The 113,362-nt window shown below is 71.3% G+C and carries 107 protein-coding genes, 2 tRNA genes, 1 other RNA gene and 1 pseudogene (1 of these 111 only partly in view); 60 read left to right on the forward strand and 51 right to left on the reverse strand.

All coding sequences use genetic code 11. From position 1 onward, the window contains the following. Positions 1–147: 147 nt before the first annotated feature. The 5 genes and pseudogenes from FXF65_RS43715 (at position 148) to FXF65_RS13655 (ending at position 4,801) form a co-directional block, all read left to right on the forward strand. The gene (locus tag FXF65_RS43715; protein ID WP_187412311.1) at positions 148–306 is read left to right on the forward strand and encodes a hypothetical protein; all 159 of its coding nucleotides are present in this window, start codon (positions 148–150) and stop codon (positions 304–306) included. Between the two features lie 7 nt (positions 307–313). Next, positions 314–811: pseudogene (locus FXF65_RS13640) on the forward strand (PH domain-containing protein); the annotation flags it as partial. A 393-nt stretch (positions 812–1,204) separates the two neighbouring features. Beyond that, a complete protein-coding gene (locus FXF65_RS13645) occupies positions 1,205–2,653 on the forward strand; it encodes a helix-turn-helix transcriptional regulator (RefSeq protein ID WP_148350291.1) in 1,449 nt (482 codons plus the stop codon). 103 nt (positions 2,654–2,756) lie between these two features. Then, positions 2,757–3,449, forward strand: coding sequence for a FadR/GntR family transcriptional regulator (locus FXF65_RS13650; RefSeq protein ID WP_148350292.1), 693 nt, complete (start codon positions 2,757–2,759; stop codon positions 3,447–3,449). A gap of 122 nt (positions 3,450–3,571) precedes the next feature. Next, positions 3,572–4,801 carry a CynX/NimT family MFS transporter gene (locus FXF65_RS13655; protein WP_246198591.1) on the forward strand — a complete coding sequence of 410 codons (1,230 nt, stop codon included), beginning with the start codon at positions 3,572–3,574 and terminating at the stop codon, positions 4,799–4,801. Positions 4,802–4,808: 7 nt separating this feature from the next. Here FXF65_RS13655 and FXF65_RS13660 read toward each other — a convergent pair whose 3' ends face one another. The 4 genes from FXF65_RS13660 to FXF65_RS13675 form a co-directional block, all read right to left on the reverse strand. Continuing rightward, positions 4,809–5,117: a type II toxin-antitoxin system VapB family antitoxin gene (locus tag FXF65_RS13660; RefSeq protein ID WP_148350294.1), complete on the reverse strand. Its 309-nt coding sequence runs from the start codon at positions 5,115–5,117 to the stop codon at positions 4,809–4,811. A gap of 238 nt (positions 5,118–5,355) precedes the next feature. Next, positions 5,356–6,531, reverse strand: coding sequence for a cytochrome P450 (locus FXF65_RS13665; protein ID WP_148350295.1), 1,176 nt, complete (start codon positions 6,529–6,531; stop codon positions 5,356–5,358). An 81-nt stretch (positions 6,532–6,612) separates the two neighbouring features. Then, positions 6,613–6,697: transfer RNA gene (locus FXF65_RS13670), tRNA-Ser, on the reverse strand. A 10-nt stretch (positions 6,698–6,707) separates the two neighbouring features. Then, positions 6,708–7,043, reverse strand: a complete 336-nt coding sequence (locus tag FXF65_RS13675; protein WP_148350296.1) for a DUF952 domain-containing protein — start codon at positions 7,041–7,043, stop codon at positions 6,708–6,710. Positions 7,044–7,102: 59 nt separating this feature from the next. Here FXF65_RS13675 and ffs point away from each other — a divergent pair. From ffs to FXF65_RS13705, 6 genes are all read left to right on the forward strand, one after another. Beyond that, an RNA gene (ffs, locus tag FXF65_RS13680) (signal recognition particle sRNA small type) lies at positions 7,103–7,198 on the forward strand. Between the two features lie 38 nt (positions 7,199–7,236). Next, a complete protein-coding gene (locus FXF65_RS13685; protein ID WP_148350297.1) occupies positions 7,237–9,618 on the forward strand; it encodes a DNA polymerase III subunit gamma and tau in 2,382 nt (793 codons plus the stop codon). Positions 9,619–9,825: 207 nt separating this feature from the next. Then, positions 9,826–10,392 carry a GNAT family N-acetyltransferase gene (locus tag FXF65_RS13690; RefSeq protein ID WP_148350298.1) on the forward strand — a complete coding sequence of 189 codons (567 nt, stop codon included), beginning with the start codon at positions 9,826–9,828 and terminating at the stop codon, positions 10,390–10,392. A 268-nt stretch (positions 10,393–10,660) separates the two neighbouring features. Next, on the forward strand, positions 10,661–11,059 hold the full coding sequence (locus FXF65_RS13695) for a YbaB/EbfC family nucleoid-associated protein (protein ID WP_222868567.1): 399 nt from the start codon (positions 10,661–10,663) through the stop codon (positions 11,057–11,059). 56 nt (positions 11,060–11,115) lie between these two features. Beyond that, on the forward strand, positions 11,116–11,715 hold the full coding sequence (gene recR / locus FXF65_RS13700) for a recombination mediator RecR (protein WP_148350300.1): 600 nt from the start codon (positions 11,116–11,118) through the stop codon (positions 11,713–11,715). Further along, positions 11,708–12,268 (forward strand): DUF5063 domain-containing protein, encoded by a 561-nt coding sequence (locus FXF65_RS13705; protein ID WP_148350301.1) that lies wholly within the window; start codon positions 11,708–11,710, stop codon positions 12,266–12,268. The genes recR and FXF65_RS13705 overlap by 8 nt, the downstream gene beginning before the upstream one ends. Positions 12,269–12,377: 109 nt before the next feature. Here the strand turns inward: FXF65_RS13705 and FXF65_RS13710 are convergent, their stop codons facing one another. After that, on the reverse strand, positions 12,378–12,671 hold the full coding sequence (locus FXF65_RS13710) for a hypothetical protein (RefSeq protein WP_148350302.1): 294 nt from the start codon (positions 12,669–12,671) through the stop codon (positions 12,378–12,380). A gap of 356 nt (positions 12,672–13,027) precedes the next feature. Between FXF65_RS13710 and FXF65_RS13715 the strand changes: the two genes are divergently transcribed. The 4 genes from FXF65_RS13715 to FXF65_RS13730 all read left to right on the forward strand — a co-directional run bounded on the left by FXF65_RS13715 (position 13,028) and on the right by FXF65_RS13730 (position 17,316). After that, a complete protein-coding gene (locus tag FXF65_RS13715) occupies positions 13,028–13,876 on the forward strand; it encodes an LLM class flavin-dependent oxidoreductase (protein WP_148350303.1) in 849 nt (282 codons plus the stop codon). A 157-nt stretch (positions 13,877–14,033) separates the two neighbouring features. Continuing rightward, a complete protein-coding gene (locus tag FXF65_RS13720; protein WP_148350304.1) occupies positions 14,034–15,308 on the forward strand; it encodes an aspartate kinase in 1,275 nt (424 codons plus the stop codon). A 192-nt stretch (positions 15,309–15,500) separates the two neighbouring features. Continuing rightward, the gene (locus FXF65_RS13725) at positions 15,501–16,565 is read left to right on the forward strand and encodes an aspartate-semialdehyde dehydrogenase (protein ID WP_148350305.1); all 1,065 of its coding nucleotides are present in this window, start codon (positions 15,501–15,503) and stop codon (positions 16,563–16,565) included. 82 nt (positions 16,566–16,647) lie between these two features. After that, entirely contained in the window at positions 16,648–17,316 is a 669-nt protein-coding gene (locus FXF65_RS13730; RefSeq protein WP_148350306.1) for a TetR/AcrR family transcriptional regulator, read from the forward strand. Between the two features lie 17 nt (positions 17,317–17,333). Here FXF65_RS13730 and FXF65_RS44660 read toward each other — a convergent pair whose 3' ends face one another. From FXF65_RS44660 to FXF65_RS45850, 4 genes are all read right to left on the reverse strand, one after another. Beyond that, a complete protein-coding gene (locus FXF65_RS44660; RefSeq protein WP_222868549.1) occupies positions 17,334–18,140 on the reverse strand; it encodes an RAD23 family protein in 807 nt (268 codons plus the stop codon). 144 nt (positions 18,141–18,284) lie between these two features. Then, entirely contained in the window at positions 18,285–20,066 is a 1,782-nt protein-coding gene (locus FXF65_RS13740) for a S9 family peptidase (protein WP_148350307.1), read from the reverse strand. An 83-nt stretch (positions 20,067–20,149) separates the two neighbouring features. Further along, complete coding sequence (locus tag FXF65_RS13745) at positions 20,150–20,917, reverse strand: MerR family transcriptional regulator (protein ID WP_246198593.1); 768 nt, start codon at positions 20,915–20,917, stop codon at positions 20,150–20,152. After that, complete coding sequence (locus FXF65_RS45850; protein ID WP_281288907.1) at positions 20,914–21,036, reverse strand: hypothetical protein; 123 nt, start codon at positions 21,034–21,036, stop codon at positions 20,914–20,916. The genes FXF65_RS13745 and FXF65_RS45850 overlap by 4 nt, the downstream gene beginning before the upstream one ends. Before the next feature lie 18 nt (positions 21,037–21,054). Between FXF65_RS45850 and FXF65_RS13750 the strand changes: the two genes are divergently transcribed. Next, positions 21,055–21,276, forward strand: a complete 222-nt coding sequence (locus FXF65_RS13750) for a hypothetical protein (RefSeq protein ID WP_148350309.1) — start codon at positions 21,055–21,057, stop codon at positions 21,274–21,276. A gap of 27 nt (positions 21,277–21,303) precedes the next feature. Here FXF65_RS13750 and FXF65_RS43720 read toward each other — a convergent pair whose 3' ends face one another. After that, positions 21,304–21,447, reverse strand: a complete 144-nt coding sequence (locus FXF65_RS43720; protein WP_187412272.1) for a hypothetical protein — start codon at positions 21,445–21,447, stop codon at positions 21,304–21,306. A gap of 44 nt (positions 21,448–21,491) precedes the next feature. Next, positions 21,492–21,752, reverse strand: a complete 261-nt coding sequence (locus tag FXF65_RS13755) for a hypothetical protein (RefSeq protein WP_148350310.1) — start codon at positions 21,750–21,752, stop codon at positions 21,492–21,494. Positions 21,753–22,099: 347 nt separating this feature from the next. Between FXF65_RS13755 and FXF65_RS13760 the strand changes: the two genes are divergently transcribed. Further along, positions 22,100–23,080, forward strand: coding sequence for a GlxA family transcriptional regulator (locus FXF65_RS13760; RefSeq protein ID WP_148350311.1), 981 nt, complete (start codon positions 22,100–22,102; stop codon positions 23,078–23,080). 19 nt (positions 23,081–23,099) lie between these two features. On the opposite strand, the gene FXF65_RS13765 is transcribed toward FXF65_RS13760, so the two are convergent. Both FXF65_RS13765 and FXF65_RS13770 read right to left on the reverse strand, forming a co-directional pair. Continuing rightward, positions 23,100–24,758, reverse strand: coding sequence for a catalase (locus FXF65_RS13765; RefSeq protein WP_148350312.1), 1,659 nt, complete (start codon positions 24,756–24,758; stop codon positions 23,100–23,102). Between the two features lie 95 nt (positions 24,759–24,853). After that, on the reverse strand, positions 24,854–26,818 hold the full coding sequence (locus FXF65_RS13770) for an AfsR/SARP family transcriptional regulator (RefSeq protein WP_222868550.1): 1,965 nt from the start codon (positions 26,816–26,818) through the stop codon (positions 24,854–24,856). A 34-nt stretch (positions 26,819–26,852) separates the two neighbouring features. On the opposite strand from FXF65_RS13770, the gene FXF65_RS13775 reads away from it, so the two are divergent. Further along, a complete protein-coding gene (locus FXF65_RS13775; protein ID WP_148350313.1) occupies positions 26,853–27,716 on the forward strand; it encodes an alpha/beta fold hydrolase in 864 nt (287 codons plus the stop codon). On the opposite strand, the gene FXF65_RS13780 is transcribed toward FXF65_RS13775, so the two are convergent. The 6 genes from FXF65_RS13780 to FXF65_RS13805 all read right to left on the reverse strand — a co-directional run bounded on the left by FXF65_RS13780 (position 27,713) and on the right by FXF65_RS13805 (position 33,147). Then, a complete protein-coding gene (locus FXF65_RS13780; protein ID WP_148350314.1) occupies positions 27,713–28,612 on the reverse strand; it encodes an N-acetylmuramoyl-L-alanine amidase in 900 nt (299 codons plus the stop codon). The two genes, FXF65_RS13775 and FXF65_RS13780, sit on opposite strands and share 4 nt — an antisense overlap. 360 nt (positions 28,613–28,972) lie before the next feature. Further along, on the reverse strand, positions 28,973–30,457 hold the full coding sequence (locus tag FXF65_RS46400) for a phosphorothioated DNA-binding restriction endonuclease family protein (RefSeq protein ID WP_483902921.1): 1,485 nt from the start codon (positions 30,455–30,457) through the stop codon (positions 28,973–28,975). Continuing rightward, positions 30,370–30,966, reverse strand: a complete 597-nt coding sequence (locus tag FXF65_RS13790) for an abortive infection system antitoxin AbiGi family protein (protein WP_187412273.1) — start codon at positions 30,964–30,966, stop codon at positions 30,370–30,372. The genes FXF65_RS46400 and FXF65_RS13790 overlap by 88 nt, the downstream gene beginning before the upstream one ends. A gap of 527 nt (positions 30,967–31,493) precedes the next feature. Continuing rightward, positions 31,494–31,567, reverse strand: a tRNA-Pro gene (locus tag FXF65_RS13795). Positions 31,568–31,642: 75 nt separating this feature from the next. Further along, entirely contained in the window at positions 31,643–32,251 is a 609-nt protein-coding gene (locus FXF65_RS13800) for a class I SAM-dependent methyltransferase (protein WP_187412274.1), read from the reverse strand. Beyond that, positions 32,251–33,147 carry a metallophosphoesterase gene (locus FXF65_RS13805; protein ID WP_187412275.1) on the reverse strand — a complete coding sequence of 299 codons (897 nt, stop codon included), beginning with the start codon at positions 33,145–33,147 and terminating at the stop codon, positions 32,251–32,253. Before FXF65_RS13805 ends, FXF65_RS13800 begins: the two co-directional genes overlap by 1 nt. Before the next feature lie 103 nt (positions 33,148–33,250). On the opposite strand from FXF65_RS13805, the gene FXF65_RS13810 reads away from it, so the two are divergent. Next, entirely contained in the window at positions 33,251–33,703 is a 453-nt protein-coding gene (locus FXF65_RS13810) for a GatB/YqeY domain-containing protein (RefSeq protein WP_148350316.1), read from the forward strand. A 39-nt stretch (positions 33,704–33,742) separates the two neighbouring features. On the opposite strand, the gene FXF65_RS13815 is transcribed toward FXF65_RS13810, so the two are convergent. From FXF65_RS13815 to FXF65_RS13840, 6 genes are all read right to left on the reverse strand, one after another. Further along, the gene (locus tag FXF65_RS13815; protein WP_148350317.1) at positions 33,743–34,501 is read right to left on the reverse strand and encodes a M15 family metallopeptidase; all 759 of its coding nucleotides are present in this window, start codon (positions 34,499–34,501) and stop codon (positions 33,743–33,745) included. 39 nt (positions 34,502–34,540) lie between these two features. Then, the gene (locus FXF65_RS13820; protein WP_148350318.1) at positions 34,541–34,846 is read right to left on the reverse strand and encodes a hypothetical protein; all 306 of its coding nucleotides are present in this window, start codon (positions 34,844–34,846) and stop codon (positions 34,541–34,543) included. A gap of 77 nt (positions 34,847–34,923) precedes the next feature. Continuing rightward, the gene (locus FXF65_RS13825; protein ID WP_148350319.1) at positions 34,924–37,116 is read right to left on the reverse strand and encodes a glycoside hydrolase domain-containing protein; all 2,193 of its coding nucleotides are present in this window, start codon (positions 37,114–37,116) and stop codon (positions 34,924–34,926) included. Positions 37,117–37,321: 205 nt separating this feature from the next. Continuing rightward, positions 37,322–37,861, reverse strand: coding sequence for a hypothetical protein (locus tag FXF65_RS13830; protein ID WP_148350320.1), 540 nt, complete (start codon positions 37,859–37,861; stop codon positions 37,322–37,324). Positions 37,862–38,334: 473 nt separating this feature from the next. Further along, entirely contained in the window at positions 38,335–38,802 is a 468-nt protein-coding gene (locus FXF65_RS13835; RefSeq protein ID WP_148350321.1) for a hypothetical protein, read from the reverse strand. A gap of 278 nt (positions 38,803–39,080) precedes the next feature. Further along, entirely contained in the window at positions 39,081–41,258 is a 2,178-nt protein-coding gene (locus FXF65_RS13840) for a penicillin-binding protein (protein WP_148350322.1), read from the reverse strand. A 426-nt stretch (positions 41,259–41,684) separates the two neighbouring features. Between FXF65_RS13840 and FXF65_RS13845 the strand changes: the two genes are divergently transcribed. After that, a complete protein-coding gene (locus tag FXF65_RS13845; RefSeq protein ID WP_067893986.1) occupies positions 41,685–41,996 on the forward strand; it encodes a WhiB family transcriptional regulator in 312 nt (103 codons plus the stop codon). Between the two features lie 330 nt (positions 41,997–42,326). Here FXF65_RS13845 and bagB read toward each other — a convergent pair whose 3' ends face one another. Then, complete coding sequence (gene bagB / locus FXF65_RS13850; protein WP_148350323.1) at positions 42,327–43,490, reverse strand: ATPase BagB; 1,164 nt, start codon at positions 43,488–43,490, stop codon at positions 42,327–42,329. A gap of 35 nt (positions 43,491–43,525) precedes the next feature. After that, positions 43,526–44,521, reverse strand: a complete 996-nt coding sequence (gene bagA / locus FXF65_RS13855) for an ATPase BagA (RefSeq protein ID WP_148350324.1) — start codon at positions 44,519–44,521, stop codon at positions 43,526–43,528. Between the two features lie 241 nt (positions 44,522–44,762). On the opposite strand from bagA, the gene FXF65_RS13860 reads away from it, so the two are divergent. Beyond that, positions 44,763–45,776, forward strand: a complete 1,014-nt coding sequence (locus FXF65_RS13860) for a slipin family protein (protein WP_148350325.1) — start codon at positions 44,763–44,765, stop codon at positions 45,774–45,776. A 20-nt stretch (positions 45,777–45,796) separates the two neighbouring features. Here FXF65_RS13860 and FXF65_RS13865 read toward each other — a convergent pair whose 3' ends face one another. Then, a complete protein-coding gene (locus tag FXF65_RS13865) occupies positions 45,797–46,744 on the reverse strand; it encodes an NADP-dependent oxidoreductase (RefSeq protein ID WP_148350326.1) in 948 nt (315 codons plus the stop codon). Positions 46,745–46,877: 133 nt separating this feature from the next. Between FXF65_RS13865 and FXF65_RS13870 the strand changes: the two genes are divergently transcribed. The 5 genes from FXF65_RS13870 (at position 46,878) to FXF65_RS13890 (ending at position 49,902) form a co-directional block, all read left to right on the forward strand. Beyond that, complete coding sequence (locus tag FXF65_RS13870; protein WP_246198653.1) at positions 46,878–47,276, forward strand: winged helix-turn-helix transcriptional regulator; 399 nt, start codon at positions 46,878–46,880, stop codon at positions 47,274–47,276. Positions 47,277–47,331: 55 nt separating this feature from the next. After that, positions 47,332–47,490 carry a Sp36 family protein gene (sp36, locus tag FXF65_RS13875; RefSeq protein WP_131897152.1) on the forward strand — a complete coding sequence of 53 codons (159 nt, stop codon included), beginning with the start codon at positions 47,332–47,334 and terminating at the stop codon, positions 47,488–47,490. Between the two features lie 61 nt (positions 47,491–47,551). Next, on the forward strand, positions 47,552–48,013 hold the full coding sequence (locus FXF65_RS13880; RefSeq protein WP_148350328.1) for a RidA family protein: 462 nt from the start codon (positions 47,552–47,554) through the stop codon (positions 48,011–48,013). 52 nt (positions 48,014–48,065) lie between these two features. After that, entirely contained in the window at positions 48,066–48,980 is a 915-nt protein-coding gene (locus tag FXF65_RS13885; protein ID WP_246198595.1) for an NUDIX hydrolase, read from the forward strand. A 4-nt stretch (positions 48,981–48,984) separates the two neighbouring features. Continuing rightward, complete coding sequence (locus FXF65_RS13890; RefSeq protein WP_222868551.1) at positions 48,985–49,902, forward strand: MBL fold metallo-hydrolase; 918 nt, start codon at positions 48,985–48,987, stop codon at positions 49,900–49,902. 66 nt (positions 49,903–49,968) lie between these two features. Here FXF65_RS13890 and FXF65_RS13895 read toward each other — a convergent pair whose 3' ends face one another. Then, complete coding sequence (locus FXF65_RS13895) at positions 49,969–50,655, reverse strand: Crp/Fnr family transcriptional regulator (protein WP_067483689.1); 687 nt, start codon at positions 50,653–50,655, stop codon at positions 49,969–49,971. Between the two features lie 231 nt (positions 50,656–50,886). On the opposite strand from FXF65_RS13895, the gene FXF65_RS13900 reads away from it, so the two are divergent. Further along, positions 50,887–51,513: a TetR/AcrR family transcriptional regulator gene (locus FXF65_RS13900; RefSeq protein WP_246198602.1), complete on the forward strand. Its 627-nt coding sequence runs from the start codon at positions 50,887–50,889 to the stop codon at positions 51,511–51,513. Between the two features lie 33 nt (positions 51,514–51,546). On the opposite strand, the gene FXF65_RS13905 is transcribed toward FXF65_RS13900, so the two are convergent. Together FXF65_RS13905 and FXF65_RS13910 are read right to left on the reverse strand one after the other, a co-directional pair. Continuing rightward, positions 51,547–52,104, reverse strand: a complete 558-nt coding sequence (locus FXF65_RS13905) for a carboxymuconolactone decarboxylase family protein (protein ID WP_148350329.1) — start codon at positions 52,102–52,104, stop codon at positions 51,547–51,549. Next, positions 52,101–52,985 (reverse strand): SDR family NAD(P)-dependent oxidoreductase, encoded by an 885-nt coding sequence (locus FXF65_RS13910; protein ID WP_148350330.1) that lies wholly within the window; start codon positions 52,983–52,985, stop codon positions 52,101–52,103. The genes FXF65_RS13905 and FXF65_RS13910 overlap by 4 nt, the downstream gene beginning before the upstream one ends. Before the next feature lie 102 nt (positions 52,986–53,087). Here FXF65_RS13910 and nth point away from each other — a divergent pair, with 102 nt between their 5' ends. From nth to FXF65_RS13925, 3 genes are all read left to right on the forward strand, one after another. Continuing rightward, positions 53,088–53,828, forward strand: a complete 741-nt coding sequence (gene nth, locus FXF65_RS13915; protein WP_148350331.1) for an endonuclease III — start codon at positions 53,088–53,090, stop codon at positions 53,826–53,828. Positions 53,829–53,958: 130 nt separating this feature from the next. Beyond that, positions 53,959–54,519 carry an NUDIX hydrolase gene (locus FXF65_RS13920; protein ID WP_148350332.1) on the forward strand — a complete coding sequence of 187 codons (561 nt, stop codon included), beginning with the start codon at positions 53,959–53,961 and terminating at the stop codon, positions 54,517–54,519. Between the two features lie 178 nt (positions 54,520–54,697). Then, a complete protein-coding gene (locus FXF65_RS13925) occupies positions 54,698–55,894 on the forward strand; it encodes a MarP family serine protease (protein WP_187412278.1) in 1,197 nt (398 codons plus the stop codon). Between the two features lies 1 nt (position 55,895). Here FXF65_RS13925 and FXF65_RS13930 read toward each other — a convergent pair whose 3' ends face one another. The 5 genes from FXF65_RS13930 to acs form a co-directional block, all read right to left on the reverse strand. Further along, on the reverse strand, positions 55,896–56,348 hold the full coding sequence (locus tag FXF65_RS13930) for a DUF309 domain-containing protein (RefSeq protein ID WP_148350333.1): 453 nt from the start codon (positions 56,346–56,348) through the stop codon (positions 55,896–55,898). Positions 56,349–56,382: 34 nt separating this feature from the next. After that, positions 56,383–57,306, reverse strand: a complete 924-nt coding sequence (locus tag FXF65_RS13935) for an alpha/beta fold hydrolase (RefSeq protein ID WP_148350334.1) — start codon at positions 57,304–57,306, stop codon at positions 56,383–56,385. 8 nt (positions 57,307–57,314) lie between these two features. Continuing rightward, positions 57,315–57,749: a phage holin family protein gene (locus tag FXF65_RS13940; RefSeq protein WP_148350335.1), complete on the reverse strand. Its 435-nt coding sequence runs from the start codon at positions 57,747–57,749 to the stop codon at positions 57,315–57,317. A 4-nt stretch (positions 57,750–57,753) separates the two neighbouring features. Continuing rightward, the gene (nhaA, locus tag FXF65_RS13945; protein ID WP_246198604.1) at positions 57,754–59,001 is read right to left on the reverse strand and encodes a Na+/H+ antiporter NhaA; all 1,248 of its coding nucleotides are present in this window, start codon (positions 58,999–59,001) and stop codon (positions 57,754–57,756) included. A gap of 202 nt (positions 59,002–59,203) precedes the next feature. Beyond that, positions 59,204–61,171, reverse strand: coding sequence for an acetate--CoA ligase (gene acs / locus FXF65_RS13950; protein WP_148350336.1), 1,968 nt, complete (start codon positions 61,169–61,171; stop codon positions 59,204–59,206). A 352-nt stretch (positions 61,172–61,523) separates the two neighbouring features. Between acs and FXF65_RS13955 the strand changes: the two genes are divergently transcribed. From FXF65_RS13955 to FXF65_RS14005, 11 genes are all read left to right on the forward strand, one after another. Further along, positions 61,524–62,315, forward strand: a complete 792-nt coding sequence (locus FXF65_RS13955; RefSeq protein ID WP_148350337.1) for a Fic family protein — start codon at positions 61,524–61,526, stop codon at positions 62,313–62,315. Between the two features lie 42 nt (positions 62,316–62,357). Further along, positions 62,358–63,017: a pentapeptide repeat-containing protein gene (locus FXF65_RS13960; RefSeq protein ID WP_246198606.1), complete on the forward strand. Its 660-nt coding sequence runs from the start codon at positions 62,358–62,360 to the stop codon at positions 63,015–63,017. Positions 63,018–64,197: 1,180 nt separating this feature from the next. Then, entirely contained in the window at positions 64,198–65,280 is a 1,083-nt protein-coding gene (gene ssd, locus FXF65_RS13965; protein ID WP_148350338.1) for a septum site-determining protein Ssd, read from the forward strand. Positions 65,281–65,395: 115 nt separating this feature from the next. After that, on the forward strand, positions 65,396–66,541 hold the full coding sequence (locus FXF65_RS13970; protein WP_148350339.1) for a TadA family conjugal transfer-associated ATPase: 1,146 nt from the start codon (positions 65,396–65,398) through the stop codon (positions 66,539–66,541). After that, positions 66,538–67,233 carry a type II secretion system F family protein gene (locus tag FXF65_RS13975; RefSeq protein ID WP_148350340.1) on the forward strand — a complete coding sequence of 232 codons (696 nt, stop codon included), beginning with the start codon at positions 66,538–66,540 and terminating at the stop codon, positions 67,231–67,233. Before FXF65_RS13970 ends, FXF65_RS13975 begins: the two co-directional genes overlap by 4 nt. Positions 67,234–68,035: 802 nt before the next feature. Continuing rightward, complete coding sequence (locus FXF65_RS13980) at positions 68,036–68,557, forward strand: type II secretion system F family protein (RefSeq protein WP_246198608.1); 522 nt, start codon at positions 68,036–68,038, stop codon at positions 68,555–68,557. Between the two features lie 93 nt (positions 68,558–68,650). After that, complete coding sequence (locus tag FXF65_RS13985) at positions 68,651–68,845, forward strand: DUF4244 domain-containing protein (protein ID WP_246198610.1); 195 nt, start codon at positions 68,651–68,653, stop codon at positions 68,843–68,845. A gap of 11 nt (positions 68,846–68,856) precedes the next feature. After that, the gene (locus FXF65_RS13990; protein WP_246198612.1) at positions 68,857–69,270 is read left to right on the forward strand and encodes a TadE family type IV pilus minor pilin; all 414 of its coding nucleotides are present in this window, start codon (positions 68,857–68,859) and stop codon (positions 69,268–69,270) included. 212 nt (positions 69,271–69,482) lie between these two features. Continuing rightward, positions 69,483–69,896 (forward strand): Rv3654c family TadE-like protein, encoded by a 414-nt coding sequence (locus FXF65_RS13995; protein WP_281288909.1) that lies wholly within the window; start codon positions 69,483–69,485, stop codon positions 69,894–69,896. A 185-nt stretch (positions 69,897–70,081) separates the two neighbouring features. Then, the gene (locus FXF65_RS14000) at positions 70,082–71,431 is read left to right on the forward strand and encodes a hypothetical protein (protein WP_148350341.1); all 1,350 of its coding nucleotides are present in this window, start codon (positions 70,082–70,084) and stop codon (positions 71,429–71,431) included. A 412-nt stretch (positions 71,432–71,843) separates the two neighbouring features. Continuing rightward, positions 71,844–72,218 (forward strand): hypothetical protein, encoded by a 375-nt coding sequence (locus FXF65_RS14005; RefSeq protein ID WP_187412279.1) that lies wholly within the window; start codon positions 71,844–71,846, stop codon positions 72,216–72,218. A gap of 92 nt (positions 72,219–72,310) precedes the next feature. Here the strand turns inward: FXF65_RS14005 and FXF65_RS14010 are convergent, their stop codons facing one another. Continuing rightward, the gene (locus FXF65_RS14010) at positions 72,311–74,626 is read right to left on the reverse strand and encodes a DEAD/DEAH box helicase (RefSeq protein ID WP_148350343.1); all 2,316 of its coding nucleotides are present in this window, start codon (positions 74,624–74,626) and stop codon (positions 72,311–72,313) included. Positions 74,627–74,876: 250 nt separating this feature from the next. On the opposite strand from FXF65_RS14010, the gene FXF65_RS14015 reads away from it, so the two are divergent. The 4 genes from FXF65_RS14015 to FXF65_RS14030 all read left to right on the forward strand — a co-directional run bounded on the left by FXF65_RS14015 (position 74,877) and on the right by FXF65_RS14030 (position 80,327). Next, complete coding sequence (locus FXF65_RS14015) at positions 74,877–75,230, forward strand: STAS domain-containing protein (RefSeq protein ID WP_021597910.1); 354 nt, start codon at positions 74,877–74,879, stop codon at positions 75,228–75,230. A gap of 18 nt (positions 75,231–75,248) precedes the next feature. Then, on the forward strand, positions 75,249–75,692 hold the full coding sequence (locus FXF65_RS14020) for an ATP-binding protein (protein ID WP_148350344.1): 444 nt from the start codon (positions 75,249–75,251) through the stop codon (positions 75,690–75,692). Between the two features lie 763 nt (positions 75,693–76,455). Continuing rightward, the gene (locus FXF65_RS14025) at positions 76,456–78,897 is read left to right on the forward strand and encodes a sodium-translocating pyrophosphatase (RefSeq protein ID WP_148350345.1); all 2,442 of its coding nucleotides are present in this window, start codon (positions 76,456–76,458) and stop codon (positions 78,895–78,897) included. 962 nt (positions 78,898–79,859) lie between these two features. After that, on the forward strand, positions 79,860–80,327 hold the full coding sequence (locus FXF65_RS14030) for a SixA phosphatase family protein (RefSeq protein WP_148350346.1): 468 nt from the start codon (positions 79,860–79,862) through the stop codon (positions 80,325–80,327). 236 nt (positions 80,328–80,563) lie between these two features. Here the strand turns inward: FXF65_RS14030 and FXF65_RS14035 are convergent, their stop codons facing one another. The 5 genes from FXF65_RS14035 to FXF65_RS14055 are packed head-to-tail and all read right to left on the reverse strand — an operon-like array spanning position 80,564 to position 87,269. Then, positions 80,564–82,852 (reverse strand): FUSC family protein, encoded by a 2,289-nt coding sequence (locus FXF65_RS14035; RefSeq protein WP_148350347.1) that lies wholly within the window; start codon positions 82,850–82,852, stop codon positions 80,564–80,566. Between the two features lie 9 nt (positions 82,853–82,861). Further along, on the reverse strand, positions 82,862–84,082 hold the full coding sequence (serB, locus tag FXF65_RS14040) for a phosphoserine phosphatase SerB (protein WP_148350348.1): 1,221 nt from the start codon (positions 84,080–84,082) through the stop codon (positions 82,862–82,864). A gap of 57 nt (positions 84,083–84,139) precedes the next feature. Beyond that, positions 84,140–85,165: an S-adenosylmethionine:tRNA ribosyltransferase-isomerase gene (locus FXF65_RS14045; protein ID WP_148350349.1), complete on the reverse strand. Its 1,026-nt coding sequence runs from the start codon at positions 85,163–85,165 to the stop codon at positions 84,140–84,142. After that, positions 85,162–86,523 (reverse strand): MFS transporter, encoded by a 1,362-nt coding sequence (locus tag FXF65_RS14050; RefSeq protein ID WP_148350350.1) that lies wholly within the window; start codon positions 86,521–86,523, stop codon positions 85,162–85,164. The genes FXF65_RS14045 and FXF65_RS14050 overlap by 4 nt, the downstream gene beginning before the upstream one ends. After that, on the reverse strand, positions 86,520–87,269 hold the full coding sequence (locus FXF65_RS14055; RefSeq protein WP_148350351.1) for an SDR family NAD(P)-dependent oxidoreductase: 750 nt from the start codon (positions 87,267–87,269) through the stop codon (positions 86,520–86,522). The genes FXF65_RS14050 and FXF65_RS14055 overlap by 4 nt, the downstream gene beginning before the upstream one ends. Positions 87,270–87,483: 214 nt before the next feature. Here FXF65_RS14055 and FXF65_RS14060 point away from each other — a divergent pair, with 214 nt between their 5' ends. The 5 genes from FXF65_RS14060 (at position 87,484) to FXF65_RS14080 (ending at position 91,809) form a co-directional block, all read left to right on the forward strand. After that, on the forward strand, positions 87,484–88,629 hold the full coding sequence (locus FXF65_RS14060; protein ID WP_148350352.1) for a GAF domain-containing sensor histidine kinase: 1,146 nt from the start codon (positions 87,484–87,486) through the stop codon (positions 88,627–88,629). 62 nt (positions 88,630–88,691) lie between these two features. Further along, entirely contained in the window at positions 88,692–89,393 is a 702-nt protein-coding gene (locus tag FXF65_RS14065; protein ID WP_148350628.1) for a response regulator, read from the forward strand. A gap of 38 nt (positions 89,394–89,431) precedes the next feature. Then, positions 89,432–90,220 (forward strand): PP2C family protein-serine/threonine phosphatase, encoded by a 789-nt coding sequence (locus FXF65_RS14070; RefSeq protein WP_148350353.1) that lies wholly within the window; start codon positions 89,432–89,434, stop codon positions 90,218–90,220. 327 nt (positions 90,221–90,547) lie between these two features. After that, positions 90,548–90,997: a DUF2752 domain-containing protein gene (locus FXF65_RS14075; RefSeq protein ID WP_246198614.1), complete on the forward strand. Its 450-nt coding sequence runs from the start codon at positions 90,548–90,550 to the stop codon at positions 90,995–90,997. Between the two features lie 89 nt (positions 90,998–91,086). Beyond that, on the forward strand, positions 91,087–91,809 hold the full coding sequence (locus FXF65_RS14080; RefSeq protein WP_148350354.1) for an RDD family protein: 723 nt from the start codon (positions 91,087–91,089) through the stop codon (positions 91,807–91,809). Positions 91,810–91,892: 83 nt separating this feature from the next. On the opposite strand, the gene FXF65_RS14085 is transcribed toward FXF65_RS14080, so the two are convergent. Beyond that, the gene (locus FXF65_RS14085) at positions 91,893–92,666 is read right to left on the reverse strand and encodes a hypothetical protein (protein ID WP_148350355.1); all 774 of its coding nucleotides are present in this window, start codon (positions 92,664–92,666) and stop codon (positions 91,893–91,895) included. A 216-nt stretch (positions 92,667–92,882) separates the two neighbouring features. Between FXF65_RS14085 and FXF65_RS14090 the strand changes: the two genes are divergently transcribed. The 4 genes from FXF65_RS14090 to FXF65_RS14105 all read left to right on the forward strand — a co-directional run bounded on the left by FXF65_RS14090 (position 92,883) and on the right by FXF65_RS14105 (position 95,459). Beyond that, positions 92,883–93,671 (forward strand): ABC transporter ATP-binding protein, encoded by a 789-nt coding sequence (locus tag FXF65_RS14090; RefSeq protein ID WP_148350356.1) that lies wholly within the window; start codon positions 92,883–92,885, stop codon positions 93,669–93,671. 5 nt (positions 93,672–93,676) lie between these two features. Next, entirely contained in the window at positions 93,677–94,447 is a 771-nt protein-coding gene (locus FXF65_RS14095; RefSeq protein ID WP_148350630.1) for a sulfite exporter TauE/SafE family protein, read from the forward strand. 89 nt (positions 94,448–94,536) lie between these two features. Next, on the forward strand, positions 94,537–94,776 hold the full coding sequence (locus FXF65_RS14100; protein ID WP_148350357.1) for a hypothetical protein: 240 nt from the start codon (positions 94,537–94,539) through the stop codon (positions 94,774–94,776). A 248-nt stretch (positions 94,777–95,024) separates the two neighbouring features. Then, positions 95,025–95,459, forward strand: coding sequence for a hypothetical protein (locus FXF65_RS14105; protein ID WP_148350358.1), 435 nt, complete (start codon positions 95,025–95,027; stop codon positions 95,457–95,459). Here the strand turns inward: FXF65_RS14105 and FXF65_RS14110 are convergent. The 3 genes from FXF65_RS14110 to FXF65_RS14120 form a co-directional block, all read right to left on the reverse strand. Continuing rightward, complete coding sequence (locus FXF65_RS14110) at positions 95,384–97,639, reverse strand: terpene synthase family protein (RefSeq protein WP_148350359.1); 2,256 nt, start codon at positions 97,637–97,639, stop codon at positions 95,384–95,386. The two genes, FXF65_RS14105 and FXF65_RS14110, sit on opposite strands and share 76 nt — an antisense overlap. Before the next feature lie 112 nt (positions 97,640–97,751). After that, the gene (locus tag FXF65_RS14115; RefSeq protein ID WP_148350360.1) at positions 97,752–98,666 is read right to left on the reverse strand and encodes a Rieske (2Fe-2S) protein; all 915 of its coding nucleotides are present in this window, start codon (positions 98,664–98,666) and stop codon (positions 97,752–97,754) included. A gap of 164 nt (positions 98,667–98,830) precedes the next feature. Continuing rightward, positions 98,831–101,074, reverse strand: a complete 2,244-nt coding sequence (locus FXF65_RS14120; protein WP_148350361.1) for a molybdopterin dinucleotide binding domain-containing protein — start codon at positions 101,072–101,074, stop codon at positions 98,831–98,833. Positions 101,075–101,279: 205 nt separating this feature from the next. Between FXF65_RS14120 and FXF65_RS14125 the strand changes: the two genes are divergently transcribed. Genes FXF65_RS14125 through FXF65_RS14135 form a run of 3 tightly spaced genes read left to right on the forward strand, consistent with a single transcriptional unit; the run spans position 101,280 to position 103,712 of the window. Continuing rightward, positions 101,280–102,380, forward strand: coding sequence for a CapA family protein (locus FXF65_RS14125; protein WP_342787306.1), 1,101 nt, complete (start codon positions 101,280–101,282; stop codon positions 102,378–102,380). A 43-nt stretch (positions 102,381–102,423) separates the two neighbouring features. After that, positions 102,424–103,182: a MerR family transcriptional regulator gene (locus FXF65_RS14130; RefSeq protein ID WP_148350362.1), complete on the forward strand. Its 759-nt coding sequence runs from the start codon at positions 102,424–102,426 to the stop codon at positions 103,180–103,182. Then, complete coding sequence (locus FXF65_RS14135) at positions 103,179–103,712, forward strand: GyrI-like domain-containing protein (RefSeq protein WP_148350363.1); 534 nt, start codon at positions 103,179–103,181, stop codon at positions 103,710–103,712. The genes FXF65_RS14130 and FXF65_RS14135 overlap by 4 nt, the downstream gene beginning before the upstream one ends. A 74-nt stretch (positions 103,713–103,786) precedes the next feature. Here FXF65_RS14135 and FXF65_RS14140 read toward each other — a convergent pair whose 3' ends face one another. Together FXF65_RS14140 and FXF65_RS14145 are read right to left on the reverse strand one after the other, a co-directional pair. Continuing rightward, positions 103,787–104,794, reverse strand: coding sequence for an AraC family transcriptional regulator (locus FXF65_RS14140; RefSeq protein WP_148350364.1), 1,008 nt, complete (start codon positions 104,792–104,794; stop codon positions 103,787–103,789). A 45-nt stretch (positions 104,795–104,839) separates the two neighbouring features. After that, positions 104,840–105,070: a hypothetical protein gene (locus FXF65_RS14145; protein ID WP_148350365.1), complete on the reverse strand. Its 231-nt coding sequence runs from the start codon at positions 105,068–105,070 to the stop codon at positions 104,840–104,842. A gap of 664 nt (positions 105,071–105,734) precedes the next feature. On the opposite strand from FXF65_RS14145, the gene FXF65_RS14150 reads away from it, so the two are divergent. Continuing rightward, positions 105,735–106,496 carry an endonuclease/exonuclease/phosphatase family protein gene (locus FXF65_RS14150; RefSeq protein WP_187412280.1) on the forward strand — a complete coding sequence of 254 codons (762 nt, stop codon included), beginning with the start codon at positions 105,735–105,737 and terminating at the stop codon, positions 106,494–106,496. Here the strand turns inward: FXF65_RS14150 and FXF65_RS14155 are convergent. Beyond that, positions 106,493–107,257, reverse strand: a complete 765-nt coding sequence (locus FXF65_RS14155) for a methyltransferase domain-containing protein (protein ID WP_148350367.1) — start codon at positions 107,255–107,257, stop codon at positions 106,493–106,495. The genes FXF65_RS14150 and FXF65_RS14155 overlap by 4 nt on opposite strands. 47 nt (positions 107,258–107,304) lie before the next feature. Then, the gene (locus tag FXF65_RS14160) at positions 107,305–108,993 is read right to left on the reverse strand and encodes a protein kinase domain-containing protein (RefSeq protein ID WP_148350368.1); all 1,689 of its coding nucleotides are present in this window, start codon (positions 108,991–108,993) and stop codon (positions 107,305–107,307) included. A 159-nt stretch (positions 108,994–109,152) separates the two neighbouring features. On the opposite strand from FXF65_RS14160, the gene FXF65_RS14165 reads away from it, so the two are divergent. Beyond that, positions 109,153–111,315, forward strand: coding sequence for an NACHT domain-containing protein (locus FXF65_RS14165; protein ID WP_187412281.1), 2,163 nt, complete (start codon positions 109,153–109,155; stop codon positions 111,313–111,315). Here FXF65_RS14165 and FXF65_RS14170 read toward each other — a convergent pair. After that, on the reverse strand, positions 111,312–112,607 hold the full coding sequence (locus tag FXF65_RS14170; protein WP_148350370.1) for a GH1 family beta-glucosidase: 1,296 nt from the start codon (positions 112,605–112,607) through the stop codon (positions 111,312–111,314). The two genes, FXF65_RS14165 and FXF65_RS14170, sit on opposite strands and share 4 nt — an antisense overlap. Before the next feature lie 151 nt (positions 112,608–112,758). Between FXF65_RS14170 and FXF65_RS14175 the strand changes: the two genes are divergently transcribed. Further along, positions 112,759–113,362, forward strand: the 5' portion of a protein-coding gene (locus FXF65_RS14175; protein ID WP_148350371.1) for a TetR/AcrR family transcriptional regulator. 20 nt of this gene lie beyond the right edge of the window; 604 of the gene's 624 nt are visible here — the first part of the coding sequence; the start codon lies at positions 112,759–112,761; its stop codon lies off the right edge, out of view.

Raw genomic sequence — 113,362 nt, forward strand, 5'->3', positions numbered from 1 at the left:
CCTCGCCGCCGCCTCCGCGAGGGGCGACCGATCGCGGAGGCGACAGGTGTGTGGCCGCGGGAACGCGGGACTGCGCGTGCTTTGCCGGTCGTGGGCGCTGTGCGAGACTGATTCGGGGTCCGTGGGACGATGCTCCGGGAGGCAGCAGTGCCCGCCAAGAAGTACATCACGTGGGTCGCTGTGGCCTTCGTGGCGTTCTATGTGATCAGCCAGCCGGACGGCGCGGCTCGGTCCATGGAGAACGCCGCGAACGGTCTCGCGTTCGCCGCGGACTCCCTGGCCACCTTCGTCAACGGCATCGCCTGAGGTTCGGATGAGGCTCGTAACCCCCGGCGACTCCGCGCCGGCGTCGGTGAACAAGTACCTGCTCCCGCACGAGAACCAGGTCATCACGGTCCGCCGGCATCCGGCGACCCTGATGGTGCCGGTCGGCCTCGTGCTCGGCGGCCTGATCGTCGCGGGCGTGCTGAGCAACACGGTCAAGGAGGCCATGTCCTGGGTGTGGTGGGGCTGGCTGATCCTGCTCGGCTGGTTCGTCTGGCGGGTCGCGGAGTGGTCCGTCGACTACTTCGTGATCACCAACCAGCGGATGCTGTTGACCACCGGCCTGATCACCCGCAAGGTCGCGATGATGCCGCTGGCCAAGGTCACCGACATGAGCTTCAAGCGGACGATCGCGGGCCGCATGCTCGGCTACGGCGAGTTCGTCCTGGAGTCCGCCGGACAGGACCAGGCGCTCACCAACGTCGACTACCTCCCCTACCCGGAGCAGCTCTATCTCGAGGTCTGCGAGATGATCTTCCCGAACAAGAATCCCGCGCCCGAGGAGCCGCTGCCCCCGCCCCCGCCGCCGCGCCGCCCCCGGGAGCCCGTGGAACCGGTCGAGGGGGACGTCCCGAGCGCGTCCGGACCGGACGAGCAGGGCTAGCCCGACGGCGCGGCTTTCTGGTCAATTTCGGCGGATTGACGATCTTGCGGGTAGGGTCCGATAACGTCCAGGGGTGTGACATGCGTCGCGAGCGCGGGCGGTTCGTCCCGTCCGGCCCGGCGCGCCAGGGCGGAGCGGCGGGCGCGCGGGGGCTCGCAGAGCCCGCCCGGAAGCGCCGTTGTCCCGCCGCTTCATTACTCTCGATGTGCGATAACCCGCAATGTGCAATCATGTCGGCACCCCAGCCGCCTGTTTACTTCCGCTAAGTGAGTCCACATGCCGGGTCCAGGCAACGTCGGCGAACGTGTCCGCAACCTGCGGCTGACCAGACGCTTGTCGCAGGCACAGCTCGCCGGTCACGACCTTTCCGACAGCTACATCTCTTTGATCGAGTCGGGCAAGCGCACTCCGACGCCGACCGTGCTGCGCATGCTGGCCGAGCGCCTCGGCTGCACCCCGGAGTACCTCGCCGAGGGCGTCGAGCCGGAGCAGCGCGCCCACCTGGAGGTACGGGAGCGGCACGCGCACCTGGCACTGCTGCGCGGCGACCCGGTCACCGCCGAGTCCGGCTTCGACGAGGTGATCGCGCGCAGCGACGACCCCGATCTGACGTCCCGCGCCCGCTGGGGCCGCGCCCGCGCCCTGGAGGCGCTCGGCCGCACCGACCAGGCGATCGCGCTCTTCGAGGAGCTGCGCGAGCAGGCCGAACGCGATCCGGGACGGGCGAGCTGGCTGCCGCCGGTGATCGCGCTGGCGCGCTGCTACCACGCCGTCGGCGACCTCGGCCAGGCCATCGCGCTCGGTGAGCGCGCCATCGAGCGGCTGGGCCTGCTCAAGCTGAGCGTCGGCGAGGAGTACACCGAGGCGGGACGAATTCTGCTGCTCGCCTATGTGGACCGGTCCGAGCCCGCGCGCGCACACGAACTCGGCCGCCGCCTCCTGCACCCGCGGGACGTGCCGGACGTGCCGACCAGCGTCCACTACCAGCAGGCCAGCAAGCGCGCCCTCGACGAGGGGACGATCGGCGACGCCCTGTACCTCGCCGACCAGGCCCTCGCCGTGCGCAACGACGCGGCCCCGGCGCACGCCCGCGCCCGGCTGTCCCTGGCCGCGGCGAAGGCGCTGCTGAGGGGCGTCACGCCGTTCTCGGCCCCGGCTCCGTCCGGGACGGTGCCGGATGGTCCGAACGGGTTCGAGCGTCCCCGTCCCGAGGGTTCGCGCGAGGCCGCCCGGGAAGCCCTCGCCCTCTTGGACGACGCGACCGGTCTGGACGAGGCCGAGACCACCGAGAGCACCATCGCCAGAGCGCGCGCGCTGGTCCTCGTCGGCGAACTGGACGAGGCCATCCGTACGCTGGTGCAGTTCCTCGACACCGGCCTGGTGCTGGCCGCGCCGAAGGGCACGACGCCGGTGGCGCCCGAGCCCAGCGGTGACGTCGCCGCGCGGACGCAGAAGACCGTGCTGGCACGGCTCGTCCTCGCACGGGCGCGCGTCGCCCAGGGCGACCCGGCGGCGGCGCTGCTCGTGCTGCACGCCGCGTCCGAGCAACTGGGCACGCTGCACCCGGGGCGTCCCGCGGCGCACCTGTTCAGGGAGCTGGGGGAGCTGTTCGAGCTGGTCCAGGACGCGGAGAGCGCCGCGTTCTCCTACCGGCGGGCGCTGGAGGCGGCCGGGCTGCGGGCCGCGCGCCCGCAGGCCGCAAGCCGCGATCTCGGACGAGTCTGACCTTTTCCTCCTTCTAAGTCCGTTGCGGTGGGGGCGGAATAAACCCGGACCGATCAGCGTCTTATCATCCAGACGTAGGATGATTCGCTGACCGGAGGTAATCGTGACCTTGCGCACGGCCCGCCGCTCCTCGCTCGTCGACCAGGTGATCGAGCAGCTCAGGAGCGAGATCACGGGCGGCGGCTGGCCGGTCGGCGCGAAGATCCCGCCCGAGCCGGCGCTCGCGGAGGCCCTCGGCGTCGGGCGCAACACCGTCCGGGAGGCCGTCCGCGCGCTGACCCACGCCGGGCTCCTGGAGAGCCGGCAGGGCGACGGTACGTACGTGCGGGCGACGAGCGAGCTGTCCGGGGCCGTCCGGCGTCGGCTTGAGACGGCCGAGTTGGTCGAGATCCTCGAGGTTCGGCGCGGGTTCGAGGTGGAGGCCGCGCGGCTCGCCGCCGCGCGCCGCACCGAGGCCGACGTCGCCGCGATCGCGCTCGCCCTCGCCCGCCGCGACGCGGCCTGGGCGGCGGGCGACCACGACGCGTTCGTCGAGGCCGACCTCGCCTTCCACACCTCCGTCGTCGAGGCCACGCACAACCGCGTCCTGACCGACCTGTACCGCGACTTCAGCGCCGCGCTCCGCGCCAGCATCGGCGCGGCCGGGTCGCTGCTGGAGCACGCGGACGTCCCGCACGGCCCCATCGCCGCGGCCGTCGAGGCAGGCGACGCGGACGCCGCCACCCGGGCCGCGCACGCGTGTCTGGACCAGATCCTCGCCTCCGCCAAGTCCGGCCGGCCGGCGACGACCTCCTGACCCTCCAAGCCGCTGCCCGGCAGCTGCCGTCCGGCGCCCGCGCCCAATCGTTTGGGCCCAGGTCCGGCGGCCCGCGTCCCGGGCGTTCGAAGCTCACGACGAAGGACGAGATGAACTCCCCTGTGACGAGCAGAGTCTCCCGTGCGACGGCCGTCTGGTCGCTCGTCGGGCTGGTCCTGCTGACGATCAACCTGCGCGCCGCCATCACCGGGATCGCGCCGGTGCTCGGCGAGCTGCGCGAGGCGTTCGGGCTGTCCGGCGCGGCGGTCGGCGTCCTCACCACGCTGCCGGTGGTGTGCCTCGGCGTGTTCGCGTCCGTCGCGCCGCTGGTCGCGCGGCGGCTCGGCACGGACGTCGCGATCGCCGGGTCGCTCGTGCTGATCACGGCCGGGATCGTGGTGCGGGTGGTGGAGTCGCCGCTGTCGCTGTTCGTTGGAACGGTCCTGGCGGGTGCCGGGATCGCGATGGGCAACGTCCTCATGCCCGCCGTGATCAAGCGCGTGTTCCCCGCCCGGGTCGGCTCGCTGACCGGGCTCGCGATGATGCTGATGGCCGCGAGCGGGGCCGTCGCCGCCGCGCTCGCCGTCCCGCTGGACGAGGCGGGCGGCTGGCGGCTGGCACTCGCGATCTGGGCCGTGCCGTCGGCGTTCGCGCTGCTCGTGTGGGGGCCGCTCGCGCTGCGCGGGCGGTCGTCCCGCCCCGCCGAGACCCCGGCGCGCGACGCGGACCACTCGCTGCTCCGCTCGCCCGTCGCCTGGTTCGTCGCGGCGTTCATGGGCCTCGCGTCGCTGATGTTCTACGTGCTGATGTCGTGGCTGCCGGAGATCATGCGGGACGCCGGATACGCTCCCGCGACGGCCGGGATGATGATGTCCACGATGATGATCGTCGGCATCCCGCTGGGCTTCGCCGTGCCGGTGTTCGCGGCGCGGCTGCGCGACCAGCGCCCGGTCGTCTTCGCGGTCGCGGCCGTCATGGTCGCGGGGCTCGTCGGGATGATGGCCGTGCCGTCCGCCGGATGGGTGTGGGTCGTCGTGCTCGGCCTCGGCACCGGCAGCGCGTTCCCGCTGGCCTACACGCTGCTCAGCCTGCGCTCGCCGAACCCGTCGATCGCGGCCGGGCTGTCCGGGATGGCGCAGACCGGCGGGTACCTGCTCGCCGGGACGGGACCGTTCGCGGTCGGCGTCCTGCACGGGGCGACGGGCGGGTGGAACGTCCCGCTCGTGCTGCTGCTGGTGCTCGTCGTGCCGGAGGCGGTGTTCGGGCTGCTCGCCGCACGTCCCGGCCTCATCCGGCTGCGGGAGGCGAAGCCCGCGCCGCGCGCCTTGCCCGCCCCGGAACCCGTCCGCTGACGGGGTCTTAGGAGAAGTCGACGGCGTCGAGGTCGAGCACCCGGGCGTGCAGGACGAGCCGCTGGTGCAGCGCGGCGCGCAGCGCCCGGTGCAGGCCGTCCTCCAGGTAGAGCTCGCCCTTCCACTGGACGACGTGGGGGAACAGGTCGCCGTAGAAGGTGGAGTCCTTGGCGAGGAGGGACTGGAGGTCCATCTCCCGCTTGGTGCTCACGAGTTGGTCGAGGCGGACCTGGCGAGGCGGGATCTTGGCCCAGTCCCTGGACGAGAGCCCATGGTCCGGATAGGGCCTTCCGTCACCCACCGCCTTGAAGATCACCCTCCGAGTCTACGGTGTCGGCATGACCCCGAGAAGGCGACTCAACAACATGAGTCACTCCGCTTGCCAGGTTCGGTAAGGCATTTTCTCCCAGCTCACGGGCTTCGTTAGTAAGTACCGAACCCGCGGAGCGCAATTTACCTACGGGCCGTGGGGCGGCGCTGTTGGGACGCTTGTCAATTGCGGCGGCCGCGGGGAGGCGGGCCATGGCGCTCGTCCGGTCGGCCCCCACCTGCCGTCAGGTGGACCATTCCAACGGCAACGACTCCAGCCCCAGCACCTGCCCCGCGTGCTCCGTCACCCGCGCGCCGTCCGGGACGCGGTAGTCCGGGATGCGGGCATGCCACTCGCGGAGGGCGATCTGGAGCTCCATCCGGGCGAGGTGGGCGCCGAGGCAGTGATGCGGGCCCGCGCCGAACGCGATGTGGCGGTTCGGGTGCCGGTCGAGGTCCACGACGTGCGCGTCCGGGAGCGCGCGCGGGTCGCGGGTCGCGGCGGCGAGCGGGAGCAGCACCATGTCGCCCGCCTTCATCGGGCAGCCTTGGACGTCGGCGTCGCGGGTGACCTTCCGTCCGACGGCGACGATCGCGTAGGCGCGCAACAGCTCCTCGACGGCGGACGAGACGACGCCGGGGTCGCTCGCGACGCGCGTCCGGTCGGCGTCGTGGCGGGCCAGGTGCCAGAAGGCGTACGACAACGCGGCCGACACGGTGTCCAGACCGGCCAGGAACAGCAGGACGAACAGCGACAGCAGCTCCCCGTCCGCGACCGGACGGTCGCCGACGCGGAACGACAGCGCGGCCGTGACGATGTCGTCGCGCGGGTCGCGTCGCCTGGCGGCGATCAGCTCGGTGAAGCAGGCCGCGACGTCCGCCATGGCCGCGCGGCGCGCCCGACGGCCCTCGGACGACGGCGTGTGCAGGATCGCGTTCGCCCAGGCCAGGAACTCCGGGAGCCGCTCGGTCGGCAGCCCCATCAGCTCCAGGAAGATCGACGTCGGGAAGACGCGGGCGAAGTCGGCGACGAAGTCGCACGTCCCTTGAGCGGCCAGCCCGTCGACGAGGTCGGCGCAGCGGCGGACGGCGTCGTCCCGCATGGCCCGCGCCCGCGCCGGGCCGAACAGCGGGCGCAGCAGCCGCCGCCACACCGTGTGCTCGGGCGGGTCGAGCATCTCGGGGATCCACCGGTAGGCGGGGTCGGCGTCCAGCGCGCTGATCGCGCGGTTCGAGAACAGGCCGGGGGAGCGGCAGGCGTCCATGATCGCGTCATGGCGGGTGAGCAACCAGAACCCCCGGTCGGAGCGGGCCGCCGGATGCAACTCGCGCAACTCGTCGAACAGCGCGTGCGCCGACCCGGCGGGACGGTTCGCCACACCGGGATCGAAGTCGACGACCGGGTACTCGGAACCGCTCACGGCACCCCCAGGGCAAGCGAGGCCGATGCCCTCCGGACAAGCGAAGGCCGGTGCCCATCGTAGGCACCGGCCCGGTAGCGGCGGAGGATGCGAGATTCGAACTCGCGAGGCGTTGCCACCAACACGCTTTCCAAGCGTGCGCCCTAGGCCACTAGGCGAATCCTCCACGGGAGAGCCTACCGGTTCTCGGGCAGTGACTTGGTCTCAATTACGGCGGACGGCGGGATCGGGCCGTAGACGTGCGGGAACACCTCGTCACCAGCCGGTTCGTAGCGGACGGGGGCGTCCAGCCGGGACACGTCGATCACCAGCAGGACCAGGTCGGAGCGGGCGACGGCGGTGTAGAAGCGGCCGAGGACGCCGTCCACCTGGGCCAGGTCGGAGGAGCAGTGGATGAAGCCTTCGTCGTCGAGCGTCCGGCCCAAGGTGGACATGGTGTAGGGCGTGTCCGAGTCGACGGCGTTCTGCCAGTGGGTTCGCTCGGCGATGTGCAGGAGAGTCTGGACGGACATGCGCCGGAGACTACGCGGGAAGCGTGGCGTTCCAGGGTGGGGGATGCCATAGACTCTGGGAAGACCCCTCGCACGGCGTCACCCTGTGAACCTCCCCAGGGCCGGAAGGCAGCAAGGATAAGCAGGCTCTGGCGGGTGTGCGGGGGGTCCTTTCGCTTGTGACGCTCTGCTTCCCGAGGAGGGCGGGCCCCCGATGAGTCTGGCTCTGTACCGCAAGTACCGGCCAGCGACGTTCGCGGAGCTGAAGGGGCAGGAACATGTCGCCGAGCCCCTCCAGCAGGCGCTGCGCAACGGCCGGATCAACCACGCCTACCTGTTCAGCGGTCCGCGCGGGTGCGGCAAGACGTCCAGCGCGCGGATCCTCGCACGGTCGCTGAACTGCGAGAAGGGGCCGACGCCCGATCCGTGCGGGGTGTGCGACTCGTGCGTCGCGCTCGGGCCGTCCGGGACCGGGCACATCGACGTGATCGAGATCGACGCCGCCTCGCACGGAGGTGTCGACGATGCCCGCGACCTGCGTGAACGTGCGTTCTTCGCACCCGTTTCGGCGCGCTTCAAGGTGTACATCATCGACGAGGCGCACATGGTCACCCGGGAGGGCTTCAACGCGCTGCTGAAGCTCGTCGAGGAACCGCCGCCGCACCTCAAGTTCGTGTTCGCGACCACCGAGCCGGAAAAGGTCATCGGGACGATCCGGTCGCGTACGCATCACTACCCGTTCAGGCTGATCCCGCCGGGTGTGCTTCAGGAGCTGGTCGAGGAGATCCTGCGGTCGGAGGACGTGCCATACGAGACGTCCGCGCTGCCGTTGGCGGTGCGGGCCGGGGCCGGGTCGGCTCGGGACACCTTGTCGATCCTCGATCAGCTGCTGGCCGGGTCGGACGAGAAGGGCATCACGTACGCGCGGGCCGTCTCGCTGCTCGGCTACACCGACTCGGCGTTGCTGGACGAGGTCATCGCCGCTTTCGCGGGACGGGACGGCGCGGCTGTGTTCGCCGCCGTCGACCGGGTCGTGGAGAGCGGGCAGGATCCGCGGCGGTTCACGGCTGATCTGCTGGAGCGCGTTCGGGATCTGGTGATCCTGTCGAACGTTCCGGAGGCCGGGGGGACGGGGTTGCTGAACGTCCCGCCGGACGAGTTGGAGCAGATGCGGCGGCAGGCTTCGTCCATGGGGGCGGGGGAGCTGACGCGGGCGGCCGATCTGCTGCACACCGGACTGACGGAGATGCGCGGGGCGACTTCGCCGCGGTTGCTGTTGGAGCTGATCTGCGCTCGCATTCTGCTTCCGGCCGCTTATGACGATGAGGCTTCTCTGCTTGCTCGCCTGGATCGGCTGGAGCGTCAGGTCACTCAAGGCGGACAGGGCGGACAGGGCGGTTTCGGGGGCGGGGCGGTAGGTGGTGGGCCGGCTCCGGCCTTCTCGTCCGTCCCGCAGGGGGGTGGCGCGCAGAGCGGCTCCTCTCAGGCCGGTTTCCCGCAAGGCGGGCCGCAGCAGGCCAGCTCCCCGCAGGGCGGGCCACCGCAGGGCGGATCCTCACAAGGCGGCTCTCCGCAGGGTGGCTTCCCGCAGGGCGGGGCGCAGCAGGGTGGCTCCCCGCAGGGTGGCTCCCAGGGCGGCGGCTTCCCACGGGGCGGGTCGCGGGAGGGAGACGCTGGAGGAGCCGACGTTTCCCAGGCTCGCGAGTCCCAAGCGCACGAGCCCCAGACGCGCGAGTCTCGGACACGTGAGCCTGCGGCCGCCTGGGAAAACGCGAGTCCCCGGGAAGAACAGTCCCCGCCCTCCCAGGGGGCCGAGCCCACTTCTAGTGTCAACCCCGCGCAGGGGCCTCCGGAAGTGGAACGGGGTTCTGTGGATAACCGCCGTCCCAGCGCGGGCGGCGGCTCTCCCGAAGCCCGGTCCAACGCCTACACCAGCCCGGCCGCACCCGCACCCGCGGCTGCACCCGCAGCAGGCGGGGCGTCTTCGGCTGGCTCCGCAGGGGCGGACTTCTCCACTGTTCAGCAGCTTTGGCCGGACGTCGTCGAGGCCGTCAAGCAGAAGAGCCGCGCCACGTGGATGGTCATCATGTCCGGGGTCCAGCCGGTCTCGCTGGACGGCAAGGTCCTTACCCTCGGCTTCGACGCCGAAGGGCGCCGTCTCGGCTTCGTCAACGGAGGCCGGGACGCCGTCCTCCGCGAGGTCCTCAAGGAGCGGATGGGCGTCGACTGGCGGATCGACACCGTCGTCGGCGGCGGACCACCCGCGGCTCCCCCGCCGGGCAGGCCGGGCCCTAACACCGGGTTCGGTGGGGCGGCCACACCGAACCCGGCACCGCAGCCCCGGCCGCAGCCGAACGCCCAGGCCCACTCGCAGGCCCGGCCACCGGTCCCGCGCACCGAGAGCATGCCGGAACCGCCGCCCCCGCCGGACGAGCCTCCACCGCCCCCGGAACCCATGGACGAGAGCGACGAGGTCGACCCGGAAGGCGACGCCGACGTCGACGGCAACGAGGCTGAAATGACCGGAATGGCCCTCATCCAGCGCGAACTGGGCGGCCAGATCATCCGCGAGATCGACAACTCGTCCCAGTCCTAGCGGGACACCCGCACGCCGACGACCGCCACGCAGGGAACCAGCCGCGACGCCCCCCGACGCCACCCGCGACGCGGCCCCCGCCGCGGTCCGATCACCCCCGCCGCGGCCCCACGCGAACCAGGCGGCGGACGGTGACCACGGCTGATGGCGTCGACGACGCCACCGGCGTACACTCCACCCCCTCCCCGACCGTGAACAGGCGGGATCATGTCCGAAGACGTCACATTGACCGCCTTGGACCAGACCGCGGCCCTCGACGCCCTGGACGAGCTGGCCACCCTCTACGAGGAGATCTACGCCGAGCCCCCCTACAACTCGGCCCCCAAGTTCTCCGGGGACCGCTTCCTCGCCCGCACCCGCGAGCAGATCCTCACCTCCGGCTTCGCCTCGGTCGTCGCCCGCCGCGGCGAACGCCTGCGCGGGTTCACGTTCGGCTTCACGATGGCGCCGGGCGCCTGGTGGGCGAACGCGTCCGCACCGTCCGACGACGTGCTCGCGGCCGACAAGTTCGCCGTGGTCGAGCTGGTCGTCGCCGTCGCCGAACGCGGACAGGGCCTCGGCCGCGGCCTCCTGGACGAGCTGCTCCGCGAACGGAAGGAGCGGTACGCCACCCTCCCCGCCGTCATCGACGCGGACGCCTACGCCATGTACGTGCGCTGGGGCTGGGAGAAGGCCGCGGAGTTCCGCGAGGAACCGCCGTTCTCGGACGCGCTGGTGCGCCCCCTCGTCCCGAAGAACGACCCGGGCCCGCCCCGTGACCTGGCCGCGGGCTGAACGTCCCCCAAACCGACCGGCCCCCGATTCCCGCTGGTCCGGGCGGTGGTCTGGGATGGTGCGGGAGGGTCTGCACGGACATGGCCGGGGGTGGAGGACATGCCGAGATCAGGGTGAGTCGGCGCACCGGTGGTGCTCTTACCGCTTGGCCCCGCGAACCCGTAGTCTCGGGGGACGGACGTCCGGTGGCTGGCGGAGCGCCAGGGAGAAGGCCCTCTCGGGGGGCCGGAAGAGGGAGTGCACCGTGGAACCCGGTGGTCAGTTGAACATGCAGGAACTGCTCCAGCAGGCGCAGGCCATGCAGGAGCAGCTCTTCAGCGCCCAGCGCGAGCTCGCGGAGGCCGAGGTGCGGGGGACCGCGGGCGGCGGTCTCGTCACCGCGACGGTCAACGGGCAGGGCGAGGTCACGGGCCTGTCGATCGACCCGAAGGCCATCGACCCCGACGACCCGGCCGACACGGCGGAGACGATCGCCGACCTCGTCCTCGCCGCGATCCGCGACGCCGGGCGCGAGGTGCAGGAGCTGCAGCAGGAGAAGATGGGCCCGCTCGCCCAGGGCCTCGGCGGAGGCGGCGGCATCCCCGGCCTCGGCGGCGGCGGCGGAGGCGGAGGCGGGCTGCCCGGCGGCTTCCCAGGGCTCGGCGGCGGTCCGGGCTCGGGCGCCTGACAACGAACGCCCATAAAAGCCAGAAGCGCCAGAAAGCCTAGGAAAGGAGGGGTCCGTTGTACGAAGGGGTGGTTCAGAACCTCATCGACGAGCTGGGCAGGCTGCCCGGCGTCGGCCCCAAGAGCGCGCAGCGGATCGCCTTCCACCTCCTCGCGGCCGATCCGGCCGACGTCGAGCGGCTCGGCAAGGCGCTCAAAGAGGTCAAGGACAAGGTCCGCTTCTGCAAGACGTGCGGGAACGTCGCAGAAGAAGAGGAATGCCGGATCTGCCGGGACGCGCGCCGCGACCCCCACGTCATCTGCGTCGTGGAGGAGTCCAAGGACGTCGTCGCGATCGAGAAGACCCGCGAGTTCCGCGGCCGCTACCACGTCCTCGGCGGCGCGATCAGCCCGATCGAGGGCGTCGGCCCCGACGACCTGCGCATCCGCGAGCTGATGCAGCGCCTCGCGGACGGCGCGGTGACCGAGCTCATCCTCGCCACCGATCCCAACCTGGAGGGCGAGGCGACCGCGACCTACCTGGCCCGGCTCGTCAAGCCGATGGGCCTCACCGTCACCCGTCTGGCCAGCGGCCTGCCGGTGGGTGGCGATCTGGAGTACGCCGACGAGGTCACGCTCGGCCGCGCATTCGAAGGACGGAGGCTGCTCGATGTCTGACCCCACCAGCCAGCCCAACAGCCAGAAGGACTGGAACGCCCTCGCCGAGCGCGTGGCGCGCCACGTCGACAACTACCTGAACGGCCTGGAGGCGGTCGCGCGCGGCGACGGCGGCGTCCATACCGTCCCCCTGCTCCTTCTTGAGGTGTCGCAGGTCATCCTGGCGGGGGCGCAGCTCGGCGCCAGCGCCGACGTCATCCTCCCGGACAACTGGGAGCCCGAGGTCGGCCCCGACCCCGACCTCGACGCCATCCGGCAGGGCCTGTCCGAACGCCTCGACGCCCTGGACGACTACGTCGAGGTGTTCGACCCGTACAAGGACACCGAGCCCACGTCCTACCGCCTGTCGGACGACCTGGTGGACGTCGCCAGCGACCTCGTCCACGGACTGCGCCACTACCAGCAGGAACGCCCCCTCGAAGCGCTCTGGTGGTGGCAGTACTCGTACTTCAACCACTGGGGCAACCACGCCGGCGCCGCCCTCCGCGCCCTGCACGCCTTCGTCGCCGACGCCCGCCTGAACGTCGCCACCGAAGCCGCCACCACCGCCTAGCCCCGAGGAAGCTCCCACCCGGCTCTACTCGGCCAGACCTCCCGCCGAGCTCCCCCAGCTCCGTTCGGCCCGACCTCGCTCCAGCCCGGCTCCCACCCAGCCCGGGGGCCTAGCCTTCGCCGGGGGTCGGGGCGCCGGGGGCGCCTAAGCTCCACGCGACCATCTCGGCGGCCTTCTCGGCGTCCGGGCCGTACCGTTCCAGGCCCGCCGCGTACTGCTTGAGCTCGCCGTCCCAGGTGACCGTGGTGGACCGCGCCCGGTACGAGACGCGCAGGACGCCGTCCTCACCGGGACGCGCCGTGGACATCTGCGGTGCCCTCCGCCGCAGCGCCGCGTACAGCGAGTCCAGCGGACCCCTCCGGACGCGCGGCAACTCCTCGAACGGGGCCATCGGCTCTCCCATCGCCCTTCCCGCCTCCCTCACCGCCGGTGGACGAGATGGACCACGGCGCCCCCGCCGCCCCTGCCGCCGCCCGGACGCGCCCGCCTCGCTCACAGGCGGCCGCCCCGGAAGATCCGCGCCGACACAGGGCCCGCGCACGTCCGGTAACCGAGACTATTCGGACGGTTCATGAAGGCCCAGGTTTTCTGTGGCTCCGCGGAGATAGATCTCCGGGACCCAGCGCCCGGATATCCACCCGCCACGGCACTGCACACCCACCCCAACGGCCCAGCGAAGTCGCAATACGTCCGGCGCCCTCCTCAGACCCACGGTGAAATCCGCTTGCGACCCCCCGGACCGCCGCGCAGCATGGGCCTGTGCGCTTTTCGATCAACGTGCCGAACTTCGGCGACTTCGCGGACGTCCGAGCGCTGGCGCGGGTCGCGTCCGCGGCCGAGGAAGCAGGCTGGGACGCCCTGTTCGTCTGGGACCACGTCGTCCACGTCAAGAGCGAGCGCAAGACCTTCGCCGATCCGTGGATGCTGCTGACCGCGGCGGCCCTCGCGACCAGCCGGATCAAGCTCGGCACCCTCGTCACCCCGGTGGCGCGGCGGCGGCCGCAGCAGCTCGCCCGGCAGGTCGCGACGCTGGACGCCCTCAGCGGCGGGCGCGTGATCTTCGGCGCCGGGCTCGGCGGGCCGGTCGCCGACGAGTTCGGCGCCTTCGGCGAGACGACCGACAAGACCGTCCTGGCCGAACGGCTGGACGAGGGACTCGACCTCCTCGCCCGCTACTGGACCGGCGAACCCGTCACCCACCACGGGCCCCACTACCAGGTCGACGACGTGGCGCTGCTGCCCGCGACCGTGCAGCGTCCGCGCCCGCCGGTCTGGGTCGCCGGGTTCTGGCCGAACCGCCGTCCGATGCGGCGCGCCGCCCGGTGGGACGGCGCGGTCCCCCTGTTCGGCCCCGGTTCGCACGGGTATTCGCCCGCACCCGAGGACGTCCGGGAGTTGACCGACTACGTCCACCGGCACCGCGAAGGCGACGGCCCGTTCGAGATCGTCGTCGGCGGCACCAGCCCGGCCGACGCCCGCGACCTGATCGGCCCCCTGTCCGACGCGGGCGCCACCTGGTGGGACGAGCGGCAGTGGCTGGACAGCGACGACATCGACAAATACGACCCCGTCATGCGCCGCATAGAACAGGGCCCGCCGAACATCTGACCGGGCGCGAGCGAAGAGCGCCCCCCGCGCGCCCTACGCGGACCGGGGGCTGAGCGGGCGTAAACGGGGTACGGAGTTACCTGTTTGTAATCCATGCGGCCGGGCTCTGTAGACTCGACGTCCGGTACGCCTGACCCCGAACCGAGGAGCGCCATCCGTGGCCCTAGTCGTGCAAAAGTACGGTGGCTCCTCCGTCGCCGACGCCGACGGCGTCAAGCGGGTCGCCCAGCGCATCGTCGCGACGAAGAAGGCGGGCAACGACGTCGTCGTCGTGGTGTCCGCGATGGGCGACACGACGGATGATCTCATCGACATGGCCAAGCAGGTCAGCCCGCTGCCCCCCGGCCGCGAGCTGGACATGCTGCTCACCGCCGGCGAGCGGATCTCGATGGCCCTGCTCGCCATGGCCATCGCGAACCTGGGCCACGAGGCCCGCTCGTTCACCGGCTCCCAGGCGGGCGTGATCACCGACGGCTCGCATGGCAAAGCCAAGATCATCGACGTGACGCCGGGACGGATCCGCCTCGCGCTGGACGAGGGCTCGATCTGCATCGTCGCCGGGTTCCAGGGCGTCTCGCAGGGCACCAAGGACATCACCACCCTCGGCCGCGGCGGCTCCGACACCACCGCGGTGGCGCTCGCCGCCGCGCTGGACGCCGACGTCTGCGAGATCTACTCCGACGTCGACGGGGTCTTCACCGCCGACCCGCGCATCGTGCCCGCCGCCCGCAAGATCCCGAAGATCTCCTACGAGGAGATGCTGGAGATGGCGGCGTCCGGCGCGAAGATCCTGCATCTGCGCTGCGTGGAGTACGCGCGCCGCTACAACATCCCGATCCACGTACGGTCCTCGTTCAGCCAGAAGGTGGGCACCTGGGTCGTCGACAGCAGCGAGATCGAAGGACACGACATGGAGCAGGCGATCATCTCCGGCGTCGCGCACGACCGGAGCGAGGCCAAGATCACGGTGGTCGGGGTGCCGGACAAGGTCGGCGAGGCCGCCACGATCTTCACCGTGCTGTCCGAGGCCGAGATCAACATCGACATGATCGTGCAGAACGTGTCGGCGGCGTCCACCGGCCGCACGGACATCTCGTTCACGCTGCCCGCCACCGACGGGCAGAGCGCGCTGACCGCGCTGAACAAGGTCAAGGAGCGGATCGGGTTCGAGTCGCTCCGCTACGACGACCGGATCGGCAAGGTCTCGCTGATCGGCGCGGGCATGCGCTCGCACCCCGGCGTCACCGCCACCCTGTTCAGCGCCATCGCCGAGGCCGGCGTCAACATCGAGATGATCTCCACCTCGGAGATCCGGATCTCGGTCGTCGTCGCCCAGGACGACATCGACACCGCCGTGGCCGCCGCCCACCACGCCTTCGACCTGGACGCCGAGCAGGTCGAAGCGGTCGTCTACGGCGGCACCGGCCGCTGACTTTCGGGACTCGTCCTCCGCCGCCCAGGCAGGCCGCCGACCGGCCCGCTTGGGCGGTGCCCTTCCCTGAGCGGGGTCCTATAGCGCGGGGTTCGCGCGTCACGTGACGCAGTGGGCGGGCCGGGACGGTGGCAGCATCCCCTGCGGGAACCGGTCGCGGACGGCGGTAGTTCAGAGGATGTGAGTGCGACGATGGACTCGTCTTCCGGGCTGCCGACCCTCGCGGTCGTCGGCGCGACCGGGGCGGTCGGTGCCGTGATGCTCGACCTGCTGTCCGTCCGCCGCGATGTGTACGGGGAGATAAGGCTCGTCGGCTCGGAACGGTCCGCCGGGCGGACGCTCCGGGTGCGCGGCGAGCGGGCCGAGGCCGTGGCGCTCGCACCCGGGGTGTTCGACGGCGTCGACATCGCGACGTTCGCGGTGCCCGCGCCGGTCGCCGCGGAATGGGCGCCGGTCGCGGCGGAGCGCGGCGCGGTGGCGGTGGACGGGTCCGGCGCGTTCCGGATGTGCGCGGACGTCCCGCTCGTCGTCCCCGAACTGAACCCCGAGCGGGTCCGGGACCGTCCGCGCGGCATCGTCGCGGGCCCCGGCTGCACCACCCTGTCGATGATCGTCGCGCTGGGCGCGCTGCACCGCAGGTACGGGCTGCGGGAGCTGGTCGTCGCGTCCTACCAGGCGGCGTCGTCGGCCGGCCGGGACGGCGTCGACACCCTGTACGCGCAGCTGGAGAAGGTCGGCGGCGACCGCGCGCTCGGCAACCGCGCGGGCGACATCCGCGGGGTGGTCGGCGAGCTCGGCCCGTTCCCGGCGCCGCTCGCGCTGAACGTCGTCCCTTGGACGGGCACGCGCGAGGACGGCGGCTGGACGTCCGACGAGGTCGCCGTCCGCGCCGAGACCCGCAAGGTCCTCGGGCTGCCGGGGCTCAAGGTGTCGGCGACCTGCGTGCGCGTGCCGGTGGTGACGGCGCATTCGGTGGCCGTCCACGCCGTGTTCGAGGAGCGGACCGACCAGCGGGAGGCGCAGGCGATCCTCGCGTGCTCGCCGGGCGTCGTGCTGTGCGACAACCCGGAGACGCACGAGTTCCCGACGCCGTCCGACGTCGTCGGGACCGACCCGGCCTGGGCCGGACGTGTCCGCCGCTCGCTCGACGACCCGCACGCGCTCGACCTGTTCCTCTGCTGCGACAACCTGCGCAAGGGAGCCGCGCTGAACACCGCGCAGATCGCCGAGCTGATCGCCGCGGGCCGCACCGACTGACCGCGCCCGGCTACGGCGCGTCACGGTGACGGCCGTGTTCCGGACGGGCCGGACGTCGTGGCGGGGCCGTATGGTGGCATGCGTGACCGAGACGAAGGCCGTGAAGTCCGAGCAGACGCGGGCCGTGATCGTCGAAACGGCGCTGCGGCTGTTCAGGGAGCGCGGGTACGAGGCGACGACGATGCGCGCGATCGCCAAGGAGGCGGGCGTCTCGGTCGGCAACGCCTACTACTACTTCGGGTCCAAGGAAGAACTGATCCAGGCGTACTACGACGAGCTGCAGGACGAGCACCTCGCCGCCTGCCGGGCCGTCCTGGACGCGGAGACCCGGTTCGCGCCCCGGCTGCTCGGCGTTCTCAAGGCCCGCGTCGACACGATGGTCCCCTACCACGAGTTCGCGGGGAAGTTCTTCAAGTTCGCCGCCGAGCCGACCAGCCCGCTCAACCCGTTCAGCGCCGAGTCGGGCCCGGCCCGCGAGTCGGCCGTCGCGATCTACCGCGAGGTCGTCGAGGGCTCCGACCTGAAGATCGACAAGGAGTTCCGGGCGGAGCTGCCGGAGCTGCTGTGGATCTACTCCATGGGCATCGTCCTGTACTGGGTGCACGACAGCTCGCCCGGCTGCCGCAAGACGTACCTGCTCGTGGAGCGGACGGTCCCGCTGGTCAACCGCATGGTCGCCATGTCGCGGATGCCGGGCTTCAAGTCGGTGACGCGGGAGCTGGTCGGCATCATCCGCGAGGTCCGCGCGTAAGGGCGCTCGGGCGCGCCTCAGCGGAATGTGATGTCCCAGTGGTCTTTCTCTCGGGCGAAGAGTGCGCCGTCAGGTGAGCGGTAGAGGCGCGCGCCGTCGCTTCTGACGCCTTGCGGCTCGTACTCCCTGACCGCCCGGTCGACGCACGAGCTGGGGGCGATGTCGAGTTTGTAGCCGTTCGAGTGGCTGAACCGGCCGCCCGCGTGGCCGTGCTCCGTCCCGCCCGTCACGGTGACCTCGCAGCCGCTGGACGCCGCGAAGCCGATCACGCCTCTGACCGTCCCGAGCCGGACGTTCTCGAACGACGTGCAGCTCCGGACCGCCTGGTCGGAGCACCCGCCGGTCGACTGCCAGTCGATGCCGTTCGCGCGCAGCAGGCTTTCGGCGAGCCCCTGCCCGAGCCGCGCCGAATCCGGCAGCCGCCGGACGACGTCCCGCGGCGAAATCCCGCGCAGCCGCTGAGCACCCGAAACCCGTCCCTTCCGGGCGTTGGCGGCGTTGGCGATCGCGTCCAGCCTGCTTGGAGGCGACGCGATCCGGTTGGCGGGAGAAAGAGCCGTGAGCGCTGGGGCCTCGCCGGGTGTGGACGGTTCAGCTGAGGCTGGCGGGGCAGTGCGTGACCAGGCGGGTGGTTGGGACGCGCTGGCGGGTGGGGCCGTGATGACCAGCAGTGTGATGGGGACGGATAGGACTGTGACCAGCGCGGTCAGGCGGTGACACGGATGGGGCCCGCCGTCTCCGGACGGGTTGGGCGCTCGGTGCCGTCTGAGGCGGGGTGCGCGGCGGACGCGGGCATGGGTGCGCGTGCGGTGTGGCCGGTTCATGTGATCCCCCCGATCGGTGATGTCCGGGGGGCGGGGCCGGTCCGCCGTGGACCGGCCGTGCGGTGCGGCCGCTCGGAGGGATGCCCGGGTCTTTGATCTTGTAAACCCCGGGGGACGGGGCGGGCGGCCCGTCCCCCGGGACCTTCACGACATGCCTAGATGTTTCCGGGCGAAGCCGATCTCGGCGGCCATCTGGGTGATGCGCTCCTCGACGACGAGGGAGCCGTGCCCGGCGTCGTACCGGTACATCTCGTGCGGATGTCCCAGCTCGGCGAGCCGGGCGAGGTAGTTGTCGATCTGCCGGATGGGGCAGCGCGGGTCGTTCTCCCCGGCGAGGACCAGCACCGGCGCCCTGACCGCCTCCACGTAGGTGATCGGGGACGACTCCCGGTACCGCTCCGGGACCTCGGACGGCGACCCGCCGAACAGGGAACGGTCGAACGCCTGGAGGCCCTCCATCTCGTCCGCGTAGGCGGCGACGTAGTCGGCCACGGGGACCGCGGCGACCGCGACGCTCCAGTCGTCCGGCTGAGTGCCGATGCCGAGCAGAGTGAGGAAACCGCCCCACGAGCCGCCGGTCAGGACGAGCCGCGCCGGATCGGCCAGCCCGCTGGACACGGCCCAGTCGCGGACGGCCTTGATGTCCTCCAGTTCGGTGAGCCCGACCCGTCCCTCGATGGCGTCGCGCCATTCCGACCCGTACCCGGTCGATCCCCGATAGTTGACGCGGACGACCGCGAACCCATGGTCGACCCAAGCGGCGGCGGACGGGACGAACGAATCGTCGTCCTGAGCGGTCGGCCCACCGTGAATGTCGAAAACGGTGGGGTAGGGGGCGTCGCCGTCAGGTTTGCTGACCAGGGCGTGGATGCGTCCGGCGCGGCCGTCCACCCAGACGTCCTCGACCGGGACGGACGGCGGCGCGCCCGGACCCGGCGGCGTCAGCACCACCGCGCCGGAAGTGCTACGTATGACGGGCGGTTCGGCGGCGGACGACCAGGAGAACTCGACCGTCCCGTCCGGCCGGACATCCGCCCCGCCGATCACGCCGCGCGGCGTGTCCACCCTGGTCAGGGTGCCGTCGGACAGGTCGTAGCGGTACAGCTCGTCGCGCGCCTCGTGGTTGTGGGAGACGAGCAGCGCCGTCCCGTCCGGGTACCAGGAGGCGCCGAAGTCGCCGGGCAGGTCGAGGACGATCTCGCGTTCGGTCCCGGCGACCGGGTCCCAGATGAGGATCTCGTCCCGGCCGCGGCGCTCGTGGTTGACGAGGAGCCGCGCGTCCCCGTCGACCGGAGCGAAACCCGCGCCGTAGACGCCTTTGCCTGGGCCGTCCCATAGGTCGGCGACCGTGGAACCGTCCGCGCGTAGGACGCGCAGCGCCATGTGGCGGCTGTCGCCGTGTTCGCTGTGCCCGATTGCGATCAGCGATTCGTCCCGGGAGAGGCCCGCGACGTGTGCGTCCTCGGCGTGGTGGTAGAGCACCTCGGGCGATGCCGCCGGACGGCACAAATGGATGGTGTTTCCTGCGTCGGTCGTCCGTCCGATGACGGCTAGGCCAGAGCGTCCCAGGCTCAGCCCAGACGGATACGACGGTTCCAGTTCGGGGACGGCCGGGACGCTCTCCGGTGGGACATTCTCGTCCGGGGCGTGGAAGGGAGCGCGTTTCCACACGCCGAACTCGTCGCCGTCGGTGTCCGCGAACCACCACACCCATTCGCCGGACGGGTCGATCGTGCCCGCCCACGTGCCGTTAGGACGGTCCGTCACCTGCCGCTGCGCGCCGGTGTCACGGTCCCAGGAGTAGATCTCCCAGGTCCCCGTGGCGTTCGACCGGTGGACGCTGCGGCTCGGGACGTCCCGCGCCCATCGCGGCAGGGTGATCCGGGCGGCTCGGAAACGCGCCTTCCAGCGCTCGTCATCGACCATGCCCACCAGTATCGCCGCTCGCTGATCACACACCGGGCGGCGCCGAACCGGGGGCGTCCTTGATGGAGTTCTCCGGGACTCGATCAGCGGTCGTCGAGCGCTTGGTCGATCGCGGCGTTGATCTGCTCGTCCATGGCGGAGGCGAAGCCCGCCTCGACCGATGCCTGCGCGTCCGGGCGGAGTTGCGCGAGCGTCTCGCGGAGGTCGTGCGCGTCCTGGTCGCCGGCGAAGGCGACGACATGGTCGACGATCAGCCGGACGAACGTCTCGGCCAGGTCGTCCATGCTGCGCTGGAGGTCACGTCCGACCGAGAGGATCTCCGCCAGCGGCACCCCGGCGCGGACGAGCGCCACCGTCGCGTCGAGCCGGCGGCGGCTTCGGTGGGTGACGCGGTCGCCGTCCGCGTCCAGGTGCCCGAGCTCGACCGCCCGCGCCACCGTCTCCGCGGCGCGCTCGCCGGGGAACAGGGCCGCCAGCTCGTCCAGCGTCATGGTCACCGGGACTTCGGCCGGCGCGGCGGCCGCCGTCCCCTCGACGCCGAGGACGGCCGCGATGTCGCGGCCCTGCTCCCACGCCGACAGCAGTTCGCGGACGCCTTCGATGGTGTGGCCGCGGTCGAGCAGCTTCGCGATCACACGGAGGCGGGTGAGGTGCGCCTCGGAGTAGAGGCCGATCCGGCCGGTGCGCCGCGGCGGCGGGAGCAGCTTGCGCTCCTGGTAGTAGCGCAACGTGCGGATCGGGATGCCGGCGGCCGCGGCCAGCTCGCCGATGCGGTACTCGCGCCCGCCCGTGCTTTCCAGGCTCGTGCGTCCGGCCGCGTGATCATCGGGTGCGGTCGGGTCTTCGTTCACGCGCGCCAGCATAGTTCGCGGCCGGAGCCGGACACGTCCCGTCCGGCGGGCGCCGGGAACGCGATCTTGCCCGCCGCCGTCAGATCCGGGTCGGCGACGTCCCGGCCGGGACGTCCCACGGCAGAGGAGAGACGAGAATGCGCAAGACCCCGTCCGCCGCCCTCGCGGTCACCGTCATGGTCGCCGCCCTGGGGCTCACCGCGTGCGGTGACAAGCGGTGGTGCGAGCACGACGCCACCGACACGAAGGTCAGCGACCGGTACTGCAAGAGCAACACGCCCGGCTACGAGTGGGAGTCGGGCGGGGGCGGGCACAAGAAGCCGAAGCACAAGAAGACGAAGACCAAGTCGCACCGCTGAACTCGCAGCGGCACTGGTGCCGGGGCGCTAGGTGACGCGCCGGGCGGTCTTGATCCTGCGTTGTCGGCGCCGCCGCTTTCCGTTCTCGGCCTGGGACGCCTGGATGGCGAGCAGGTCGCGGAGGGTGCGGGGGACGATGTCCTGAGGACGGTCGGCGAAAGCTGAAGGCATCGGATTCCTTCCTTCGGGATCGAGATGGGATCGGTGTTCGGGGATCAGGCCGCGGTGACCGGCGCGCGGTACGCCCGCGACACGGTGCTGAGCGCCCAGCGCATCCGCGCCAGGTACGTCTCGGGATGGTCGCCGGCCTCCTGGGCGACGGTGGCGACGCACGTGGAGTAGGCGCCGAGCCGGTCGTCGATCGCCGCGCGGACCTGCTCGGTGGAAGGGTGGTCGGACTCCTGCAGCTCGCAGCAGAACAGGATCTCGGCCAGGTCGGAGGTTGTGAGCGAGGTGAGGGTCGGCGTGTTCGACATCGTCTGCCTTCTTCCTGCGGAGGGGGCCTCGTCCCCCTGCTGCCGAATACGACTCTGCCGCTCCGGCAGAATCATCGCCATAGGGGAAAACCCCCATCCGGGGTGGAGTAATCCCCCCGGGAGACCCTTAGTCCGTGCGGGAGGGGGCCAGGGTCGCGGGGGCGCACGCCCGGATGTTCCGGCAGGCCGGGCCTGGTAAAGCCGCCTAGGGCAGCCCTGTTCGCCATGATCCCGACCCCCGATCCGGACAGCGTTCTGTAGCTCATTCGTCCGGAGACAGGAAGTTGGACGTCCCTCGTCCCGTGCCGTCTTTGTGGCCAGATCATGATGTGTGGGAGAATCTGGCCATGCATCGTGTGGTCGTACTGGCGCTGGACGGCGTGTACCCGTTCGAGCTGAGCATCCCGGTCCGCTTGTTCGGGGCCGCCGTGTCGGCGGACGGCGAGCCGCTCTACGAGGTCATGACCTGCAGCGTCGACGGCGGACCGGTCAGGACGAACGCCGACTTCGACCTCGCAGTCCGGCACGGGCCCGAACTCGTCCGGACGGCGGACACGCTGGTCATCCCGCCCTGCGCCTACGACCTCAACGGCCCGGCCCGCCTCCCCGGACCGCTCGCCGGGACGCTCGGCGCGCTGCGTCCCGGCACGCGCCTCGTGTCGATCTGCACGGCGTCCTATGTGCTGGCCGCCGCGGGCCTGCTCGACGGGCGTCCCGCCACCACGCACTGGCGCGACGCCGCCCGCTTCCAGCGCGAGTTCCCCAAGGTCAGGGTGGACCCGGACGTCCTGTTCGTGGACGACGGCGACGTCCTCACCGCGGCCGGCGTCGCCGCCGGGATCGACCTGTGCATGCACATCGTCCGGCGCGACCAGGGCAGCGAGGTCGCGAACGGCGTGGCCAGGCGCTGCATCGTGCCGCCGTGGCGGGAGGGCGGGCAGGCGCAGTTCATCGAACGTCCCGTCCCCGGACCGGAGGCGGCGACGACGTCGGCGACCCGGGCGTGGGCGCTGGAGCAGCTGCACCGGCCGCTCGCGTTGGGCGAACTGGCGAAGCACGCGCGGATGAGCGTCCGGACGTTCTCCCGCCGGTTCCGGGACGAGGTCGGCATGACGCCCGGACAGTGGCTGACGCAGCAGCGCGTCGAGCGCGCCCGCCGCCTGCTGGAGACGACCGACCTGGCGGTGGACCGCATCGCCGCCGAGGCCGGGTTCGGGACGGCGGCGTCGCTGCGGCAGCACCTCGTCGCGACGATCGGCGTCCCGCCGTCCACCTACCGCCAGACCTTCCGCACCACCGCGGCGCGCGTCCCGGCGCCCGCGTCCTGATCGGCCGACCGCCGAACGGCTAGAAGGTGTGCACGGCCCTCTCGTTCGGGACGCAGTGCGTCATCTTCAGTCCGGCGACGTCCCGGGAGCCGTTCTTGCCGAGGTTGTCGAGCCGCCGCTGATCCTCGTCCGTGAGGTCCTGGCCGGGGAGCGGCTTGAGGTGCGCGACGGCGTCCGGACCGATTCCGAGCCCTTTCCCGACGCGCAGTCCGAGGTCGTCCTCCACCAGCAGGAAATGCCAGACCATCCGTTCCTGGACGGGACGCGCGCACTGCGAGATCAGCTCGACGAAGTTGCGGACGAGGTCGTCCCGCTCCCATTCCTCCATCAGCAGGTACCGCTGCCCGGCCTGCAGATAGTCGGCTGCCCGCGGAATGCGCTTGCGCGTCAGCCGTCCCCGGATCTCCGGCCCCTGCTCGTCGTGCGTCGGATACTGCCCTTCCCGCAGCCCGCCCGTAATGGACGGCTCGTAGTTCACATGCGGGTTCTCGCCGCCGTCGTCGATGAGGAACGCCATTTGCCCGTCCCGCTGGTTCGTCCGGACCTGAGCCCGCTTCGCCTGGTTGACGGGCAGTTGCAGATAGTTCGGCCCGACGCGGTGGCGCTGCGTGTCGCTGTAGGAGAACGTCCGCCCGACGAGCATCTTGTCGTCGGAGAAGTCGAGGCCGTCGACGAGGACGCCCGTCCCGAACGAGATCTGCTCGTTCTCGGCGAAGTTGTTGTCGACGTTCCGGTCGAGGACGATCCGCCCCACCGGCAACGCCGGGAACTGGTCCTCCGGCCAGACCTTGGTGTCGTCGAGCGGGTCGAAATCCAGCTCGGGATGGTCGTGGTCGTCCATCAACTGGACGAGCAGCTCCCATTCCGGGAAGTCGCCTCGGTCGATGGCCTCGTGCAGATCCCGCGTCGCATGCCCGAGGTCACGGGCCTGGACGGCCGCCGCGTCCTCCTCCGTCATGCTCCGCACGCCCTGCTTCGGCATCCAGTGATATTTGACGAGCTTCGTCTCGCCCGCGCCGTTCACCCATTTGTAGGTGTTCACGCCGAAGCCCTGCATGTGCCGGTAGTCGGCCGGGATTCCGCGCGGGCTGAAAAGGTTGACGAGCATGTGCATCGACTCGGGCGTCTGCGACATGAAGTCGAAGATGCGCGCCGGTTCCTGCCGGAACGTCACCGGGTCGGGCTTGAGGGCGTGGATGACGTCCGGGAACTTGATGGCGTCGCGGATGAAGAAGACCGCGAGGTTGTTCCCGACGAGGTCCCAGTTGCCGTCCTCGGTGTAGAACTTGATGGCGAAGCCGCGCGGGTCGCGGGCCGTCTCGGCCGAGTCGCGCCCGCCGATGACCGTGGAGAACCGCAGCGCGACCGGCGTCCGCGCGCCCCGCTCCTGGAACAGTTTCGCCCTCGTGTACGTGGCGACCGGCTCGTCGCCCCATTTCCCGTACGCCTCGAAGAACCCGTAGGCCGTCGCGCCCCGCGCGTGGACGACCCGCTCCGGAATCCGCTCCCTGTCGAAATGGCTGATCTTCTCCAGGAACTGGTAGTTCTCCAGCGTCGCCGGGCCGCGCGCACCGACCGTGCGCTGGTTCTGGTTGTCGTACACCGGGTGGCCCTGCCGGTTCGTCAGTACCGGACGCTCGTCCCCCGGCTCTGCCCCCATGCTCGAAACGTCCGTCACGACGGGCTCTCCTTTCACCGCTTCGATGCGGCCCTACCCGAGAAGGGGCAAGCCAACGTCGTCGTCAGGTAACGGCTGTCCCCCGGGCGCGGGGCTTACCGGGAGAGGGCGGCGTTCAACTCGTCCAGGAAATGGGAGACCGGGCCCAGGGTGACGAGTCCGCTGCCCGCGCCCGCCAGTTCCCCGGCGGCCGGGCGGAGCCGCTCGTGCGCGCGTCGCATCGTCGCGCGATCGTCCAGCTTGACCGCGGCGCGGGCGGTGAGCGCCCAGAGCGCTTCGAGCAGCAGGTCGGCGGGAGGTTCGGGTGTTTCGCGCAGCGCCTCGGCGGCCGCGTCGCGATCGCCCCGCGCCAGCAGGACCAGCGGCCGCGCCCACGGCTCGTACGGCCCCCAGTCGGCCGGGCCGGTCGGCGCGGGACGCCCCTCGCGCACGCACCGGCAAAGCAGGGCAAGCGACGGCAGACCGTCCTGAAACCCGGGCATCCCAGAGCCGTCCAGCCGATCGACGGCCGCCCGGTAGGCGGCCTCCGCGCCATCCCCCGACGCGGCCAGACGCAACGCCCGATACCAGGCCGTGAACACTCCCACCAGCGGACGCTCATGCCGCTCGGCCAGCCGTTCCACCGCCGCCGCGTGCCCGTCCGCCGCCCCGAAGTCGCCGAGTGCGCTCCGCGCCTGCATCCGGATGAGATGTCCGAGTACCTGGTGGTTCGCCAGCTCGTGCCGTTCCGACAGCGCGACCAGCTCGGCGCCGATCTCGTCCCGCCGCGCCGCGAGCCCCGCCCGCTCGAACGCCTGCATCCACACGCCGTTCAGCGCGAAGGCCAGCAGGACGGGATCGTCCAGGCGGCGGGCGATGCGCTCCGCCTCGCGCGCCGCCTCACGCGCGCGCCGCGAACCGGTGCCTCGCGACTCCAGCGCGACCGTCGCCAGCAGGCGGGCGCGCGTCGCGTCCGTCCCGCCGGACGGGAGGGCCGCGAGGGTGCGCTCGGCCGCCGCGACCAGCTCGGCGGCCTGGCGCGGATCGTCCGACCGCGTCCAGACCGCCGGGACGTCGTACGCGCCGATCACCCGCGCGGTCAGCTCCGCGTCCCCGAGCTCCTCCGCCGCCGCGACCGCCGCCAGGCGCCGCTCGCGCGCCGCTTCGAGCCCGCCGCCGCCCGTCACCGCGAGGTCCCGCAAGATACCGACCGTCGACTCCAGCCTGGCCCGCGCGCCAGAAGCACCTGACCCGACCGTCCGGTCATAGACGGCCGCGGTGTCCGCCCAGACCCGCGCCGCCGCGTCCTGCCCCTGGAGATGGTCGGCCTGGCGGAGGACGTCCTCCTCCAGTTTTCGCAACGCTGGCCCCGGGTCGATGCCCAGTTGCTCTACCAGCAGCCCCCGTGCCCTTCGGAGGACGGTGAGGGCGTCTGCCTGGCGTCCCGTCCGGTACAGCGCGAGCGCCAGCAGCCGCCAGGCGTCCTCGCGCCAGGGATGCTCGGCGGCGTGCGCGTCCAGGTCGGGAACCGCCTCGGCGGCGCGCCCGACCGCCAGCATCGCCTCCGCCCGCCGCTCGACCGCGTGCAGCCGCAGCTCCGTCAGCCGCGCGCGCTCGGCCCGCGCCCAACTCTCGTCGGCGAAGTCGGCATAGGCGGGGCCGCGCCACCAGCCGAGCGCCTCGTCCAAGATCCCGAACGCCTCCCCGGACGGACGGTCCGTCGCCACCGCGCGCTCGAAACGCCAGGCGTCCACGTCGTCATCTCCGGCCCGCAGCGCATACCCGGGACCCTCGGTGACCAGCGTCCGGGACGGCGCGCGCGGCGGCCGGTCCGGCTCCAGCGCCCGCCGCAGCGCCGCGACGAACGTCCGCACCGCGCCGACGGCGTCCGGCGGCGGCGCGACCCACAGGTCGTCGACCAGCCGCGACACCGGGACGACCCGTCCGCGCGCCACGATCAGCCGCGCCAGCACCGCCCGGTGCCGCGGGCCCTTCAACGCGACCGCGCGCCCGTCGCCGTCCCACGCCGCGACGGGCCCCAGCACCCCGAACAGGACGTCCACCCAGGCAACGCTACTCATCCGATGCTCATTCACGGGGTGCAGCCTGGGGGACATGGAGAACATCACTGGATTCGACTACAAGCGCGTCCGCGTCGCGGACGATGTGTCCTTGAACGTCGCGGTTGGCGGTAGCGGAAGCCCCATCGTCCTGCTGCACGGCTTCCCGCAGACCCACCTGATGTGGCGCCACGTAGCCACGGACCTGGCTGCCGACCACACCGTCATCTGCCCCGACCTCCGTGGGTACGGCGCGAGCGACAAGCCCCTTGACGGCTACGCCAAGCGCACCATGGCCGAGGACATCGTCGCCCTGGCCCGCGCCCTCGGCCACGACCGCTTCGCCCTGGCCGGACACGATCGCGGCGCCCACGTCGCCTTCCGCGCCGGCCTCGACCACCCGTCGACGATCACGCACCTGGCCTGCCTGGACATCCTCCCGACCCTGGACATGTGGGACGTCATGCACGGCGCCAGCGCGGCGGTCGGCTTCCACCTCTACCTCATGGCCCAGCCGCCGGGACTCCCCGAGCAACTCATCGCCGGAGCACCGGACGCCTTCTTCGGCCATTTCCTCGACCTGTGGACGAACGACCCGTCCGCCATTCCCGACGACGTCCGCGCCGCCTACCTGGCCGCCTCCCGCGCCGCGATCCCGTCGATCGTCGCCGACTACCGCGCGACCGCCGGAATCGACGTCGAGCACGACCAGGCCGACCGTTCAGCGGGCAACACGCTGCGGATGCCGGTCGCCGTCCTCCAGCAGGACTGGGGCGCCGCCCTCGGCTACGACGCGGCGGCGGTATGGCGCGCCTGGGCCCCCGACCTGCACCACTCGACGGTCACCTGCGGCCATTTCATGGCGGAGGAGGCGCCGTCCGAGATCACCAAGGCCCTCCGCGACCTCCTGGCCCGCTAGGTCGGCCAGACCAGGCACTTCGCGCTGCCGGACGCGATACGGCCCGCCTCGACACCGAAATGGACGACCTGGAAACGCACCCGGTAGCCGTTGCCCACCATGTCGGCGGTAAGGCTGTAATGGACGAACGTCGCACCCTCGCTCGCCACGTACTCGGCGATCGGCCCCGCCGACACGTCCCCGCCCGACTCGGCGTGCTCGATCGCCCGCGCCTGCAATTCCGTCCCCGGCTGGAGCCCCTCCACCCGGACATTGGCGGTCAGCGCATACCGAGCGGGCCCGATGATGAGGGACGGCCCGCCCTTGTCCCAATGATGGTGCGCCGAGTCGCCATACTCCCTACCCCAGTTGACGGTGACCCACTGACCGGCCGGGAGCTCCTGCACCTGGTCCATTCCGACGGACACGTAGTCCGGCATGTCGTCCTCCTCGATGTCGTCGGCGGGCATCCCGTCCCGCACCCAGGCGTACAACTGGTCGCCGGGGCAGTTCGTCGAGTACACGTCGCGGTGCCCGAGCTTGCGGAGCGACCGCCCGGCCCGCCGCACGGCCTCGTCGTACACCGCCCGGATGGCCCGCTTCGCGGCCGGGGTCGCGTCCCCGTCCCGCCCGATCATGCACACGCCGATCCCGGACGTGTTGTGCCCGGGCGCGTGCGCCCCGACGACCAGCCAGCCGCGCCCCTCATAGACCCGGCCGTCGACGTCGACGAGGAAGTTGTAGCCGATGTCGGCCCAGTTCCGGTCGTCCATGTGAAAGTCCTGAATGGACCGGACGGACTGCGTCGTCGGCCCCTCGGAGTAATGCACGACGAACTCGGAGCGTTCCGCCCAGGTCACCGTGCTGCGGGCCCGAGGAGCACGCGCTCCCCACTCCGCCCGGCTGATGATGTCCACGGTCGATCCTCCACCTAGCTCCCGGTTACGCCCGAAAAGCGTAGGCCCACTCGACCGGCGCCCGACCTCACCCCCCGAATTCAAGCCCCACCCGCAGGCCGCGACACATGCTTCCCACCAATCCCGGCCTTACACACCCGCCTTGCCTACCAGGGAGGCCCACCCTGAGTAGCCGCCCAAACCCACACGTAAACGATGAACCCGGCCGCCACGAGCCCCAACAACAACTCCCAGTTGACCGACACCCGCCCCCGCCGCCCCCGATGAACCATTCCGCTCCCCTTCCCCCGCCGCCCACTCACCCCCTGTAGCCGAACACCCCCGAACTAACCCCACCGCGCTCCCACGTTCTGGCGAACGTCAGGCTTGCCGCGCCCAAGCACTATGCCGAGCCCGAGCCTCCAGGAGGAGGAGCGCACGAAGCTGCTCCCGCGTCCGCCCCCTCGTCTTCACGGCATGGCAGTTGGGACAGAGCGCGATCATTTGAATCGGATGGTCACGCCCCCACTGCCCCCGATCCTGGACGTGATCAACCTCAAGAATGGGATCACCGTTCTGATTGACATCATCGGGCTGCCCACTACACAACGGATTCTCACAACGCCCCCCACTGCGAATCAGCACGGCCCGAACAGCAGCCGCGGACCGCACAGGCTGCTCCCGCGCACTGCGCGTCGTACGGTCATGATCCCCACGGGCTTCAGCGGCCTCAACCGTCAAGCAAAGACTCCAATAAAGCTCAACCGACTCAGAACCCCGAGCCACCGCGCCGCCCCTGCCAGGCCGCACCCCTACCCTCGCCAGCAACCCTTCGGGAACGCTCCCGCCAAAGAACCGCCCACCAAGCGCGGCAACAGCCTCCACCCGCGCGGCTTCGCTCGACGCGAAGAGCTCATAAGCCCAGACCGCAAGCCCACAATTGGGATTCTGCTCATCAAGCCATGGAACCGGATTCCCGTGCGCCGCCGGAACGTCCCCCACATGCCCCTGCAATTCCCACAGTTCCGTACGAGCCAACGCCAGAACGGGAAATTCGGGAGTCAACCGTGAATCAGGCTGCCCGTACTCGCGCATGAGGTCGCTCAGCTCGAATCGCGCGTCCTGCCACGGCACCAGACGCGGCCGCCGGTTCGCGGCCCTCCCCATCGCCCAGAGAAGCGTTATCGGCTGATGCCGAACGGGCCTGTCAGCGCTACCAGCAGTGCGCAACGCCCCGAGCAGCTCCACCATCCGCCGCCGAGGCGAAGCCGGCTCATCGACGACCACTTCGAACCCCAGCCGCTCAAGAAGCCGCCCAACGGTCAGCCGACCACCAGAGAACTCATCCGCAGACAGCGCCCGACCCGTCACATACCGATGCGCCACCCCCACGATCGCCTTGGAGTCGTAGTAGACGCCCTCGTGAACGAGGAAGTACCGACGAGCGGGATCAAACCCGTACTCCTCAAGAAACCGCCCCCGCCCAACCCGATCACACTCCGCGACGGCCTCAAGCACAGCCTCCCGCGTAACAACCGACAGATCCACCCATACATGATATGTCCGGAATCTGGCGAGCTGCACTAGTACTCGCGAATAAGGGGAAACCCCGGTAGCGCCCGTTTCCCAACAGCATCGAAGGCGCACTCTCTCCTGCGGCCAAGGAAACGAACAAGACCATCTTCGCCGTCTAGGCCCATCCTCGAAGAGGTCGCGCTGCAGGTCCGCTGGGCGACGACAAGGTTGCCGAAGACCGCTCGAAGGATCGAGGGCCTCGGCTAAAGATCTTGGTCGGCTAGTACTTCCTGGATTTGACTCATTGGCCATGTGGTGTCGATGATTGGGGGAGGCGGTCCCGAGGTCCATAGGCGAGTCGTCTCAGGGTGATGCCGTTCAGGTGCAAACAGGAACCGCACTTCTCCTCCGTGCACCTTCAGCCTTTCGATCCTCCACTCTTGCTCCCACTCGAACTCGTACTCGGTGTCCCTGTAGGGGCCAGGGAAGTCGATGTAGGGGGTGAGATTCCAGACAGGATCGTCTTGGCTTTCGGGTCGCCCATCTTCCCGACTTGCTTTTTCTACCAAACTCTTGAGCTCTTTCACCACGGGCGAATCCTTGCGCAGGTACCACACTGGCGCGCCCCCGGCCATCGCCACGGCGCGTTTGTCATAACCGACTCCGAATTCGCCGCGCCGTTCGACGAGACGGGAGAGGTAGTCGAGAGGAATCTCGCTAAGGCATACTGATTGCTGGGGCACGTCGAGGTCTTTGACGTGGCGGGCGGCGCCGAACCTGCGTGAGGCTTGGAGTTCGCCGTCCGCGAGAATCCGCCCAAAGGCAACCCTGCTCGTGAGATGAACGAGGTACTCCGACATGTCACGCCACGTGTCGTTACCTCGGAACCCTAGAGCCATCAGGTGGCCCCTAGCGGTACGACGTGCCGGGACGGTGTGAGGCGGCCGCCTTGCAGTTTCTCACGCACGTGTATCAACGGCTCCTTCGGACTTCGCCTACCAACAGCCAGGATGATCTCATATGAGTGCACTTGACCGAAAGGGTGCAAGCTGTAAGAAGTGGTGTTCCCGGCCATCCCAATGGCAGATGAGGTTGCCCGCGTGACCGCTCTGAACGAACAGCGAGGAGAGGCGGACCTTGCGGCCATCATGTCTTTCCATCCGAACACCCTGGCTTAAAGCCAGGTGCCAACCACCGTTCTGACTCCGGGAGTATGCGGGTGACGTTGCGTCAGATTGGCGGCAGAGGGCGATTCTGACCTTGGGATGACGGGGCCCGACCCTCGGGCGTGCTTGATCGGGTCCTACGTGGGGGCGGATGGAGGTCAAACGATCAAAAGGCCGGTTCCCTTGTGCTGGGAACCGGCCCTTGAGCTGGGACTTCTCTGTCGGGGTGGCGGGATTTGAACCCACGACCTCTTCGTCCCGAACGAAGCGCGCTGCCAAGCTGCGCTACACCCCGGTGGTGGCTGCCCGGGAGTCGTACGTTCTCCCGGCGCCTAGTACACCTTAGCGGATGGCGGGGGGTGGTGCGTCCCTAATTAGCTGGGCGGCGGGCGGTGAAGCCGGCCACGGCGCCGTTGGGGGCCAGGTGGACGTCGGTCAGGCCGGCCGTCGTCAGCCAGGTGCGGAGGTCGGTGAGGGTGCCGGACGGGCCGAAGTAGCCCCGGCGGCGGAGGAGGGCGTAGAGGGCGTCTGTGCGGCGGCTCGTGCCGAGGATGAGGGTTGTGCCTTGGAGGGTGCCTCCGGGGCGGAGGACGCGGGTTAGTTCAAGCACAGCGGCGGCTGGGTCGGGGAGGCAGTGCAGGCCGTTGTAGGTGACGCAGGCGTCGAAGGTTTCGGAGGGGAAGGGGAGGGCGTAGATGTCGGCCTGGACGAGGGCGGACGTCTTGCGGCGGGCGCGGTCGAGCATCGTGCGGGAGAGGTCGGCGGCGATGTGGCGGGGGTTGTCGCGGACGGCCACGCCGCCGCCGCAGGGGATGTCGAGGGTGAGGGCGGCCGGGTCTTGGGCGGCGATCGCCTGGTGGAGGTGGCGGATGTCGTAGTTCCAGAGGAGGCGCGCTCCGAGGCGGGCGAGGAGGGGGTTCTGGACGACGCGGTCGTAGCCCGTGGCGGAGCGGCGGTCGGTCCTCCAGCGGGAGGGCATCAGCGGGGGACGAGGGTGAGGAGCGTCGCCTCGGGCGGGCAGCAGAAGCGGAAGGGGGCGGTCGGGGACGTCCCGAGGCCGGCGGAGACGTGCAGCCAGGAGCCGCGGTGGCGGTGCAGGCCCTTCACGCGGGGGCGGTCGATGCCGCAGTTGGTGGCGAGGGCGCCGTAGAAGGGGACGCAGACCTGTCCGCCGTGGGTGTGCCCGGCGAGGAGGAGGTCGTAGCCGTCGGCGGTGAAGCGGTCGAGGTTGCGGGGCTCGGGGGCGTGCATGACGCCGAGGTGGACGTCCGCCCGCGGGTCGACCGGGCCGGCGATCTTGTCGTAGCGGTCGCGGTCGATGTGGGAGTCGTCGATGCCGCCGAACTCGACGTCCAGGTCGCCGACCTTGAGGCGGCCGATGCGGTTGTTGAGGTCGAGCCAGCCCGCGGCCTGGAGGGACGAGCCGAGCTCGCGGTAGGGGAGGTCGGGTTCGCGGCGGCGGCGGGAGTAGTCGGACTTGCTCGTCCGCCAGATGTAGCGGAGGGGGTTCTTGAAGCGCGGGGAGTAGAGGTCGTTCGAGCCGTAGACGAAGACGCCCGGACGGTCGAGGAGGGGGCCGAGGGCGTCCAGGAAGGGGCCGATGGCGTCGCGGTGCGAGAGGGTGTCGCCGGTGTTGACGACGAGGTCGGGCTCGAGCGCGTTCAGGGAGCGGACCCAGTGGATGAGGCGGGACCGTCCCGGCGTGAGGTGCGCGTCGGAGATGTGCAGGATCTTCACGGGCGGGCGGCCGGGCGGCAGCACCGGAACGTCCACCCGGCGGAGGCGGAACCAGTTCCGCTCGATCACCGAGGCGTACCCGAAGGTCGCGGCGCCCGCGCCCAGCAGGGCGAGGGGGACGGCGTGAAACTTTCGCACGCCTCCATGCTTCCAGAGATGTGCACCTCTCGGTAATCCCGATGCGGCTTCCAGTGCGGCCGGATGTGGGGGGACCCCGCCGGGGACGGGCATCATGTGGTGCATGACCTTGAAGGAGAAGCTGGAGACCGACCTCTCGGCGGCGATGAAGGCGCGGGACGAGGTGCGCGTCCGCACCCTGCGCAGCGCGCTGACCGCGGTGAAGAACGAGGAGGTCGCCGGTAAGCAGGCGCGCGAGCTGTCCGACGAGGACGTCGTCAGGGTGCTGACCCGGGAGGCGAAGAAGCGGCGCGAGGCGGCGGCCGCGTTCGGCGACGCGGGGCGCGACGCGCAGGCGCAGGCGGAGCGGGACGAGGGCGTGGTCCTGGACGAGTACCTGCCCGCGCAGCTCGCCGACGAGGAGCTGACGGCGCTGGTGGCGGACGCGATCGCCGCGACGGGCGCGGCCGGTCCGCGGGCGATGGGGCAGGTCATGAAGGCCGTGAACCCGAAGGTGGCCGGACGCGCCGAGGGCGGCCGCGTCGCCGCCGAGGTGAAACGCCAGCTCACCGTGTGAGAGGGGCCCGGCGCGAACGCCGGGCCCTCCCCGTTGCGTTCAGCGGTGTCGCTGGCGCCGCTCAAGCGCGTCGGCGCGGGACCGGCGCGACGGCGCCAGGACGTCGACCAGGACTCCCGCGCCTTCGCCCGGGGCTGCGTTCCATCCGCGAAGCTTGTCCGCCACCTTTCTCAGAAGCGCGGCGTCGGGGCGGACGTCGATCTGGAAATGCGATTCGGCGGGGGCGGCGAAGTCGCCGCCCCATTTCACGGCCCCCTCGCAGTCCGCGAGGATGTCGCGGATCGTGACCAGTTCGTGCGGGAAGAAGCCGCCCTTCGCCCCGTCCGGGTACCAGCCGGGGCGGATGTCGATCGCGGTGCCGGACGAGTGGTTGCTCTCCCAGCCATGCTCGAACAGCAGGCGCGGGGGCTTGAACCCGATGACGTCGCCGTTCTCCAGTGTGCCGATCTCGTAGTGGAAACGGCGGATCACGTGGGTGAGCACGATCGCGGCGTCGCCGATGCGCAGCGCGACCGAGACGTCGCTGCCGGGCACTTTCTTGGTCCAGATGGAGCCCCCGGCGTCGGCCCTCTTCTCCATCGACCAGCCGTTGGCGCTGCGCCTGCCCGTTTCCACTCGGGCCCTGGCCTTCTTGATGGACTTCTTGAGGGCGGCTTCCTTCTTCGGACCGGGGCCAGGGGCCGCGGCGGCGGGGGCCGCGAGCGCGCCGATGCTCGATCCGGCGATACCGGCGACGACGGCGGCGCCGGCCGCTCCTTGGAGTACTGCGCGTCTTGTGGGGCTGTCGTCACTATTCATTGCAGGACGGTCCTTTCGACGGTTAGCGCCTTCCGACGGTTAGCGCCACCCGAGGCGAGGGTCGGCGATGACCAGGAGGCCGGGCAGGACGAGTAGGGCGGCGGCGATCGGCCAGAGCCACTTCCCGCCGAATGGCCATATCCGCACGAGGAAGTAGTTGGCGACGCCGGAGATCGCCGCGAATGCGAGCAGGAACAGGCCCGCGTACGTGAAGGGGAGCAGGAGTCCCTCGTCGAAGGTGGTGTCGCGGTGTCCGTAGCCGAGGTCCGCGACGACCGTGTTCTTCAGCACGTACCACGTGATGCCGATCGGATATATGCCGATGTATCCGAGAAGGAGATTCACGCCCAGGACCGCCGTGAGCACAACGGCGTAGTGGGACGGGCGGCGGCCAGGACGCAAGGTGAACGTCCCCTCTCGGATCATTTTTCCCGCAAGGGCTTGTTGAAGCTCTCGAACACCCGGTAGAGCCCGAGCCGCTTCTGCCCGTCCGCTTCGGCGTCCGGACCTGATCCCTGGTAGCGGACCAGAACCCGGAGTGTGTTGGCATCACTGTAATCAAGGCTCGGACGTGGCGCGCCGACGTCGTTGGCGCCCCAGATGTGCACGTGCGGGACGACGCCGATATTGAAATCGGGCTCGGTGTTGAGCTTCTGCCAAATCGGCCAAAGGTCGGCCTCCTTGGCGGGGTTCAGTTTCGGCACGTTCAGGATGCCGAGGTCGACGGAGTGGTTCCGCGCGGCGATGGCGGTCGCCGCGAAGATCTGGCCCAGCCCGGTGCTTCCGTCGATCTTGCCGCCGATGCCGTTGTTGTAGTGCTGGCGGACCAGTTCGTCGGACGCGATGTCGAGATCCGAATAGTGCCTGATCTCCCAGAGGAGCGGTACCTGGATCAGCGACTTGCGCATTCTCAGTGCGCGGGCCAGGTTGGTGATGAGCCGGTCGTAGGCCATGAGTATCCGGAACGACTCCTCGGTGGAGTACGGCTGGCCGATCCCGGATTCCTCGATCCCGATCGTCGAGAAGTAGTGCCGGATGTCGGAGAGCAGCGTGCCGAGGTACTGGGAGTCGAAGGGAACGTCGAGTTCCTCGGATATTCCGGGCGGGACGACGCTGTTCTGCCCCTGGTCGCGTCCGGAGGCGATGTCGTTGTCGATCTCGATGCGCCGGTCGCCGGAGCCGACGGTGATCGTGGCGATCTGGTCGAAGGCCCAGTCCTCGGGCATGGGGTAGCCGAGGTTGCCGCTGAACCCGGTCGACATGTCCGAGACGAAGCTGGCCGAGGTCAGACCCTGGCCGCCGACCCGGCTGCACACGTTCCGGGGCCCGTAGATCCCCATCGTGTAACCGCCGCCGTACTCGTCGATGGACTGCTTGATCCCCCGGAAGTGCGGGATGATGTTGCTGGTGACATCGGCGTCGATCGCGTCGTAGTCCACGGCGAAATAGATGCGCGTTCCCGGCTTGAACCCGTGGTGCCGGGCCCACACGATGGCGTCGAAACCGTCCGCGGCGCCCTGCTTGAAGTTGAAGTAGGAGACCGCGCCGCCGTAGGTCTGGTAGATCGGGAAGACCCGGAGCCCGTGGCCGAGGATCGTGGTCAACTCGAACGGCTGGATCATCTTGTTCAGCGTGGTGCCCGCGACATTGCACAGGTAACGGCCGACGATCTGGTAACCCGCGTCCTTCAAGGCGAGAGCGCGCGGAGTGTTGACCTCGGTGACGCAGTCGAACGCCGTTCCCTTCCGGGTCGAGTCGCCGGTGGAGACCAGCAGCGACGCCCAGGTCTGGAAGTCGCCCTTGCCGGTGACCGGGAGTTTGACGAACTGCTGGAACGCCGATGCCGCGCTGGCGAGTGCGCTGCCGAAGGAATCGGTGAACGTCACGCCGTCCCGGCGGTTGAAGATCATCGCTGCGCTGAAGAGGTTCACCCATACCCCGGTTGAGCCGGTGGAAAGGGTGTTCTGCTTCAGACCGTCCTTCGTCGCCGGGCCGAAGACCCCGTTGGCGACGTCGTCGCTCATCCCCAGCTCGTACTGGATGACGAACATCAGGGCCTTTTGGACGTCCCGCGAGAAGTGTCCGTCACACGGGATGACGAAGTAGTTTCGGCGGTTGATGTAGCGGGCGTTCATCCAGCGCTGGATGGTACGCACCGTGCCGGATCCGCCGCTGATGACGACATAGGCGTCCATGTTGAGCACGCCTTTGAAGACCTTGGGCGTGGTCGCGTCGCCGGGGAAGGCGTCCGAGACCCCCATGTCGGTCTTGAGTTTGGTGACGGCCGCCGCCACGCGGTCGTTGTAGATGCCGTCGATCTCACCGCCGTCGTACCCCTTGCAGTACAGGCCCGACTGCAGGATCCGGATGATGTTCGCGGGTGGGACCGAACTGCGGCTGATGGTGGGCCATTTCGACTGGAGGGTGCTCAGCGTGGTGGGTCCGAAACTGTCGGAGAGGGAGGTGAGGCCCAATTCGTGCTGAAGGCACCGCGTGAGGGCGTACATCGTCGACCAGCCGGTGACGCCGTCCTCGTCGACGTGTGGGATACCCGGCACGCCGTTGTAGACGGTGTTGATGAAGCGCTGGGCTCTGCGGACCATGTCATCGGCCATCTCGATACTCCTCCTGGAATATTGCCGAGGGCTTCCGGGGAACTGACTGGTACTGCGCGCCTAGCGGGGTGCACACCTAAAAGTCAGGCGGGTGTTTCGCCGACGAGGGGACGGGCGCCCGACGCCGGCTCCGGCGCGGCCGCCTCTTCTCTGGCGCGGCGGCGGCCACGACGGTGGTCTCGACGGTGATCTAAGGGACGGTGATCTAAGGGACGGTGTCGGTCGGCGGCTCCGTCAGAGCCGGGGCGTTTCCGACCTGGACGCGGAGGAGCTTCTGGATGTCGCGGATCACCTCGCCGTGGGCTTTGATCTGGCGACGCTCGTAAGCGGAGATCAGCGCCTGCAACACCCCGGAGAAGTTCACTTCGGCGCGGCAGCGCTCATCGGTGGTCGCCGTCTTCAACTCGGCGGCGCCGGGCTTGTGGCGTTCTCCGTTCTCGGTCGCGTCCGCCCAGCGGGGATCCCCCTCGGCCGAGTCCGGGGAGGCGTAGTTCAGACCTGACCTCGCCATACAGGCGCTCCATTTTCCGAGCAGTGTGCGGAATCTGCGGTCGGAGCGTGCCTGGAAGTTGGCTTGGATCTGGAAGTACTCGATTCCCTGTTCCGGCTGAACGCTCGGGTCTTTGGGGTCTACCTGGACACGAGGCCCGCCCGCGTTGATCTTCTGTTTGAGGGCCGCGTAGCATCCGCCGGGCGGAACGGAAACCCCGTTGATGCTCTTGACGCTCCCCTCGAAAACCGGCATCTGGTCCGGTGGAACGATGAAACCCCGCCTTCCGTTCCGGGAAGCGGCGGCAAGGTCGGCGTTGAAGCCGGGCGGCCCCTGGTACCCGTACCGTCCGACCTCCTGGATCGGAATCCAGGACAGGAGCGTCGCGTTTCTCGGGTACTTCGGGACGTGCGCGCTCGGCACCGGGAAGGTGAATCCATACCGTTTCATGCAGGCGCGGAGAAAAAGACCGGAAGCCCGCTCGATTCGGACGGATTCCTCCATTGAGGGTTTGTAAGCGTCCAAAGGCAGTGACAGTTGGGAGCCGGTCCGCGGCGTCGGGACCGGCCCCAGCGGAGGCTCTCCGCCGGGGCCGGAGCCGGACGAACACGCTGTCAGCCCCGCCATGACGGTCCCCGCGACGATGGCCCCCGCGACGATGGCCCGCGCGATGAAGGCCCGCGCGATGAAGGCCGAGGTGGCGGCCGTCCGGACGGGACCGCGGTCCATCAGTAGGCGACCGCAGGGCCGTAGAAGACCTCGCTGTTCCGGACGACCTTGGCCTGGACCCGGTTGGCGTGCGGGTTGTCGACACCGGGCGTGTAGGCGTCGCAGAGCGTATTGCTGCAACCCGTGTACTGGTAGGCGGACTTTCCGTCACGTCCACCGCACTGGTACAGGGTTCCGTTGCTCGCGTTCCGCCAAATCAGAGCGACCCCTGAAGTGGCCGATCCCGACTTGTAGAGCTTGGCCCAGGCGTACCAGACGCCGTTGACCTTCTTGTCGTTCACCTGCATGTAAGCGGTGTTGTTGATCTTGGCGCGGGTGCCGGACACCAGATGGCTTCCGCTTCCGGGATTCTTCAGCCACGAACCGCACCACAGCGGCGCGGCGGAAGCGGGCGCGGCCAGTGCGGTCATTCCACCCGCGACCGTACCGACCGCCACCACCGCGGCGGCGATCCTCCGCGAATTCACGCTGCTCAATGAGAACACGAGGCCCCTCCTCGCTAAGAGATCATCTCGGGGGTGATCATGACTAACCGTGTTCCGGTTGGTCAAGCGACTATTTCGGAGACACTTCGCTGATCTTCCGCGGTGCTGGAATGTGTGGTAGCTCGAACGCGCCCGGAAATCGCGGCCGCGACCTGCTGAAAAGCCGAAGCCCCCGCGCACCGCGGAGCGGTGGCGGGGGCTGGAGCCGCTGTGGAGCCGCTATGGAGGCGGCGGCTGTCCGGAAATGGTCAGCCGTTACCTCAGCGTGGCCAACCCGTCCCGGGCGGGCCGTTGCCGTGGCCCTTCTTACCGCTGCTCACATAAAGGATGACGGTGGCGCCCGACGGGATTTCGGTGCCGGCGTCCGGAGATGTGGACACGACCGTTCCCCGCGGCTTGTCCGAGGGGACGGAGCCCGACGCCACCCGCACCTCCAGGCCGGCGCCGGTGATCGCGGCCTTGGCGGCGGCGATCGTCGCGCCCTCCACCTTCGGGACGCGGACGGTGTCGCCGAAGCTCTGGGACGGGGTGTTGAAGTTCGGCGCGGGCTTGCCGGAGAGGGCGCCGCGCATGCTCTGCGACCAGATCGTCAACGGCTGGTCGGCGCCGAACACGCCGTACACCTTGTAGCGGTAGGGGCCGCGGAAGTCCCAGTAGGCGGCGGCCGCGGCGAGGTTCGGGGTGTGCCCGGCGAAGACCGCGCAGGAGTGCTCCTCACAGGTGCCGGTCTTGCCCGCGGCGGGCCTGCCGATGCCGCCGATCCGCCGCGCGGTGCCCTTGGTGAGGACGCCCTGGAGGATCGAGTTCACCTTGTCGGCGACGTCGGGGTTCAGCGCCTGGCGGCACTCCTGCTTGGGAAGCTTGAGCTTCTTGCCCTGGGCGTCGATGACCTCGGTGACCGAGATGGGCTCGCAGTACTTCCCGCGCGCGGCGAAACCGGCGTACGCGGCGGCGAGGTGCACCATGTCGATCTCGTTGGTGCCGAGGACCTGGGAGGGCACCTGGAACAGCGGACGGCCGTCCGCCCGCTTCATGCCGAACTTCTCGGCCATCTTCACCGCGTTGCACAGCCCGACCCGCTTCTCGAGCTGGGCGTAGAACGTGTTGACCGAGGCCCAGGTGCCGGTCTTGAGGTTGTAGCCGCCCGCCTCGGCCGGGTCGGCGTTCGTCGGGCTCCAGGGAGCCGTCCCGTCGCCCTTGCAGGTGCTGAGCCCGGCCACCGTCGTCCTGTTGCCCGAGTTGATCGACGTGCTGACCGGGATGCCCTGGCTCAGCGCGGCGGCGAGCGTGAAGACCTTGAAGGTCGAGCCCGCCGACACCCCGCTGCCTCCGCCGTGCGCGGCGTCGGCCGGCAGGTTGATGGTCGTCCGGCCCTTGCCGGGGCCGAACCGCTTGCTCACGCCCATCGCCCGGATGCCGCCGCTGCCGGGCTCGACCATCGCCTCGACGCCGACGCGGCTGCCGCCGGGGGCCACCGTCTGGCGGAGCGACCGGTCGACGGCCCGCTGGTCCTGCATGTCGAGCGTGGTGCGGATCGTGTAGCCGCCGCGGTTGAGGTCGTTGACGTACCTCTGCTGCTGCTTCGGCTTGAGCTGCCAGTACTTGCCGTCCGACAGGATGTTGAGCATGTCGTACTTCACGTACTCGCAGAAGTACGGCACCTTGCTGGACTCGCAGCCGCCGACCGGGTCGGTGCGGTTGAGCTGGATCGGCTTCGCGGCCTCCGCGTCGGCCTGCTGCTTGGTGATGTGGCGGAGCTGCGCCATCCGGTACAGGACGATGTCGCGCCGCTTCCGCGCGTCGTTGGGGTTGCGGATGGGGTCGTAGGCCGTCGGGTTCTGCGTGATGCCCGCGAGCAGCGCCGCCTGCCCCAGGCTGAGCTGGGACGCCGGGACGCTGAAGTACCGCTTGGCCGCCGCCTGCACGCCGTACGCGCCCGCGCCGAAGTAGGCGATGTTCAGGTAGCCCTCAAGGATCTGGTCCTTGCTGTAGCGCTGCTCGAGGTCGAGCGCGTAGCGCAGCTCGCGGAGCTTGCGGCCGACCGTGGTCGCGGTGGCGTCGCGGTACTCCTCCTGCGTCCGGGCCGCGTCGACGAGCAGGTTCTTGACGTACTGCTGCGTGAGCGTGGACCCGCCCTGCGTCTGCTCCGACTCGACGTTGGAGGCCAGCGCGCGGATCGTGCCCTTCAGGTCGAGGGCGCCGTGCTGGTAGAAGCGCGAGTCCTCGATGTCGATCATCGCGGTGCGCATGATGGGCGCGACCTGGTCGAGCCGGACGGACTCCCGGTACTTGTCGAAGAACGTGGCGATCTGCTTGCCGGTCGCGTCGTACATCACCGTCTTCTCGGACGGCGGCGTCGTCTTGAGGCGGCTGTCCATGTCCTCGAAGTTGTTCGCGGCGTCGCGGGCCGTGAGGCCGGCGCTGCCGACGCTCGGCAACGCGATGAAAGCGACAAGGACACCCGCCAGTACCCCCGCTCCAAGCAGCCTGAAGAGCGTGGACGCAGCTTTGACCCGATCAGTGTTCGCAACCCGCACGGGGTCTAGAGTACGCGGGACGAGCTGTGCATTCGGGACAGGTCTCCCGAGGTCGAACGTACCGCCCTCCGGTTGGCCGGGACGTACGTCCGTTATGCCCTCATGATGACAACCCGAGCCGTGTCTGGCGCGTCAACTACAGGTAACTAGTCCGTTCCGGCGGTATGGCCCTGGTGGGCTATATCGAGAATGGGCCCATCGGGGGCTGTTGAATCGTCCCTCGCTTCCGTAAGTTCTTCCCCACGGCTTTCGTTTGGCGGCCTGACGTCCGCGCCCGTCCGGCCAAGGAGCGCAAATCGACACAGACCCTAGGGGAGTGGGGCCAAGATGTGGATCACGGATTGGACCGCCCGCGCCGCCTGCCGTAACGCGGATCCGGACGCCCTGTTCGTGCAGGGTGCGGCGCAGAACCGGGCCAAGATGATCTGCCGCGGTTGTCCGGTGCGCACGGAGTGCCTCGCCGACGCCCTCGACAACCGGATCGAATTCGGTGTCTGGGGCGGCATGACGGAGCGGGAGAGGCGCGCGTTGTTGCGTCGGCGGCCGGACGTGCGATCGTGGCGCGACCTGCTGGAGACCGCCAAGGAGGAGTACGAGCGGTCGGTCGAGGTCGAAGAGCAGGAACTCGTCGCCAGTTGAGGCTGCGGCTCGTCCAATAAAGCGTGGCTTCGGGCCCGCACCGTTTTGGTGCGGGCCCACAGCCGCGTCCATCCCGGTGGCTCATTACGGGTGGACGCGGGTCACCGTCCAGCCGACGATTTTCGGTGCCCGGACGAGGATTGATGAAAAATCCTCGCTTTGGCAGGCCGACTTGCCGGGTTTGTGCTTTTCGGTGATCGAACCCGTGCCAGTTCGTTGGGGCTGCGCCGCGTGCTGTTCCGGCCAGTGAAATGGGCACGGCGACGCCTTGCGCAGGCTGGGCGGCGGCGTGCGTGACGTTCACCCGACGCCGAGCCGGGCGGCGGCTGGTCAGGCGACGGCGGACGGCGGGGTCGTGGGAGCGGCGGCCAGGTCTTCGCCCACCCAGCGCAGGCCCTCCAGGTCGTGGACGTCCTCGGGCTGCGCCGGGACGGCCGTGACCGGCACCGTCGGGTGCGTGGACGCGAAGTGGTCGCGGAGCCGCTCCTCGCGGGCGGCGAGCTGCATGCGGTCGGTGTGCATGCGGAGCAGCGCGGCGGTCAGCTTGTGCTCGCCGCGCTCTTCCAGCGTCTCGGCCGCGGCCTGGCTGCGGGCCGCGGACAGGACGTCCGCCCCCGGTTCGTGCACCCGGTTCACGACCAGCCCGGCGAGCGGCATGCGCTCCTCCGCGAGCCGTTCGACGAAGTAGGACGCCTCGCGCAGCGCGTCCGGCTCGGGCGCGGCGACGACGAGGAACGCCGTGCCGGGGGTCTGCAGGAGCCGGAACGTCTTCTCCGCCCGCTCCCGGAACCCGCCGAACATCGTGTCGAACGCGGCGACGAACGTCTGCACGTCCCGCAGGAGCTGGACGCCGAGCACCTTGTTGATCACGCCGGTGAACATGCCGAACCCGGCGCTGATCACCTTGACGCCGAACCGGCCGCCGGTCTTGGCCGGGGCCGCGAGGATCTTCATGAAGCGGCCGTCGAGGAAGCGGCCCATGCGCTCGGGGGCGTCCAGGAAGTCGAGCGCGTTCCGGGACGGCGGGGTGTCCACGACGATCAGGTCCCAGGCGCCGGAGCGGTGCAGCTGGCCGAGCTTCTCCATCGCCATGTACTCCTGCGTCCCCGAAAGGCTGGACGACAGCGACTGGTAGAAGGGGTTCGCCAGGATCTGCTTCGCCCGGTCGGGGTCGGCGTGCGCCTCGACGATCTCGTCGAACGTCCGCTTCATGTCGAGCATCATGGCGTGCAGCTCGCCGTCGCCCTCGACCTCGATCTCGCGCGGGTTGTTGTCCAGCTCGGACAGGCCCATCGACTGGGCGAGGCGGCGGGCCGGGTCGACGGTGAGGACGACCACGTCGCGGCCCCGCTCGGCGGCGCGCAGGCCGAGCGCGGCGGCCGTCGTCGTCTTGCCGACGCCGCCGGACCCGCAGCACACGATGATCTTCGTGCGGGGGTCGTCGAGCAGCGCGTCCACGTCGAGCGCGGGCGGGGTCTTGCCGGTCGGGCTCATCCGTTCACCTCTGCCGGTTCATGAGAGGCCCCCGATCACGCGGCGCCCTGGGCGCGCAGGGCGGCGGCCAGGTCGTAGAGGCCCGCGAGGTCCATGCCGTCCGAGAGCAGGGGGAGCGTGTAGCGGGGGCGGTCGATCGCCTCCAGGCGCTCCTTCTCGCGGCGCTGGAGGGCGGTGCGGCGGGCGTGGTCGGCGGCCTCGGCGGCGAGCACGGCGGCGATCGACTCGGCGTCGTGCTCCAGCCCGGCGGCCTTCACGCCGCGGACGATCTCGTCCAGGTCGAGGGCTCCGGCGGCAGCGGCGGCGAGGTCGTCCTCGGTGAGGACGGGCGGGTGCTCCATGTTCACGATGACGCCGCCGATGGGGAGGCCGACCTCGGTGAGGTCGTGGATCCCGTCCATGGTCTCCTGGACGGGCATCTCCTCCAGCAGCGTGACGAAGTGAACGGCCGTTTCAGGGCTGCGCAGGACCTTCATCACGGTGTCGGCGTGGTTGCGGACGGGCCCCATCTTCGCCAGCCCGGACACCTCGTCGTTCACGTTGAGGAACTTCGTGATCCGGCCGGTGGGCGGGGCGTCCATGACGACGGCGTCGTAGATGAACGAGCCGTCCCGTCTCTTGCGGCGCACGGACTCGCTGGTCTTGCCGGTGAGGATCACGTCGCGCAGGCCGGGCGCGATGGTGGTGACGAAGTCGACGATGCCGAGCTTGGTCATCGCCTTCCCGGCACGCTTCAGGTTGTAGAACATCTCGAGGTACTCGATGAGCGCCTCTTCGGTGTCGACCGCGAGGGCGTAGACGTCGCCGCCGTCCGGGGCGACCGCGACGCGGCGCTCGCCGTAGGGCAGCGGCGGGCAGTCGAAGAGCTGGGCGATGCCCTGCCGCCCCTCGACCTCGACGAGCAGGACCTTGCGTCCTCCGGCCGCCAGGGCGAGCGCCAGCGCGGCCGCGACGGTGGTCTTGCCCGTCCCGCCCTTCCCGGTCACCACATGGAGGCGTACGCCGTCCCAGTCGGTGTCTCTCGCGCTCACCCGATCGACCATATCGCTCACCCGACGGACACTTCAGACCGCGCCCGCCCCTCTGCAAGTGATCCCTGACACGGTTCGTTCAAGATCGTTCGCTTGGACGTTGTACTTCGGCTTGCCCGCGCGGTTAGCTGGAAAACGTGAACCGCCCTGCGGGAGGTTCCGACTGGATTCCACGGGTCCAGGCAGAGTCGGGGCGGGGGACGCTCCCCGGCCCGCCGTCCACGCGAGAAAGGTGCCCGTGATGGAAGCGGTGGCTCTAGTCATTTTGCTGGTCGTCGTCGTCGGAGCGCTGATCGTCCTGACGTCGTCGGTCCGCGTCGTGCAGCAGTTCGAGCACGGCATCGTGTTCCGGTTCGGCCAGGTGCAGCGGGGCGGCGAGCTCCGCCGGGGCGCGGTCCGCATGCCCGGCATCACGGCGATCGTCCCGGTCGTCGAGCGGATGCAGAAGGTCAGCCGGCAGACGGTCACGATGGGCGTCCCCGGCCAGGACGGCATCACCCAGGACAACGTGAGCGTCCGCGTCGACGCCGTCGTGTACTTCCGCGTGATCGACCCGGTGAAGGCGATCGTGAACGTCCAGAACTACGGGTACGCGGTGTCCCAGGTGGCGCAGACGTCGCTGCGGTCGGTCATCGGCCAGGCCGACATGCAGGAGCTGCTCGGCGAGCGCGAGAAGATCAACACGCGGCTCCGCGGGATCATCGACGCGATCACCGAGGAGCCGTGGGGCATCCTGATCGAGCGCGTCGAGATCAAGGACGTGTCGCTGCCGGAGGGCATGAAGCGGTCGATGGCCCGGCAGGCGGAGGCCGAGCGGGAGCGCCGCGCGCGGATCATCACCGCGGACGGCGAGTTCCAGGCGTCCAAGCGGCTCGCCGCGGCGGCGGAGATCATGTCGCAGGACCCGGCGGCCCTGCAGTTGCGGCTGCTCCAGACGGTCGTCGAGGTGTCCGCGGAGAAGAACAGCACGCTGGTCATGCCGCTGCCGGTCGAGATCCTGCGGTTCTTCGACAAGGTCGCGGGCGGTTCCCCGGCGAGCGGCTCCGGCGGCGGCGAGGGCGCCCCGGACCTCGGGGAGCGGCTCGCCAGGGCCGAGCAGGAGCTGGCCCGCGCCGCCGAGACGCCCTCGACGCTGGAGTCGGCCGAGGACGTCCCGCCGGTCATCGGACTGGACGAGCCGAAGCCGCGCCACGACTCCGGCGAGCCGCGCGGGATCACCGGCGGCGACGAATCGGAGCGCCCGCCGCAGACCTGACCGTCCCCCGGTCTCAGGGTTCAGGGGACGAGGACCAGGCGGCCGCGTAGACCGCCCGCCGCCAGGCGCTCGTGCGCCTTGGCGGCCTCGTCCAGGGAGAGCGTGCCCGCCACGCGGAGGGTCAGGCGCCCGGCGTCCGCGAGGTCGGAGAGCTGCGCCAGCCGGGCGCCGTCGGCGCGGATCCACACGTTGCGGACGGTGATGCCGCGCAGCGGCAGCGGCGTGACCGGGCCCCCGTTGACCGCGGCGAACGTCCCGCCGCTGCGGACGGCGTCCAGCGCTCGGACGCCGAGCAGCGCCGCGTCGAGCGCTGCGTCCGCGCCGCCGGGGACGAGCGCCCGGACCGCGTCCCCGAGATGCGCGTCGCGCGGCACGAACAGCTCCGCGCCGAGCTTCTGGACGAGCGCCTCGTCCGCCGCCGAGGCCGCCCCGACGACCCGCAGCCCGCGCCGCGCGGCGAGTTCGACCGCGTAGCCGCCGACCGCCCCCGCGGCGCCGGTGACCAGCAGCGTCCCGTCCGCCGGGAGGTCGAGGAGGTCGAGCGCCTGGAGCGCGGTCAGGCCGTTCAGCGGGATCGTCGCCGCCTCGACCGCCGGGACCGACCGGGGCGCGCGGGCGATGGAGGCCGCGTCCAGGACGACCGCCTCCGCGTACGTCCCGACCGGCACGTCGAGCCGGTCCCGGACGCCGATGACCTGGTCGCCCTCCGCGAAACCGGTCACTCCCCCGCCGACCGCGTCGACGGTTCCGGCGACGTCCCAGCCGATTCCGGTGTGCTCCCGCTCGCCGATGGGCGGCATCAGCCCCGCGTCGGCCAGGACGCCCGAGCGGGTGGCGGCGTCCACGGGGTTGACCGCGGCGGCGGCCACCTTGATCCGCACCTGACCAGGCCCGGGGATCGGTAGCGGGACGTCGGCGACCTCAAGCGCCGCCGGCCCGCCGGGTGCCCTGACGATGATCGCGCGCATGCCGAGACTCCTTGCCTCAAAGGGGATTTCGCGGGGAGAACCCCCGCATCGCCCACCTTCGCCGGAACAGCGGCGGGCCGGAAGGAGTTACTTCCGAGTGCGTTCGGCACCAGGAGGTGAGCCCGTGACGACGATGACGGCGGCGCAGCGCCGCGAGCGGGACAAGGCGGATTTCGACGCCTACATGGAGGCGTGCCCCACGCACCAGCTCGTCGGCATCCTCGGCAACAAGTGGAGCGCGATGATCCTCGGCCGCCTGGCGGGCGGCGCCCGCCGGTACGCCGAGCTCGCCCGGACGATGCCGGGCGTCAGCGCCAAGATGCTCACGCAGACCCTCCGCTCCCTGGAGCGGGACGGCCTCGTCTCCCGCTCGGTCACGCCGTCCGTCCCGGTGCAGGTCGAGTACACGCTCACGCTGCTCGGCGAGCGGATCATCCCGCTCGTCACCGCCATGCACCGGTGGGCCGACCACAACATCGACGAGATCCACGCGGCCCGCGCGCGGTACGACGCGGCGACCACCGCCTCCTAGGGCCACGCGCCGCCCCCTAACTCGATGCGGAGGGCCCCTGCCATAAGCTCGCCGCATGACCAAGTGGGAGTACGCGACCGTGCCGCTGCTGGTGCACGCGACCAAGCAGATCCTCGACAACTGGGGCCAGGACGGGTGGGAGCTCGTGACCGTCCTGCCGGGGCCGAACCCGGAGAACCTCGTGGCCTACTTCAAGCGCGAAGTCCAGTCGTAGAGCCGCACCGATGTTGTAAAGCCGCATCGGGGTCGTTGAGCCGCATCGAGGAGGAGTGGTCATGAGCACGCCAGAGGAGCGCCTGCGGGAGCTGGGAATCGAGCTGCCGGACGTCGTCCCGCCGGTCGCGTCGTACGTCCCGACGGCCCGGACGGGCTCGCTCGTCTACACGTCGGGGCAGGTCCCGGTGGTGAAGGGCGAGGTGCACGTCACCGGCAAGGTCGGCGCCGAGGTGGCCGCCGACGAGGCCGCCGGGCAGGCCCGGATCTGCGCGCTGAACGCGATCGCGGCGCTGAAGGCGGAGGTTGGCGAGCTGTCCCGGGTGCGGCGGATCGTCAAGGTCGTCGGGTTCGTCGCCAGCGCGCCGGACTTCTCCGGCCAGCCCCAGGTCGTCAACGGGGCGAGCGACCTGCTCGTCGAGGTGTTCGGGGACGCGGGCAGGCACGCGCGCAGCGCGGTCGGCGTCGCGGCCCTGCCGCTGAACGTGCCCGTCGAGGTCGAGCTGATCGCGGAGGTCGACTGAGCCCCGGCAGGTCGGGCCGGATGGTCTCGGCGGACTCGGTGAACTTGACGGAATGGCATTCGGTATGTCCGAATGGGCCCGCCATGAGAACCACGAGCCCGTCGAGCCGCCGGTGACCGGCTTCAAGCTCCCCGCGTCGTTCCGCGCCCGCTTCGAGGAGCTGCGGTCCGGCCGTGCCGAGATCGCCCCCGCGCGGCACGCGGCCACGGTCGCCGTCCTGCGCGACCACGACCGGCACGGGCTGCAGGTGTTCCTGATGCGCCGCGTCCGGTCGATGGCGTTCGCGCCCGGCGCGTACGTGTTCCCGGGCGGCGCGGTCGACCCGCGCGACGGGGACGCGGCGCTCGCCTGGTCGGGCCCGCCGCCCGCCGAGTGGGGGACGGCGTTCGACGCGGACGAGACGCTGGCCCGCGAGCTGGTCTGCGCGGCGGTCCGGGAGACGTTCGAGGAGACGCTCGTCCTGCTCGCCGGGCCGACCGCCGGCACCGTCGTGGACGACACCCGCGGCGGCGCCTGGGAGGCCGACCGGCTGGCCCTGCTGGACCGCTCCCTCTCGTTCGGCGAGTTCCTCGACCGGCGCGGCCTCGTCCTGCGCGCTGACCTGCTCCGCCCGTGGGCGCACTGGGTCACCCCGCGGATCGAGCCGAAGCGCTACGACACCCGGTTCTTCGTGGCCGCGATGCCGGACGGCCAGCGCGCCAGGGACGTCAGCACCGAGGCCGACCGGGTGGCGTGGGTGCGCCCGGCGGAGGCCGCGGAGCGGGGCGCGTCCGGCGACTGGCCGATGCTGCCGCCGACGATCACGACGCTCGCCGAGCTGGCCGAGTTCGGCACGGTCGCGGACGTGCTGGCGGCGCGGCGGCGGATCACTCCGGTGGAGCCGACCGCGAAGATCATCGACGGCGACGTGTACCTCGTCCTCCCCGAGGCCCTGCCCGAAGCCCTGCCCGAAGCGCTCCCCGAGTAGCCGGATGGGGGCCCGCCGGACGCCGCTGAGCCGGGCCGTGATGTGGCGGCTCGCGGGGACGTCCGCGCTGCGCCGCCTCGACCGGCTGGGCTGGAACCCGGTCGATCATCCCGATCGCGCCTCGGGCAGGATGGGAGATATGACGGAGATCGACGGGATGGGCACCGAACGCGCCACCTGCGTGCTCGCGCAGAACCCGTCCGCCATGACCCTGGACGGCACCAACACCTGGATCATCGCCGAGCCCGGATCCGACGCGGCCGTCGTCGTCGACCCGGGGCCGAAGGACGGCAAGCACCTCAAGCGCGTGCTGCGGACCGTCGAGGAGCAGGGACGGCGGGTGGGGCTCGTCCTGCTGACGCACGGCCACCCCGACCACTCGGCGGGCGCCGGGAAGTTCGCGGGGATGGCGGGCGGCTCAGTCAAGGTGCGGGCGCTCGACCCGAAGCACCGGCTCGGCGACGAGGGCCTCGGCGAGGGCGATGTGATCACCACGGGCGGTGTGGAGCTGCGGGTCATGGAGACGCCCGGCCACAGCGACGACTCGCTGACGTTCTGGCTCCCGGCGGACGGCGCCGTGCTGACCGGCGACACCGTCCTCGGATACGGGACGACCGTCCTGGAAGGGAAGCTGGGCGACTACCTGAGCTCGCTCGACCGGCTCCGGAAGTTCTCCGCGAGCGTCGAGGCGGCGACGATCCTGCCCGGTCACGGGCCCAGGCTGGACGATCCGATCGCCGTCCTGGACCACTACATCGACCATCGCCGCGAGCGGCTCGCCCAGGTCGAGGCGGCCGTGCAGGCGGGGGCGCGGACCGCCCGCGAGGTCGTGGAACGTGTATACGCGGACGTCGACAAGGCCCTGTGGCCGGCCGCCGAGTGGTCCGTGCAGTCCCAGCTCGACTATCTGAACGAGCGGTGAGCGGGGCGGCCCGCACCACGCCGCACGGGCCTGTTGATCAAGGGGTGGGGCAGTCGGGTCGGAGGGTCACTTGGAGCGCTTGCGGAGGCGCTCGATGTCGAGGATGACGACGGCGCGGGCCTCGATGCGCAGCCAGTTCCGCTGGGCGAAGTCGGCGAGCGCCTTGTTGACCGTCTCCCGGGACGCGCCGACGAGCTGCGCCAGCTCCTCCTGGGTGAGGTCGTGGTGGACGTGCAGCCCCGCCTCCGACGGCTGGCCGAACCGCTCGGCGAGGTCGAGCAGCGCCTTCGCGACGCGCCCGGGGACGTCGGTGAACACGAGGTCGGCCATCACGTCGTTGGTCTTGCGCAACCGCTGCGCCAGCGCCCGCAGCAGCTGGACGGCCACCTCGGGGTGCCCGGTCAGCCAGGGCCGCAGGTCGTCGTGGCCGAGCCCGGCGAGGCGGCACTCGGTCACCGCGATGGCGCTCGCGGTGCGCGGCCGCGGGTCGAACAGCGACAGCTCGCCGAACATCTCGCTCGGGCCGAGGACGCTCAGCAGGTTCTCCCGGCCGTCCGGCGCCGTCCGGGTCAGCTTGATCTTGCCTTCCAGGACGACGTACAGCCGGTCGCCGGTCTCGCCCTCGTTGAACAGCGTCTGCCCGCGGGCGAGGCGCACCTCGGTCACGTTGGCGCGCAGCGCCTTGGCGCCCTGCTCGTCGAGGGCCTCGAAGAGCGGGGCTCTGCTCAGAACGTCCACGTCGCGATCGGTCACGCTTCTCCTCCTCGAACACCCGACATGCCTAGTGTGACGTACGTCCCACCGTGTGGTTGAAGGCAGGGTCACGGCGCGCCGACAACGCGGGACCGGTGCGAACGTCCCGGCCAGGGCCGCCGTGGTCCCGTTCGCCCAGTGTACGGACCATCGGGTGAATGCCGTCACACCGGTCTCTTCGCCCGTTACCGGACGATCAACCGGGTCCGCGGGGTGCCATAGGCTGATCGGATGCCCGAGCCCGCGCCGCGCCGGCTTCCGAGGGGGCGGCACGCGCTGTCCCGGTCGGAGGTGGAGCGGGTGCACCGCGACCGCCTGTGCGCGGCGATGGCGGCGGCGATGGCCGAGAAGGGCTACGTGGGGACGTCCGTCGAGGACGTGCTGAAGCGGGCCAGGGTGTCCAGGCAGAGCTTCTACGGGGTGTTCTCGTCCAAGCTCGACTGCTTCATGGCGGCGTTCGACAAGGCCAGTGAGCTGCTCAGACGCCGTCTCGCGGACGCGGCCGGGGGCGGCGGAGACCCGATGGCGCGGTTCGAGCGGGCGTTCGGCGCCTACCTGGAGGCGCTCGCGTCGGAGCCGGGCTACGCGCGACTGTTCCTGGTCGAGGTGTACGCGGCGGGGCCGGAGGCGGTGCGGCGGCGGTCGGAGATCCAGCACGGCCTGGCCGAGGACCTCGCGGGCCTGATGGGGGTGACCGGGGAGGCGTCCCGGTTCGCCTGCGAGATCGTCACGTCGGCGGTCGGCGCGATGGTGACTCCGGCGGTCGCGGCGGGCGACATGGACGCGGTGCGGGCGGTCGGTCCGCCGGTCGTCGAGCACGTCCGGCTGCTGCTCCGCTCGGGCGTCCTGGACGCCTAGCGCGTGTGGTGATCCTCACTCCGAAACCGCTGGTCAGCGCCCTCTTACACGGTCCGGCTGGACGCGCAGCGCGGTGATCACCGTGGCGAGCATCTCGTAGTGTCCGGCGAGCACGGCCAGTTCGACGCACTCGCCCTCGGACAGGTGGGCGCGCAGCCGCGTCCAGGCGCCGTCGGCCAGGTCGCGGTCGGCGTGGAGTCCGTCGACGGCGGCGAGGATCGCCTGCTCGCGCGGGGTCCAGCCGGCGGCGTGCGGGCCTTCCTTGAGGCGCTCGACGTCCCGTTCGCGGACGCCCGCGCGGCGCCCGAGGCGGACGTGGTGGTCGAACTCGTAGCGGCATCCGCGCAGGTGGGCGACGCGGAGGATGACCAGCTCGGTCTCCCGGCGAGGCAGCGAGCCGCCGGGCATGAGGCGTCCGGCGAACCAGAGCCAGCCGCGGAACAGGCCGCGGCGGCGGGCGAGGGTGCGGAACAGGTTGGGCGGGCCCGTCCCGGCGGCGCGTCCCGCGACCCGGCAGACGAGCCAGTTCACCGCCCCGATCTCGCGGATGCCGCCGGGGGCCACCCGGGGGACGCCGGACGCCGCCGTCACAGGTGAGATTCCGGTTGCGGCGTGGTCAGCTCGACCTGCTCCGCGCGGGCGATCTCCAGGATCCGGCGCAGATCGCGCTGGACGACCCGGTCCACGACCGGCTGCGCGATCATCCGGAACGGCAGCACCCCGCCGACCCACCACGGCGCGACGACGCGCTTGGAGCGCCGGGCGATGCCGCGTTCCAGCGCGTCGATGCCCACGTCCAGCGGGGTGACCGCCGAGACGAGCCCGCTCAGGCGCTGGGACCCGGTCAGCGCGGACGCGGCCTCCGTCCCGAACCCGCGCCGCGTCATGTCCGTGTCGAGCTCGGCGAAGTACGCGACGCCCGCCTTGGCCCCGTAGGGGCGCAGCTCGGCGCGCAGCGTGTCGCCCAGCGCCTCCACCGCCGCCTTGGACGCGCTATAGGCCCCGAGCAGCGGAGCGTGGACGGCGGCGGCCAGCGACGCCACGGCCAGCGCGTACCCCCGTTCATGACTGATGTGCGGCCCGGCCGCGCGCAGGGTGTTGTGGACGCCCAGCACGTTCACCCGCAGGCTCTGCTCCAGCACGGACGGGTCGCCGCCGACGACCGGCATCTGCGCCGCCACGCCCGCGTTCGCGACGACGACGTCCAGCCCGCCGCCCAGCGCCCGGACGGCGGACTCGACGACCTCGGCGACGCCGTCCCGGTCGGTGACGTCGCACGTCCACCAGGGGGCGGGGCCGCAGCGCGCCGCGACCGGCGCCAGCAGCTCCGGCTCCAGGCCGGTGAGCGCCACCTTCGCGCCGCGCCCGTGCAGCCGGGCGGCGAGGGCCGCGCCGATGCCGCGCGCCGCGCCCGTGATCAGCACCCGGCGGCCGGTCAGCGTCGCCGTCCAGCGGGACGAGTCCAGGATCATGCGCGCGACCCTAACATAAACAAACACCATCGTCTTTTTAAGGCGGACGCGCCGACGCCGAGCGGGGACCGGCGGGCGGGATGAGGCTTTAGGCTGGCCGTCATGGTGACGGAGGCGTCCAAGAAGGCGCGGGCGGGAAAGTGGAAGAACGAGTCCCGGCTCTCGCTGGTGCGGCGGGCCCGCCGGATCGACCGGATGCTCGCCGAGACCTATCCCGACGCGCACTGCGAGTTGAACTTCGCGACCCCGTTCCAATTGCTCGTCGCGACCGTGCTGTCCGCGCAGACGACCGACATGCGGGTGAACCTGACCACGCCCGCGCTGTTCGCCAAGTACCCGACCCCGGAGGACCTCGCCGCGGCCAACCCCGAGGACGTCGAGGCGATCCTGAAGCCCACCGGGTTCTTCCGAGCCAAGACGAAGTCGGTGATGGGGCTGTCCGTCGCGCTGCGCGACCGGTTCGACGGCGAGGTCCCAGGGAAGCTGGAAGACCTCGTCACCCTTCCTGGGGTCGGGCGTAAGACGGCCAACGTCGTCCTGGGGAACGCGTTCGACGTCCCAGGAATCACCGTCGACACCCACTTCGGCCGTCTCGCCCGCCGTTTCGGCTGGACGACCGAGGACGACCCAGTGAAGGTCGAACAGGAGATCGGCGAACTGATCCCACGCAAAGACTGGACGATGCTCTCCCACAGGTTGATCTGGCACGGACGCCGGATCTGCCACGCGCGCCGTCCCGCGTGCGGGGCGTGCCCCGTCGCGCGGCTCTGCCCGTCCTTCGGCGAGGGCCCGACCGACGAGGAGACGGCGCGGAAGCTCGTCAAGCCAGGGCCCTTCTCATGACCTCTGTACGCGGCGGGGGAAGGAACGAGAGCCTCCCAGAGTTGGGACGGACGTGACCCACACCGCCCCCACCTCTCCTCAGTGGCTCGAACGGTTCCGAGCCGAAGGCCCCCGGGTGCCGGTGCCGCCGATGTTCCGGCCCGTCGACGGCGCCCGCGCGGCCGCCGTCCTGATCCTCTTCGGCGAGGGCCCGGACGGCCCGGACGTGCTCCTCACCGAGCGCGCCGCGACCCTCAACAAGCACGCCGGGCAGCCCGCGTTCCCCGGCGGCCGGATCGACCCCGAGGACGACGGCCCGGTCGCGGCGGCGCTGCGCGAGGCGTGGGAGGAGGCGGGCGTCGAACCCGCCGGCGTGGACGTCCTGTGCACGCTGCCGGAGCTGTACCTGCGGCACAGCGAGCACCTGGTCACGCCGGTCGCCGGATGGTGGCGGGAGCCGTCGGAGATCGCGCCCGGCCATCCGGGTGAGGTCGCGATGGTCGCGCGCGTCCCGATCGGGGAGCTGGTCGACCCGGCGAACCGGCTGATGGTCCGGCACCCGTCCGGGCTCCGGCTCGGGCCCGCGTTCCGCGTCCGCGACATGCTCGTGTGGGGGTTCACGGCGGCGCTGCTGACCACGGTGCTGGACGCGGGCGGCTGGAACCGCCCCTGGGACGAGGACCGCGTCGAAGACCTGCCGCCGGTGCGCTGACGCCCTCCCGAACCGGCCAGGGCCAGCCCGGAACGACGCCTTCGCAGGTCAGCCCGCCATTGTCCGGCGGGGCGGTCGCGCGAGGGCGTGCACGTCATCCTCGGCGGCTACCCATCGCGCCTGAATCTGGTACAGAGAGGGGACGTTAACGGGGTGCGCGGCCCTATACGGTGAAGCGGTGCTGCACGACCACGTTCTCGACCTGATCCTGCTCGTGCTCGTCGTGCTGTTCGGGGTCTCGGGGTACCGGCAGGGCTTCATCGTGAGCCTGCTCAGCTTCGTCGGCTTCGTCGGCGGCGGCGTCGCCGGGGTGCTGATCGCGCCGCCGATCGCCGAGGCGGTGGTCGACGGCGCCGCGCAGCAGGCCCTCCTCGCCATCGTGATCGCGTTCCTCACCGCCACCCTCGGCCAGCTCGTCGCCTCGTCCCTCGGCGCGGTGCTGCGCAACCGGGTGACCGGCATGAACGCCCGCAACGCCGACGCGGTCGGCGGCACCTTCGTCAGCGCGATGTCGCTGCTGGTCGTCGCCTGGTTCTTCGGGAACCTGGTCGCGAACTCCGAGTTCCAGCCGGTCCGGACGCAGGTCAAGGGCTCCTCGATCATCGGCGGCATCAACGACGTGATGCCGCCGCAGGCGCAGACGTGGTTCACCTCGTTCCAGGGGTTCGTGAAGAGCAGCGAGTTCCCGCAGGTCTTCAACGGGCTCGGCGGCGAGTCGGTGGTGCAGGTCCCGCCGCCGGACGAGTCCGTGCTGAACACCCGGGGGCTGCGCGCCGCCAAGGCCAGCATCGTCAAGATCGTCAGCACCGCGCCGCAGTGCCAGCGGCACATCGAGGGCACCGGGTTCATGTTCGCCCCCGACCGCATCATGACGAACGCGCACGTCGTCGCCGGGGTGCGCGGGGCGTCGCTGGTCACGTCCGCGAAGGGCCGGACCGCGCGGGGACGGGTCGTCCTGTACGACCCGAAGCGCGACGTCGCCGTCCTGTACGCGCCCGGCCTGGACGTGCCGCCGCTGAAGTTCGCCGGGGAGGCCCGCGTCCGGGACAGCGCGATCATCGCCGGGTTCCCGCGCAACCAGCCGTTCCGGCCCGAGGCCGCCCGGATCCGCGCCCGGCAGACGGCCCGCGGCCCGGACATCTACCACTCCGGCCAGGTCAACCGCGAGATCTACGCCATCCGCGGCAAAGTCGAGCCGGGCAACTCGGGCGGGCCGCTGCTGTCCACGGACGGCCGTGTCTACGGGGTCATCTTCGCGGCCGCGCTCGACTCGCCGTCGACCGGCTACGCGCTGACGGCGGCTGAGGTCGCCCCTGACATGCGCGCGGGCCTGAACGCGACGGAGCCCGTGTCGACGCAGAAATGCTCCGACTGAGCTAAGGCTTGGTCAGGCGGAGTTCGACCGGGTCGTCGTGGGGGTTCGCGGCCAGTTCGCGGGTTTGCTTCACGATTCCCTGGACGTCGATGCCGTGCGGGGGAGCGTCCTCGTACGGGACGAGCCTTTCCGCCGCCCTGCTTAGCAGCGCCTCGGCGCCTCGCGCGTTTCCACGGCGCAGATGGGTCAGCCCTACGGCGACCTGCGCGAGACCCCTCCACAGCTCCCGTTCCCCATCCGGTGACGCTTTCCAGGCCGCTTCCAGTACCTCGTGCGCGTGGAACGGGCGGTCTGCGTCCAAGAGGGCCTGGGCTTCGGCCAAGGCTTCCTCTGGAGGGAGGTCGATGTCGTCCGGCATGGTCGGTATCCCGGTCGCGCCATGCGGAAGCGGACGGCCGTAGGCGTCGCGCGGCCGTGCGTTGCGTGGGCGTCCAGACTCGTCCCGGTCCCGCATGCCTCCACGTTACGCCCAGGTTCAGCGGTCGGGCTCAGTGCTCCGGCTCCGGGTCGGTCAGCCAGCCGAGGAGCTGCGCGTCGAACACGTCCGGACGTTCCTGGTGCGGGAAATGCCCCGCCCCCTCGATCAGCTTCCAGCGGTAGGGCGCGCTGACGTAGCGGCCCGAGCCCTGCGCGCTGCCGGGGAGGGTGCACGTGTCGAGCGCGCCGTGCAACTGGAGCGTCGGCACGCGGATGGGTGCGCGCATGCGGTGCGCGTAGCGGATGCCGTCCGGACGGGCCTGCGACCTGATCAGCCAGCGGTGGTATTCGAGCGCGCTGTGCGCCGCCCCGGGGATCTGCACCGCCCGGCGGACGAGCCGCTCCGTGCGCTCGTCCGGCCAGCCCGGCGCCGACCAGTCGTGCAGGAGCTTCCCGGCGAGCGCCGCGTCGTCGCGGACGAGCCGCCGCTCCGGCCACATCGGCACCTGGAACCCGAACGTGTGCCGCGCCGCCCAGCCCTGCCCGCGCGGGTCGCCCGCGACCGACTGCCGCAGCCGCAGCGGGTGCGGGGCGCTCACGACCGCCAGCCGCTGGACGACCTTCGGGTGGTAGACGGCCATCGTCCAGGCGAGGAGGCCGCCCCAGTCGTGCCCGGCGACGACGGCGTTGGCCTCGCCGAGCGCCCGGACGAGCCCGGCCGCGTCCCCGGCGAGGGTGATCAGGTCGTAGCCGCGCGGCGGCTTGTCGCTGCCGCCGTAGCCGCGCAGGTCGACGGCGGCGGCGCGGTAGCCCGCCGCGGGCAGCGACACGAGCTGGTTGTGCCACGACCACCAGAACTCGGGGAAGCCGTGCAGCAGCAGCACGAGCGGGCCCTCACCGGCCTCGGCGACGTGGAACCGCGTCCCGCCCGCGCTGATCTGGCGGTGGGTCCACGGTCCGTCCACCTCGACGAGGGACGCGTCGTGCCCGGACATGCCGCCGGTCAGCCCGTCAGCTCGGGGGCGCCCGGGTCGCCGCGGTGGCGGAGCGCGGACAGGTCGTCCTTCAGCGTCCGCCGGGTCCGCTTCGCCCCGTCGATCTTCCGGATCCGGAGATAGCCGATGAGGATCAGCAGCCCGGCGAGCACCAGGTACACGCCGGCCACGATGAGGAACGCGGCCCAGTGCCAGATGCCGAGCGCCACCAGCCCGTACGCGAGGGAGATCGACAGCAGGATGACGATCAGCCCGCCGATCAGCGCGGCGATCGTGAACATCACGCCGCCGAGCGCCGCCTTCTTGGCGTCGGCCTTGAGCTCCAGCTTGGCCAGGTCCATCTCCGCCCTGACCAGGTTGGAGACGTTGCTGGACGCCAGCGCGACCAGCTCGCCGATGGACCTGTCGTCCCCGGCGCCCTCGCCCGGCAGTTGCTCGGACATATCGCTAACTCTCCTTCAGTCCGGACGCGCGCAGACGCGTCCTTCTCCGGAAGACGACGGCGGCGGCCGCCGAGGCGAGAACGCTCGCGATCAGGACCGCAGTCGTCACTCTCTCGAATTGTGACGGGTCGGTATAGGCCAAACCGCCGATCAGCAGCGAAACGGTGAAACCCACCCCGGCCAGCAGCGCGACGCCCGCGATCTCCTGCCAGTGCAGATCCTCCCCGAGGGTCGCGAGGCCCAGCCGGACGGCCGCCCAGGCACCGCCGAGGACTCCCACGAACTTACCGATCACGAGCCCGGCGATCACGCCGAGGGCCACCCGATCGCCGAGCACGCCCCCGAGCTGGGACGCTCCGAGCCCGACGCCCGCCGACAGGAACGCGAAGACCGGCACGGCCACCCCCGCGGAGAACGGTCGCAGGGCGTGGTCGGCGCGTTCGGCGTTGGTCGGACGTCCGTCCGGGGCCTCTTTGGAACTGGTGAGCATTCCCATCGCGACCCCTGCGACGGTCGCGTGGATGCCGCTCCGCTGGAGGAAGTACCAGGCGAGTACCGCGATCGGTACGTATATCCAGGGCGACCTCACGTTCTTGTACTGGAGCCACCCGTAAAGGGCTATCAGCGCCACTGCCAGGAGGAGCGGCACATAGGTGAGCCCGTTCGTGTAGAAGAGCGCGATGATGGAGATGGCTATGAGGTCGTCCACCACGGCGAGGGTCAGCAGGAACGCTCGCAGTGGGGCCGGGCATGAGGTGAACGTCACGGCGAGGACGGCCAGGGCGAACGCTATGTCCGTCGCCGTCGGCACCGCCCAGCCGCGCGCCGCGCCCGGCTCGCCCGCGCTCACCGCGAGGAAGACCAGCGCCGGGACCGCCACCCCGGCGGCGGCCGCGATCACGGGCAGCGCCGCGTCCCGCGGGTTGCGCAGCTCGCCGTGCGTCAGCTCCTCGCGCAGCTCCAGTCCGGCGATGAAGAAGAACACGGCGAGCAGCGCGCTGGACGCCCAGTGCTGAACGTCCATGTGCCCGAGGTTGAGCCAGTCCGGGCTGATCTCGTATTTCTGGAGGTCTTCGTAGGCGTCCGCCCAGGGCGTGTTGGCCCACACCAGCGCGGCCACCGCCGCGAGCAGCATGATGACCCCGCCGATCGTCTCGGTGCGCAGGGCCGAGGCGACCTGCGTCCCGTAGCGGACGGTCGGACGGAAGGGCCACGTCGCGGCGACGCGGCGCCGCACAGGTGGGCGCGCCATGCAGAGAACCCCCGGAAGGCCGTGGACGATCTGGTCGAAGCCCGCTCGCTCTAGACGAGCGAGCGGCCATTTGCCGACCAGACTTCCCGGCGCACCTCCTCAGACCTTACCCAAACGACTGGCTGCCGGGACGGCGCGGCCCGCGCCCGGCGGGGTGCGCCGGGCGCGGGCCGATGGGTCCGTTTCGGGGGGACCCGCGTCGTCAGTCCTCGGACTTGGCGCTCGGGAGCTTCTCCGAGATCAGGTCCATCACCGTGCTGTCGGCCAGCGTGGTGACGTCGCCGATGCTGCGGTTCTCCGCCACGTCCCGCAGCAGCCGCCGCATGATCTTGCCGGAGCGGGTCTTCGGCAGCTCCGGGACGATCATGATCTGCCGGGGCTTGGCGATCGGGCCGAGCGTCTTCGAGACGTGTTCGCGCAGCTCCCGCAGGAACTCCTCGCCGTCGACGTCGCCGCCCGCGTCGCCGCGCGGGATGACGAACGCGACGATCGCCTGCCCGGTCACCGGGTCCGTCGCGCCGACGACCGCCGACTCGGCGACCTTCGGGTGCGAGACCAGCGCCGACTCGACCTCCGTCGTGGAGATGTTGTGGCCGGACACGAGCATGACGTCGTCGACGCGGCCGAGGAGCCACATGTCGCCGTCCTCGTCGCGCTTGGCGCCGTCGCCCGCGAAGTACAGGCCGTCGAAGCGCGACCAGTACGTCTTGACGTAGCGCTCGTCGTCGCCCCAGATCGTCCGGAGCATGCTCGGCCACGGCTCCCTGACCACCATGAACCCGCCGCCGCCGTTCGGGACGGACCGGCCCTGGTCGTCCACGACGTCCGCCGCGATGCCCGGCAGCGGGCGCATCGCCGCGCCCGGCTTCCCGGCCGTGACGCCCGGCAGCGGGCTGATCATGATCGCGCCGGTCTCGGTCTGCCACCAGGTGTCGACCACGGGGGTCCGGTCGCCGCCGATGTGCTTGCGGTACCAGACGTACGCCTCCGGGTTGATCGGCTCGCCGACCGACCCGAGCACGCGCAGGGACGACAGGTCGTACTGGGCGGGGATGTCGTCGCCCCACTTCATGAACGTCCGGATCGCGGTGGGCGCGGTGTAGAAGATGGACACCTTGTACTTCTGGATGACGTCCCACCAGCGTCCCCGGTCGGGGGTGTCGGGGGTGCCCTCGTAGATGACGCTGGTCGCGCCGTTGGCGAGCGGCCCGTACACGATGTAGGAGTGGCCCGTCACCCAGCCGATGTCGGCGGAACACCAGTAGACGTCCGACTCGGGCTTCAGGTCGAACACCGACCAGTGCGTGTAGGCGCACTGGGTCAGGTAGCCGCCGGTGGTGTGCAGGATGCCCTTCGGCTTACCCGTCGTCCCGGAGGTGTACAGGATGTACAGCGGGTGCTCGGAGTCCATGGGCTCGGCGGTGTGCTGGTCGCTCTGCCTGTCGACGACGTCGTGCCACCACAGGTCGCGTTCGTTCTCGGCGACCTGCTCCCCAGTGCGGCGTACGACGAGGACGTGCTCGATGGACGGCGTCTGCGCGACGGCCTCGTCCACGATGCCCTTGAGGTCGGACGGCTTGCCGCGCCGGAACCCGCCGTCCGAGGTGATGACGAGCCTGGCCTGCGCGTCGTCGATGCGGGTGCGCAGTGCCTCCGCGGAGAAACCGCCGAACACGACCGAGTGGGTCGCGCCTATGCGCGCGCACGCCAGCATCGAGATCGGCAGTTCCGGAATCATCGGCAGGTAGATCGCGACCCGGTCGCCCTTGCGGACACCCAGTTCGAGCAGCGCGTTCGCAGCCTTGTTCACCTCGTGCTGGAGGTCGGAGTAGGTGAGCGTACGGGAGTCGCCCGGCTCACCCTCCCAATGGAACGCGACCTTGTCTCCGCGTCCTGCCTCGACGTGCCGGTCGACGCAGTTGTAGGCGACGTTCAACTCACCGCCGACGAACCATTTGGCGAACGGCGGATTGCTCCAGTCCAGGACTTCATCCCACCGCTTGGTCCAGGAGAGCCGATCCGCCTGCTCCGCCCAGAAGGCGAGACTGTCCGCGGCCGCCTGCTCGTACGCCTCGGCCTTGACGTTGGCCGACTCGGCGATGTCCGCGGGCGGGGGGAAGCGGCGCGTCTCCTGCAGAAGGTTCGACAGTGTCTCTTGGCTCTGGCTCAACGCTCACTCCTTGCTAGCTGAAGCGTGGGGTCGCCCGGTATTCCCACTCCACCAGGAAGGTCCCGGTCACCACAAGGCCGCGGCCAGGGGGTGTCGTGGATGACGAACGCGACCGGCGCTCACGGCTCGGGATGGTGTTGTGTGATGTTCCCGACACGGCGGATTCCGGTGTACCGCCGCTTGGGGGACCGCTTACGTTCTACGTGCCCGAAGGGTCTCGCGTCTATGCGAACGGTGCCTCCGGTTAGCGCGCCGGGCTGCTGTCCGGGGGATGCGTCCGGGCACGTGGGGAGGTGTCCGGATGGTGTGGGGTGCTGTCCGGGTGGACGGGCGTACCGCATAAGGTCGGGCCGTGACCGATCCCCTTGCCGATGTGGCGAACCTGCCCGGAGTGTCCGGTGCGGTGGACGAGGCGCGCTCCGCGGTGGACCGGCTGCTCGGCCACCGCGTCCTGCGGCGGCGCAGCGCCGAGGTGTCGACGGAGTCGGCTCTGCGTGGGGCGCGGGCCTCGGCGGTCCTGGAAGGTTCTTTCGTCACGCTGGAGGAACTGCGCACTACGGATAACCCTGCTGATCCTGTAGTTCAGGGTTCTTTGCGCGTGTCCGCCGAGTTGGGGTCTTTGGCCGAGACATGGCGTAGGGCTCCTCGGCAGGCTCTTGCGCGGATGCACGTCCTCGCGGCGGCGGACGCGGTCGATGCCGCCTCTCTTGGACGTCCGCGCTTGGACGACGGTCCTGTTCAGGACGTGCTGGGTCTTGGCGAGCCGCCGTCGCCGTCCGAGGTGGCGGCGCGGTTGGACGCCCTTAGCGGGCTCCTGACCGGTGGAACGAAAGCGCCCGCTTTGGTGGTCGCGGCCATTGTGCACGGCGAGTTGTCGACGTTGCGTCCGTTCGGATGGGGAGATGGGCTCATCGCCCGTGCCGCCGAGCGCCTCACCCTTGTCGCCCGTGGGCTCGACCCCAAGTCACTGGTCGCGCCAGAGGTCGGGCACCTGGAACTCTCCGAGGGTTACGGCGAAGCGCTCCGTGCGTACGGGACGGGCACGTCGGAGGGCGTCGCGCAGTGGATCGCGCACTGCTCCGCGGCTGTGGCCGCCGCCGCACGCGACTCCCAGGCGATCTGCGAAGCCTTCATGCGCGGCTAAGTCCTGGCCGGTGGCCTGGTTCGCGGGTGGCCTGGTTCGCGGGTGGCGGGGTTTGTCGGTGGCGGGGTCCATGCTGGGGGAATGGCCGATCGCATGCACGGACGTCCCGCCGCGCCCACGAAGACGACCATCTCGTCCGCCGACTGGGATTCGCGTGACCTGACGGGCGAGAACCACGAAGCCGTCCTGTTCATGGACGTCGACATGACCGAGGCCCATGGCATCGGCGCGGTCTTCACCGACTGCACGTTTCGCGGGGTGCGGTTCAACGCGTCCACCCACACCGACGCCGCGTTCGTGAACTGTACGTTCGTCGCCTGCGGCTTCTTCGACGCGACCTTCAGCGGATGCAAGCTGCTGGGCAGCATGTTCGACCGCTGTACGTACGACCTGTTGAAGGTCAAGGGCGGCGATTGGTCGTTCACCGGTCTGCCGGGGGCCGACCTGCGCCGGGCCTCGTTCACGGACCTGCGCATGCGCGAGGCGGACCTCACGGGCGCGCGATGCGACGGAGCCGAGATCCGCTCCGTCGACCTGTCGGGTGCGTCACTTCACAAGGCCGACTTTTCGGGCTGTGATCTACGCGGAAGCGACATCTCGTCGATGGATCCGCGCACCGTGGAACTGCGGCGCGCCGTGATCGATCCGTTTCAGGCGGTCGTGCTCGCGACCGCTCTGGGACTGGACGTGCGCGAACGGTAACCGATCTTTCGTCAGGAGCAAAGCCGCCTGTCAAGCCGAAGGCGGATCCGCCGCGCGAAAACCCCGGGACGTTCGGCTCGGCACAAAGCGAACGGCGCCCCGCCTCCGGGACGCCGCCGCCAGTCACGTCACACCGGGTTACCAAGCGTGCACCTCATATCCGTCGGATCGGGTCAAGCCCGTCTCGACGCGCCTCCCGCGGCTGGTCGCGCGTGGGTGCCCGGCTGCCGTGCTCGGACACGTGGTCCGTATGACCTTCCTACGCCTTATTTGCCCAGTTGACAAGGCCCTGTCCGGAAAGCGGGCCCGGTCGGCGAGTGCCGCGCCGCGCGGGGCGCGGGTGTCCAATGTGGCCAATGCGGGATGGATTACGCCATTCCGGACTAACCGGAACCCGGGCAATGGTCGCAAAAACGATCACGCACCGTGATCGTTTTCATTTGCGCGGACCGATCCCGGCGCCCGGGGTAGGAAAGATCTTTAGTTCTCCTGTACGCTCGCATGCCCGTGCCGATGCACGTACTGTGCATGGGTTCGCGGCGTCCTGTCGGTTACGGGACGGCAACTTGCGGCACCGATCCGGTACGCGTTGAGGGGATCGTCCCAAGTGGGTGAGAAAAATCGTCACCTGCTAGGCGAGTTTGTGACTCGATCGAACTCTCAACGGTCGCGCAGCATATGTTGTATCTGCTTAGACTGGAGTCAGTGAGTTTGCCTCTGCTATAGAGCGAACTTGCGTCGGCTTAGCCGAACTCCCCAGGTCTTTCTCGGGAAAGCGGCCCGGCTCTACCCCCCCGGAGCCGGACCGCATGGCGACCCCCGCTATCCCCCCCGGCGGGGGTCGCCCAATCGTGGGACGCGGGGCGGCGGCGCAGACCTCTCCGGCGCCACCGCCCCGCCGTCTCCCGGTCGCTCGCTGATTCCCCCGCCGTCTTTCCGCACGCTCCCCAGGGTTTTCGTGCGGTCTTCGCGGCCGGTCTCCCCGCAGCCGCCGCGGCGGATGGTCGCGGCCGGTCGTCCGCGCCGGCCGGTCGTCCGCGCCGGTCGGTCGGTCGCGGTCGGTCGTTCGGGGGCGGCGTTCGCCGGGGGGCGGCGAAGTTATCCACAGTTCGCGCAACGTCTTCATCGCCGACGCGGCGCGCCGCAAGGTGGATGTCTCCGAACGTCGAAGGAGCATCCGATGAACCTCGCGGCACTGATCGTCACGGGCGACGCCGCCCTCGCCGACGGCCTGCTCCGCCTAGCGGCCGCCGCCGACGCCCACGCCGAGGTCGCCCACGATGCAGACGAGGCCAGAGCCGCCTGGACGTGGCCCGCCCTCGTACTTGTAGGCGCCGACATCGCGGGCGCCGTGGCGTCCGCCGGTTTACAGCGGCGCCCCGGCGTCGTCCTGGTCACCCCCGCTTCCGCCACGTCCGAGACGTACCGGCTGGCCGTCGAGGTGGGCGCGCAGGACGTCGCCGCTCTGCCCGACCACGAAGACTGGCTGGTCGACGCCTTCGCCGCCGCAAGCGAACCCGAAGGCGGCTGGGCGACGACGCTCTGCGTCGTCGGCTCGCGCGGCGGCGCCGGGGCCAGCGTCCTCGCCGCCGCGCTCGGCCTCACCGCAGCGGGCCAGGGCCTGCGCACCCTGCTGGTGGACGCCGACCCGCTTGGCGGCGGCGTCGACCTCATGCTCGGGCTGGAGGAGCAGGAGGGCGTCCGCTGGCACGACCTCGCCGACCGGCGCGGCCGCCTCAACACCGCGACGCTCCGCGAGACGCTGCCGTCGTCCGGCGACCTCTCCGTGCTGTCGTGGCGGCGGGGCGCGCCCGTCCCGGTCTCCGGCGAGTCGGCCCGTTCGCTGCTGGACGCGGCCGTCCGCGGCTTCGACCTGGTCATCGCGGACGTCCCCCGCTACCCGGACGACGTCGGCCGCGCCGCCCTGCGCTCCGCCGACCTGACGTTCGTGCTCGTCCCGGCGGAGGTCCGCGCGACCGTCGCCGCCGACGGCCTGGCCGCCTCGCTCCGCCGCGACACCGACGAACTGCGGCTCGTCGTCCAGGGCCCGGCGCCGGGCGGGCTTACGGCCGACGCGGTCGCGCACGCGCTCGACATCCCGTCCGCGGGCGCCTACGAACGCGACCGCCGCCTGCCCGCCGCCGTCGACGAGGGCGCCCTCGAACGAGCCTGCCGCCGCGGCCCCCTCGCCGAGTTCTGCTCAAGCGTCCTCGCCGACCTGGCCCTCCAGCCCTACGCCTACCGAGAGGAGATCGCCGCATGACCGCTACGAACCGCCCGCCCCAACACGCCGCCTCCGGTCCCTGGGCTGCGAAGCGAGCCTCCGGACGCCCGCCCTTCACGGGCCTCGGGTTCGTCCTCCAGAAAGGCGGGGGCGCGTGAGCAGCCTGTCCAACGCGGTCCGGGGCCGTCTCGCCGACCTCGGCGGCGAGCCGACCTCCGGCCTGGTCGCCGCCGCGCTCCGGGCGGAGGAACGGCTCCTCGGCGACCGCGAGGTACTGGCGCTGGCCGACGAGTTACGCGCCGAGTTCGTGGGCGCGGGACCGCTCGATCCACTGCTGCGCTCCCCTGACATCACCGACGTCCTCGTGAACGGCCCCGACGAGGTCTGGATCGACGCGGGCTCCGGCCTCGTCCGCACCGCCCTCCGATTTCCGGACGAGGCGTCCGTCCGCCGCCTGGCCCAGCGCCTCACCGCCGCCGCGGGACGCCGCCTCGACGACGCGTCCCCCTACGCCGACGCCCGCCTCCCGGGCGGGGTGCGGCTGCACGCCGTCCTCCCACCGATCGCCCCGACCGGCACGTGCCTCTCCCTGCGCCTCCCACGCCGCCGCGCCTTCACCCTGGACGAATTGGTCGCGGCCCACACCGTCCCGCCCGAAGGCGCGGATCTTCTCGCCGCGCTGATCGAGTCCAGAGCCGCCTTCTTGATCACCGGTGGTACCGGCACCGGCAAGACGACCATGTTGAGTTCCTTGCTCGGGCTGGCGAACTCCGCCGAACGCCTGGTCCTGGTCGAAGACTCGGCGGAGCTGAGACCGTCCCATCCCCATGTCGTCCGGTTGGAGGCACGTCCGCCCAACATGGAGGGCGCGGGAGGTGTGACCTTGAACGACCTCGTCCGCCAAGCCCTGCGCATGCGCCCCGACCGCCTGGTGGTGGGCGAAGTCCGAGGCCCGGAAGTCGTATATCTCCTCCAGGCTTTGAACACGGGCCATGAGGGTGGATGCGGGACCCTCCATGCGAACAAGGCGGCGGACGTTCCGGCCCGCCTGGAAGCGCTGGCCTGTGCGGCCGGGCTGTCCCGCGAGGCGGTGCACAGCCAGCTGTCCGCCGCCCTGGACGTCGTGGTTCACCTGGTCAGGGAACCGGCCGGTGGCCGCCGCCGGGTGGCGGAGATCTGTCTCCTGCGCCGGGCGCCCGATGGGCTGGTGGGCGTCGTCCCGGCGGTGTCGTTCACGCCATCCGGCGAGATGGTCTCGGGGCCGGGTGCTGAGCTGCTGTCCGCCCGGCTCACACCATGAGCACCACGCTCGCGTCGCTCTGCGCGGCCGCCGCGGTCTGGATGCTGCTGACCCCGTCCCCGGCCGCCATCCGTCTAGACCGCCTCGTCCCGCCCCAAACCGCCAAGCCGTTCAGCTCCGTAAAGACCAGGGTCGAGGCGCTTCGGGCCCGTAGGACGCTCCCTCATCGCCGACGCATGTCCGTCATCGAACTCTGCGACGCGATGGCCGCCGAGCTGGCCGCTGGCCGCACACCCGACGAGGCGTTCGCGGCGGCCGTCACCGTCCTCGACCCGGACGTCTCGAAAGAACTCCTCAACCTTCCTCCTCCGCCCTTCGACCACCTGGCGGAACTGGCGAACCGGCCAGGAGCCGAGGGCCTACGCCTCCTGGCCGCCTGCTGGCGGGTGGGCGCCGAACGCGGCGGGGCACTGGCCACCGTCCTGGACGGCCTGGCCATCGCCCTGCGCGACGAGGAGTCCCAACGGCAGGACGTCGCAGTCCAGCTGGCGGCCCCACGTGCGACAGCCCGCCTGCTTGCGACGCTCCCTCTACTCGGCGGGGCGATGGCCGCCGCCCTCGGCGCACACCCGCTGTCCTTCCTCTGCGGGACGCTCCCCGGCCTCGCCTGCCTGGTCACAGGCGCCGCCCTCAACCTGACCGGCCTCTACTGGACGCGCCACCTGGCCAGATCAGCAGAGTTCCCGCACTGACCGTCCGCACAAGACGAGGTGAAGAGATGACGACATTGATGGCTGTCCTCTGCGCAGCGGCCTCGGCCTACTTCCTGGCCAGAGGCACCAACCCCGCCGATCAACGCCTCACAAAGCTCCGCAGACCAGGCCCGCCCCGCGCCCCCGCCAACCATGAGCAGAACGGACCGCCCCACTCCCTCAGCCCGAAGGCACCCGACCACCCTCGTGATGACGCATGGCTGGCACCCCTTCAACATGCATCGCCACCTGACCATGAAAGCGAACCCACCCGATCTCCCTGGCGCCCTGTCCCACAACACAGGAGATCGGTCCTCCGATCAGCCAATCGCCCCGGACCTACCTATTCATCTGGATCGGGGACGGACGAGCAACGGATAGTCCGGCTGCCGGGGGAGCACACGTGATCTGGTGGCCTGACCAGGGTCCCGGGGGTGGCCGGTCGCGCAAGAGTCCGGGCCTCACAACGTGGCTTCACGCCCCTGTGAAGCGCCGAAGCCGCAACCGTGCCGACGAGCCCACGAATCGACGACCGAACGAGCCCGGCCCACGCACCCGAGGACTTCACAGTCGCGGCCGAGTGCCCCGTCCTAGCCAGACGGACACACATCGGCCTGCGTTGGGACCGGCAACCGAACCGGGCGAGGCCGGGCATCACCCCGAACAGGCGGGCGAGGGGCGGCATCGTGCGGCCGACAGGCGGTCGGACGCGACGCGACGGCGCGACATCCTTCTACGGCGCGCCGCAGCGGGAGCGGCAGGGGCGTTCTGTCTGCTGACCTTCGGCGGCACGGCGGGTGTGGTGCTCGGAGTCCTGGCCGCGGTCGCCGTGTGGCTCTCGTTCAATCGCCTGGGAAACGCCGAGCGGAAACGCAGGCAGGCGCGTCTCGTCGCCGACCTCCCCGTGGTGGTGGACCTTCTCGCCGCATGCCTGCGCGGCGGCGCCCCCTGGCACGAGGCGGTCGCCGCGGTCGCGGACGCGGTGGGCGGCCCGCTCGGGGACGAGCTGCGAACCGTCTCCGTCCAGATCCAACTGGGAGCCGATCCCGCCGCCGCGTGGCTGGCCCTCGCGAAGGAACCGATGCTCGCGCCCCTCGCCCGAGCTGCGGTCCGAGCGTCGTCGACCGGTGCGGCGCTCGCGCCGACGCTGAGCCGCCTTGCGCAGGACCAACGGCGTACGGCGCGCTCGGCGGCTGCGGCCAGGGCCCGGGCGGCGGGCATCCATTCGCTCGCGCCACTGGGCCTGTGCTTCCTGCCCGCCTTCGTCCTGCTCAGCGTCGTCCCGGCCGTCGCCGGGATCGCCCTGACGATCCTCGCGCCATGACGAGTCCCGAGTTATCCACAGGCGGACGTTCTCCGGTCGCCCGGGTCGTCCGCGCAGCAGCCTGGAAGAGAACGACGAGCGAAAGGAGCCCGCATGAGGGCCAAATGGATGGCGGTGCGGCGATGGATCGGGACGTGCAAAGACCGGGGGATGACCACCGCCGAATACGCGGTCGGCACGCTCGCGGCCACAGCGCTCGCTGGCGGGCTGTTCGAGATCGTGACCAGCACCAAGGTGAAGGGCCTGCTCTTACATGTCGTCGAGAGGGCCCTGCGGATCGACGGCTGAGGGACCGCGGAATGGTCACGGCGGAGGTCGCCGTGGCCCTCCCCAGCCTGGTCCTGATCACGGCGATCGCGCTGTGGGGCTTGGCGCTCGCCTCCGTCCAGCTCACCTGCACGGACGCCGCGCGAACCGGCGCCCGCGCCGCGGCGAGAGGCGAGTCCCTGGACGCGGTGCGCGAACTCGTGGTGAAGGCCGTCCCGGAGGGAGCGACTGTGCACGTAAGCCGCGATCAGGCCACTGTCCGGGTGGACGTCTCCGCGTCCGTCAAGCCGCCTGCGGCGGCTGGGCTGGCGACATTGACCGTCCACGCGCACGCCGTCGCCGCCACAGAACCAGTTACCGAACCCAACGCGAACGAGGCCCCTCTGCCCACAACCCCAACCAACCCCGTCCATCCGAAGCCCCAACCAATCCCGTCCATCCGATAGCCGGAGCGAGTGGAGTGAGGGGATCGGGCGGATGAGGGGACCAGGCGGAGTGTGCGGATAAGGGGAGCGGGCCGAGTGAGAGGAGCGGGCGGAGCGAGCGGAGTGAGGGATGTGTACGGATGAAGGGAGCGGGCTGAGCGTGCGGAGTGAAGGGGGTGGACGGAGTAAGCGGAGCGAAGGGGGTGGACGGAGTGAGGGGAAGGAGGCGGGTGGTGAGACGGGGTGTTCGGCGGGTCGCGCTTCGGTCGGACCGAGGATCAGGGACGGTCTGGGTGCTCGCGTTCGCGGCCGTCATCTGGGTCTGCGGAGTGGCGGCGGTGGCGGTCGGCGGGGTGCGTGGCGTCCGGCATCGCGCGGACGCGGCGGCCGACCTGGCCGCGCTGGCCGGAGCAGCCAAGGCGGTAGAAGGCACGGGCGTCGCGTGCGGCAGGGCGAAGAGCATCGCGGCCGAGTACCGGACGCGGTTGACGCGGTGTCAGGTGAGAGGAGAAATCGTGGAGGTCTCGGTGACGGCGGACATGCGGGTGCCCATGGGGATCGGAGGGGTGAGTGTCGTATCGCGCGCGAGGGCTGGTCCTACGGGGTCCGAACGGCGTAGCCTGGCGCGACGAAGCTCGTTGCACTGAGTGTCAATAGGACGGGAGGGGGTGCGGAGGATGAGGACACCCGCATCTTTGTCATCGTCCTGTGACTTTTGCTACTCGGCAGTACGTTACGCTGCCGTGAGCCCGTAGTCATCACTCGGCACGCTGTGTCCCGCGAGGTCCCCGGCGGGATGAGACGAGCAGGACGCTGTCGAAGGAGTGAGGCCGTGACCACCATTCGCAGGATCGGTGCAGTAGCAATCGCCGCACCCCTTGCGATGAGCCTCCCCCTGCTCGCCATGCCCGCGCAGGCGGCCTCGACGAGCGTCATCACCCCGGCGAGCGGCTCGGTCATCACCAGCGGGTCAGAGCTGACCGCCAAGGCGCACTTCGACTTCGCGCTCACGATGCAGCTGTGGGTCGACGGTCCTGGAATCGGCAGCACGGTCTTGCAGGAGAAGGGCCTTGTCGGCGACCTGTCCGGGACGTTCCCGATCAGCCGCAACGGCACCTACAGGGTCTACCTGAAGGGCAAGCAGACCAGCCACATCTACGACTCCAACACGTTCACCGTGCGCATCGCACCGGCCGCACCCGCCGGAGTGTCCGCGCAGGCGTCCGGCAGCAAACTCGTCGTGAGCTGGAACCGCGGCCTGGAGGACGACCTCACCGGCTACGCGCTTTCAGGCTCCGGGGTGAAGTCCACGTCCGGTTCGATCGGCTCGCTCTGCAAGGGGACGAGTTGCTCCGCCAGCCTGTCGGTGACCAGGTCGAGCGGACCGGTCTCCGTCGGCGTCCGGGCACGGCGCTCCACCGGTACGGGCGGCTCGCTGTACTCCGGCGCCGCCAGCGCGAGTGCCCTGGTCGGCGGCGGACCCGCGAGCCTGCCCGAAGGCAGCGCGCCGTCCCTGCCCTCGGGTTCGGGGGTGCCGGGCACCGGAGCACCGCTGACGCCGTTCAATGGCGACTCGCCGGTGACCCTGCCGTCCGTCCGGCCGAACGGGGCGACGCCCGGCATCGCCTACCCCGCGCCCGAGATCGCCACCGAATCGCCGAGGACGCAGAACGTCGCTGCCACCGACCGCCTGCAATGGGGCAAGAGCGTCGGCATCGCGCTGGTCCTGCTGATCGCCGCCGCCCACCTCGGAACCTGGACGCGGCGGCTGCGCGTGGCCCAGGCCGGGACGAGCAGCAAGGGCACCGCCGCCCGCCTCGCGCGCGGCGGAACCGGCCGCAAGCGCGTCCGACGGGCACGCGAGCAGATCGCCCGTGCCGAAGCCCGCGCCAAGACGGCCCCCGTCATGCCCCTCATCGACAAGCCCGACAAGTCCGACAGGCCCAGCGAGTCCGGCGAGTCCGAGAAGGCTGACGAGCCCGAGAAGCCCGAGAAGCGCCGTGAGAACGAAAGCACTCCGGCCTCCGGCACCGCGACTCTCGTCGACGCCGCAGCGGCCGGCAAGGTAGCGGGCGCTGCTCGCCGTCCCGCGACACTGGGCAAGCGCTCCGGCGGCGTGAACGTTCGCCTAGCCAAGTCCGGCCCCAGCACAAGATCCAAACGAGCCCACCGCCGCAAGTAACCCACACCGAATTACACAGGCGACGACGTCCCAGAACGGTCTATCTGCCGCATGCCCTCTGGTGTCGTGGCATCCGGTTCGCGTGCAGAAGGGGGCGGGGGCATCGCCCCAATCCGGTGTGCCGCCTCTACCCCGGCCACCCGCCCGTTGCGTCTTGTTGAGCGGTGTGGCGGGTGGGTCTGAGTTTGTTGTTGCAGGCCAGGGATTCTGTCTGCGGGGTTGGGCGTGTTTTCGGGGTGTGGTGGGCGATCCGGTACTGGACGGTGAGGGCTGGCGAGGGGTTGGGCGGGGGTCTAGGCTGCCTTGCCAGTCGGATCGCCCCGGTTGGTCCGGCGTTGCGCGTCCTTCGTCCGAAGCTTCGGTCCCGTCCTGTCCCGGGAAGTGTGGGCCCGTTGGAGAGGAGACCCTCCGCATGATCTTCTTGGGACTGTTCGTCCTGTTCGCGGCCGCCGCGGCCGGTGTCGTGGTGGTGCTGGACAACACAGGCCAAGCCCACGTGACCGTGTTCGGGGACGAGGTTCCGGGGATCACCGAACAGTGGCACGTCTTCATGGCCGGCGCGATCATCGCGATCGTGTTCATGGCGGGCCTGATGGTCGTGGCACTCGGGTTCAGGCGGTCCATGGGCATGCGGCGGGAGCTGCGGGACCTGCGGGACGAGCACGCCGAGTCCCTGCAGACGCTGGAGATGGAGCGGCGGAGGCTGCAGCAGGCGCTCGCCCAGGCCCGGCGCGGCCGGGACGACCAGCCCGCCCCCGTCCCGGCACAGCGAGTCGCGCCCAGCTAGGCCCGTCCGCCAACAGGACCTCGCGCCTGGCTAAGGCGTCTAACAGCAGAACGTTGCGTCTAGGCGAGCGCGGCTCCAGCGGGATGTTGCGTTTAGTTGGGGGCGTCTGCCAGGAGGACGGCGAGGAGGGTTAGGGCTCCTTGTTTGTCCAGTGGGTCGTTGCCGTTTCCGCACTTTGGTGACTGGATGCAGGACGGGCAGCCGGACTCGCATTCGCAGGATGCGATCGCGTCGCGGGTCGCGTCCAGCCAGGAGGCCGCGTCCGCGTAACCGCGCTCGGCGAAACCGGCCCCGCCCTCGTGCCCGTCGTACACGAAGACGGTGAGGAGCCCGGTGTCCGGGTGGACGGCCGTGGACACGCCCCCGATGTCCCACCGGTCGCACGTCGCGAACAGGGGGAGCAGCCCGATTGAGGCGTGCTCGGCGGCGTGAGCGGCACCGGCCAGGTCGAGGTCGTCGTCGTCCAGGCCGGAGATCTGCGCGTCGGAGAGCGTCCACCAGACGGCGCGGGTGCGGAGGGTGCGGGCGGGGAGGTCCAGGGGCTTCTCGCCGAGCATCTCGCCCGTTTGCAGGCGGCGCATCTGGTAGGCGACGACCTGGCGGGTCACTTCGACCGTGCCGTAGCAGAGCGTGGCCTCGCCCCAGGACGCGGTGCGCAACCGTTCCACGATGCTGATGTCGGTGACGTCGCGGGCTGTGGTCGAGTAGTCCGGGTCGGCCGATTCGACCAGGGCGACGGAGTCGTCCAAGTCCAGGGTCTGGACGATGAAGGAGTTGCCCTGGTGGATGTAGACCGCGCCTTCGTGGACGGTCGTGTGCGCCGACGCCTCGTCGACCGTGCCGAGCAACCGTCCGGTGCCCATCTCGACGACCTGGATCGGCGCGCCGCCCGCGCCCCGGATGTCGGCGAGGTCGGCGGCCCGTTCGCGGCGCGTCCAGTACCAGCCGGCGGGACGGCGGCGCAGGAACCCGCGCCGGACGAGGTCGGGCAGGAGGTCCTCGGTGGCCGGGCCGAACAGCGGGAGGTCGTCCTCGGTGAGCGGCAGCTCGGACGCGGCAGAGCAAAGGTGAGGTTCCAGGACGTACGGGTTGTCCGGGTCGAGGACGGTGGCCTCGACCGGCGTACCGAAGATCGCGTCCGGGTGGTGGACGAGGAACGTGTCGAGCGGGTCGTCGCGGGCGAGCAGCACGGAGAGGGACGCCTGTCCGGAACGTCCGGCGCGTCCGGCCTGCTGCCAGAGCGACGCGCGCGTGCCGGGCCAGCCGCAGACGAGGACGGCGTCGAGCCCGGAGACGTCCACACCCAGTTCGAGGGCGTTCGTGGTCGCCAGGCCGACGATCGAGCGATCGCGCAGCGCGGCCTCCAACTCGCGTCGCTCCTCGGGGAGGTAACCGGCGCGATAGGCGGCGACCTGTTCCGCCAGAGCGGGAACGACCTCGTGCAGCGCACGCTTGGCCCCGAGTGCCACCGACTCTGCCCCGCGCCTAGAGCGGACGAACGCGAGCGTCTGAACGCCCTCTACGACGAGGTCGGCCAGGAGGTCACCGGCTTCCGCCGTGGCGGTGCGTCGCACGGGCGCACCATGTTCTCCGCGCAACTCCGTAAGAGGTGGCTCCCAGAGCGCGAACGTCGCGGGCCCACGCGGTGAGGCATCGTCGTCCACCGCTACGACGTCCAGCCCAGTGAGACGGGACGCGGCGCTAGCGGGCTCTGATGTCGTCGCAGACGCGAGTACAAAGGTCGGGTTCGCGTGGTAGCGGGCGCAGATGCGGCGCAACCGGCGCAGGACGTGCGCGACATGCGATCCGAACACACCGCGGTAGCCATGGGCCTCGTCCACGACCACATAGCGAAGTCGGCGTAGGAAAGACGACCAGCGTGAGTGGCTCGGCAGGATCGAACGGTGGAGCATGTCCGGGTTGGTCAGGACGTAGTTGGCGTGCTGCCTGACCCATGTCCGTTCGTCCTGGGGCGTGTCACCGTCGTAGGTCGCGGCGCGCAGGCGCGTGAGGTGCAGGGAGCGGAGCGCGCGGAGCTGGTCCGCCGCCAGGGCCTTGGTCGGGGAGAGGTAGAGAATCGTTCCCTCGTGGCGAGGATTCTCCTCCCCCGCATAGATCGCCGCGATGCCGGGCAGCAGGTAGGCGAGCGATTTCCCGGACGCGGTGCCTGTGGCGATGATCACAGAGCGTCCCGCATGGGCGTGTTCGGCCGCGGCGGCCTGGTGTTCCCAGGGGGCCTCGATGCCGGCCGCGGCCAGCCGTTCCAGCAGGACCGGCGGTGACCAGGCGGGCCACTCCGCGCGACGGCCCTGACGTGCGGGAACGCGCTCGATATGAGTGATGCGTTCGCGCCGCGTGGGGTCGGCGAGGAGGCGGTCGAGAGGGGTTGAGGATCTTTGGGCGCCCATGAGGTTTTCAGTTTGCCAGCCGGGGCAAAACAACGGGAACGCCCCGGCGCCGGAGGGCCCGTTCCCCCTGCCCTGACCCCTGGAGCAGCAGGTCAGATGGGACGGCGCGAACTTTCGCCCGTGTGGACGAATACCCACGTGGACGGTGCCGGAGCGTGGTTGAATCACGGCGAAGTCTCGCCGTCCGGACCACCTCCCGGAGGCTCGGAAGGCGAGATCAGATTGTGCTGCACGGCGCGCTGGAGGATCTGTGGACCTGAAGGTGAACGACTACACCACCGACGATGGCCTCACCGTCATCAACGTGGAAGGCGAGATCGACGTCTACACGGCGCCGAAGCTACGCGAGAAGCTCATCGACCTGGTCAACAAGGGCAAATTCCACCTGCTCGTGGACATGGAGAAGGTCGAGTTCCTGGACTCGACCGGTCTCGGCGTCCTCGTCGGCGGGTTGAAGCGGGTGCGCGCCCACGACGGGTCGCTGGAACTGGTGTGCACCCAGGAGCGCATCCTCAAGATCTTCCGGATCACCGGGTTGACCAAGGTCTTCGGCATCCACGACTCGATCGCCGAAGCCGAGGAGAAGCGCAAGGGCGCCAAGTAGGGGCGGCTTGTAGCTGAGATGGCGATCGTTGAACTGTCCTTCAGCGCGCTGCCCGTCCACGTCCGGACCGCCAGGCTGATCGTGACCGCCGTGGCCCGCCGCAGCGGTGTCGCCGAGGCCCTGCTGGACGAGGTCAGGCTCGCGGTCGGCGAGGCGTGCTCGCGCGCCGTGGAAGCGCACCGCAGGCACTGCCCGGACGAGCCCGTCCGCCTTGAGCTGAGCGGCGCCGACCGCCGCTTCGAGGTGACCGTCAGCGACACCGTCCCCGGGGACGACGCGGCGGGGGGCCTGCCGACGGCCCCGGACGCGGACGAGTTCGATTTCGGCCTCGGCGGCGAGGGCACCGCCGAACTGGGACTGGCCGTCATCGCCGGCCTGGCGGACGATGTCGAGATCGCCGCCACGCCCAAGGGGGTCCAGATACGGATGAGCTGGCCGGCCGAGGCCGAGGCGACCATCTGACGCGCGCTCACCGCACCACCCGAAGGCCCCGCCTTGGCGGGGCCTTCACTCGTCCCAGCGGGCCTCCTGCCCAGACTGGGCCTTCGCCGCCCCCACGCCACATGCCTGCTCCCGCCAAAGCTGACGGCCCGCAGCATGGCGATGGTGTGTCGCGAGTTGGTCGCCCGGCACACGCAAGCTCCCGCTGCGGGCTGATCGTCTGCCTCGTGCTTGCTCTCGTCGCGAGGCGACCGTCCGTCAGATGGCGTCTCGCGCCGCTCGCCCGCCCTCGTGCTCACGGCCTGATGACCGCCCGGTAGCAGGTCGTTTCGGCGTGTCGGACGGGCGTCCGGTGCGGGGCCGGTGGGGCGGGTGAGGGGCCAGGTGTGAGAATCTCGTGTAGTTGATCTAAGTTTCGTCGATTTGGGTCTAGACATATTTCGTGTTAAAGCCTAGCTTTAATGGAGACGCCAGCGACTCCGCTGATGCGCCCGCTGCCGCTTGAGCGCGGCAGGGTGGCTGTGGGGTAATAACGGCCTAACCCCCGTTGACCTGGGAAGATGCCGCATGAGTCGGCTTTGAGGTCAAAATTCGGCGTATCCTTCGTTGCATTTCGGCGACATCCTTCTCAAGGGCCCTGCGGCCTTAACATTCGAGTGCCGCCTGCGTAGACTCCCGGGACCCGCGCTGCCGTGCGAGGCGTTCGAAATCATGACTCGCGGGGTACGCGGTAAAGATCGTCTTTTTGCGATCGAGATCGCAACACCCCTGTCGAGGAGGACGAATGTCTGGGCTTTCCCTGTCAAGCCCGGCCAGCGCAGAAGTAGATCTCGGCGGCGGCGACCTGTCATTGGTCGTCGTCGTCGCTGTGATCGCACTGCTGGCACTGGCCGTCGCCGCGGGTCTCGTGCGCGATGTCCTGGCCGCGGGCCAGGGCACCGACAAGATGCAGGAGATCGCGCGAGCCGTTCAGGTGGGCGCGAGCGCCTATCTGAAACGCCAGTTCCGCACGGTCGCGGTCTTCGTGGTGCTGATCCCGCTCGTCCTGCTGCTGCTCCCCGCCGACTCGACCGGTGAGCGGATCGGACGGTCGGTCTTCTTCGTCATCGGCGCGATCTTCTCGGCGGTCACCGGGTTCACCGGCATGTGGCTGGCGGTCCGGGGGAACGTCCGGGTCGCCGCGGCCGCCCGCGAGGAGGGCGGCGAGCGGACCGCGATGCGCATCGCGTTCCGCACCGGCGGCGTCGCGGGCATGTTCACCGTTGGCCTCGGGCTGTTCGGCGCCGCGGTCGTCGTCCTCGCGTACCAGGGCGACGCACCGAAGGTGCTGGAGGGCTTCGGCTTCGGCGCCGCGCTGCTGGCCATGTTCATGCGAGTCGGCGGCGGCATCTTCACGAAGGCCGCCGACGTCGGCGCCGACCTGGTCGGCAAGGTCGAGCAGGGCATCCCGGAGGACGACCCGCGCAACGCCGCGACCATCGCGGACAACGTGGGCGACAACGTCGGCGACTGCGCCGGGATGGCCGCCGACCTGTTCGAGTCGTACGCGGTCACGCTGGTCGCGGCGCTGATCCTCGGCACCGCGGCGTTCGGCACCCAGGGACTCGTGTTCCCGCTGGTCGTCCCGATGATCGGCGTCATCACCGCGGTGATCGGCATCTTCGCCGTGGCGCCCCGGGCGGGCGACCGCTCCGGGATGTCGGCGATCAACCGGGGCTTCTTCATCTCCGCGATCATCTCCGCGGTGCTGGTGGCGATCGCCGCGTTCGCCTACCTGCCCTCGTCGTTCGCCGACCTGAAGGGCGTCACCGACAAGGAGATCAGCGGCCTCGACCACGACCCGCGCCTCGTCGCGCTCGGCGCCGTGATCATCGGCATCGTGCTGGCGAGCGCGATCCAGCTGCTCACCGGCTACTTCACCGAGACGAACCGCAAGCCGGTCAAGGAGGTCACCGACAGCGCCCGGACGGGCCCGGCGACCGTCATCCTGTCCGGTATCTCGCTCGGCCTGGAGTCGGCCGTCTACACCGCGCTGGTGATCGGCGCGGCGGTGTACGGCGCGTTCCTGCTCGGCTTCGGCAACACCACCGTCGCGCTGTTCGCGGTGGCGATGGCGGGCACCGGGCTGCTGACCACGGTCGGCGTCATCGTCTCGATGGACACCTTCGGCCCCGTCTCCGACAACGCCCAGGGCATCGCCGAGATGTCCGGGGACGTCCAGGGCGAGGCCGCGAAGGTGCTGGAGCGGCTGGACGCGGTCGGCAACACCACCAAGGCGATCACCAAGGGCATCGCGATCGCGACGGCGGTGCTCGCCGCGACCGCGCTGTTCGGCTCGTTCCGGACGACGGTGATCTCCGCGATCAACGACGCGTCCGGGGACGCGAAGAAGGCGCTCGGCGACTTCGCCGTGTTCAACATCTCGATCGACAGTCCGAACGTGCTGATCGGGCTGATCATCGGCGCGGCCGTCGTGTTCCTGTTCTCCGGCCTGGCGATCATGGCGGTCGGCCGCGCGGCCGGACGTGTCGTGGTCGAGGTGCGCGACCAGTTCCGCACCAAGCCCGGGATCATGGACTACACCGAGAAGCCCGACTACGACCGGGTCGTCTCCATCTGCACGGCGGACGCGCAGCGCGAGCTCGCGACCCCCGGACTGCTGGCGATCATGACTCCGATCGCGGTCGGCTTCGCGCTCGGGTACGCGCCGCTCGGCGCCTACCTCGGTGGCGCGATCGCGGCCGGGGTGCTGATGGCGGTGTTCCTCGCGAACTCCGGCGGCGCCTGGGACAACGCGAAGAAACTCGTCGAGGAGGGCTACCTCGGCGGCAAGGGCAGCCAGGCGCACGAGGCGACGGTGATCGGCGACACGGTCGGCGACCCGTTCAAGGACACCGCGGGCCCGGCCATCAACCCGCTGATCAAGGTGATGAACCTGGTCGCGCTGCTGATCGCGGACGCCGTCGTCCGGTACGCGGACAACACGGCCCTGCGCGCCGGGGTGACCATCTTCGCCGTCGCGGTCGTGGTGGCCGCGATCGTCGTGTCCAAGCGGCGCGCCGACCCGATCGCCGAGCCCGCGGGCGGCGCCGTTCCGCCCGCCGCGGCGAGCGGCGAGGCGAAGGGCGGCGCGGTCGAGGGGAGCGCGCCCGAGGAGGCCGCGGTGGGTGCCGAGGGCACCAAGGCCGAGGCGGGCAACGAGGAGGAACCCGCGAACAAGGGCTGACAATCCGTCAGGCGAGGGCCGGTGGCAGAACACGCCACCGGCCCTTCGCACGCCCAGCCACGCCTTCGAACGTCCAGGCGTCCGCCGAGTTATCCACAATCTGCGGCCCATCTTCCGGGGACGTGCGCCGGGTGTTGACATAGGAGGTAAGCGGCCCGCCCCCGGGCGGGAGGGGCCTGCTCTTCAACCCGTGTGGGAGGGGCCTGCTCTTCAACCCTGTGTGGGAGGGGCCCGCTCCTCAACTCGGGCGGGACGGGCTTGCCCGTCGACCTGGGCCGGAACGCGCCTGCTCTCGAACCTGGGCGGGGACGGACTTGTTTCAACTCCGGGTGGGAGGGGCCTGCTGTTCCATCGGATGGAACGGGTCTGCTCGTCGATCTGGGGGAGGGGCCTGGCTTGCAACCTAGGCGGGACGGGCTTGCCCGTCGACCTGGGCGGGACCGGGCTGTCCCTCCAACCCGGGTGGGGCGGGGCCTGCTTCAAGCCAGGTTGGAGGGGCCTGCTTTTCGACATGGTGGGGGGCGGACGTACGCTTGCTAAGGAACGCGGCGGTCCTGCAACGCGGACTCTCCACGAGAGCAACGCACAACCTCCCGGGAACGCGGAGTCTCATGGGGAGCAATGCAAAGCCTCACGGGAACGCGGCGTCCAATCATTGAAGTTGGAAGCTGGTAACCAGTGGCTACTAGAAGCAGGGAAGCTGGAGGCGTTGTGGCTGGCGACGGCGGCAAGTCGACCATCTCGGGGCCCAAGGGCTTCGCGATCATGTTGGGCGGGATGCTCGGCATCATGCTCGTCCTCTGGGTCATCGCCGCGCTCGTCGCACCGTAGCCGCCCGCTTCACCCTCCCTGTATCCACCCCGTCCCGTACCCGCGTACCAGCGTGCCCGTGGTCGCCGTGTGCCCCACGTCCGCGCAGTCCATGTAGTGCGCGGACGGCCCCGCTGAGTAGGGTGGCGATCATGCCGACGCTCATTGTGCTCCGCCACGCGAAGGCCGTCGCGGGCCTCGGGACACCGGACATCGACCGCGTCCTGAACGATCGCGGCCGCGCGGACGCCACGGCGACCGGCGACTGGCTGCGTGCGAACGACCTCGTCCCCGGCGCGGTGCTGTGCTCCCCGGCGGCGCGGACGCGCGAGACGCTCTCGCTGCTGCGGATCGAGGCCGAGGTGAGCTTCGAGTCCGGGATCTACGACAACGACCCGGAGACCCTGCTCGCCCTCGTGAACCGCGTCGCGGACGACGCGGAACGCGCGCTGCTCGTCGGCCACAACCCGTCGGTGCACCAGCTCGTCCACGACCTGACTGGACAGTCCCCGGACGCCTTCCCGACCTGCGCGCTCGCCGTGATCGACCTGCCCGGCACATGGGCTGAGGCTCGCCCCGGCATCGGCACGCTCCGCACCGTCCGCACCCCGAAGGACTGACCCGACCGCCCCCTCCCGCACAGGGTTGAAGAGCAAGCTCGTCCCGCCGGGATTGAAGAGCCCCGTCTTACACAGGTTGAAGAGCAGGCCCCTCCCACCCGGGGGCGGGCCGCTTACCTCCCATGTCAACACCCGGCGCACGTCCCCGGAAGATGGGCCGCAGATTGTGGATAACTCCACGCGCCCCCCGTGGCGGGACCCGATGAGATCAGGCCAGGCCAGCCGACAAGACCCGTTCAGGGGCGCAGTCGTAGCGATGTCCCCCGGTCTCGTTCCCGGAGGCGGTCTACCGCGTCCAGGGACGACTCGATGACCGTCCCGGTGTCGCGGCGTAGCGCCCCGATCGTGTGCCGCGTCCCGGACACCTGCAGCAATGCGTGCTGCACAGGCGTCATGTCCTCCCCGCCACCCCCCGACGCGATCTCCGCCCGCCGCCTCCGCGTCAGCGTCGACAAATGCGAGTCGAGATCCGCGAGCTCCTCGCTCAGCTCCTCCACCGGCGACGGCTCCCCAGGAGCGCGGTCCGCAGGTTCCTCCACCAGGTCCGCCGTCTCCTCCAACTGGTCGGCGAGGCGGTCCAGGATCTCGGGCATCGGCCCCGTGTCCACGGCCTCCTCCCGCGACAACCGGGCCACCGCGATCAGGTGGTCGCGGGTCCGGTGCGCGGCCTCGACGGCCGTCTCCAGCATCGCGATCAGCCCCTCGTCCGGGACCCGCTCCTGCCCCAGCCGCCTCCCCGTGTCCGCGACCGCCTCAGCAGCCCGTTCCGCGCCGACGATCCGGTCGTAAGGCAGCCGCACCCGTTCCCCGGACAGCACGTCCGCCGTCGTCCGGACGAGGTCCGCGTGCGTGTCCAGCAGCCGTTCCAGCCGAACCGGCAGCCGCTCAAGATGCCCTGCGGGCCACAGCAGCCGGACGGCGAGGAACGACATCAGTGTCCCCGCGAAGGTCAGCACGATCCGCTCCCCGGCCGTCGCCCACCCGGCCGGCGTGGAGAAGTCGAGCAGCATCATCGCCAGCGGCGTCCCGAACAGCGCCCAGTAGGCGAAGCTGACCGACCGCATCGCGAACCCGGCCAGCGCGAAGCCGAACACGATCAGCGCGGTGGTGGGCTGGTCGGCGGCCAGCGTCAGGATGAGCGCGGCGACCACGGCCCCGGCCGCGGTGCCGCCGACGCGCTGCACGAGGCGTTCGACCGTCTCGCCGTAGGTGGCGCGCAGGCTCAGCATCGCGGTGACCGTCATCCAGTGGCCGTGCGACAGGTGCAGCGCGGCGGCGATCGACATCGACGCGACGGCCGTCACGAACACCCGCGCCACCTGCCGGAACATCGGCGAGCGGGTCCGTACGGCGCGCCGCGCCTCGGTCCACACGGGCATCGGGTCGAGCGTCCCCGGCAGCCGCGGCGGCCCGACGCCGAACCGCAACCCGCCCGCGACGATCCGCCGGGTGGACGCGATCTCGCCCGCGATCCGGACGATCGACCGGTTCACCTGCCCGATCAGCGACACCGCGACGAGGTCCTCGTCCCCGGCCAGCCCGGCGCGCCTGATCTGCTCGGCGGCGCGGCCGAGCCGCCGGACGGCCGCGGACTCCTCCCCGCCGAGCGGCGCCTCGCCCGCCGTGCCGACCGCCCCGGCGAGCAGCCGCAGCCGCGCCGCCAGCGCCCAGATCGCGGTCTGCGTCTCCAGGGCCCAGTCGCGGTCCGGCGGGTAGTTCTTCGCCGCCTCGATGACGGCCTGGAGCGTCACCGTCTCGTGCAGGACGCGGCCGAGCGCGTCGATCAGCCGTTCCGGACGGGTCGGGTCGCCGCCGCCGTGCCCCGACCGGTACAGCGCGTACGTGGCGCGGACCGTGGTCAGCGCCTCGGACGCCGCCCGCCGCTTGGCCTCCCAGTCGGGGATGCGGGCCACGTCCAGCAGGTCGGGGTTCGTCAGCTCGACGGAGTCGAGGGGGGCGGCGTCTGCGACCACGACGTCCTGCGCGACCGCGTCCAGCGCCTCCGCGACGGCGTCGGCGGCCTCGCTGAGCGCGGCGCGCAGCGGGCGCAGCCGCCGCGCGGGCCACGGCGCGAGCAGCAGCCCGGCGGTGAGCAGCCCGCCGATCAGCTCCAGCAGCCCGATCCCGATCACGTCGGCGGACGGCGGCCGGACCGCGCTGAGCAGCACCGCGAGCCCCGCCGTCGACCCGATCCGCGGGACGGCGACGCCGAGCGCGATCAGCGGCGGGACGGCCGCGACCGCGAGCCACGTGTGCCCGCTCAGCAGCCCGCCCGTCGTCGACCCGATCGCGACCACGAGCACGCCGACCGCGAGGTCCCTGGCCCGCGCCCCGTACGGGCCCTCCGGCGTCCGCAGCGCGACCAGGTACGCGCCCAGCGCGATCATCGAACCCTGCGGGCCGTGCCCGGTGAGCGCCCCGGCGAACAGCGGGACGGCCATCGCGAGCGCGGCGGCGAGCCCGTAGAACGGCGCCGCCGACCCCCCGCCGGCGAGCGCGTACGCCTCCCGCACCCGCTTGATCACAAGGGGGGTCTACCCAGGAGAGACGGTGCCCCCATGCGGGTCCTGGGCATCCGCCGCCTCTACTTCCTCGCGGGAGATGCCGAGGAGGAAGAGGATCGTGTCCAGGTAGGGGACGTTGACCGCGGTGTCGGCGGCCTGCCGGACGACCGGTTTGGCGTTGTAGGCGATGCCGAGCCCGGCCGCCTGGAGCATGTCGAGGTCGTTGGCGCCGTCGCCGATGGCGACGGTCTGGCTGATCGGGATGCCCGCCTCGCGGGCGAAGCGTTCGAGCGCGGCGGCCTTCCCGGCGCGGTCGATCACCGGGCCGGTGACGCGGCCGGTGAGCTTCCCGTCCGCGATCTCCAGCGTGTTCGCGGCCGAGTAGTCGATCCCCAGGTCGTCGACGATGCCGTCGGTGACCTGGGTGAACCCGCCGGAGACGACCGCGAACTTGTAGTCGAGGCGCTTCAGCGTCCGGACGAGCGTCCGGGCCCCGGCGGCGAGCTTCACCTCGCCGCGGACCGCGTCGACGGCGGCGGCGTCCAGCCCGGCGAGCAGGGCGACGCGCTCGCGGAGCGAGCCCTCGAAGTCGAGTTCGCCGCGCATCGCGGCCTCGGTGACCTTGGCGACCTCGTCGAGGCACCCGGCGTGCCGGGCGAGCAGCTCGATGACCTCGCCCTGGATGAGGGTGGAGTCGACGTCCATGACGATCAGCCGCTTGGCGCGCCGGTGCAGCCCGCTCTGCTGGACGGCGACGTCCACCTGCTGCTCCGCGGCCTCGGCGGTGAGGGCGGCGCGGAGGGCGTCCGGGTCGGCGCCGGAGACGTCCAGCTCGATGCAGGTGACGGGGTTCGACGCGAGGCGCTCGATCCGGTCGATGTTGGCGCCGTGCGCGGAGATCCGCCCGGCGATCCCGGCCATCGCGGCGGGCCGCAGCGGCGCTCCGAGCACGGTCACGTGCAGCCGCCCGCGCCGCTTCGGCATCCGCGTGCTGCGTCCGGTGGACAGCTCGATCTCCATGTCGAGGTCGTTCGCGACACGCTCGGCCGTGTTCCACACGCGGCCTATGTCGGCGCCCTCGCTGTAGGAGAGGAGCACGCCGAGGACGAGCCGTCCGCGGATGACGACCTGCTCGACGTCGGCGACGGTGAGCGGGAACTCGGCGAGTGTCCTGAAGAGGCGCGACGTCACTCCGGGGCGGTCGCGTCCGGTGAGTGTGATGAGCAGCGTGCGCTGCGCTGACACGTCCATGACTGCTTTCCACGGTACCGGCCGTGGATCACTGCTCTTCCGGCAGGGGCACCCCGTTCACCTCGCGACGATCAGGTTCACGTCCCCGAATTCGTGCCAGAGATAGCCTTCCGATAGCGCGGCGGCGTACGTGGCGGCGAGCAGATCTTGGCCAGCAATGGCCGTGAGCATCAGCAGATGCGACGACTTCGGCTCGTGCAGACCGGTGAGGAGGCCGTCCACGGCTCGGACGCCGCTCTTGGGCGTCACGACATGTTCCGTCCACCCTTTGGCGGCTCGAACGTTCCCGGAGCCGTCGACGGATGTTTCCAGGGCGCGGACGGCGGTGGTGCCGACCGCGATCACCCGTCCGCCCCGCTTCCGGACATGTCCGACCAGCGCGGCCGTCGCCTCCGGCACCTCGTAGCGCTCCGCGTACGGCGGCTCGCCCGCCTCCGGTGACGCGACCCCGGTGTGCAGCGTGATCGGCGCGATGTGGACGCCGCCCGACACCAGCCGCGTCACCAGTTCGGGCGTGAACGGGCGGGCGGCGCTCGGCATCTCCGCCCCGCCGGACGACCGGTCGTAGGCGAACGCCGTCTGGTAGGCGGCCGTGGGCCAGTCGCGCCGTACGTACCCATACCGGATCGGCACGCCGTGCCGCCGCAGGTAGGGGACGACCTCCGTGCTCAGCCGCGCCTCCCAGAGCCGCCGGGTGCGCCGTCCGACCAGGGTGAGGGTCGCGCCGCCGGGCAGCGGGATCCATTCGCCCGGCGAACCGCCCGAATAGGGCGCGCTGGCCTTGCCGGTGAGGCGCCGCAGCTCCACCAGCCACAGCCGGTCGTCGTCCGCCGAGGGGACGGGCGTCGAGAAGTGGACGCCGATCCGGTCCAGCCGGACGGCGGCGGGCAGCGTCGCGGACGTGTTGACCACGAGCAGGTCGCCCGGGTCGAGCAGCGCGGGCAGGTCGCGGAACCCGTAGTGGGAGACCTCGCCGGTGGCGCGGCGGGACACGAGGAGGCGGACGCCGTCCCGGCTCCGGCCGCGCGACTCCGGCGGCTCGTGCGCCTCCAGCGCGGGCGGCAGGGTGAACTCGACGGTCATTCCCGCACCTCCAGCCGGAGGGCCGCGAACACGCCGAGCAGGGCGATCGCGGCGAACAGCGTCCCGGCGACGGCGAGGCCCGTGCCGAGCCGCGCGGTCCCGAACCCGGCGACCAGCGCGCCCGCCGCGCCCACCACGAGGGACGAGCCGAGCGTGTCGCCGATCTGCAGCGCGGACGAGTTGACGCCCTGCTCCTCCTCCGGGGACAGGTCGAGCAGCAGGACCGACAGGCTCCCGATCGCGAAGCCCATCCCCGCGCCGCCGATGATCCACGCGGGCGCGGCGAGCCAGCCGGAGATCTGGAGCATGACGGCCGCGGCGGCGATCCCGGCGGTGACGAGGACGGCGCCGAGCAGCGCGTAGAACTCGCGGGGCCGCTGCGAACGGCCCTGGATCTGGGACGCCGCCGACCAGCCGAGCGCGCCGACCGTCAGCACGATCCCTGCCTGCGCCGCGCTGAACCCGTGCAGCCGGGTCAGCGCGAGCGGGATGAAGACGTCCATGCCGAAGAACGAACCGGACAGCAGCCCCCGGACGAGCACGACGCTCGGCAGGCCCCGGCGGAGCCGCATCGTCCCGGCGGGCAGCAGCCGGGGCAGTCCGAACGCGAGGCCCGCGAGCCCGGCGACGGCGGCGACCGCCAGCGTCCAGCCGGGGCGGTCGAGGCCGTAGAGCAGGACGCCCGCGCCCGCCGCGACCGACACGGCGGCCACGTACCGGCCCCGGCCGGGGGTCGGGGCGACGTCCACGGTCCTGATCTCGCGCAGCGCCGGGACGAGCAGCACGGTCGGCGGGACGACCAGCGGCACCAGCCCGAGGAACACCCACCGCCACCCGACGTGCTCGGCGACGACGCCGCCGACCGCCGGCCCGATCAGCGACGGCAGCACCCACGCCGCCGACAGCGCCGCGAAAACGCGGGAGCGCATCTCCTCCGGGTACACGCGGGCGATCACGACGTACAGCGCGACGAGCGAGACGCCCGTCCCGAGGCCCTGCACGGCGCGCCCGGCGACGAACAGCCACATGGACGGCGCCGCGCCCGCGACGATCAGCCCGACGACGAACGTCCCGAGCCCGGCGAGCAGCGGCTGCACGGGCCCGGACCGGTCCACCCAGCCGCCCGCGAGCACCGTCGACAGCAGGCTCATGATCAGTGTGGCGCTGAAACCCCACGCGTAGAGGGAAAGGCCGTTCAGGTCGTCGGTGACGACCGGCATGACCGTTCCGACCGCCATGCTCTCGAAGGCCAGCAGCGTGACGACCAGGACGATCCCGAACGTCGCGCCCCGGTACCCGGCCCGCAGCACGCCGCCCGCGGGGATCGTCTTCCGCTCATGCTCCAGCACGGTGGTCATCTTGCACCGGCCAGGTCAGCGGCCCGAATCATGGTGGGGGGACGACCCCCCACGCCCCCCGGAACGACCCGGTACCGGCCACTGGGAAGGTGCTCGGCGACGAGGCGGAGCAGCGCGGCGGCGGCCTCCTTGGGCGGCGGCGCGGCGTCGGCGTCCTCCCCGGCGGCGCGGAGCATCGCGGTGTTCATCTCGCCCGGATCGGCCCACCAGACGGCGACGTCCGGCTCCTCCGCGGCGAGGACGTTCGAGAGCTGCTCCAGCGCGGCCTTCGACGCTCCGTAGCCGCCCCACGTCGCGTAGTCCTCGACGGCCGCGTCCGAGCTGATGTTGAGGACCGCGCCGCGCCGCCCCCGCAGGCGCGGCAGCACGTCCTGGATCAGCGCCAGCGGTGCGAGGACGTTCGTGGCGAACGTGGCCGCGAGGTCGGCGACGGGCAGGTCCGCGAGCCGGGGCAGCGGCGTCGGGCCGAGCGTGCTCGCGTTGTTGACGAGCAGGTCGATCCCGCTTCCGGCCGCCTGGACGAGCGCGGCGCGGTGGGCCGGATCGGTGACGTCCCCGGGGATCGCGGTGACGTCGCCTTCGATCTCGCCGAGGGCGGCCTTGAGCGCGTCCGCGTCGCGGGCGTCGGCGACGACGCGCCAGCCGTCCCGGGCCAGCGTCCGGGCGAGCGCCAGGCCGAGCCCGCGGGACGCCCCGGTGATCAGGGCCGTCCTGGCGGACGGGGTGTCGGAGAGGGCGGTGTTCATGCCCTCGACGCTAGGAAACGGAGGCGTCCGCGGCATCGGCCGACGGGCCCCGGCGGCGGTGGTCAGATGGTCCTAGGACCCGCGTCCCGGACGAGCGGACGGTCCCGTCCGCGCGCGTCCTCCCCGGGGCTGATTCGAGAAGGCCCCTACAGAGAGTACGGTCTTCACATGCGGGCGCCGGAAGGGCGCGCGGCCAGCGGAGACGAGAGGCCGGATGGAGACGGGCGACGGCTGCGGCGGCGGTGAGCAGGGCGCGACCCTGCACGCCGTCAGTTCGGCCGTGCTCGCGGTCACCCGCCACCTGTCCGTGCACGAGGTGCTGCAGGTGATCGTCCGGGCGGCGGCGCAGCTGCTGGACGCCCGCTACGCCGCGCTCGGCGTGCCCGACGACGAGGGCTCCTTCGCCGAGTTCGTCGTCGAGGGCGTCTCCGACGAGGAGTGGGAGCGGATCGGTCCACTGCCCCGCCAGCACGGGATGCTCGCCGCGATGCTCAAGGGCGACACGCCGAAGCGGCTCGCCGACATCCGCCGGGAGCCCGAGTTCGAGGGGTGGCCGGTCGCGCATCCCGTCCTGAAGGACTTCATCGGCGTCCCGATCCGCGACGCGGAGGACGTCCTCGGCATCGTCTTCCTCGCCAACAAGCGGACCCCGGGCGGCTTCACCCAGGACGACGAGGACGTCCTCACCCTGTTCGCCGCGCACGCCGCGATCGCCGTGACGAACGCTCGCCTGTACGAGCACAACCGGGAGCTGACCGTCGTCGCGGAGCGCAACCGGATGGCGCGCGAGCTGCACGACGCCGTCGCGCAGAAGCTGTTCTCGCTGCGGCTGACCGCGCGGACCGCGTCCGCGCTGGCCGAACGCGACCCGGCGCGGACCATCCGCGAGCTGGAGCAGGTGGAGCGGCTCGCGGCGGAGGCGCTCGCGGAGCTGCGCGCCGTGATCTTCGAGCTGCGCCCGGCCGACCTCGCCGACGGGCTGGTGTCCTCGCTGCGCAAGCACGTCGAGGTGCTCGACCGGGCGCACGAGGCCGAGGTGCGGATCGCGGCCGACGAGGCCGTCGTCCTGCCGGAGGAGCACGAGGCCGTCGCGTTCCGCATCACGCAGGAGGCCCTCTACAACGCGCTCCGGCACGCCAAGGCCCGGACGGTCGAGGTCCGCCTCGGCACCGCGGACGGGCAGGCCGTGCTGGAGGTCGCCGACGACGGCACGGGCTTCGACCCGGCCGACACGGCGGAGCCGCAGAACGGGCTCGGCCTCGCGTCCATGCGCGACCGGGCGTACTCGATCGGCGGCGACCTCACCATCGACGCCGCGCCCGGACGCGGCACGACCGTCCGGCTGGAGGTGCCGCTGTGACCGCCGACGGCCGCGCCCCCGCGGGCGGGGACGTTCCCCCGCACCTCAGAGGGAAGGCGCCGATCAGGGTGCTCATCGCCGACGACCATCCGGTCGTCCGGCAGGGGCTGCGCACGTTCCTCGGCATCCAGGACGACATCGACGTCGTCGGGGAGGCAGCGGACGGCACATCGGCCGTGACACTGGCCGAATCCCTGGAGCCCGATATCGTGCTCATGGACCTCAAGATGCCCGGCGCCGACGGCCTGACCGCGCTGACGGAGCTGCGGGCTCGTGGGGTGGCGGCACGGGTCCTCGTCCTGACCAGCGTCACGGAGCGCGGGCACGTGCTCCCGGCGGTGCGGGCGGGCGCCGCCGGGTACCTGTACAAGGACGTCGACCCGCAGGCGCTCGTCCAGGCGATCCGCGCCGTGCACGACGGGCACGTCCTGTTCGCGCCCGACGCGGCCGAGGCGATGGTGCGGTCCGGGACGGCCGGCGGCCCCGGCCAGGGTGACGACCGCGGCCTCGCCGCGCTGACCGAACGGGAACGGGAGGTGCTCGTGCACATAGCGCGGGGCAGGTCCAACCGGGAGATCGCACGCGCGCTCGTGGTGTCCGAGAAGACGGTCAAGACGCACGTCAGTAATCTGCTCATGAAACTGGGAGTCCAGGATCGGACGCAGGCGGCCCTGTACGCCGTCCGGCACGGCGTCGACTCCTCCGGCGACGACGGCACGGCCGGGTTCGCCGGGGAAATCGGCAGGGCCGACGTCCGCGACTGAAACAAAACTCCTCTGACAGGATCGTCATCGAAATTGGTATGAACGTAGCAATCAGATACGCGGCCGGAAGCGACATCGGCTGCAACCGAGAGAACAACGAGGACTCGGGATACGCCGGCGCGCGGCTGATCGCGGTCGCCGACGGCATGGGCGGCTACGCGGGCGGCGAGGTCGCGAGCTCGACGGTCATCGGGTCCCTCCGCTCGCTCGACGCCGACGCCCGCCAGGGCGACGACCTCGTCGACATGCTGGGCCGCGCCGTCGCCGAGGCCAACGAGAAGCTGCGCATCGTCCGGGAGGAACGTCCCGACCTGAGCAGGATGGGCACGACGCTGACCGCCATGCTGTGGTCCGGCGAGTCCGTCGCGCTCGCGCACGTCGGCGACTCGCGCGGCTACCTGCTGCGCGACGGCGAGCTGTTCCAGATGACGCAGGACCACACGATGGACGAGCTGCTCAAGGCGGAGGCCGAACAGGCGGGCCAGCAGGCCGACCCCGCCGAGACGTCCCGGCTGTCGCACGTCCTGTACCGGGTGCTGGACGGGCGCGAGGACCGCGAGCCCGACCTGCGGCTGCGCGAGGCCCGCCTCGGCGACCGCTACCTGCTCTGCTCGGACGGCCTGTCCGGTCCCGTCGACGCCCAGCGCATCTACGAGATCCTGTCCGCCGAGGCGGACCCGCGGCGCGCCGTCGACCGGCTGATCGCGCAGGCCCGCGACAACGGCGGGCCGGACAACATCACCGCCGTCATCGCCGACGTCGTCGAGGCCGAGCACGCCCGCGGCGCGGAGCCCCCCGTCGTGGTCGGCGCCGCCGCCCAAGCCTGACCGGGCACCGCACGAGTCCGGCCGTCCGCGTCCCGGCCGGACCCTCCTTCACGTGTTGCGCGCGCATGCCCCCGTGTGACTTCGGCGCGTCCCGTCCCGCCCGCGATCCCGTGTTCCGTTCCGGGAGCGCGTCGTCCATTTCGTGACAATCGCCGGGCGAAAGAGTGCCCATGTAGCTGGCGGTTTGTCCTACTCTTACCTTCGAGGCGGTGTCGATGCGTGCGGGGTAACGGTCCGATCGCGGATCGTTGCCCGGACTTGACCCGCCTTGGGGTGGACCCGGTATACGGGTCACTCAGCTTTATTTCTTTCGAGGCGGAGGATCCGTTGGGGGGAGCGCCCGGGGCGGCGGCCACCGGTGCACCGGAAGGTGTGCTCGGCGGGCTCGTCAGCCGGACCCTCACCGCGGCGCGGCACGGACCCCTGGGTGTGGTGCTGCGCGTCGCGGCGATGGCGGCCGCGGCCGTCGGCGCCGCGCTGGTCCACCGACTCGACGACCCCGGCGTGCTCTGTCCCCTACGGGCGCTCACCGGAGTCCCCTGTCCCGTGTGCGGGGGCACCACCGTGTTCATCGAGTTCGGCGGGGGCCGTCCGGCCCAGGCGGCGCTCGCGAACCCCGTGGTCCTCGCCGGCGCGGTCGCGGTCGCGGTCGCGCCCCTCGGGCTGGGACGACGGTGGTGGGCACTCCAGCCGAAGACCCGTGCCTGGATGCTCGGCACCGCCCTCGTGGGGTCGGAGCTGTGGCAGCTCGCCCGGTTCGGCGTTCTGCGGGTTTGAGCCGGAGGACGATCCTCCGACAGACTTGCGGAGCCCTCCGGGTCCGGCGGGCGTCACATAACCACAGGGTCAATCAATAAGGAGCAAGTGTGGGTAACCCCTACGACCCGTACGGCCAGCAGCCGGGCTACGGGCAGCAGCAGCCCGGGTACGGCCAGCAGCCGGGCCAGCCCGGTTACGGCCAGCAGCCGGGCCAGCAGCCCGGGTACGGGCAGCAGCCCCCGGCGCAGCCCGGGTACGGACAGCCCCCGGCGCAGCCGGGCTACGGACAGCCCCCGGCCCAGCCCGGCTACGGGCAGCAGCCGCCCTCCGCCCAGCCCGGCTACGGCGCGCCGCCCCCGGCCGCGCCCGGGTACCAGGAGGTGCACCACCACCACTACGGCGGCGGCGGGCAGCTCGCCGAGTGGGGGTCGCGCGCCGGCGGCTACATCATCGACTACCTCATCTTCATGGCGCCGTTCTGGGTGCTGTACTTCATCGGCGGCCTGCTCGCGAGCTCCGGCAGCGGCGGCGCGGCGGCGATCGGCATCCTGTTCTACCTCATCGGCTTCGCCCTGATGATCGGCGCCGGCCTGTGGATCTGCTACCAGGAGGGCACCACCGGGCAGTCCATCGGCAAGCGGCAGCTGGGCATCCGGCTCGTCAGCGCGCAGACCGGGCAGCCGATCGGGTTCGGCATGGCGATCGCCCGCAAGTTCGCGCACATCGCCGACAGCTTCCTGTGCTACATCGGCTTCCTCTGGCCGCTGTGGGACGAGCGCAAGCAGACCTTCGCCGACAAGATCTGCAGCACCATCGTCGTCCGCACCTGATCACCGGGCTCGCGGCAGCGCGGGGCGTCCCCTTCGGGGGCGCCCCGTTCTCGTTCTACGGGACGAGTTCTATGGGACGGGTGCTACGGGACGGGGTCGAAGGCGCTGTTGCAGGCCGCCACGAGCGCCCGGCGGACGGCCCGGTCGAGCAGCCGGAGCGCCTCGCCGCGGCGCCGCATCTGGTCGGCGCCGAGCCCGCGGTCGTCCATCCGGCGGGCGAGGTCGACGACGAGGGACAGCCGGACGGCGAGCGCCGCCACGCGGTGCGCGCGGGGCGGGTAGCCGGGGGCGAGCGGATGGTCGCCGCGGTCCGGGTCGCGCAGCGCGGCGAGCGCGTCCGCGATCTCGGGCGGGACGCCCGCGAAGTCGTCGACCGTGAGGAGCGCCTCGGTCGCGTCCCGCATGGCGAGGGCGAGCTGCCGGTCGGCGTCGGCGAGGGACGGCACGTCCGGCTCGGCCCGGGCCGCCTCGCAGGCCGTCCAGCAGATCCCGACGTAGGACGATCCGCGCAGGTCGTCGGCCGGGACGAGGCCGACCGCCCGGTCGCCGAACACCGCGACGACGGCGGTGCCCGCGTCGATCGCGGCGCGGTTGAACGCGGCCGGGCCGGTGAGCCCGAGCGGGTCGCCCGGCTCCGGCAGGGCCAGCCGCAGCGCGGTCATCCCGGCGACCCGCAGGTCGCCGAGCGCGCCGCGGAGCGGCGCCTCGGCCGGTCCGTGTCCGTTCGATGAGGCGCCGCGCAGGATCTGCGGGCCCGCGGTCTTCTCGACCGCGTCGACCGCCTCGTCCAGGCCGACGTGTCCGGTCAGCCAGGCATTGCCCCAGGCGGCCAGCGCGGTCGCAGCGTCCTTGCTCATTGCCGTCCCCAACACTCCCTGATGGGCATGCGATCCACCATAAGCGCTCCGATCGCCCTCGCAGCAGCGCGTAACGAACCTCTCGCGCCGGAGCGGGCCGCGCGGAGGGGTCCAGGGGCGGTGGTTTCTCGGTGGGGAGCCGGGGATCCGCGGCCGTCCCCCATCGCATAAGTTCTCTTCTGAGGATCCGGGACCACGGAGGGACGAAGGCGCGCGATGACCGGCGAGGTGCTTCAACTCCGCGGAGTCGGGGTCAGGCGCGGCGGGGCCAACCTGCTGCGCGACGTGACGTGGACGGTGAACGAGGGCGACCGCTGGGTCATCGTCGGACCCAACGGGGCGGGCAAGACGACCCTGCTCCAGATCGCCGCCGCGATGATGCACCCCACCGAGGGCTCCGTCCGGATCCTGGAGGAGGAGCTCGGCCGGACGGACGTGTTCGAGCTGCGTCCGCGCATCGGCCTCGCCAGCTCGTCCCTCGCGGAGAAGGTGCCGACCGGGGAGACGGTCATCGACCTGGTGCTGACCGCCTCGTACGCGATCCTCGGCCGCTGGCAGGAGGAGTACGACTCCACGGACGTCGGCCGCGCCGTCGCGCTGCTCGACGCACTCGGCTGCGCCGACCTGATCCGCCGGACGTTCAGCACGCTCTCCGAGGGGGAGCGCAAGCGCGTCCAGATCGCCCGCGCGCTGATGCCCGACCCGGAGCTGCTGCTGCTGGACGAGCCCGCCGCGGGCCTCGACCTCGGCGGCCGCGAGGACCTCGTCGCCCGCCTCGCCGCCCTCGCCGACGACCCGACCGCGCCGACGATGGCGATGGTCACGCACCACGTCGAGGAGGTCCCCGAGGGCTTCACCCACGCGCTGCTGCTGCGCGGCGGGGAGATCGTCGCGCAGGGCAAGGTGGACGAGGTGTTCACCGCCGAGCACCTGTCCGGCACGTTCGGCCTCCCGCTCGCGGTGGACCGGCAGAACGGGCGCTGGTACGCGAGGTCCGTCCGCTGAGCTCGATCGACGTGCTGGACGCGGCGATCATCTTCGCCGCCGGGATCGCCGCGGGCGGCATCAACACGATCGTCGGCTCGGGTTCGCTGATCACCTTCCCGACCATGGTGGCGCTCGGGTTCCCGCCCGTGGTGGCGAACGTGTCGAACACGATCGGGCTCGTGCCCGGCAGCGCGACCGGCGCCTACGGGTACCGGGAGGAACTGAAGGGGCAGCGCGGACGGCTGATGCGGCTGGTCAGCGCGTCCCTCATCGGCGCGGTGATCGGCGGGCTGCTGCTGCTCGGCCTCCCGGCCGGGGCGTTCGACGTCATCGTGATCGCGCTGATCGTGATCGCGCTGGTGCTGGTGGTGGCGCAGCCCCGGCTGCAGCGGTGGATGCTGCGGCGGCGCGAGGGCGAGCACCGCCCGCACGGCGGCGCCGCGCTGTGGATCGGCGTGCTGCTCACGGGCGTGTATGGCGGCTACTTCGGGGCCGCGCAGGGGATCATCCTCATCGCCCTGCTCGGCATCATGCTGGACGACGACCTCCAGCGGCTGAACGCGGCGAAGAACGTCCTCGCGGCCCTCGTGAACGGGACGGCCGGGATCCTGTTCACGCTCATGTGGCTGTTCTCGGACACGCGCGTCGACTGGTGGGCGGTGCTGATGATCGCGTCCGGCGCGACGGTCGGCGGGTTCCTCGGCGCCCGGGTCGGACGCCGGATCCCGCCGCTGGTGCTGCGCGGCGTGATCGTGGTGGTCGGCCTCGTCGCCATCGTGAATCTCCTGCTGTGACCAGCGGTTTCGGCGCCCCAGTCAGGGTTCGCGGGCGGACGTTCCGGGTATAGGTCGAATATACGTTCGACTATCGGAGGTTCGCGCCGATGAAGGGCGACAGGGTCGAAATCGTCATCGACGCCGGCGGCGAGGGGACGCGGACGTACGAGGTCGTGGCGAGCCGCGCCGGCCGCCGCGTCGACATCGCCACCCGCCGCGGCGTCGTCGAGGTCAGCGAGGTGACCCGCACCGGCACCGCGGTCCGCACGGCCCGCTTCATGGCCAGCCGGGTCCTGGCCCTGGTCGAGTACCCGGTCTCCGACCGCTCCGCCGACACACCCGACTGACCGACGTGCCCGACTGACCGACGTGCCCGACTAGCCGACGTGCCCGACTAGCCGACGTGCCCGCCGGTCGGCCTGCCCGGCGGGCTGGTGGGGTCGGGTGGCCGGCGGGTCAGGGGATCGTGGCGGATCGGCGGGGGCGAAAGGTCGTACCCATCGAGTAATATCGAACATGTATTCGAACGATGGGGTCGGCTCGGAGGGGGTACTCCGGGGCGGCCGCGGACCTTCGACGTAAGGCGGAGATGCCGATGACAGCCTCGCCCGACGTCCTTTCGACCTCCCTTGACGTGATCAGAAGCGCGCAGGCGCGGCGGCGCCCCGTCCTCATGCTGACCGGCGGCGCGGACGGCCGTCCGCGGGTGTGCGTCCCCGACTGGGGCGAGCTGCGCGTGCTCGACGGCCTGCGGCTGCGCGTGGCGGTCTGGCCGGACGACCCGACCGCCGTCCAGTTGGATCGCGGCGAGCCGGTCCTGCTGGTCGTTGCCGACTCGCCGGACGTCCACCTGATCCACGCGACGCCCCGCCGCCTGGCCGACGCCGCCATGGTGTGGGCCCACTACGAACTGACCATCACCTCGGCGCGGATCGCCGAACGAGGCACCGCTCCCTACGCCGACTCCGCCCAGCCCGACGAAGAGGTCCTCGTGGGCACCGTCCTCCGGAGGCGCCCATCGTTCAGTTGACTCGGGGCGTCGTCGGGCGGCGGCGGGCGTTCGGTGAGGCTCGCTAGCCAGGGGTCGGGCGCGGCGACGGCCAGCGTGTTGCGGAGGGCGCGGGCGGCCTGCACCGCCGTGGGACGGCTGGCGGACGTGCCCAGCGTGGGGCGCGGGGTCGTCCGGGTGGAGAAGCGGTCGCCCGCGTGGTGCCAGTGGTGGACGGCGGCGAGCCACGACCGCAGGGCGTCCACGTAGCGGTCGAGGTCTCCGCGGGAGTCCGCGTCCAGGCCGAGTTTGGCGGTGAGGGCGGGCAACCGCTCGGTGGCGATGTGGTCGAAGCGGCGCAGCCGGACGCCCGCCAGGTCGTTCAGCGTGCGGAGCGACTCGGCGCGCGTCTGGCCGAGGAGGCGTTCCAGCGGGAGGGTCGCGGTGCTCAGGCAGCGTTCGAGCTCCACCTCCTTGCGGGCGGAGAACACGTCGTTGAACAGGAGCATGGCGTCCATGGCCGCGTTGTCGAGGGCGCGGAGTTGGCGGCTGGCCGACAGCGCCGGGTGCAGCCGGATGTCGGCGGCCGCCCTGATGAAGGTGAGGTTGAGGGTGTACGCGAACGAGCGCCGCCGCCAGTCGAAGTAGTCCAGCGGCTCGGGGACGCGGCGCTGGTGCAGGTTGAACAGCTCCCACAGGTGGCCTGAGCAGTAGTCGGCCAGGCCGTCGACGCGGTCCGGGAACAGTTCGGCGCTGCGCGGCCACAGGTCGGTCAGGCACCGCTCCAGGATGTTGAGCGGCGGGGGCGCGGGGGCGGCGCGGTCGGCGGGCATGAACGCGGGGAGCCGGGCGAACAGCGTCTCGGCGGCGGCGAGGTCGCCCGGGCCCAGCGGGCGGCCCCGCTTGAACAGCTCGACGACCAGGTCGTCCATGTAGAGGGCGAAGATCAGCCACTGGCCGACCAGCTCCAGCCGGGGCGGCGGCGCGTCCGGGAAGGCGGTGGCGGGGATGTAGGCCAGGTCCTCGGCCGCGAACTGCCGCTCCGTCCAGGCTCCGGAGCCGGGGACGCCGTTCGTGCGCAGCAGGCCCATCCGCCGGGCCCAGTCGGTCGATTTGAGCCCGCACACCTCGACGTGCGGGTTGCGCCGGATCCGGTACGGCATCGCCAGGGGCCGTCCGGCGAAGTGCCCGGCGCGTGCGGTGGACGGACGGTGGGCCCGGCGCGTCCAGTCCACGCGCGGCGGTTCCGCGGCCCCGTACCGGGACGTCGAGCGGTGCCAGCGCAGGTCGCCCGCGATGTGGTCGCGCAGCGCCTGCACGTAGGCGCCGACCGAGGCGACCTCGGCGCACGTCATGCCCTCCCGCGCGGCGAGGCCGGGGAGCTCGTCGCGGACGGTGTCCTCGAGCTGGCCCATCCGCCCGGTGAGCAGGTCCCCGACGAGGTCGGCCGCCTGCTGGCGGGTGTAGCCGAGCCACTCGGCGAGGACGGGGACGACGTTGAACGACGACCCCCTCCGCGCGTCGCGGGCGTGCCGGAACAGGTCGTCGCGCAGGCCGACGACGTCGGCGAAGCTCGTCTCGATCACGCGGAGCGGCCGCGTCCCGGCGAGCCGTTCGGGGACCTCGGCGCGCACGGAGTGCTCGACGAGCCGCGCCGTCCAGAACGGGCCGCCGTGCTCGCGCCGCAGGCCGAGGTACTCCATCGGGTCGAGGACGGCGGGCTCCGGGAACTCCAGCATCCCGGCCGAGGACTCGACCGCGCCGTGGAAGGCGTCCGCGAACCGCCGCCGCCACCCGGCCGACGTCCCCGGCACGGTCCGCACCCACAGATCAGCGAGCCCCCGCTCCACCACCCCCACCTCGACCCCGACACCCTCCGCCTCGGGGTTGAGCGGGGTCAAGGCGCGTAGGCGGGTGGGGTGGAAGGTCGGGGCGCCCTTGGCCGTGGTGAGTCGGTCCGTGTGGTCTTCGATGAACCAGCCGAGGACGTACCACTCGGTGAGGAGCTCCAGTTCGTCCGCGGGGGCGTCCGGGAAGCCGTAGGCGGCGAATCTGGCGAAGTCGATGGCCTCGTAGTCCGCCTCGTCCCAGCGGGACTCGTCGGAGCCGAGGATCCCGATGTCGAGGGCCCACCGCTTCGCGGCGGACCGGGCCCGGGCGTGGTGCGGGTTGAGGCGCGCCGGGTACGGCATCGGGAGCGGCGGGAGGGCGATGGACGTCATGGCCGCCACACTACGAGCGACATATGCACAGAGTCAGTATTCAACTACCATCAGTCACTCTTGCGGGATGTTCTGCTGACCGCAATGGACCTGTGGACCAGCCCCCGAACCCCTAGAAAGGACGGACCTGGACCGTGCCCTCCTCCGTGACGCGAGTCTCGAAGGCGGGCTGCCGGGCGGTCGCGGGCCCGTGCACGACGGCCCCGTCCTGGACGCGGAACGTGCTCCCGTGCCACGGGCAGACGACGCAGACGTCGGCGTTGTCGTCGGTGACGATGCGCCCCTGGTGGAGGGGCCCGGCGAGGTGGCTGCAGCGGTCGGCGAGGACGTGGATCTCGTCGCCGGTACGCAGCACGAACAGGCCGATGTAGCCGAGGCGGCGGTGCACGGGCCAGCCGTCGGGGAGTTCGTCGGCCGCGCAGAGGTCGTGCCAGCCGAGCGTGACGAGGTGGCCGATCTGGTCGGCGTGGCTCGCGCCCGCGGCCTGCCGGAACGCGAGGTGCCCGCCGAGGTAGCCGCCGACGAGGAGGGCGGACAGCCCGGCGTAGCCGAACGCGCGCCCGGCGGCGTCCCGGCCCTGGTAGCGGGCCACCAGGGACGCCGAGTACAGCGTGCTCGCCGTCGCCATCCCGGCGGCGTGGACGAGCCCCACGCGCTGCTGCTCGCGGTGCAGCGACGCCCAGTCGGCGACGCCGGTCAGCACGGTCGGGACGGCGCTCGCCAGCCCGGCCGCGACCAGGGTCCCGGCGGCGCGCCGCGCGCCCGGCATCAGGTCCAGGACGGCGGCGGACATCCAGAAGCCCATCGGCCCGTCGGTCAGCGGCGGATGCGCGGGATGCCCGGCCGGGACGCCGTGCAGGGCGTCCTTGACCGGCCCCGGGCGCAGCACCCGCCGCACGGCCAGGGACAGCCCGCGGACGACCCCGTCGAGGCCCTGGGCCTGCTCCAACCGGTCGGTGACGTCGGCGAGCCGCGCCGGCCCCTCCGGCCGGGACATTCGCCGGAAGATGTTCGTCCTGCGGTTCATGCCCCTCCTCCGCGGCTTGTGCTTGAGACCTCGCATTCGTCCGAGCCCCCTGTCGGACACTAGTCGTCCGCGTTCACCTGCGGCCAGTCATACGTACCTGTAGGCGGCAGGGGCTAAACCACGGGGCCGACGTGTGCTAGGCGCGTGAGCTGCGAGGGCGTCCGCTAACCGGTGGTGACGGCGGTGACGGTGACCGGGACGCCGTTCAGGACGGCGTTGCCCGACAGCGGGTCGATCTCCCGCTCGTCCGTGATCGCGTTGACGTTGACGCCCGCGTGCCGCCGCGCGACCCCGGTCCGCGTCCCGGAGCGGTCGTGCCCCCACCCGTGCGGGAGGCTGACGACGCCGGGCATGAGGGCGTCGGTGGGCTCGGCGACGGCCTCGACGGCGCCCGTCCGGGACGAGACGCGCACCGCGTCCCCCGCGGCGACGCCGAGCCGGGCCGCGTCGGCGGGGTTGAGCAGCAGCGTGCACGTGTTGGAGCCGCCGACCAGCTCGGGGACGTTGTGCAGCCAGCTGTTGTTGGAGCGCAGGTGGCGGCGTCCGATCAGGACCAGCCCGGACGGGACGGGCTCGCGGAGGGCGCGGTGCAGGCGGTCGACGTCGGCGGCGAACGTGGACGGGCACAGCTCGACCCGTCCGGACGTGGTGCAGAGCACCTCGTCCAGGCGCGGTTTGAGGGCGCCGAGGTCGAGGCCGTGCGGGTGCTCGGTGCGGAGCCGGGTGAGCGTGAGCCCGTCCGGGTCGGCGCCGAAGCCGTCCCCGTACGGGCCGAGCCGCAGCATCATGTCGAGCCGCCGCTCGGCGGGCGGCGCGTCGGCGTCGAGCAGTTCGCGCAGCTCGCCGGGCTCGCGGCCGTGCACCGGGGAACCGTCGAGCGCGGCGGCCCGGGCCAGCGCCGACGTGATGATCATGTCGTCGAGCACGGCGGGGTCGGCGTCCGCGCCGGAGGCGAGCACGGCGAGCCGGGCGAGGATGGCGGCCTCGTCCGGGCGGCCGTCCGGGAGCGGGACGGCGGGCGGCGAGTAGCGCGCGTAGTCGCGGACGGCGAGCCCGGTCAGCGCGACGTCGTAGTGCGGCGTCTGCGCGGGGCGCGGCGGCGGCAGGATCACGTGCGCGTGCCGGGTCGTCTCGTTCAGGTACGGGTCGACGCTGACCATGAACTCCAGGCCGCCGAGCGCCCGGTCCAGCCGGACCGAGTTCGGCGCCGACAGCGCCGGGTTCCCGCCGATCGTGATCAGCGCCCTGACCTGGCCCTCGCCGGGCGTGTCCAGCTCGTCGGCGAGGGTCGCGACCGGCAGTTCGCCGTTGACCTCGGGGAGCCCGCGGACGCGGCTGCGCCACCGCCCGGTGGTGAACGGCCGCTTGCGCCGGTACACGGGCGCGTGCGCGGGACGCGGGAACATCGCCCCGCCGGGGCGGTCGAGGTTCCCCGTCAGGACGTTGAGGACGTCCACCAGCCAGCTGTTCAGCGTCCCGTACGGCTGCGTGCAGGTGCCGACGCGCCCGTACACGGCGGCGCGGGGCGCGGCGGCCAGCTCGCGCGCCGTCCGCCGGATCGTCTCCGCCGGGACGCCCGTCATGGACGTGACGCGCTCCGGCGCGAAGTCGACGGTCAGGGCGCGCAGGTCGTCCAGGCCGTTGACGCGCCCGTCGAGATGCTCCGCCGAGACGACCAGATCCTCGGCGAACAGGGTGCGGACCAGCGCCATCAGGAAGAACGCGTCCGTCCCCGGACGGATGAACAGGTGCTCGTCGGCGAGCGCGGCCGTCCGCGTCCGGCGCGGGTCGACGACCACGACCTTCCCGCCGCGCGCCTGGATCGCCTTGAGCCGTCCGGGGAAGTCGGGCGCGGACGCGAGGCTGCCGTTCGACTCCAGCGGGTTCGCGCCGAGCATCAGCAGGTGGCCGGTGCGGTCGAGGTCGGGCACGGGGATCGCGAGCGGGTCGCCGAACATGTGCCCGCACGCGACGTGCTTCGGCATCTGGTCGGCGGTGCTCGCGGTGAACAGGTTGCGGGTGCCGAGCGCCTTCACGATCGCGCCCGCGTACAGCGGACCGGCGATCGAGTGCGCGGCCGGGTTCCCGATGTAGACGGCGACCGCGTCCGCGCCGTGCCGCGCGACGATCCCGGACAGCGCGTCCCGGACGGTCTCGAACGCCGCGTCCCACCCGGCCGCCGTCCGGTCGTCCGCTCCAGGCGCGCGGACGAGGGGTTCGGTGAGCCGGTCCGGGTCGCCGTCGAGAGTGCCGAGCGTGGCGCCCTTGGGGCAGATGAACCCGCGGCTGAACGGATCGTCCCGGTCGCCGCGCACCCGCGTGACCGCGTCCGCGTCGTCGAGTGTCAGCTCCAGCCCGCACATCGCCTCGCAGAGGGGACAGGTGCGGAACGCCGTGCGGTCGCCCATCGAGCACTCCTTGTGAACGTGACCGTCCCCATCATTCCCCGGCTCCGCGGGCCTGGCCACGGTGGGTGACCCGCTGTGTCGTCCGCGTGTGAGGATCGTCGCCGTCCAAGCAGGTCAGGGGGCGTTCTCCCGCGCTATGTGGCGCCCGTGGCATGCTGGGGCGTCTGATCCGGGAGCTCCGCAGGGGGCGTGCGGAGGTATGGGGATGGGCATGCGGGGGAAGGCGGCAGCGGCGGCGGTCATGGCCGGGGCGGTCGCGCTGGCCGCCACCGGGTGCGGCGGCGGTTCGGGCGACTCGGACGCCAAGGGCGCGACGCCGCCGCCCGGGACGTCCGGCGGCACGCAGGCCCCGGCGGGCCGGGAGCCGGCCGCGCGGCAGTCGATCGTCCTGGCGTTCGGCGGCGACACGCACTTCGAGGGGTCGCTGCGGTCCCGGCTCGCGAACCCGGCGACCGCGCTCGGCCCGGTCGCGCGCCAGCTCCGCGCCGCCGACCTCGCCATGGTCAACCTGGAGACCGCGATCACGACCGGCGGGACGCCCGCGCCCGGCAAGCAGTTCACCTTCCGCGCCCCGGCGACCGCGCTGACCGCGCTCAAGGCCGCCGGAGTGGACGTCACGTCCATGGCCAACAACCACGGCATGGACTACATGGAGGAAGGGCTGCGCGACTCCCTCGCCGCCATCAAACGCAGCCGGTTCCCGGTGGTCGGCATAGGCAAGAACGCGGACGAGGCATACCGCCCCTACCGCGTCACCGTGAAGGGCAACAAGCTCGCCATCATCGGCGCGACCCAGGTACTGGACGACAACCTCATCGAGAGGTGGACGGCCACCGACGCCAAGGGCGGCCTGGCGTCGGCCAAGGACATCCCGCGAATGGTGCAGGCGGTCAAGGAGGCGCGCAAGGGATCGGACGTCGTCATCGTCCACCTGCACTGGGGCCAGGAGCTCAGGTCGTGCCCGCTGCCCCGCCAGCAGGAGCTCGCCCAGCAGCTCGTCGCGGCGGGCGCGGACATCGTCGTCGGCGGCCACGCCCACGTCCCGCTGGGCGGCGGGTACATGAACGGCTCGTACGTCCACTACGGGATGGGCAACTTCGTGTTCTCGTCCGCGAGCGGCCAGACGGCCGAGTCGGGCGTGCTGTTCCTGCGCGTCGAGAACGGCAAGGTCGTCAAGGACAAATGGGCGCCCGCCCGGATCTCCGGCGGCCTCCCGATCCCGCTGAAGGGCGCGTCGGCGGTGGCCGGCGTCAAGAGGTGGAACGGGCTGCGGGGATGCACCGGCCTCCAGGCGCGCCCGTCCTGACCGGCTGGACCCTCCCCTCGTGGGAGGGCCCAGGGTGGTGCCCGTGAGCGACGATCTCCTGCCGATCGGACGGTTCGCCCGGCTGTGCCGGTTGAGCGTCAAGCAACTCCGGCACTACGACGACCTGGGCCTGCTCGCCCCGGCGTGGACCGACCCGTCGTCCGGGTACCGCTACTACCGGCCGGGCCAGGCGCGGGACGCGCTGCTCGTCGGCCTGCTGCGGGCGATGGACGTCCCGCTGCCGGTGGTCGCCCGCGTCCTGTCCGGGGACGGGGGCGGCGCGCTCCGCGAGGCGCGGGACCGGATCGAGGCCGACGTCGACCGGCGGCTGCGCGGCCTGCGCCTGCTCGACCGCGTCGTCGCCGAGGGCCTGCCGGACGTCGCGGTGTCGATCGTCCGGGAGCCGGCCCGCCGGGTGTTCACCGCGAGCGAACCCGCGACGCCCGCGACCATTCCGGTCGCCACCGGGGCGTGCGTCGCGCGGCTGCTGCCGCGGATGGCGCCGGGCGGCCTGCTCGTCGGCCTGTTCCCGCTAGACATGGCGGACGAGTTCGACGTCCGCGTCGTGATCGAGGCGGCGGACGGCGACGGCGTCCTGCCCGGCGGCCCGTTCGCCGCGGCGGTCCACGTCGGCCCGTACGAGGAGATCCCGCTCACGGTCCATGGCGTGCTCGCGTGGATCGGCGACCACGGGCACACGCCCGCCGGTCCCGTCCGCGAGGTGTACCTCGACGATCCCGCGACCACGCCGCCCGAACGCCTGGAGACCCGGGTGATGATCAGAGTGGAGGACTCTCCATGAACGGCTGGTACGAGGCGTCCGGCGAACCGGAGATCGTGGAGCACGGGCCGGTGTCCGGCCTGGCGGTGACCGGTCGCGGCGAGCCGGGAGGCGCCGCCTACGGCGCGAGCGTGGGCGCGCTGTACGCGGTGATGGGCGCGCTCGGCGCGCCGATGGCCCCGCTGGAGGGGCGCTGGTGGGTCGAGGACGAGCGGTCGCCGTTCGACGTCCCGCGCGAGGAGTGGCGGTGGCACCTGTTCCTCCGCCTCCCGGACGACCTCGGGACGATCGACCGGGCGCGGGAGGACGTGCGGGCGAAGGTTCCGGCGGCGGCGCGCGTCCAGCACGTCCGGTACGGCGGTGGACGGTGCGTGCAGGTGCTTCATCGCGGCGCGTACGCGGACGAGCCCGCGTCCCTGGCGAAGATGGGCGCGCTGATGGAGGCCGAGGGGGTCGTGCCCAACGGACTCCACCACGAGATCTACCTGTCCGATACGCGGGAGACCGACCCTGCGAAGATGCGCACGATCCTGAGGCAGCCCGTCCGGTAGCCCTTGTAGGACGGCCCGTCGCGGAGGCGTGGTTTCACGGGAAACCACGCCTCCGCTCTTGGGTCGGCCGCGTGCTAGCGCGGGTCGGGGGCGGTGCGTCTGAGGGTCTGGGACGGCGTCTCGCCGAAGCGCTGCCGGTAGTGGGCGGCGAACCGGCTCATGTGGACGTAGCCCGCCGCCCCGGCGACCTCGGTGATCGTCCGCGGCCCGGGGGTCGCCGCGAGCAGCGCGGTGCGCGCGTGGTCGAGCCGGACGCCGCGCAGGAGCTGCGTCGGCGTCATGCCCCACTCGGCGTGGCAGATGGCCTGGAGCTGCCGGACGCCGATCCCGGCCGCCGAGGCCATGTCGGCGACGCCGATCGGACGCCGGTGGTGCGCCTCCACCCAGTCCCGGACGATGCCCGCGAGGCGGTGCGGCGGGCGCGGCGGCGGCTCGGCGAGGCTGTCGGCCGCGGTGTGCGGGAGGCCGAGCAGGATGGCGGTGAGCAGCGACTCCTCCAGGTTCCGCTCCGCCAGCGGGTGCAGGCCGCCGTGCGCGGTGGCGTGGTCGAGCACGTCGCAGACGTGCCGCCACGTCCGGTCCACGATCGAGGACGGCAGCACGGCCTTCCCGCCGGAGTTGAGGAAGCGGGGCGGCGGGCCGTGCTCGCGTCCGAGCTGGCGGGCGAGGTGGTCGGCGAGCCGCCCGGTGGTCGTCGACACGACCAGGCAGCCGCGCCGCGGCGGCGGCACCAGCCGCATCGGCTCGTCGTGCGACAGGACGTGCCCGCCGCCGGTCGTGGAGCGCTTCCGGGTGGAGCGGTACTCGACGTCCATGGGCGCCATCGGAGCGCACATGGCGAAGTGCCCCTCGGTGGGCGGCGTGTCCACGATGACGCCGCCGCCCCCGTACCGGACCCAGACGAGGCTGACCGAACCGAGGGTGACGGCGTTGACGACCCCGTCCAGCGGGGCGCCGGGCCTGCGGGCCTGGAGGTCGTGCCCGACGGCGAACGGTTCGACCGCGTCGTGCAGGACGTCGAGTTCCGTGCTGGCGACCCGCCGGTACGCCGACAGGGGTTGGGAAGCGGTAGGAGCAGTCATGGTGGTGTGGGACGGTACCGGGCCCTCGCGGTTGAACAAACCCTCTTAGATGGGAATGGTCCCGAGGGCGACCCGGTCGAAGGGCCCCGGCTCGTTCGGACGCCGGACGTGCGTGGTCGCGTAGACGACGACCGTCGCGGGCCGCCGTCGCCGCGCCCTGGCCCAGAGCGCCGTCTCGTGGACGATCTCCGCGAGATGGGCGCCGCAGGAATCGCGTCCCGGCGTCCGGGCTCCCGGCGTCCGGGCTCCGGGCGCCGGGACCGTCTCCAAACGCACGTGAAAGCGGGAAGAACGCCCGCAGTTCGGCATCGAGCAGGCCGGGCCGCCGTCGAGTAAGGGATATGCGGGGTCGCTGCGCATCGTCTGCACTTCCGGCGTCGCGAAGAGTGGGGGGCCGCCTTCGGGGCGTTGAATTCGCTGACCCCGGGGGGCGGGATTCGGAACTGATTCGCCTCCCGGGGGCGGAGCCGCTGAAGCTCCAATCATGCATCAGCCGACCGCGCGCATCAACGCGAAACAGATAGCGGATCTCGCCGGGCAGCTAGGGAGCTTCGACCCCTTTTTCTGATTTAGCCGAAACGCGGGAATGGGGCGGTTCGCAACCCGTTCGGCGTCCGGTGGAGAGGCTCCGGGAGGGCCGAGCGCCAGGCGGGAGGCCCGGCGCGGTGGGGGAAGCCGGTGGCGCGCGAAGATCGCGCTCACCTGGGCGGGCGTACCGGTCGAGGCGGTGGCGGCGGGTGCTCCGGCCGTCCGGAGGCACGGGTTCCCGGTTCGCCGACCCACGGAGGCGATGGCCGGATCCGGCCGCGCCGCCCGACCGCCCCTCTCGTCGCGCCTCCTGGTCGGTACGGGGCGCACGTAGAGTGGCGGGCATGGTCACCTGGGACGACCTCCGACGCCCTGTCGAGCTATGTCGCCTCGCCGGGGCGGGGGTCGCGCGATGAAGGTCCGCGTCCTCACCTTCAACACGTTGTTCCGCGGGCAGGTCCGCGCGCGGATCGGGGCGCTGGCCGAAATCGTCGAGCGCGCCGACTACGACGTCGTCTGCCTTCAAGAGGTCATTTCCCCGCGCATCCTCGCCCGGCTGCGCGGCGGGACGCCGTCCTACCCGCATCGGGCGCACGTCCGCGGGTTTCCGCTCGTCCGCGGAGGGTTGGTCACGCTTTCGCGCTGGCCGATCACGCGGAGCCATTTCCTGACGTACACCCGGTCCCTTCCAGCGCGTCCCGAATGGATACTGCGCAAAGGGGCGCTGTTCACCCGCGTCCGCCTTCCGGACGGATATCTGACCGTTGTGAACACGCACCTTTCGGCGAATCTGGACGTTGACTGGTCCCCGTCCAACGTCTATACGAAGGTCGAGGAATCCGAGCTTCGCGAACTGGCCGCCGCGATCGGCCGCATTCCCCGGACCGAACCGATGGCGGTCATGGGCGACTTCAACGTCCCCCGCGAATCGCCATTCCTGCGGGCGTTCACGGACGCGACCGGGCTGGCGAACGCCCTGGCGGGCGACGCGGAGCCGACGTTCCGTCCCGAGATCGCGGAGTTCGAGCCCATCGACCAGATCCTCGTCCGGCCGGGGATCGAGGCGACGACCCGGCTGGTCTTCAAGGACGACGTCCGCCTCGCCGACGGCGGCGCCGTCCAGCTCTCCGACCATTTCGGAATCGACGCCACCTTGACGGTCGGCACCGCTTAGTCGGCGGGTTTGCGCGCCTCGATCAGGACGCGCGACGAATGCGCGACGAACGGGCCGTCCCGCCGGATCCGCTCGTGCAGTTCGCGGAGCCGCTCGCGGTGCGCCTCGACGGTGAACCCGGGGACGATCCAGATGACCTTGCGCAGGAAGTAGACGACCGCGCCGATGTCGGAGAACTCCATCCGCAGCCGTTCCGAGCGCAGGTCGACGATGTCCAGCCCGGCGGCGCGGGCGTCGGCGCTCTCCACGTCCGGGTGGCGTTTCCGGCGCGCCTCCGGCTGCGGGCCGAGGAAGTACTCGGTCAGCTCGAACACGCTGGCCGGGCCGACGTGCTGGGCGAGGTACGTGCCGCCGGGGGCCAGCACGCGGGCGATCTCCGCCCACCGGACGACGGCCGGGTGACGGCTCACGACCAGGTCGAACGCCGCGTCGCCGAACGGCAGCGCCGGTCCGCCCGGGTCGGCGACCACCACCGCGCCGCGCGGGTGCAGCAGCCGGGTCGCCCGCGCGACGTTCGCGGGCCAGGACTCCGTCGCCGCCATCGTCGGCGGGAACGTCTCCGCCCCGGCGAGCACCTCGCCGCCGCCGGTCTCCACGTCCAGCGCGGCCTGGGCGTCGGCGAGCCGCTCGCACATCAGGCGCTGGTATCCCCAGGACGGACGCTCTTCCGTCGCGCGGCCGTCCAGCCAGGAGAAGTCCCAGCCCGCCACCGGAGCCGCCTCGGCCTCCGCCACCAGTTCCTCGAAGGTCGTCCCGTCCATAAGTCCATGATCCACGGCGACCGGTGCGGGCTGGAGGGGGCGGGGCGTCAGGCCGTTCGGAACTCTGTGATGGTCACGGGGCGCTTGGGCTTGCCGTCGCCGGGGCCGTTCTCGTCGCCCGCCCCGGCCTTGGCGATCTCGTCCACCGTCTCCAGGCCGGACGTGACCTCGCCGAAGGGCGTGTAGTCGGGGGACAGGGTCGCGTCCGCGTACAGGATGAAGAACTGGCTTCCGTTGGTGCCGGGGCCCGCGTTGGCCATGGCGACCACTCCCCGGGTGTAGCGCGCTCCCGTGGTGTTCTCGTTGGCGAACTTGTAGCCGGGACCTCCGGAGCCCTTACCCGACGGGTCACCGCACTGGAGCACTTTCAGACCGGCACTGGTCGTGAGCCTGTGACAGGGCGTGTTGTCGTAGTACTTCTTGCCCGCCAGAAAGGCGAGCGAGTTCACGGTGCAGGGCGCCTTGGCCGCGTCCAGCCGTACTTGCAACGTGCCCCGGTTGGTCTTGATGGTGGCCCGTGTCGGCAGGGTCGCGGGTACTTGCGATGAAGGCGTTCCCACGTCCTTGACGCCGCCGACGCTTTCCCGTGTGTAGACGCAGTTGCGACTGGACTGACCTGCCAGAGCGGTCCTGCTGCCCGGACTCGACTGGGTGGTCGGTGCCGCGGGCTTCTCCCGGTCGTTCCAGAGGAAGACGCCGACGGCCCCACCGGCGACCGCCAGCACACCCACCCACGCGCCGACGGCGATCAGCAGCGCACGCCGCCCCCGCCCCGGTCTCGGCGCACCCGCGGGGTTCGTCGGGTACTGGTACACCGGCGGCGGGCCGACCGGGAACGCCGGGGGAGGCGGCGCGGACGGCCGGTGCCCGGCGACCGACGTGCCCTCCGCGAGCAGGTTCCGCTCCGACCCGGCCGCGGCGGCGTCCAGCCGGTCGCCGAGCAGCCCGCGCAGGACCCGGACCGCGGTCGGACGGCTCGCCGGGTCCTTGGCCAGGCAGGACGCGACCAGCCCGCGCAGGTCGCCGGTGAGCGCGCCGAGGTCCGGCTCGCCGGTCAGCACCCGCTGCATGATCGCCGGGACGGTGTCGGCGCCGAACGGCGGCACGCCGTTCGCGGCGAACGCCATCGTGCAGCCCCACGCGAACATGTCCAGCGGCGCGCCGCCCGCCGACCCGGCGAACTGCTCGGGCGCCATGTACGCGGGCGTCCCGACCGCGCCGGTCATGGTCGCGGACGTCGCGTCCAGCGGCCGCGCGATCCCGAAGTCGATCACCTTCGGGCCGTCCGCGCCGAGCAGCACGTTCGCCGGTTTGAGGTCGCGGTGGACGACGCCCGCCTCGTGGATCGCGGCCAGCGCGGTCGCGGTGCCGATGGCGAGCCTGACCAGGTCCTCGCCGGACGCCGCGCCGCGCTCGGCGACCAGCTCGCGCAGCGACGGCCCCTCGATGTACTCGCTGACGATGTAGGGGAGGTCGCCGTCCGCCTCCGCGGCGAGGACCCGCGCGGTGCAGAACGGCGCGACCCGGCGGACCGCCGCCAGCTCGCGGTCGAACAGGGTGCGGGCGCGCTCGTCCCGGCCGATGTCGGCGTGCAGGAGTTTCGCCGCGACGCGTTGCCCGTCGTCCGACTCGCCGAGGAACACGGTGCCCTGCGCGCCCTCCCCGATCCGGGCCGTCAGCCGGAACCCGCCGAGCTCGCGCGGATCGGTCGGGCGCAGCGGGCGCGGTTCGGGCATCCGGGACCTCCACGGCGGCGGCGAGAGGAGAGCAGCCTATCCGGGCCGGGAGCCGGGGAGCGGGGTGCCCATCTGGGCGGACGCCATTCCGCGGATTCCCGAATGGCCTTCTCCGGCCGGGCCTTCTCCGGCGGTCGCGCCGACGAGGATGATGTCCGCATGAGTCGGTGGCGTCTCGCGGTCGGCGCCGCGGCATTGCTCGTTCTCTGCGTCCCCCTTTTCGCCGTCTGGCGGATCCGCGGACTGGAGCAGGCCGGTTGGCTCGCCGCCATTCTGGCGCTGGCGCCGCTCGTCGTGACGACCGTCGGCTGGATCGGCCGCCAGGGGGACGCGCCCGATTCGACGGAAGGCGTCGACGCGGCGGCGGCCGACCTGGTGGCCGTGGTCCGCAGGGATTGGCGGGCGGAGGCCGCGAACCGCGAACTTCTCGGCCCGGAACCGGTGCTGTCCGTGCGCTGGTCGGCGGCGCCCGCCGATCTCGCGGACCATCGCGAAGTGGTGTTCGGACGCCGGTCCAGGCGTTTCCGGATGGACGGCGACGCCCTTCGCGTCGTGGAGGCGCTGGAACGGGTCCCGACGCGGCGGCTGGTCATTCTCGGCGCGCCCGGCGCCGGGAAGACGGCGCTCGCGGTTCTGCTCACCCTCGGGCTGCTGGAAAAGCATGAAGAGGGCGATCCGGTGCCCGTCATCTTCTCGCTCGCCTCGTGGGACCCGGCGGAGGAATTGAAGACCTGGCTCGTCCGGCGGCTGGAAGAGGACTACGGGTTTCTGCAGCGCTCGTCCAAATACGGGAAGGACGCCGCGCGCCGCCTTCTGGAGGAGGGCCGGATCACACCGATCCTCGACGGCCTCGACGAGATCGAGTCGTCGTCGAGCCCGCTCGCGATGACGGCGCTGAACCGGTCGTCGGTCCTGGACGGCGGCGTCGTGCTCACCTGCCGGATGGAGGAGTTCCGCGCGGTGGTGGAATCCGGCGACGTCCTCACCGGAGCGGCGGTCGTGGAACTGGAGCCGCTGCGCCCGCGCGAGGTCGTGGACTTCCTGCGGAAGAAGGTCCCGCACGGTTCTCACGCGCAGCGCTGGGAACCGCTTCTCGCCGCCCTCGAAGGCGGCGCGGACCAGCCTTTGTCGCAGGCGCTCTCGGTGCCATTGATGGTGAGCCTCGCCCGGACGGTCTACGACTCGCCTTCGTCTGATCCCGCCGACCTGACCGATCGGCAGCGCTTCCCGGACAAGGAGGCCGTCGAAGAGCACCTCCTGGAGAAGTTCGTGACCGCCGCGTTCGGCGGAACGGCGGGCGACCCGGCGCGGACCGCGCGGGCGGAGCGCGCCCGCGAACGACTGGCCTTCCTCGCCCGCCACATGGACGACCTCGGCTCCCGCGATCTGCGCTGGTGGGCCATCGCCCGCCGGACCCCGCGATGGCGCGCGACCATCCTCGCGGGCACGGTCGGCGGCGCGCTCCTCGAAGCGCCCACCGGTGCCGGCAGATCGTCGCTCACCGACTTCGTGGACTCGATGGCACGTTCCCGACTGCTCGGCGACCGTGCGGTACTGGCGACCGTGTGCGGATACCTCTTCACCATTCTGCTGGTCGGCTTTCTGGTGCACATCGCGCTCAATCCGCATGAGCCCGCGAGGCTGAACCTCCGGTTCAAGGTCACCAAGCCGGGGTTCGGCAATCTGGGTTGGAGCGACCTCCGCTTGTTCGTTTGGGTCGTCCTCATGCTCGCCCTGCCCTTCTTCGCCTTGGTGGAGGCGGGCGATATCGCCAAATCCGGGTTCTCGGCGGATTTCTCCGCGCCCTATCTGCTGGGCGTGGCCATCGGGTCGGTCGTCGCGAGCGCACTGATCATTTCGGCCTTGGTGCTGACCTTGGGAACGGTCGGATGGGTGGCGGGGTGGATTTTCAAGCTGGAGCCGCACAGTTCCGCGTCCAGCCCCGGCTCCTCTCTCAAGGACGACCGGGCGCTCGCCTTCTTCATCTCCGGTCTCACCACCCTTCTGACATTCCTCGTCGCCCTGGCGGGCCTCGGGTCCGAGACCAGTGCGGCGGGCGTGGCGTGGAGACTGACCTCCGCGCTGGGTTCGGGTCTCGTGTTCGGCCTCGCGATGTCGGCTTTCGCCTGCGCGTGGCCGTCCTACACACTGAGCCGCCTTTGGTACGCGCTGCGCGGGCGCCTTCCGTGGCGGCTCATGGGGTTCCTTGAGGAAGCGCACGCACGGGGCGTTCTCCGCAGGATCGGCTCCATCTACCAGTTCCGGCACGCGCGGTTGCAGGGGCGTCTCGTCCAGGACGCCGCGAACTCCGGAGGGCCCTAGGAAGCGGCGATCAGGTCGCGGTACCAGTCGTAGGACTTCTTCGGCGTCCGCTTCTGCGTCTCGTAGTCGACGTGGACGAGCCCGAACCGTGGATGGTAGCCCTCCGACCACTCGAAATTGTCGAGAAGCGACCACGTGTAATAGCCGCGGATGTCGATTCCCTCGCCGATGGCCTTGCGCATGGCGTTGATGTGGGCGTCCAGGAAGGCGATGCGGGACGAGTCGTCCACCGCGCCGTCCGGGCCGATCTCGTCCGAAAACGAGCAGCCGTTCTCCGTGATGTAGAGCGGCGGCAGGTCGTACCGGGAATCGAGGGTGCGCAGCAGTGACAGGAAAGCGTCGGGGACGATCGGCCACCCCATCCCGGTCACCGGATATTCGGAGATGTCCACGATGTCGAAGGGGAGCGGCCCCTCCGCCGGATTCTTGAGCCGCGTCGGCTGGTAGTAGTTCACGCCCAGGAAATCGATCGGCGACGCGATGACGGCCAGGTCCTCCGACCGGACGAACGGCGCGTCGCCCATGATGTCCGGATACCGCCCGAGCAGCACGGGATCGGTGAACAGCCGGTTCATGAACACGTCGAACGCGTCCGCCGCCGGGCGGTCGGCGGGCGACGCGGCCCAGGCCGGGGAGTAGTGGTTCGTCAGGCCGACCTCGCGGGCGCCCCGGCCGCGCAGCGCGGTGACCGCGAGGCCGTGGCCGAGGAGCTGGTGGTGCGCGCTCGGGAGCGCGTCGAGCATGAGCGTCCGGCCGGGGGCGTAGACGCCGAACGCGTAGCCGTAGGCCATGACGACCACGGGCTCGTTCAGAGTTATCCACATGTCGACGCGGTCCGCGAGGCGCTCGGCCGCGAGGTAGGAGAATTCAGCGAACCGGTAGGCGGTGTCGCGCTCCATCCAGCCGCCCGCGTCTTCGAGCGGCTGCGGGAGGTCCCAGTGGTAGAGGGTGGCGGCGGGCGAGATCCCCGCCGCGAGCAGGCCGTCCACGAGCCGGTCGTAGAAGTCGAGGCCCTTCGGGTTCACCGGGCCGCTGCCGCGCGGCTGGACGCGCGGCCACGCGATCGAGAACCGGTAGGAGTCCACGCCGAGGCCCGCCATGAGCGCGACGTCCTCCGGCCAGCGGTGGTAGTGGTCGCAGGCGACGTCGCCGGTGTGGCCGTCGCGGGTGCGCCCCGGCGTCCGGGCGAAGGTGTCCCAGGTGGACGGTCCCCGCCCGTCCTCGTCGGCCGCGCCCTCGATCTGGTAGGCGGCCGTCGCGACGCCCCAGCGGAACCCCTGCGGCAGACCCATCGCCGTCCCCTCCCCGGAGCCTTCGGAAATGCGAATTACTTTCGGATATTAGGTGTTCGGGTGGTGCGCACGGAAGACTCCCGTGGCCTCGGGGTGGCGGCGGTGACGCCGTCCATGCCCGGCGGCGTCGCGTTCGGGTGACAATGGTCGGGTGACCGAGATCCGGACCCCGCTCCGCCGCCGTCCCGCCCAGCGCCGCAGTGCCGAACGCGTCCAGCGGATGCTCGACGCCTGCGCCGACATCCTCGACGAGGACGGCTACGACGGCCTCACCACGACGCGCATCGCCCAGCGCGCCGACGTGGCCATCGGCTCGGTGTACCAGTTCTTCCCCGACAAGCGCGCCGTCGCGCAGGCCCTCGCGCTGCGCAACCTGGAGGAGTTCGGCGAGCGGATCTCGACGCGGCTGGCCGACGGCGACTTCGACGACTGGTCCGACACGGTCGGCGCGATCATCGAGATCTTCGTCGCGATGCACCGCACGGTCCCTGGGTTCCGCGTGCTGCGGTTCGGCGACGTCGCCGATATCCACCTGCTCGACTCCGACGCCGACAACAACGCGGTGGTCGCCGGCCGGCTCCGCCGGATGATCGTCGAGACGTTCGACATCCAGGACACCCCCGGTCTCGCCATCGCGCTCGCCATCGCGGTGGAGGCGGGCGACGCCGTGCTCAAGATGGCCTTCCGCCGCGACCCGGACGGCGATCCGCTGATCGTCTCCGAGGCGGAGCGCCTGATCCACGGCTACCTCGCCG

It is taken from the genome of Actinomadura syzygii (assembly GCF_008085905.1).
Classification (GTDB): Bacteria; Actinomycetota; Actinomycetes; order Streptosporangiales; family Streptosporangiaceae; genus Spirillospora; species Spirillospora syzygii.

Bases quoted from the DNA above. Each gene is read 5' to 3' on its own strand.
- nhaA (WP_246198604.1), bottom strand. From the start codon at position 59,001: ATGGCGCGCCCACCTGTGCGGCGCCGCGTCGCCGCGACGTGGCCCTTC.
- FXF65_RS14105 (WP_148350358.1), top strand. From the start codon at position 95,025: ATGACAGCCTCGCCCGACGTCCTTTCGACCTCCCTTGACGTGATCAGA.
- FXF65_RS14150 (WP_187412280.1), top strand. From the start codon at position 105,735: ATGAAGGTCCGCGTCCTCACCTTCAACACGTTGTTCCGCGGGCAGGTC.
- FXF65_RS13890 (WP_222868551.1), top strand. From the start codon at position 48,985: ATGGGGGCCCGCCGGACGCCGCTGAGCCGGGCCGTGATGTGGCGGCTC.
- FXF65_RS13910 (WP_148350330.1), bottom strand. From the start codon at position 52,985: ATGATCCTGGACTCGTCCCGCTGGACGGCGACGCTGACCGGCCGCCGG.
- FXF65_RS14050 (WP_148350350.1), bottom strand. From the start codon at position 86,523: ATGACCACCGTGCTGGAGCATGAGCGGAAGACGATCCCCGCGGGCGGC.
- FXF65_RS13750 (WP_148350309.1), top strand. From the start codon at position 21,055: ATGCGCAAGACCCCGTCCGCCGCCCTCGCGGTCACCGTCATGGTCGCC.
- FXF65_RS13845 (WP_067893986.1), top strand. From the start codon at position 41,685: ATGTGGATCACGGATTGGACCGCCCGCGCCGCCTGCCGTAACGCGGAT.
- sp36 (WP_131897152.1), top strand. From the start codon at position 47,332: ATGACCAAGTGGGAGTACGCGACCGTGCCGCTGCTGGTGCACGCGACC.
- FXF65_RS13830 (WP_148350320.1), bottom strand. From the start codon at position 37,861: ATGCCGGTTTTCGAGGGGAGCGTCAAGAGCATCAACGGGGTTTCCGTT.
- FXF65_RS13880 (WP_148350328.1), top strand. From the start codon at position 47,552: ATGAGCACGCCAGAGGAGCGCCTGCGGGAGCTGGGAATCGAGCTGCCG.
- FXF65_RS13800 (WP_187412274.1), bottom strand. From the start codon at position 32,251: ATGCCCTCCCGCTGGAGGACCGACCGCCGCTCCGCCACGGGCTACGAC.
- FXF65_RS13685 (WP_148350297.1), top strand. From the start codon at position 7,237: ATGAGTCTGGCTCTGTACCGCAAGTACCGGCCAGCGACGTTCGCGGAG.
- FXF65_RS13790 (WP_187412273.1), bottom strand. From the start codon at position 30,966: ATGTCGGAGTACCTCGTTCATCTCACGAGCAGGGTTGCCTTTGGGCGG.
- FXF65_RS13975 (WP_148350340.1), top strand. From the start codon at position 66,538: ATGAGCACCACGCTCGCGTCGCTCTGCGCGGCCGCCGCGGTCTGGATG.
- FXF65_RS14135 (WP_148350363.1), top strand. From the start codon at position 103,179: ATGAACGGCTGGTACGAGGCGTCCGGCGAACCGGAGATCGTGGAGCAC.
- FXF65_RS13940 (WP_148350335.1), bottom strand. From the start codon at position 57,749: ATGTCCGAGCAACTGCCGGGCGAGGGCGCCGGGGACGACAGGTCCATC.
- FXF65_RS13810 (WP_148350316.1), top strand. From the start codon at position 33,251: ATGACCTTGAAGGAGAAGCTGGAGACCGACCTCTCGGCGGCGATGAAG.
- FXF65_RS14025 (WP_148350345.1), top strand. From the start codon at position 76,456: ATGTCTGGGCTTTCCCTGTCAAGCCCGGCCAGCGCAGAAGTAGATCTC.
- FXF65_RS13825 (WP_148350319.1), bottom strand. From the start codon at position 37,116: ATGGCCGATGACATGGTCCGCAGAGCCCAGCGCTTCATCAACACCGTC.
- FXF65_RS14125 (WP_342787306.1), top strand. From the start codon at position 101,280: ATGGGCATGCGGGGGAAGGCGGCAGCGGCGGCGGTCATGGCCGGGGCG.
- FXF65_RS14170 (WP_148350370.1), bottom strand. From the start codon at position 112,607: ATGGGTCTGCCGCAGGGGTTCCGCTGGGGCGTCGCGACGGCCGCCTAC.
- FXF65_RS13690 (WP_148350298.1), top strand. From the start codon at position 9,826: ATGTCCGAAGACGTCACATTGACCGCCTTGGACCAGACCGCGGCCCTC.
- FXF65_RS46400 (WP_483902921.1), bottom strand. From the start codon at position 30,457: ATGGACCTCGGGACCGCCTCCCCCAATCATCGACACCACATGGCCAAT.
- FXF65_RS13920 (WP_148350332.1), top strand. From the start codon at position 53,959: ATGTTCCGGCCCGTCGACGGCGCCCGCGCGGCCGCCGTCCTGATCCTC.
- FXF65_RS14020 (WP_148350344.1), top strand. From the start codon at position 75,249: ATGGCGATCGTTGAACTGTCCTTCAGCGCGCTGCCCGTCCACGTCCGG.
- FXF65_RS14010 (WP_148350343.1), bottom strand. From the start codon at position 74,626: ATGGGCGCCCAAAGATCCTCAACCCCTCTCGACCGCCTCCTCGCCGAC.
- FXF65_RS13705 (WP_148350301.1), top strand. From the start codon at position 11,708: ATGTCTGACCCCACCAGCCAGCCCAACAGCCAGAAGGACTGGAACGCC.
- FXF65_RS13865 (WP_148350326.1), bottom strand. From the start codon at position 46,744: ATGCGCGCGATCATCGTCAGGGCACCCGGCGGGCCGGCGGCGCTTGAG.
- FXF65_RS13870 (WP_246198653.1), top strand. From the start codon at position 46,878: ATGACGGCGGCGCAGCGCCGCGAGCGGGACAAGGCGGATTTCGACGCC.
- FXF65_RS13675 (WP_148350296.1), bottom strand. From the start codon at position 7,043: ATGTCCGTCCAGACTCTCCTGCACATCGCCGAGCGAACCCACTGGCAG.
- FXF65_RS14060 (WP_148350352.1), top strand. From the start codon at position 87,484: ATGGAGACGGGCGACGGCTGCGGCGGCGGTGAGCAGGGCGCGACCCTG.
- FXF65_RS14165 (WP_187412281.1), top strand. From the start codon at position 109,153: ATGAGTCGGTGGCGTCTCGCGGTCGGCGCCGCGGCATTGCTCGTTCTC.
- FXF65_RS14090 (WP_148350356.1), top strand. From the start codon at position 92,883: ATGACCGGCGAGGTGCTTCAACTCCGCGGAGTCGGGGTCAGGCGCGGC.
- FXF65_RS13740 (WP_148350307.1), bottom strand. From the start codon at position 20,066: ATGGTCGATGACGAGCGCTGGAAGGCGCGTTTCCGAGCCGCCCGGATC.
- FXF65_RS13985 (WP_246198610.1), top strand. From the start codon at position 68,651: ATGAGGGCCAAATGGATGGCGGTGCGGCGATGGATCGGGACGTGCAAA.
- FXF65_RS13725 (WP_148350305.1), top strand. From the start codon at position 15,501: ATGGACTCGTCTTCCGGGCTGCCGACCCTCGCGGTCGTCGGCGCGACC.
- nth (WP_148350331.1), top strand. From the start codon at position 53,088: ATGGTGACGGAGGCGTCCAAGAAGGCGCGGGCGGGAAAGTGGAAGAAC.
- FXF65_RS44660 (WP_222868549.1), bottom strand. From the start codon at position 18,140: ATGAACCGGCCACACCGCACGCGCACCCATGCCCGCGTCCGCCGCGCA.
- FXF65_RS14140 (WP_148350364.1), bottom strand. From the start codon at position 104,794: ATGACTGCTCCTACCGCTTCCCAACCCCTGTCGGCGTACCGGCGGGTC.
- FXF65_RS14055 (WP_148350351.1), bottom strand. From the start codon at position 87,269: ATGAACACCGCCCTCTCCGACACCCCGTCCGCCAGGACGGCCCTGATC.
- FXF65_RS13760 (WP_148350311.1), top strand. From the start codon at position 22,100: ATGCATCGTGTGGTCGTACTGGCGCTGGACGGCGTGTACCCGTTCGAG.
- FXF65_RS14120 (WP_148350361.1), bottom strand. From the start codon at position 101,074: ATGGGCGACCGCACGGCGTTCCGCACCTGTCCCCTCTGCGAGGCGATG.
- FXF65_RS13885 (WP_246198595.1), top strand. From the start codon at position 48,066: ATGGCATTCGGTATGTCCGAATGGGCCCGCCATGAGAACCACGAGCCC.
- bagB (WP_148350323.1), bottom strand. From the start codon at position 43,490: ATGAGCCCGACCGGCAAGACCCCGCCCGCGCTCGACGTGGACGCGCTG.
- serB (WP_148350348.1), bottom strand. From the start codon at position 84,082: ATGGACGTGTCAGCGCAGCGCACGCTGCTCATCACACTCACCGGACGC.
- FXF65_RS14045 (WP_148350349.1), bottom strand. From the start codon at position 85,165: ATGACCGTCGAGTTCACCCTGCCGCCCGCGCTGGAGGCGCACGAGCCG.
- FXF65_RS13860 (WP_148350325.1), top strand. From the start codon at position 44,763: ATGGAAGCGGTGGCTCTAGTCATTTTGCTGGTCGTCGTCGTCGGAGCG.
- FXF65_RS14110 (WP_148350359.1), bottom strand. From the start codon at position 97,639: ATGACGTCCATCGCCCTCCCGCCGCTCCCGATGCCGTACCCGGCGCGC.
- FXF65_RS13815 (WP_148350317.1), bottom strand. From the start codon at position 34,501: ATGAATAGTGACGACAGCCCCACAAGACGCGCAGTACTCCAAGGAGCG.
- FXF65_RS43720 (WP_187412272.1), bottom strand. From the start codon at position 21,447: ATGCCTTCAGCTTTCGCCGACCGTCCTCAGGACATCGTCCCCCGCACC.
- FXF65_RS14115 (WP_148350360.1), bottom strand. From the start codon at position 98,666: ATGAACCGCAGGACGAACATCTTCCGGCGAATGTCCCGGCCGGAGGGG.
- FXF65_RS13775 (WP_148350313.1), top strand. From the start codon at position 26,853: ATGGAGAACATCACTGGATTCGACTACAAGCGCGTCCGCGTCGCGGAC.
- FXF65_RS13755 (WP_148350310.1), bottom strand. From the start codon at position 21,752: ATGTCGAACACGCCGACCCTCACCTCGCTCACAACCTCCGACCTGGCC.
- FXF65_RS14085 (WP_148350355.1), bottom strand. From the start codon at position 92,666: ATGAGCAAGGACGCTGCGACCGCGCTGGCCGCCTGGGGCAATGCCTGG.
- FXF65_RS14070 (WP_148350353.1), top strand. From the start codon at position 89,432: ATGAACGTAGCAATCAGATACGCGGCCGGAAGCGACATCGGCTGCAAC.
- FXF65_RS13990 (WP_246198612.1), top strand. From the start codon at position 68,857: ATGGTCACGGCGGAGGTCGCCGTGGCCCTCCCCAGCCTGGTCCTGATC.
- FXF65_RS14005 (WP_187412279.1), top strand. From the start codon at position 71,844: ATGATCTTCTTGGGACTGTTCGTCCTGTTCGCGGCCGCCGCGGCCGGT.
- FXF65_RS13935 (WP_148350334.1), bottom strand. From the start codon at position 57,306: ATGTCCGGGCACGACGCGTCCCTCGTCGAGGTGGACGGACCGTGGACC.
- FXF65_RS14160 (WP_148350368.1), bottom strand. From the start codon at position 108,993: ATGCCCGAACCGCGCCCGCTGCGCCCGACCGATCCGCGCGAGCTCGGC.
- ssd (WP_148350338.1), top strand. From the start codon at position 64,198: ATGAACCTCGCGGCACTGATCGTCACGGGCGACGCCGCCCTCGCCGAC.
- FXF65_RS13770 (WP_222868550.1), bottom strand. From the start codon at position 26,818: ATGAGTAGCGTTGCCTGGGTGGACGTCCTGTTCGGGGTGCTGGGGCCC.
- FXF65_RS13710 (WP_148350302.1), bottom strand. From the start codon at position 12,671: ATGGGAGAGCCGATGGCCCCGTTCGAGGAGTTGCCGCGCGTCCGGAGG.
- FXF65_RS13645 (WP_148350291.1), top strand. From the start codon at position 1,205: ATGCCGGGTCCAGGCAACGTCGGCGAACGTGTCCGCAACCTGCGGCTG.
- FXF65_RS14030 (WP_148350346.1), top strand. From the start codon at position 79,860: ATGCCGACGCTCATTGTGCTCCGCCACGCGAAGGCCGTCGCGGGCCTC.
- FXF65_RS13930 (WP_148350333.1), bottom strand. From the start codon at position 56,348: ATGCGGGACCGGGACGAGTCTGGACGCCCACGCAACGCACGGCCGCGC.
- FXF65_RS13900 (WP_246198602.1), top strand. From the start codon at position 50,887: ATGCCCGAGCCCGCGCCGCGCCGGCTTCCGAGGGGGCGGCACGCGCTG.
- FXF65_RS13695 (WP_222868567.1), top strand. From the start codon at position 10,661: ATGCAGGAACTGCTCCAGCAGGCGCAGGCCATGCAGGAGCAGCTCTTC.
- FXF65_RS14100 (WP_148350357.1), top strand. From the start codon at position 94,537: ATGAAGGGCGACAGGGTCGAAATCGTCATCGACGCCGGCGGCGAGGGG.
- FXF65_RS14155 (WP_148350367.1), bottom strand. From the start codon at position 107,257: ATGGACGGGACGACCTTCGAGGAACTGGTGGCGGAGGCCGAGGCGGCT.